At 63.4% G+C, this 112638-nt stretch carries 111 protein-coding genes, 4 tRNA genes and 3 pseudogenes (2 of these 118 running past the window's edge); 59 read left to right on the top strand and 59 right to left on the bottom strand.

All coding sequences use genetic code 11. The features are described 5' to 3' along the window. A protein-coding gene (locus tag LZ518_RS01505) for a hydrogen peroxide-inducible genes activator (RefSeq protein WP_249914288.1) crosses the window boundary here: on the top strand, positions 1-960 show its 3' portion. The gene continues 12 nt to the left of window position 1, outside the view; the window shows 960 of its 972 coding nt (coding positions 13-972); its start codon lies beyond the left edge, outside the window; the stop codon is at positions 958-960. Between the two features lie 70 nt (positions 961-1030). On the opposite strand, the gene katG is transcribed toward LZ518_RS01505, so the two are convergent. Continuing rightward, complete coding sequence (gene katG, locus LZ518_RS01500) at positions 1031-3262, bottom strand: catalase/peroxidase HPI (protein ID WP_249914287.1); 2232 nt, start codon at positions 3260-3262, stop codon at positions 1031-1033. Positions 3263-3420: 158 nt separating this feature from the next. Then, the gene (gene pgsA, locus LZ518_RS01495; protein WP_249914286.1) at positions 3421-3990 is read right to left on the bottom strand and encodes a CDP-diacylglycerol--glycerol-3-phosphate 3-phosphatidyltransferase; all 570 of its coding nucleotides are present in this window, start codon (positions 3988-3990) and stop codon (positions 3421-3423) included. A gap of 81 nt (positions 3991-4071) precedes the next feature. Here pgsA and LZ518_RS01490 point away from each other — a divergent pair, with 81 nt between their 5' ends. Next, complete coding sequence (locus LZ518_RS01490; protein ID WP_249914285.1) at positions 4072-5343, top strand: MFS transporter; 1272 nt, start codon at positions 4072-4074, stop codon at positions 5341-5343. Between the two features lie 131 nt (positions 5344-5474). Here LZ518_RS01490 and LZ518_RS01485 read toward each other — a convergent pair whose 3' ends face one another. The 6 genes and pseudogenes from LZ518_RS01485 to rpsA all read right to left on the bottom strand — a co-directional run. Continuing rightward, a complete protein-coding gene (locus LZ518_RS01485) occupies positions 5475-5645 on the bottom strand; it encodes a hypothetical protein (protein WP_249914284.1) in 171 nt (56 codons plus the stop codon). 103 nt (positions 5646-5748) lie between these two features. Beyond that, a complete protein-coding gene (locus tag LZ518_RS01480) occupies positions 5749-7296 on the bottom strand; it encodes a putative bifunctional diguanylate cyclase/phosphodiesterase (RefSeq protein ID WP_249914283.1) in 1548 nt (515 codons plus the stop codon). Positions 7297-7443: 147 nt separating this feature from the next. Then, the gene (locus tag LZ518_RS01475) at positions 7444-8748 is read right to left on the bottom strand and encodes a sugar-transfer associated ATP-grasp domain-containing protein (RefSeq protein WP_249914282.1); all 1305 of its coding nucleotides are present in this window, start codon (positions 8746-8748) and stop codon (positions 7444-7446) included. 121 nt (positions 8749-8869) lie between these two features. Beyond that, positions 8870-8956, bottom strand: a tRNA-Leu gene (locus tag LZ518_RS01470). A gap of 96 nt (positions 8957-9052) precedes the next feature. Next, positions 9053-9349, bottom strand: a complete 297-nt coding sequence (locus tag LZ518_RS01465) for an integration host factor subunit beta (RefSeq protein ID WP_249914281.1) — start codon at positions 9347-9349, stop codon at positions 9053-9055. 391 nt (positions 9350-9740) lie between these two features. Next, positions 9741-11438: pseudogene (gene rpsA / locus LZ518_RS01460) on the bottom strand (30S ribosomal protein S1); the annotation flags it as partial. 568 nt (positions 11439-12006) lie between these two features. Here rpsA and corA point away from each other — a divergent pair. Continuing rightward, on the top strand, positions 12007-12978 hold the full coding sequence (gene corA, locus LZ518_RS01455; protein WP_249914280.1) for a magnesium/cobalt transporter CorA: 972 nt from the start codon (positions 12007-12009) through the stop codon (positions 12976-12978). Between the two features lie 35 nt (positions 12979-13013). Continuing rightward, on the top strand, positions 13014-14396 hold the full coding sequence (locus LZ518_RS01450) for an RNB domain-containing ribonuclease (protein ID WP_249914279.1): 1383 nt from the start codon (positions 13014-13016) through the stop codon (positions 14394-14396). On the opposite strand, the gene LZ518_RS01445 is transcribed toward LZ518_RS01450, so the two are convergent. Continuing rightward, positions 14382-15011 (bottom strand): (d)CMP kinase, encoded by a 630-nt coding sequence (locus LZ518_RS01445; protein WP_249916464.1) that lies wholly within the window; start codon positions 15009-15011, stop codon positions 14382-14384. The two genes, LZ518_RS01450 and LZ518_RS01445, sit on opposite strands and share 15 nt — an antisense overlap. A 140-nt stretch (positions 15012-15151) precedes the next feature. On the opposite strand from LZ518_RS01445, the gene LZ518_RS01440 reads away from it, so the two are divergent. From LZ518_RS01440 to LZ518_RS01400, 9 genes are all read left to right on the top strand, one after another. Further along, positions 15152-15469 carry a TIGR02300 family protein gene (locus tag LZ518_RS01440; protein WP_249914278.1) on the top strand — a complete coding sequence of 106 codons (318 nt, stop codon included), beginning with the start codon at positions 15152-15154 and terminating at the stop codon, positions 15467-15469. A gap of 108 nt (positions 15470-15577) precedes the next feature. Then, a tRNA-Ala gene (locus tag LZ518_RS01435) sits at positions 15578-15653 on the top strand. A 128-nt stretch (positions 15654-15781) separates the two neighbouring features. Beyond that, on the top strand, positions 15782-17284 hold the full coding sequence (locus LZ518_RS01430; RefSeq protein WP_249914277.1) for a carboxylesterase/lipase family protein: 1503 nt from the start codon (positions 15782-15784) through the stop codon (positions 17282-17284). 10 nt (positions 17285-17294) lie between these two features. After that, a complete protein-coding gene (locus tag LZ518_RS01425; protein ID WP_249914276.1) occupies positions 17295-18068 on the top strand; it encodes an SDR family NAD(P)-dependent oxidoreductase in 774 nt (257 codons plus the stop codon). Between the two features lie 138 nt (positions 18069-18206). Next, positions 18207-20441, top strand: a complete 2235-nt coding sequence (locus LZ518_RS01420) for a TonB-dependent receptor (protein ID WP_249914275.1) — start codon at positions 18207-18209, stop codon at positions 20439-20441. A 4-nt stretch (positions 20442-20445) separates the two neighbouring features. After that, complete coding sequence (locus LZ518_RS01415; RefSeq protein WP_249914274.1) at positions 20446-21846, top strand: FAD-binding oxidoreductase; 1401 nt, start codon at positions 20446-20448, stop codon at positions 21844-21846. Beyond that, positions 21843-23189 (top strand): MFS transporter, encoded by a 1347-nt coding sequence (locus LZ518_RS01410; protein WP_249914273.1) that lies wholly within the window; start codon positions 21843-21845, stop codon positions 23187-23189. The genes LZ518_RS01415 and LZ518_RS01410 overlap by 4 nt, the downstream gene beginning before the upstream one ends. Positions 23190-23239: 50 nt before the next feature. Beyond that, the gene (locus LZ518_RS01405) at positions 23240-24001 is read left to right on the top strand and encodes a helix-turn-helix transcriptional regulator (RefSeq protein WP_249914272.1); all 762 of its coding nucleotides are present in this window, start codon (positions 23240-23242) and stop codon (positions 23999-24001) included. Beyond that, a complete protein-coding gene (locus LZ518_RS01400) occupies positions 24001-24696 on the top strand; it encodes a FadR/GntR family transcriptional regulator (protein ID WP_249914271.1) in 696 nt (231 codons plus the stop codon). Before LZ518_RS01405 ends, LZ518_RS01400 begins: the two co-directional genes overlap by 1 nt. A gap of 104 nt (positions 24697-24800) precedes the next feature. Here LZ518_RS01400 and LZ518_RS01395 read toward each other — a convergent pair whose 3' ends face one another. Next, the gene (locus LZ518_RS01395) at positions 24801-24968 is read right to left on the bottom strand and encodes a Flp family type IVb pilin (RefSeq protein WP_249914270.1); all 168 of its coding nucleotides are present in this window, start codon (positions 24966-24968) and stop codon (positions 24801-24803) included. A gap of 156 nt (positions 24969-25124) precedes the next feature. Next, positions 25125-27116 carry a transglycosylase domain-containing protein gene (locus LZ518_RS01390; RefSeq protein ID WP_249914269.1) on the bottom strand — a complete coding sequence of 664 codons (1992 nt, stop codon included), beginning with the start codon at positions 27114-27116 and terminating at the stop codon, positions 25125-25127. 111 nt (positions 27117-27227) lie between these two features. Here LZ518_RS01390 and LZ518_RS01385 point away from each other — a divergent pair, with 111 nt between their 5' ends. Next, the gene (locus tag LZ518_RS01385) at positions 27228-28733 is read left to right on the top strand and encodes an ABC transporter substrate-binding protein (protein ID WP_249914268.1); all 1506 of its coding nucleotides are present in this window, start codon (positions 27228-27230) and stop codon (positions 28731-28733) included. 9 nt (positions 28734-28742) lie between these two features. Here LZ518_RS01385 and LZ518_RS01380 read toward each other — a convergent pair whose 3' ends face one another. Next, complete coding sequence (locus tag LZ518_RS01380; protein ID WP_249914267.1) at positions 28743-29720, bottom strand: phosphatase PAP2 family protein; 978 nt, start codon at positions 29718-29720, stop codon at positions 28743-28745. Between the two features lie 110 nt (positions 29721-29830). On the opposite strand from LZ518_RS01380, the gene LZ518_RS01375 reads away from it, so the two are divergent. Both LZ518_RS01375 and LZ518_RS01370 read left to right on the top strand, forming a co-directional pair. Then, the gene (locus LZ518_RS01375; protein WP_249914266.1) at positions 29831-30262 is read left to right on the top strand and encodes a DUF4112 domain-containing protein; all 432 of its coding nucleotides are present in this window, start codon (positions 29831-29833) and stop codon (positions 30260-30262) included. A gap of 1 nt (position 30263) precedes the next feature. Continuing rightward, positions 30264-30710: a RidA family protein gene (locus LZ518_RS01370; protein WP_249914265.1), complete on the top strand. Its 447-nt coding sequence runs from the start codon at positions 30264-30266 to the stop codon at positions 30708-30710. On the opposite strand, the gene LZ518_RS01365 is transcribed toward LZ518_RS01370, so the two are convergent. The 11 genes from LZ518_RS01365 to LZ518_RS01315 form a co-directional block, all read right to left on the bottom strand. Further along, a complete protein-coding gene (locus LZ518_RS01365; protein ID WP_249914264.1) occupies positions 30707-32800 on the bottom strand; it encodes a prolyl oligopeptidase family serine peptidase in 2094 nt (697 codons plus the stop codon). The two genes, LZ518_RS01370 and LZ518_RS01365, sit on opposite strands and share 4 nt — an antisense overlap. 84 nt (positions 32801-32884) lie before the next feature. Beyond that, positions 32885-33886 (bottom strand): quinolinate synthase NadA, encoded by a 1002-nt coding sequence (nadA, locus tag LZ518_RS01360; RefSeq protein WP_249914263.1) that lies wholly within the window; start codon positions 33884-33886, stop codon positions 32885-32887. A 19-nt stretch (positions 33887-33905) separates the two neighbouring features. Beyond that, entirely contained in the window at positions 33906-34625 is a 720-nt protein-coding gene (locus LZ518_RS01355) for a DUF4230 domain-containing protein (protein ID WP_249914262.1), read from the bottom strand. Continuing rightward, on the bottom strand, positions 34598-35440 hold the full coding sequence (locus LZ518_RS01350; RefSeq protein ID WP_249914261.1) for an MBL fold metallo-hydrolase: 843 nt from the start codon (positions 35438-35440) through the stop codon (positions 34598-34600). Before LZ518_RS01350 ends, LZ518_RS01355 begins: the two co-directional genes overlap by 28 nt. Positions 35441-35494: 54 nt before the next feature. After that, complete coding sequence (locus LZ518_RS01345; protein ID WP_249914260.1) at positions 35495-36745, bottom strand: glycosyltransferase; 1251 nt, start codon at positions 36743-36745, stop codon at positions 35495-35497. 131 nt (positions 36746-36876) lie between these two features. Next, positions 36877-38475 carry a M56 family metallopeptidase gene (locus LZ518_RS01340; protein ID WP_249914259.1) on the bottom strand — a complete coding sequence of 533 codons (1599 nt, stop codon included), beginning with the start codon at positions 38473-38475 and terminating at the stop codon, positions 36877-36879. Then, on the bottom strand, positions 38472-38843 hold the full coding sequence (locus LZ518_RS01335) for a BlaI/MecI/CopY family transcriptional regulator (protein WP_249914258.1): 372 nt from the start codon (positions 38841-38843) through the stop codon (positions 38472-38474). The genes LZ518_RS01340 and LZ518_RS01335 overlap by 4 nt, the downstream gene beginning before the upstream one ends. Before the next feature lie 346 nt (positions 38844-39189). Continuing rightward, entirely contained in the window at positions 39190-39504 is a 315-nt protein-coding gene (gene grxD, locus LZ518_RS01330) for a Grx4 family monothiol glutaredoxin (protein ID WP_249914257.1), read from the bottom strand. Continuing rightward, positions 39501-39746 carry a BolA family protein gene (locus tag LZ518_RS01325; RefSeq protein ID WP_249914256.1) on the bottom strand — a complete coding sequence of 82 codons (246 nt, stop codon included), beginning with the start codon at positions 39744-39746 and terminating at the stop codon, positions 39501-39503. The genes grxD and LZ518_RS01325 overlap by 4 nt, the downstream gene beginning before the upstream one ends. A gap of 11 nt (positions 39747-39757) precedes the next feature. Then, positions 39758-40087 (bottom strand): DUF1476 domain-containing protein, encoded by a 330-nt coding sequence (locus tag LZ518_RS01320; RefSeq protein WP_249914255.1) that lies wholly within the window; start codon positions 40085-40087, stop codon positions 39758-39760. Between the two features lie 62 nt (positions 40088-40149). Further along, complete coding sequence (locus LZ518_RS01315; protein ID WP_249914254.1) at positions 40150-40788, bottom strand: SDR family oxidoreductase; 639 nt, start codon at positions 40786-40788, stop codon at positions 40150-40152. Between the two features lie 114 nt (positions 40789-40902). Between LZ518_RS01315 and LZ518_RS01310 the strand changes: the two genes are divergently transcribed. Next, a complete protein-coding gene (locus LZ518_RS01310; protein ID WP_249914253.1) occupies positions 40903-41508 on the top strand; it encodes a TetR/AcrR family transcriptional regulator in 606 nt (201 codons plus the stop codon). Positions 41509-41518: 10 nt separating this feature from the next. On the opposite strand, the gene LZ518_RS01305 is transcribed toward LZ518_RS01310, so the two are convergent. From LZ518_RS01305 to LZ518_RS01275, 7 genes are all read right to left on the bottom strand, one after another. Beyond that, positions 41519-42517 carry an NADPH:quinone oxidoreductase family protein gene (locus tag LZ518_RS01305; protein WP_249914252.1) on the bottom strand — a complete coding sequence of 333 codons (999 nt, stop codon included), beginning with the start codon at positions 42515-42517 and terminating at the stop codon, positions 41519-41521. After that, a complete protein-coding gene (locus tag LZ518_RS01300; RefSeq protein WP_249914251.1) occupies positions 42514-42795 on the bottom strand; it encodes a hypothetical protein in 282 nt (93 codons plus the stop codon). The genes LZ518_RS01305 and LZ518_RS01300 overlap by 4 nt, the downstream gene beginning before the upstream one ends. Continuing rightward, positions 42792-43427: a 3-oxoacid CoA-transferase subunit B gene (locus LZ518_RS01295; protein WP_249914250.1), complete on the bottom strand. Its 636-nt coding sequence runs from the start codon at positions 43425-43427 to the stop codon at positions 42792-42794. Before LZ518_RS01295 ends, LZ518_RS01300 begins: the two co-directional genes overlap by 4 nt. Positions 43428-43534: 107 nt before the next feature. Then, positions 43535-44239, bottom strand: coding sequence for a CoA transferase subunit A (locus tag LZ518_RS01290; protein WP_249914249.1), 705 nt, complete (start codon positions 44237-44239; stop codon positions 43535-43537). Positions 44240-44294: 55 nt separating this feature from the next. Further along, on the bottom strand, positions 44295-44804 hold the full coding sequence (locus tag LZ518_RS01285; protein ID WP_249914248.1) for a GlcG/HbpS family heme-binding protein: 510 nt from the start codon (positions 44802-44804) through the stop codon (positions 44295-44297). A 62-nt stretch (positions 44805-44866) separates the two neighbouring features. Then, the gene (locus LZ518_RS01280) at positions 44867-45217 is read right to left on the bottom strand and encodes an ACT domain-containing protein (RefSeq protein ID WP_249914247.1); all 351 of its coding nucleotides are present in this window, start codon (positions 45215-45217) and stop codon (positions 44867-44869) included. Between the two features lie 3 nt (positions 45218-45220). Continuing rightward, on the bottom strand, positions 45221-45523 hold the full coding sequence (locus tag LZ518_RS01275) for an SCP2 sterol-binding domain-containing protein (protein WP_249914246.1): 303 nt from the start codon (positions 45521-45523) through the stop codon (positions 45221-45223). 101 nt (positions 45524-45624) lie between these two features. On the opposite strand from LZ518_RS01275, the gene LZ518_RS01270 reads away from it, so the two are divergent. Next, the gene (locus LZ518_RS01270; protein ID WP_249914245.1) at positions 45625-47052 is read left to right on the top strand and encodes an NAD-dependent succinate-semialdehyde dehydrogenase; all 1428 of its coding nucleotides are present in this window, start codon (positions 45625-45627) and stop codon (positions 47050-47052) included. A 152-nt stretch (positions 47053-47204) separates the two neighbouring features. Here LZ518_RS01270 and LZ518_RS01265 read toward each other — a convergent pair whose 3' ends face one another. From LZ518_RS01265 to LZ518_RS01255, 3 genes are all read right to left on the bottom strand, one after another. Continuing rightward, positions 47205-47477, bottom strand: a complete 273-nt coding sequence (locus LZ518_RS01265; protein WP_249914244.1) for a DUF4242 domain-containing protein — start codon at positions 47475-47477, stop codon at positions 47205-47207. A 49-nt stretch (positions 47478-47526) separates the two neighbouring features. Next, on the bottom strand, positions 47527-48663 hold the full coding sequence (locus tag LZ518_RS01260; RefSeq protein ID WP_249914243.1) for an acyl-CoA dehydrogenase family protein: 1137 nt from the start codon (positions 48661-48663) through the stop codon (positions 47527-47529). A gap of 124 nt (positions 48664-48787) precedes the next feature. Then, positions 48788-50572, bottom strand: coding sequence for a multicopper oxidase family protein (locus tag LZ518_RS01255; protein ID WP_249914242.1), 1785 nt, complete (start codon positions 50570-50572; stop codon positions 48788-48790). A gap of 117 nt (positions 50573-50689) precedes the next feature. Here LZ518_RS01255 and LZ518_RS01250 point away from each other — a divergent pair, with 117 nt between their 5' ends. Further along, positions 50690-52351: a thiamine pyrophosphate-binding protein gene (locus LZ518_RS01250; protein WP_249914241.1), complete on the top strand. Its 1662-nt coding sequence runs from the start codon at positions 50690-50692 to the stop codon at positions 52349-52351. Between the two features lie 2 nt (positions 52352-52353). Here the strand turns inward: LZ518_RS01250 and LZ518_RS01245 are convergent, their stop codons facing one another. Beyond that, the gene (locus tag LZ518_RS01245) at positions 52354-53004 is read right to left on the bottom strand and encodes a protein-L-isoaspartate(D-aspartate) O-methyltransferase (RefSeq protein WP_249914240.1); all 651 of its coding nucleotides are present in this window, start codon (positions 53002-53004) and stop codon (positions 52354-52356) included. 40 nt (positions 53005-53044) lie between these two features. Here LZ518_RS01245 and LZ518_RS01240 point away from each other — a divergent pair, with 40 nt between their 5' ends. Further along, positions 53045-53851 (top strand): class I SAM-dependent methyltransferase, encoded by an 807-nt coding sequence (locus LZ518_RS01240; RefSeq protein WP_249914239.1) that lies wholly within the window; start codon positions 53045-53047, stop codon positions 53849-53851. A gap of 25 nt (positions 53852-53876) precedes the next feature. On the opposite strand, the gene LZ518_RS01235 is transcribed toward LZ518_RS01240, so the two are convergent. Beyond that, positions 53877-54686 (bottom strand): bifunctional sulfur carrier protein/thiazole synthase protein, encoded by an 810-nt coding sequence (locus LZ518_RS01235; RefSeq protein ID WP_431358203.1) that lies wholly within the window; start codon positions 54684-54686, stop codon positions 53877-53879. A gap of 45 nt (positions 54687-54731) precedes the next feature. On the opposite strand from LZ518_RS01235, the gene LZ518_RS01230 reads away from it, so the two are divergent. After that, positions 54732-55163 carry a hypothetical protein gene (locus LZ518_RS01230; RefSeq protein WP_249914238.1) on the top strand — a complete coding sequence of 144 codons (432 nt, stop codon included), beginning with the start codon at positions 54732-54734 and terminating at the stop codon, positions 55161-55163. A 9-nt stretch (positions 55164-55172) separates the two neighbouring features. On the opposite strand, the pseudogene thiS reads toward LZ518_RS01230, so the two are convergent. Next, a pseudogene (gene thiS / locus LZ518_RS01225) lies at positions 55173-55388 on the bottom strand (sulfur carrier protein ThiS); the annotation flags it as partial. 51 nt (positions 55389-55439) lie between these two features. Here thiS and LZ518_RS01220 point away from each other — a divergent pair. Genes LZ518_RS01220 through LZ518_RS01205 form a run of 4 tightly spaced genes read left to right on the top strand, consistent with a single transcriptional unit; the run spans position 55440 to position 58521 of the window. Beyond that, on the top strand, positions 55440-55880 hold the full coding sequence (locus LZ518_RS01220; RefSeq protein WP_249914237.1) for a type II 3-dehydroquinate dehydratase: 441 nt from the start codon (positions 55440-55442) through the stop codon (positions 55878-55880). Positions 55881-55917: 37 nt separating this feature from the next. Then, positions 55918-56397 (top strand): acetyl-CoA carboxylase biotin carboxyl carrier protein, encoded by a 480-nt coding sequence (gene accB / locus LZ518_RS01215; protein WP_249914236.1) that lies wholly within the window; start codon positions 55918-55920, stop codon positions 56395-56397. Between the two features lie 6 nt (positions 56398-56403). Beyond that, positions 56404-57768 carry an acetyl-CoA carboxylase biotin carboxylase subunit gene (gene accC / locus LZ518_RS01210; RefSeq protein ID WP_249914235.1) on the top strand — a complete coding sequence of 455 codons (1365 nt, stop codon included), beginning with the start codon at positions 56404-56406 and terminating at the stop codon, positions 57766-57768. 39 nt (positions 57769-57807) lie between these two features. Beyond that, positions 57808-58521 (top strand): energy transducer TonB, encoded by a 714-nt coding sequence (locus LZ518_RS01205; RefSeq protein ID WP_249914234.1) that lies wholly within the window; start codon positions 57808-57810, stop codon positions 58519-58521. Here the strand turns inward: LZ518_RS01205 and LZ518_RS01200 are convergent. Then, positions 58518-59789, bottom strand: coding sequence for a L,D-transpeptidase family protein (locus LZ518_RS01200; protein ID WP_249914233.1), 1272 nt, complete (start codon positions 59787-59789; stop codon positions 58518-58520). The two genes, LZ518_RS01205 and LZ518_RS01200, sit on opposite strands and share 4 nt — an antisense overlap. 71 nt (positions 59790-59860) lie before the next feature. Beyond that, a complete protein-coding gene (locus LZ518_RS01195; RefSeq protein ID WP_249914232.1) occupies positions 59861-60418 on the bottom strand; it encodes a YMGG-like glycine zipper-containing protein in 558 nt (185 codons plus the stop codon). A 205-nt stretch (positions 60419-60623) separates the two neighbouring features. Here LZ518_RS01195 and arsC point away from each other — a divergent pair, with 205 nt between their 5' ends. Both arsC and aat read left to right on the top strand, forming a co-directional pair. Continuing rightward, complete coding sequence (gene arsC, locus LZ518_RS01190) at positions 60624-60971, top strand: arsenate reductase (glutaredoxin) (protein WP_249914231.1); 348 nt, start codon at positions 60624-60626, stop codon at positions 60969-60971. Between the two features lie 20 nt (positions 60972-60991). Next, positions 60992-61717, top strand: coding sequence for a leucyl/phenylalanyl-tRNA--protein transferase (gene aat, locus LZ518_RS01185; protein WP_249916462.1), 726 nt, complete (start codon positions 60992-60994; stop codon positions 61715-61717). 35 nt (positions 61718-61752) lie between these two features. On the opposite strand, the pseudogene LZ518_RS01180 reads toward aat, so the two are convergent. From LZ518_RS01180 to LZ518_RS01160, 5 genes and pseudogenes are all read right to left on the bottom strand, one after another. After that, a pseudogene (locus tag LZ518_RS01180) lies at positions 61753-61986 on the bottom strand (DUF2155 domain-containing protein); the annotation flags it as partial. 140 nt (positions 61987-62126) lie between these two features. Then, on the bottom strand, positions 62127-62510 hold the full coding sequence (locus LZ518_RS01175) for an NADH:ubiquinone oxidoreductase subunit NDUFA12 (RefSeq protein WP_249914230.1): 384 nt from the start codon (positions 62508-62510) through the stop codon (positions 62127-62129). A 72-nt stretch (positions 62511-62582) separates the two neighbouring features. Beyond that, entirely contained in the window at positions 62583-63026 is a 444-nt protein-coding gene (locus tag LZ518_RS01170) for a DUF192 domain-containing protein (protein ID WP_249914229.1), read from the bottom strand. Positions 63027-63049: 23 nt separating this feature from the next. Next, positions 63050-63640: a cold-shock protein gene (locus LZ518_RS01165; protein ID WP_249914228.1), complete on the bottom strand. Its 591-nt coding sequence runs from the start codon at positions 63638-63640 to the stop codon at positions 63050-63052. A 47-nt stretch (positions 63641-63687) separates the two neighbouring features. Beyond that, positions 63688-64227, bottom strand: coding sequence for a regulatory protein RecX (locus LZ518_RS01160; protein WP_249914227.1), 540 nt, complete (start codon positions 64225-64227; stop codon positions 63688-63690). Positions 64228-64335: 108 nt separating this feature from the next. On the opposite strand from LZ518_RS01160, the gene LZ518_RS01155 reads away from it, so the two are divergent. From LZ518_RS01155 to LZ518_RS01115, 9 genes are all read left to right on the top strand, one after another. Continuing rightward, the gene (locus LZ518_RS01155; protein WP_249914226.1) at positions 64336-66099 is read left to right on the top strand and encodes a fatty acyl-AMP ligase; all 1764 of its coding nucleotides are present in this window, start codon (positions 64336-64338) and stop codon (positions 66097-66099) included. Between the two features lie 175 nt (positions 66100-66274). Then, positions 66275-66350, top strand: a tRNA-Trp gene (locus LZ518_RS01150). 4 nt (positions 66351-66354) lie between these two features. Next, positions 66355-66666 (top strand): preprotein translocase subunit SecE, encoded by a 312-nt coding sequence (secE, locus tag LZ518_RS01145; RefSeq protein ID WP_249914225.1) that lies wholly within the window; start codon positions 66355-66357, stop codon positions 66664-66666. A gap of 20 nt (positions 66667-66686) precedes the next feature. Then, positions 66687-67223 carry a transcription termination/antitermination protein NusG gene (nusG, locus tag LZ518_RS01140; RefSeq protein WP_249914224.1) on the top strand — a complete coding sequence of 179 codons (537 nt, stop codon included), beginning with the start codon at positions 66687-66689 and terminating at the stop codon, positions 67221-67223. A 154-nt stretch (positions 67224-67377) separates the two neighbouring features. Continuing rightward, on the top strand, positions 67378-68007 hold the full coding sequence (locus LZ518_RS13495; RefSeq protein WP_249914223.1) for a TetR/AcrR family transcriptional regulator: 630 nt from the start codon (positions 67378-67380) through the stop codon (positions 68005-68007). Between the two features lie 98 nt (positions 68008-68105). Continuing rightward, positions 68106-69557, top strand: a complete 1452-nt coding sequence (locus LZ518_RS01130) for an efflux transporter outer membrane subunit (RefSeq protein WP_249914222.1) — start codon at positions 68106-68108, stop codon at positions 69555-69557. Continuing rightward, positions 69554-70501 carry an HlyD family secretion protein gene (locus LZ518_RS01125; protein ID WP_249914221.1) on the top strand — a complete coding sequence of 316 codons (948 nt, stop codon included), beginning with the start codon at positions 69554-69556 and terminating at the stop codon, positions 70499-70501. The genes LZ518_RS01130 and LZ518_RS01125 overlap by 4 nt, the downstream gene beginning before the upstream one ends. Then, positions 70498-71424, top strand: coding sequence for an ABC transporter ATP-binding protein (locus LZ518_RS01120; RefSeq protein ID WP_249914220.1), 927 nt, complete (start codon positions 70498-70500; stop codon positions 71422-71424). Before LZ518_RS01125 ends, LZ518_RS01120 begins: the two co-directional genes overlap by 4 nt. Continuing rightward, positions 71421-72554: an ABC transporter permease gene (locus LZ518_RS01115; protein ID WP_249914219.1), complete on the top strand. Its 1134-nt coding sequence runs from the start codon at positions 71421-71423 to the stop codon at positions 72552-72554. Before LZ518_RS01120 ends, LZ518_RS01115 begins: the two co-directional genes overlap by 4 nt. A gap of 111 nt (positions 72555-72665) precedes the next feature. Here the strand turns inward: LZ518_RS01115 and LZ518_RS01110 are convergent, their stop codons facing one another. Next, positions 72666-73286: a Pr6Pr family membrane protein gene (locus LZ518_RS01110; protein WP_249914218.1), complete on the bottom strand. Its 621-nt coding sequence runs from the start codon at positions 73284-73286 to the stop codon at positions 72666-72668. A 352-nt stretch (positions 73287-73638) separates the two neighbouring features. Between LZ518_RS01110 and rplK the strand changes: the two genes are divergently transcribed. The 4 genes from rplK to LZ518_RS01090 all read left to right on the top strand — a co-directional run bounded on the left by rplK (position 73639) and on the right by LZ518_RS01090 (position 76418). Further along, positions 73639-74070 (top strand): 50S ribosomal protein L11, encoded by a 432-nt coding sequence (rplK, locus tag LZ518_RS01105; protein ID WP_249914217.1) that lies wholly within the window; start codon positions 73639-73641, stop codon positions 74068-74070. Positions 74071-74074: 4 nt separating this feature from the next. Next, the gene (gene rplA / locus LZ518_RS01100) at positions 74075-74773 is read left to right on the top strand and encodes a 50S ribosomal protein L1 (RefSeq protein ID WP_249914216.1); all 699 of its coding nucleotides are present in this window, start codon (positions 74075-74077) and stop codon (positions 74771-74773) included. Positions 74774-74887: 114 nt separating this feature from the next. Beyond that, positions 74888-75679, top strand: a complete 792-nt coding sequence (gene ppk2 / locus LZ518_RS01095) for a polyphosphate kinase 2 (RefSeq protein WP_249914215.1) — start codon at positions 74888-74890, stop codon at positions 75677-75679. Between the two features lie 34 nt (positions 75680-75713). Beyond that, positions 75714-76418, top strand: coding sequence for a hypothetical protein (locus LZ518_RS01090; protein ID WP_249914214.1), 705 nt, complete (start codon positions 75714-75716; stop codon positions 76416-76418). Here LZ518_RS01090 and LZ518_RS01085 read toward each other — a convergent pair. Beyond that, positions 76402-77418: a hypothetical protein gene (locus tag LZ518_RS01085; RefSeq protein ID WP_249914213.1), complete on the bottom strand. Its 1017-nt coding sequence runs from the start codon at positions 77416-77418 to the stop codon at positions 76402-76404. The genes LZ518_RS01090 and LZ518_RS01085 overlap by 17 nt on opposite strands. A gap of 3 nt (positions 77419-77421) precedes the next feature. Further along, on the bottom strand, positions 77422-78480 hold the full coding sequence (locus LZ518_RS01080) for a metallophosphoesterase (RefSeq protein ID WP_249914212.1): 1059 nt from the start codon (positions 78478-78480) through the stop codon (positions 77422-77424). A gap of 116 nt (positions 78481-78596) precedes the next feature. On the opposite strand from LZ518_RS01080, the gene LZ518_RS01075 reads away from it, so the two are divergent. From LZ518_RS01075 to rplL, 3 genes are all read left to right on the top strand, one after another. After that, complete coding sequence (locus tag LZ518_RS01075; RefSeq protein ID WP_249914211.1) at positions 78597-78980, top strand: cupredoxin domain-containing protein; 384 nt, start codon at positions 78597-78599, stop codon at positions 78978-78980. A 303-nt stretch (positions 78981-79283) separates the two neighbouring features. Continuing rightward, complete coding sequence (gene rplJ, locus LZ518_RS01070) at positions 79284-79790, top strand: 50S ribosomal protein L10 (protein WP_249914210.1); 507 nt, start codon at positions 79284-79286, stop codon at positions 79788-79790. 58 nt (positions 79791-79848) lie between these two features. Next, entirely contained in the window at positions 79849-80229 is a 381-nt protein-coding gene (rplL, locus tag LZ518_RS01065; RefSeq protein ID WP_249914209.1) for a 50S ribosomal protein L7/L12, read from the top strand. A 135-nt stretch (positions 80230-80364) separates the two neighbouring features. On the opposite strand, the gene LZ518_RS01060 is transcribed toward rplL, so the two are convergent. Next, positions 80365-80700: a DOPA 4,5-dioxygenase family protein gene (locus LZ518_RS01060; RefSeq protein ID WP_249914208.1), complete on the bottom strand. Its 336-nt coding sequence runs from the start codon at positions 80698-80700 to the stop codon at positions 80365-80367. Between the two features lie 160 nt (positions 80701-80860). On the opposite strand from LZ518_RS01060, the gene LZ518_RS01055 reads away from it, so the two are divergent. The 3 genes from LZ518_RS01055 (at position 80861) to rpoC (ending at position 90186) form a co-directional block, all read left to right on the top strand. Continuing rightward, on the top strand, positions 80861-81421 hold the full coding sequence (locus tag LZ518_RS01055; RefSeq protein ID WP_249914207.1) for a L,D-transpeptidase family protein: 561 nt from the start codon (positions 80861-80863) through the stop codon (positions 81419-81421). 280 nt (positions 81422-81701) lie between these two features. After that, positions 81702-85865, top strand: a complete 4164-nt coding sequence (gene rpoB / locus LZ518_RS01050) for a DNA-directed RNA polymerase subunit beta (RefSeq protein ID WP_249914206.1) — start codon at positions 81702-81704, stop codon at positions 85863-85865. A 52-nt stretch (positions 85866-85917) separates the two neighbouring features. Continuing rightward, positions 85918-90186, top strand: a complete 4269-nt coding sequence (gene rpoC / locus LZ518_RS01045) for a DNA-directed RNA polymerase subunit beta' (RefSeq protein ID WP_249914205.1) — start codon at positions 85918-85920, stop codon at positions 90184-90186. A gap of 77 nt (positions 90187-90263) precedes the next feature. On the opposite strand, the gene LZ518_RS01040 is transcribed toward rpoC, so the two are convergent. The 3 genes from LZ518_RS01040 to LZ518_RS01030 form a co-directional block, all read right to left on the bottom strand. Continuing rightward, positions 90264-90404, bottom strand: a complete 141-nt coding sequence (locus tag LZ518_RS01040; RefSeq protein ID WP_249914204.1) for an entericidin EcnA/B family protein — start codon at positions 90402-90404, stop codon at positions 90264-90266. A 41-nt stretch (positions 90405-90445) separates the two neighbouring features. Then, positions 90446-90571 (bottom strand): entericidin EcnA/B family protein, encoded by a 126-nt coding sequence (locus LZ518_RS01035; protein ID WP_249914203.1) that lies wholly within the window; start codon positions 90569-90571, stop codon positions 90446-90448. 75 nt (positions 90572-90646) lie between these two features. Beyond that, positions 90647-91441: a thymidylate synthase gene (locus LZ518_RS01030; protein WP_249914202.1), complete on the bottom strand. Its 795-nt coding sequence runs from the start codon at positions 91439-91441 to the stop codon at positions 90647-90649. A 116-nt stretch (positions 91442-91557) separates the two neighbouring features. Here LZ518_RS01030 and LZ518_RS01025 point away from each other — a divergent pair, with 116 nt between their 5' ends. Then, positions 91558-91962 carry a JAB domain-containing protein gene (locus LZ518_RS01025; RefSeq protein WP_249914201.1) on the top strand — a complete coding sequence of 135 codons (405 nt, stop codon included), beginning with the start codon at positions 91558-91560 and terminating at the stop codon, positions 91960-91962. Here the strand turns inward: LZ518_RS01025 and LZ518_RS01020 are convergent. The 4 genes from LZ518_RS01020 to LZ518_RS01005 form a co-directional block, all read right to left on the bottom strand. Next, complete coding sequence (locus LZ518_RS01020) at positions 91959-92657, bottom strand: class I SAM-dependent methyltransferase (RefSeq protein WP_249914200.1); 699 nt, start codon at positions 92655-92657, stop codon at positions 91959-91961. The two genes, LZ518_RS01025 and LZ518_RS01020, sit on opposite strands and share 4 nt — an antisense overlap. Beyond that, entirely contained in the window at positions 92647-93774 is a 1128-nt protein-coding gene (gene prfB / locus LZ518_RS01015; protein ID WP_249914199.1) for a peptide chain release factor 2, read from the bottom strand. Before prfB ends, LZ518_RS01020 begins: the two co-directional genes overlap by 11 nt. A 106-nt stretch (positions 93775-93880) precedes the next feature. Beyond that, positions 93881-96487 carry a penicillin-binding protein 1A gene (locus LZ518_RS01010; RefSeq protein WP_431358202.1) on the bottom strand — a complete coding sequence of 869 codons (2607 nt, stop codon included), beginning with the start codon at positions 96485-96487 and terminating at the stop codon, positions 93881-93883. 49 nt (positions 96488-96536) lie between these two features. Then, entirely contained in the window at positions 96537-97421 is an 885-nt protein-coding gene (locus tag LZ518_RS01005; RefSeq protein WP_249914198.1) for an N-acetylmuramoyl-L-alanine amidase family protein, read from the bottom strand. Positions 97422-97785: 364 nt separating this feature from the next. Between LZ518_RS01005 and LZ518_RS01000 the strand changes: the two genes are divergently transcribed. The 3 genes from LZ518_RS01000 to LZ518_RS00990 all read left to right on the top strand — a co-directional run bounded on the left by LZ518_RS01000 (position 97786) and on the right by LZ518_RS00990 (position 102383). After that, complete coding sequence (locus LZ518_RS01000) at positions 97786-100239, top strand: ribonuclease E/G (RefSeq protein ID WP_249914197.1); 2454 nt, start codon at positions 97786-97788, stop codon at positions 100237-100239. A gap of 88 nt (positions 100240-100327) precedes the next feature. Further along, the gene (locus LZ518_RS00995; RefSeq protein WP_249914196.1) at positions 100328-101689 is read left to right on the top strand and encodes a M48 family metalloprotease; all 1362 of its coding nucleotides are present in this window, start codon (positions 100328-100330) and stop codon (positions 101687-101689) included. After that, positions 101673-102383: a DsbA family protein gene (locus LZ518_RS00990; protein WP_249914195.1), complete on the top strand. Its 711-nt coding sequence runs from the start codon at positions 101673-101675 to the stop codon at positions 102381-102383. Before LZ518_RS00995 ends, LZ518_RS00990 begins: the two co-directional genes overlap by 17 nt. A gap of 3 nt (positions 102384-102386) precedes the next feature. On the opposite strand, the gene yczE is transcribed toward LZ518_RS00990, so the two are convergent. Next, entirely contained in the window at positions 102387-103013 is a 627-nt protein-coding gene (gene yczE / locus LZ518_RS00985) for a membrane protein YczE (RefSeq protein ID WP_249914194.1), read from the bottom strand. 60 nt (positions 103014-103073) lie between these two features. Between yczE and yczR the strand changes: the two genes are divergently transcribed. Then, a complete protein-coding gene (gene yczR, locus LZ518_RS00980) occupies positions 103074-104519 on the top strand; it encodes a MocR-like transcription factor YczR (RefSeq protein ID WP_249914193.1) in 1446 nt (481 codons plus the stop codon). Here yczR and LZ518_RS00975 read toward each other — a convergent pair. Then, the gene (locus tag LZ518_RS00975; protein WP_249914192.1) at positions 104516-105166 is read right to left on the bottom strand and encodes an RlmE family RNA methyltransferase; all 651 of its coding nucleotides are present in this window, start codon (positions 105164-105166) and stop codon (positions 104516-104518) included. The genes yczR and LZ518_RS00975 overlap by 4 nt on opposite strands. Continuing rightward, complete coding sequence (locus LZ518_RS00970; RefSeq protein ID WP_249916460.1) at positions 105163-106206, bottom strand: Ppx/GppA phosphatase family protein; 1044 nt, start codon at positions 106204-106206, stop codon at positions 105163-105165. The genes LZ518_RS00975 and LZ518_RS00970 overlap by 4 nt, the downstream gene beginning before the upstream one ends. A 169-nt stretch (positions 106207-106375) precedes the next feature. Here LZ518_RS00970 and LZ518_RS00965 point away from each other — a divergent pair. The 3 genes from LZ518_RS00965 to LZ518_RS00955 all read left to right on the top strand — a co-directional run bounded on the left by LZ518_RS00965 (position 106376) and on the right by LZ518_RS00955 (position 108286). Beyond that, positions 106376-106449 (top strand) — tRNA-Gln (locus tag LZ518_RS00965). A 58-nt stretch (positions 106450-106507) separates the two neighbouring features. Next, on the top strand, positions 106508-107245 hold the full coding sequence (locus LZ518_RS00960) for a glutathione S-transferase family protein (RefSeq protein ID WP_249914191.1): 738 nt from the start codon (positions 106508-106510) through the stop codon (positions 107243-107245). A gap of 93 nt (positions 107246-107338) precedes the next feature. Beyond that, the gene (locus LZ518_RS00955; RefSeq protein WP_283938142.1) at positions 107339-108286 is read left to right on the top strand and encodes an acyltransferase family protein; all 948 of its coding nucleotides are present in this window, start codon (positions 107339-107341) and stop codon (positions 108284-108286) included. A 73-nt stretch (positions 108287-108359) separates the two neighbouring features. Here LZ518_RS00955 and LZ518_RS00950 read toward each other — a convergent pair whose 3' ends face one another. Together LZ518_RS00950 and LZ518_RS00945 are read right to left on the bottom strand one after the other, a co-directional pair. Then, positions 108360-108866, bottom strand: coding sequence for a response regulator (locus LZ518_RS00950; protein WP_249914189.1), 507 nt, complete (start codon positions 108864-108866; stop codon positions 108360-108362). Positions 108867-109010: 144 nt separating this feature from the next. Continuing rightward, positions 109011-109661 carry a cell wall hydrolase gene (locus LZ518_RS00945; RefSeq protein WP_249914188.1) on the bottom strand — a complete coding sequence of 217 codons (651 nt, stop codon included), beginning with the start codon at positions 109659-109661 and terminating at the stop codon, positions 109011-109013. A 318-nt stretch (positions 109662-109979) separates the two neighbouring features. Here LZ518_RS00945 and LZ518_RS00940 point away from each other — a divergent pair, with 318 nt between their 5' ends. The 5 genes from LZ518_RS00940 to LZ518_RS00920 all read left to right on the top strand — a co-directional run. Next, entirely contained in the window at positions 109980-110375 is a 396-nt protein-coding gene (locus LZ518_RS00940; RefSeq protein WP_249914187.1) for an EVE domain-containing protein, read from the top strand. Next, on the top strand, positions 110372-110884 hold the full coding sequence (locus LZ518_RS00935; RefSeq protein ID WP_249914186.1) for a hypothetical protein: 513 nt from the start codon (positions 110372-110374) through the stop codon (positions 110882-110884). The genes LZ518_RS00940 and LZ518_RS00935 overlap by 4 nt, the downstream gene beginning before the upstream one ends. Before the next feature lie 131 nt (positions 110885-111015). Continuing rightward, positions 111016-111249, top strand: a complete 234-nt coding sequence (locus LZ518_RS00930) for a hypothetical protein (protein WP_249914185.1) — start codon at positions 111016-111018, stop codon at positions 111247-111249. A 64-nt stretch (positions 111250-111313) separates the two neighbouring features. Next, positions 111314-111826 carry a nuclear transport factor 2 family protein gene (locus LZ518_RS00925; protein ID WP_249914184.1) on the top strand — a complete coding sequence of 171 codons (513 nt, stop codon included), beginning with the start codon at positions 111314-111316 and terminating at the stop codon, positions 111824-111826. A gap of 58 nt (positions 111827-111884) precedes the next feature. After that, positions 111885-112638: the 5' portion of a helix-turn-helix transcriptional regulator gene (locus tag LZ518_RS00920; RefSeq protein ID WP_249914183.1), read on the top strand. It continues 71 nt past the right edge of the window; only the first 754 of its 825 coding nucleotides appear in the window; it begins with the start codon at positions 111885-111887; its stop codon lies off the right edge, out of view.

Here is a 112638-nt window from a genome sequence, read left to right as displayed (position 1 = left end):
CTTCCGACGATCAAGCAGCTGCAATATCTGGTGGCGCTCCGCCAGCATGGGCATTTCGGCAAGGCGGCGGACGCCTGCTTCGTCACCCAATCGACGCTATCGGCTGGCCTTCGGGAGCTCGAGACGCTTCTCGGAGTGACGCTGGTTGAGAGAACGCGCCGCGTCGTCCGGTTCACGCCGCTGGGCCAGAAGGTCACGGACAAGGCAATCCGAGTGATCCGCGAGACCGAAGAGCTTGCCGACATCGCCCGGATCGAGGGCCAACCATTGCATGGCGAGCTCCGCATGGGCGTCATCCCGACGATCGCGCCTTTCCTCCTTCCGGCAATGCTGCCGCGCCTCAGGAGCCAATGGCCCAAGCTCAAGCTATATTTGCGCGAAGAGACCAGCCAGGCCGCGTGCGACGCGCTCCACCGCGGCCACCTCGATTGCGTGCTGCTGGCGATGCCATTCGGGTGCGGCGAAGTCGACAAGGCGATGCTGTTCGACGACCAGCTTTACGTTGCCTATCCGCGCGGCGAGGCCCCGGTCGGTGCATCGGTTCGGGCCGATGCGATCGACGAGGAGCGGATGCTGCTGCTCGAGGATGGGCATTGCCTGAAGGATCATGTCCTCGCCGCCTGCAATCGGCCCGAGCTTCGCGCCGAAGCGACGATGATGGGCACATCGCTGCACACGCTGGTGCAGATGGTCGACAATGGGCTTGGAGTTACGTTCCTCCCGGCGATGGCGATCGATGCGGGGATCCTCGAGGGCACCGACGTCGATACCAGGGCACTGCAATCGGCCCACGGATTCCGGCGGATCGCACTGGTCTGGCGCCGTTCAAGCCCGCGCGAGGAAGAGTTTCAGCTGCTCGCCGAGGCCCTTCGGCTGATTGCCGCCTCGATCGCCCCGCGGCTGGCCTCGATCGACGGCCCGGCGCCGATGGAGCCGATCATTCTACGGGTCGCCGACTAAGCCGGCCCATACTCAGAGTCCGCAGCGCCCCGGGGAGGGGAGGAAGGGGCGCTGCGGACTCCAACGCCGGCTATTTGGCCAACGCCGGCTCTAGTGCGGCCGCTCCCGATGCCGACCCGCTCTGGGTCAGATCGAAGCGACCTGCATTCATGATCTTGGTCCAGACCTTGATGAAATCGCGGACAAACTTCTCTTCGTTGCCATTCTCGGCATAGACCTCGGCTATTGCACGCAACTGACTGTTCGATCCGAAAATCAGGTCGGTGCGGGTCGCGCGCCAAGTGTCATGCTCACCGCCATATTCGTTGCCGATGAACTCCTCGTCGCCGCTGTCGTCGATCACTTCCCAGAAGGTGTCATTGTCGAGCAGGTTGACGAAAAAGTCGTTGGTCAGCTGGCCCTTACGCTTCGTGAAAACGCCATGGTCGGCGTCCTGGTGGTTCGCGCCAAGAACGCGAAGCCCGCCGAGCAGCACAGCCATCTCCGGCCCTGACAGCCCGAGCAAAGACGCGCGGTCGATCAGCAGTTCCTCGGTACGCACGGAATGCTTGGTCTTGAGGTAATTACGGAAGCCGTCGGCCGCCGGTTCCATCACCTCGAAGCTCTCGACGTCGGTCCATTCCTGCGTCGCATCGCCGCGCCCTCCGGTGAAGGGAACAGCAATGGGATAGCCGGCATCCTTCGCCGCCTTTTCGACCGCGGCAGTGCCGGCAAGGACGATCGCATCGGCCATGGACAGCGACCCGCGCAGCTCGTCGATTCTGGCCAGCACCTTGCCCAACTCCTCGGGCTCGTTGACGGCCCAATCCTTTTGCGGGGCAAGACGGATGCGCGCACCGTTCGATCCGCCTCGATGGTCGGTCTTGCGGTAGGTCGAGGCCGAAGCCCAGGCGGTCTTGACCAGCTGGCCAATGCTCAAGCCAGCGCCGAGGATCTTTTCCTTGAACGCTGCGACGTCGCCGGCCGACGGCATGGAACCGGCGGGAACCGGATCCTGCCAAATGAGGTCTTCCGACGGAACTTCCGGACCGAGGTAACGGACCCTTGGCCCCATGTCGCGATGGGTCAGCTTGAACCAGGCGCGGGCGAAAGCGTCCTTGAACGCCTGGTGGTCGTTGCGGAACTTCTCCGAGATGACTCGAAATTCCGGATCGACCTTCAGCGCCATGTCGGCGGTGGTCATCATCGTCGGGACACGCTTCGATGGATCGTGCGCCGCGGGCGCCTTATCCTCTTCGCGCTGGTCGATCGGCTGCCACTGCTGGGCACCCGCCGGCGAGCGCACCAGCTCATATTCATAGTCGAGCAGCAGTCGGAAATAATTCTCCGACCATTCGGTCGGCGTATTGACCCACGCGCCTTCGATTCCGCTAGTGATGGTATGCTCGCCGACGCCGCTTTCGAAGGCACTGGCCCAGCCAAGTCCCTGGAGCGCGATATCGGCGCCTTCGGGGGAATCTCCGACCAGGCTGGCGTCGCCGGCGCCATGCGCCTTGCCAAAGGTATGACCGCCGGCGGTCAGCGCGACGGTTTCCTCATGGTTCATCGCCATGCGCTCGAAGGTGATCTTGATGTCGCGCGCCGATTGCAGCGGGTCGGGGTTGCCGCCCGGACCTTCTGGATTGACGTAGATGAGGCCCATCTGGATCGCCGCGAGCGGATGCTCCAGCTCCAATTCACGGTCGGGCTGGATTCGGGTCTCGGAGGCCTCGACCCACTGTTCCTCGGCGCCCCAATAAACGTCGCGCTCGGGCTCGAAGATGTCCGGCCGTCCGCCGCCAAAGCCGAAGGTCGGCCCGCCCATCGATTCAATCGCCACATTGCCGGCAAGGATAAATAGGTCGGCCCAGCTGATGTTCTTCCCGTACTTCTGCTTGATCGGCCACAACAGACGCCGCGCCTTGTCGAGGTTGCCATTGTCCGGCCAGCTGTTGAGCGGGGCGAAACGCTGATTGCCGCTATTGGCGCCGCCGCGCCCGTCGGCCGTGCGATAAGTGCCGGCGGCGTGCCAAGCCATGCGGATCATGAACGGGCCATAATGGCCATAGTCCGCCGGCCACCACGGCTGGCTGTCGGTCATCAGCGCGGTCAGGTCCCGCTTCAGGCCCTGATAGTCGAGCTTCTTGAACGCCTCGGCATAGTCGAAGTCGTCACCCATCGGGTCGGGCGACACGTTACCGACATGAAGGATGTCGAGCGGCAGCGCATCGGGCCACCAGTCGCGGTTGGTACGGCCAAGCAGCGAGCGCGCTGCACTCTTGCCGATCGGGCAGCCACCCGACTCGCCTGTCTTTGCGTCCATGTTTCCAGCTCCTGTTCGAAAATCGCGGCCACGCTAGGCCTCGCTCAGAACGGGAGGAAACGAGTTAAGTTCGTCAGAGAAAGTTGGAAAATCGATAAGTAGCAGCCGCAGTGCGACATGCCGGGGGCATGTCGTAACCGGCTGCTCCCCATGCGCAGCTAATCCATGTGCTTAATACCGATGCGCAAATAGTCGTAACCGGTCACCAGCGTCAGCCCGGCCGCGGCCCACAGGCTGGCGAGGCCAACCATGTGCATCCAAAGTTCGCCTGGGAAAGCACCGCTGAGGATCAGGGCGCCGAGCGCAACCAGCTGAAAGGTGGTTTTCCACTTGGCCAACTGGCTAACCGGCATCGAAACGTTGAGCGGCGCGAGGAACTCACGAAGGCCTGACACGATGATCTCCCGTAGCAGGATGATCAGCGCCGGAATGACCGCCCAGTCCTGAATGACCGGCGGATCGCCATCGGCCTCGCGCGAGGCCATCAGCATGACCAGCACCGCGGCAACCATGATCTTGTCGGCAATCGGATCGAGGAACTGGCCAAGCCTGGAAATCTTGCCTTGCGCCCGGGCCAGATAGCCGTCGAAATAATCGGTAATGCCGACCACGCAGTAGAGCATGAATGTAATCAAATAATCATAAGGAGCCGGCTTCCACAGCAGGAACACCAGGATTGGCACGGCCAGGATCCGCGACAGCGTCAGCAGGTTGGGCAGCGTCAACATTGGCCACTCGTTATAGCGTTTGGTTGCCCGCGCAAAGCTGGCTATGCCAGCGATCGAACCCCTGAGAGTACCGCCGCCTTGATGCAGAACGTTACCCACTTGCTTCGCGCACGGCGATTCCTCCCGCTGTTCACCACCCAGTTCCTTGGCGCCTTCAACGACAGCCTGTTCAAACAGGGCGTCGTGCTGTTTGTCACCTACCAGCTCTATTCGGATTCGGCCCGCGAAGCGCAGTTCAGCGCGATCGCGCAGGGGCTGTTTATCCTGCCCTTCTTCCTGCTGTCGGCGCTGGCCGGGCAGTTGGCCGACGACCATGACAAGTCGCGCCTTATCCGCATCATCAAGATGGCCGAGATCTTGATCATGATCGTCGGCGGCGCCGGCCTGCTGCTTGAGAATATTCCGCTGATGCTGGCGGCCGTATTCGGGATGGGAGTCCATTCGACCTTCTTCGGCCCGATCAAATACGCCATCCTTCCGCAACACCTTCAGAAGGATGAGGTGCTGGGCGGCACCGGACTGGTCGAAGCGGGCACCTATATCGCCATATTGGGCGGGACGATCCTGGCCGGGATCCTTGCCGATACCGCCTTGTTCGCCGTGATCGCGACTATCGCCATCGCCGTCCTCGGCCTGCTGTCCGGGATGCAAGTGCCGCCCGCCCCTCCCGCAGCGGAGCGTGTAAAACCTGACTGGCACATTGTCCGCGCTTCGATCAGCCTGGTCAGCGAGACGATGCACGTCCGCCGGCTGTTCCTCGCAATTCTGGCAATCAGCTTCTTCTGGACGATCGGCGCGGTGCTGATCATCATCTTTCCGCCGCTGGTGAAGAATGTGCTCGGCGCCGACGAGCAGGTCGCAAGCCTGTTCATCGCCATCTTCTCGATCGGCATCGCCATCGGCTCGGTGGCCATCAACCGGCTGCTTAAAAGCGAGGTCTCGGCCCGCTTCGCCTCGCCGTCGGTGATCCTGATGGCGCTATTCGTACTGCTGCTCTACCTGGTGGCGTCGAACTGGGGCGAGCATGGCCCGGAACTGACGACGCTGGGCAATTTCATCTTCCACCCCAGCGCCGGCTTCATGATTGCCGCGCTGCTCGGCGTCGCCATCTTTGGCGGCATGTTCGTCGTGCCGCTCTACGCTTTCCTGACTACCACCGTCGACAAGTCGCAGACGGCGCGGACGGTGGCGGCAAACAACATCGTCAACAGCGGGGCGATGGTCGGCGGGTCGGTGGTCGCCTTCTCCTTGAGCAGCTTCGGCGTCGGGCCGATCGGTCAGCTGCTGCTGGTCGCGGCGATGTGCATAATCGCCGCATGGCTCGGCTGGAAGCTACATCTGGCCTGTGATTGAGCAGAGAGCCCGAGCGCAATTGCAGCTTTGCGGAGCAAGGCAAAATTGCGTGCAGAGTGCGCGAATGCCGGCCAGCGGCCCGCGATAGCGGAGCCGACTGACGGCGCGGATTCACTCCGCGCCGGCTGCAATTAGGCCAAATATAAGCTGACAAACAGAAAACCGCAGGCGAAAGTCAGCGCGAACAGCTTGATGTCGTCAACCAGCGAGGAACGCGGTGCGGCCGGCATGGTGACGGCCATGCCCTTGCGCCCGAACGGGCGGGCATGAGTCTCGCGGGAAAGGCTTTCTTCGATCCGCATCCGAAATACTTAATGCCATTTTTACCATGGCATCAATGCCCGGATAGGGCGCATTGATCCGTCCGTCCCAAGCCGGGACGGCGGTCGGATTGCGATGGCTGGGTTAGCCTGCCTGGCGAGCGGCAGGCTGTTCGTCTGCCGGAGTTGCCTGACGTGAACGCAGCAGCGCAGCGGCCTGATCGCCGCTCATTGGCTTGCCGAAATACCAGCCCTGCCCGACCGCGCAGCCGAAACCGGCGACGGCGGCATGCGTGGCGGCGTCTTCGATGCCCTCGACAGTGACCGGCACGCGTATCGCCTCGGCCAGGGTGGTGACGGCACGGACGATGGCCGCGCTTTCCGGATCGGTCGACAGGGTCGACACGAAGCTGCGGTCGATCTTGATTACGTCGAACGGCAGTGAGCGCAGATGGGCGAGCGACGAGAAGCCGGTGCCGAAATCGTCGAGCGCCAGGCGAATGCCCTGGTTCTTGAGGCTGGTGACGATGGCGCGGGCGAGCTCCAGATCGGCGAACAGCGAGCTTTCGGTAATTTCGACCACCAGTCGTTCGGCCGGGAAACCGGCCTCGGCCAGCAGCCGGACGATACGCTGCGCCAGCCAGCTGTCGGTAAGCTGGGTGGGGGAAATGTTGACCGACAGCTTGATCGACGGGTCCCAGCTCGCAGCCTGGGTAAGCGCGGCGAGGATGACCTGCTCCGACAGGCGCCCGATCAGGCCATGCTCTTCCGCGACGGGGATGAAGCGGTCCGGCTCGACCAGGCCGCTCAACGCATGATTCCAGCGGGCGAGCACCTCGAAGCCGATGATTTCGCCAGTAAGAAGATCGACCTGCGGCTCGAAATAAGGAATGAACTGACCGTGGTCGAGACCGTAGCGGATGCCCTGCTCGATCTCGCTATGGACGATCAGGGCGCGCTCCATGCTTTCGTCGAACCATACGGGCCGCGCCGAGCAGCTCGACTTTGCCCGGTCGAGCGCGATGTCGGCGCGCCGGAGCAGGTCTGGGATCTGGCCTTCGGCGGGATTGGATGCGGCGATGCCGACGTAGGCGCCGACCTGGACCAGCCGGCCTTCGGCTTCCATCGGCCGTGTGACGGCGCGGAGCAGCCGCCCACCATGCTGTTCCGCCTCCAAAACCTTCTCGGCCGGAGCTGCCAGCGCGATCGCGAACTCATCGCCGGCGAGGCGGGCGACAAGGTGGCTGTCGGCCGACAATTGCTCGAGTGACGCCGCGATCATCCGCAGCGCCTTGTCACCGACATCGTAGCCGTGGCGGTCGTTGATCGCCTTGAAACGATTGAGTTGCAGCGAAAAAATGATCAGCTGCTGGCCCTGCTCGACCGCCTGCTGGCGAAGCTCCTCGCCGCGGTCGGCAAAGCCCTTGCGGTTGAGCAGGCCGGTCATGCCGTCGGTCGAGGCGATCAGCGCGGCACGGGCTTCGCCTTCCTTGCGCGCCTCGGCTTCATGAATCAGGTCGACATAGCGGCGCCAGCCGAACAGGATCAGCGCGACATTGAGGGTCAGCGCAGTCACCGCGACCTTGAGGTCGGCCTCAAGTCCCTTGCGGGCAAAGCTTAGCTGTTGGAAAATCTCGCTGCCGTTCCAGATCAGAAGGACGACGGCGGCAATGAGGACAGCAAGGACCAGCACGTCCCGCCTGGCGTTGGCGAGCGATTTACTCCAGTCCCGCGACGCGGACCGCCGTGACGAATTACTGCCCACGACATAATGATTTAATGTGGATTACTTAATTTTTTCTCCACATTGGCGACAGTATCGGCGGATTAAGGCCAAAACTTAAAGCGGCGGTGAGATTCCGCGCTTGACCAGGTGGAAGGCGATCAACTCGCCAAGCCGGCCGGCGCCGAGTCCGCGGCGCATCGGACGCTGCAACAGGTCGACATCGGGGCCGCTATTTCCCTCGACCAGCATCGGCCCATCCGCCGTGATGGCGATGTCCCAGCCGATCACCGTGCGGTCGGAAAAGGCCTTATGTGCGCTGACCGCCAACAGGCAGGCTTCACGCCACAGGGGTAGCGTCCGTCCCTCGATCGCAGCACCGGTGTCTGGATGGGTCGAAAGCCAGCCAAGGCGGACATCGTCGCCGAGATTGCTGGCCGGGCCCAGCTTGCCGTCGGTGAGGCCGACTTCGGCGGCGATGCCGCCGGCATGGATATTGTCGACGACTGTATTTCGGCCGATCGCCATCCGAAAGACGGCCGCGACCACCTCCGCCCCACCCTTTTCATCGAGGCAGGTCATGATCCGCGCGGTGCTGAGGGCGCCGTTGCTAAGGTCGGCAATGGCCGGATGATTGACCATCCGGGGTTGAACGAGGCGAGGGATCGACTCCGATTCTTCGAGCAGCCGCGCCACAAGCTCGGCCGAACTGGCGGTTTTCCCGCCGGTCGACGTGAAGACTCCGCCGCCGGCATGGTCCCAACGCTCGGCGCCCTTCCCGCCGCGGGCATTGAGCGGCTTGATGAACAAGTCCCGGGGGGGCAGTTGATGCTTTTCCGCGCCAAGCCAATCGAGCTGCCGGTCGCGGGCGATAAGTATCAACGGCACTGAGTCGATCCCGTTCGCCAGGCAATGGGCGGCAAATTTGGCCTTGTCGTTGAGCGGGGAGGTGCCCGGCCAATTGATCAGCCGGAAAATTGCCAGCTTGGTCTCAAACCGGTTCAGAAAATCGCGGGCGTGTCTCCGCGGCCGCTCCTCGTAGAGCGAAAAGATATAATACCAGCGCGGCAGGATTCCGTGGCGCAAATAAAGCCGGACCTGGTCTGCCACCTGCGCCGGTATCGAGCGCCCGTAACGATCGGCGACGATCCGGCCATTTAGCCGCGCGTAAATCCATAGATGACTGACGAAAACGAAGGGCCAGGTCACCAGCGCGCGCAGCGCGCGCCGCCGGTCGATTGCCGAGACCGTGCGGAAATAGTTGCGGGCATAGGCGGCGCGCATCAGCTCCAGCGCGTCGGTTGGCTTGGACGCGAAAGCTCGGCGCAGGATCACCGGAACTCCGGCCACGCGATAGGTGGACTTTTGCGCCGCCTTGAGGGTGACGATCTGATCGTTGGCTTCGGACATCGAATTCGTCATTTCGCAGGAAGGCCCGAACTCATCGCAACGCGCGCCTGTCCCCCGGATCGGCAGCCTGATTGCCCCGCTCGGCTACGGAGCTTTGTCCTCGCCGATCCCCCGGATCGGCTGCGGGTAAAGCTGGTGCGGACGGCGGGACTCGAACCCGCACACCCCGAAGGGCAAGGGATTTTAAGTCCCGTGCGTCTACCAATTTCGCCACGTCCGCAGAACCTTGATCGTTTCAGGCTGGGCCAGCCCGGAACGTGAATCAAGGTCTCTACCAAGGATTGCATCTCCTGCCGCTGGACCGGCGGGAGTTCAACTATTCGGCGACTTCGCCGCTTAAGTTCAGCCGTTCGCGCATTTCCTTGCCCGGCTTGAAATATGGCACACGCTTGGCGTCGACCTCGACCGCTTCGCCGGTGCGCGGATTGCGGCCGGTGCGGGCATCGCGCTGGCGGGTCGAGAAGGCGCCAAAGCCGCGCAACTCGACGCGGCCGCCCTTGGCCAGCTGGTCGGTAATGGAATCGAACAGCGCAGCGACGACATTTTCGACCTCGCGCTGCGAGAGGTCGGGAAAATCGCTGCACAGCTTCTGCACCAGCTCGGAACGGATCATCGAGGCCCCGCTTTGAAATCAATGGTTTGTGTCGCCGCCCCCCGGCGCTCGCGCATTGCCTATCAGCACGATGCGGAAAGGAAAAGGGCGCAGATGCATCGCTGCACCCGCGCCCTTCCTGTTCGTTCCGCGGTGGGACAAAAAGTCCACTACGGCAATGGCTTGCTTACTCGCCGTCAGCCTCGCTGGCGTCAGCGGTTTCGGCCTCGGCCGGAACGGCTTCGGCTTCAGCTGGAGCAGCCTCGGCCTTTTCGGCCTTGGCGGCCTTGGCCTTCTTCGGCTTGGCATCCGCTTCGACAGCTTCCGCTTCCGGAGCGGCGTCAACTGCTTCGGCCTTGGCCTTCTTCGGCTTGGCTTCGGCCTTTTCGGCCTTGGGCTCGGTCTTCGCAGCCTTTTCCTTCAGAGCAGCGCCGAGGATGTCGCCGAGCGAAGCGCCGCTGTCGGACGAGCCGTACTGGGCAACCGCCTGCTTCTCTTCGGCGATCTGCAGCGCCTTGATAGAGAAGTTGGGCTTCTTCGACCGGTCGAAGCCGATCACCAGGGCGTCGAACTTCTGGCCGATCTGGAACCGCTCCGGACGCTGCTCGTCGCGGTCGCGGCCAAGGTCGGTGCGCTTGATGAAGCCCGTGGCACCATCATCGCCGACCTGGACTTCAAGGCCGCCGTCGCGGACCTCGAGCACCGAGACGGTGACCGTCTCGCCCTTGTTGACGCCGCCGCTCGAGGCACCGCCGCCGACCGCGACGCCGCCGCGCTCAAGCTGCTTCATGCCGAGCGAGATGCGCTCCTTTTCGACATCGACGTCGAGCACCACCGCCTGGACGGTCTCGCCCTTGCGGTGAAGCGCCAGGGCTTCCTCGCCCGAAACGCCCCAGGCGATGTCCGACATGTGGACCATGCCGTCGACGTCGCCGTCGAGGCCGATGAACAGGCCGAACTCGGTCGCATTCTTGACTTCGCCTTCGACGGTCGAGCCGACCGGATGCTTGTCGGCGAAGTCGGTCCAGGGGTTCGACTGGGCCTGCTTGAGGCCGAGCGAAATCCGGCGCTTCTCTTCGTCGACTTCCAGCACCTTCACTTCGACTTCCTGGCTGGTCGAGACGATCTTGCCCGGGTGGACGTTCTTCTTGGTCCAGCTCATTTCGCTGACGTGGACTAGGCCTTCGATGCCCGGCTCCAGCTCGACGAAGGCGCCATATTCGGTGATGTTGGTGACTCGGCCGGTGAACACGCCATCGACCGGATATTTGGCGGCGGCGCCTTCCCACGGATCCGATTCAAGCTGCTTCATGCCGAGCGAAATACGCTGGGTGTCGCGGTTGATGCGGATGATCTGCACCTTGACGGTATCGCCGATGGCGATGATCTCGCTCGGGTGCTGGACACGCTTGTAGCTGATGTCGGTGACGTGCAGCAGGCCGTCGATACCGCCCAGGTCGACGAAGGCGCCATAGTCGGTGATGTTCTTGACGACGCCGTCGATCACCTGGCCCTCGGCCAGGGTCTGGATCAGGCCCGAACGCTGCTCGGCGCGTGTTTCCTCGAGGATCGCGCGGCGCGACACGACGATGTTTCCGCGGCGGCGGTCCATCTTCAGGATCTGGAACGGCTGCGGCAGGTCCATCAGCGGCTGAACGTCGCGGACCGGGCGGATGTCGACCTGGCTGCCGGGCAGGAAGGCCACGGCGCCGCCCAGGTCGACGGTGAAGCCGCCCTTGACCCGGCCGAAGATCACGCCGTCGACGCGCTCGCCCTTTTCGAATTCCTTCTCCAGCTTGTCCCAGGCGGCTTCGCGGCGAGCGCGGTCGCGGCTCAGCATCGCTTCGCCCTGAGCGTTCTCGACGCGGTCGACGAACACTTCGACTTCGTCGCCGACGGCGATCTCGGCCTTCTGGCCCGGCGCGGCGAATTCGCGGAGCGCAACGCGGCCCTCGCTCTTCAGCCCAACGTCGATGACCGCGAGATCATTCTCGATGGCGGTGACGATGCCCTTGACGACCTTGCCTTCGAAGGTCTCGTTTTCGCCGCCAAGTGATTCATTGAGGAGTGCCGCGAAATCGTCGCGGCTCGGAAATGCCGTAGTGGCCATGCAATAATAACTTTCGAACTTCGGACTTTCATGCCGCCGCCGGCCACTTTGGCCGGGCTACCATATGGCGGACCTGGAAACCCTTTGATCCATCCCGCCAACCCCATGCTGGCGCGATATCCTTGGGCGATGAACCTTGCCGGATGCCGCCGTCCGAAATGCAAGCATGAGGCCCCGGCTTATCGCCTTGCCTGCAAGCTCGCTGACTTTAGCGGGCATCCAGAAGGGGAAACTCACCTCCCGCTGGATGGGGCGCCCCTTAGCGGAAGGGGTGTAAGAGGGCAAGGGAGTGAGGCAGCGAGAGCAAGCGAGCGAATGTGAAGCATTCGGGAGCTAGCGCGAAGACATGCCGAGCCCCGGCCGGCATGCGAGCGAGCGGCATAAGTCGCGAAGCGAGGCGTGACCGACGTCACGGGATTTACTCCCGTGACGGGCCTCGCCGGCGCGGAGTGAATCCGCGCCGTCAGTCGGCTCCGCTGCGCGGGCCGCTGGCCGGCTTGCGCCTTCTCTACGCGCAGCTTGCGCATGCCATGGCATGCGCTACCCTGCGCTCGGAGGCTCAAGGCCAATGCCAGTCGTCGCCGCATATCTCTATCGGGACGGGCACCGGGTTCGGCCGGTGACGATCGACGAGAACGTCGACTGCGCGGCGACGAAAGACGAGTTCGTGTGGATCGGCCTGGCCGACCCGACCGAAGAGGAAATGCACAAGCTGGCCGACTGCTACGACCTCCACCCGCTGGCGGTCGAGGATGCGCTCAAGGGCGGCCAGCTGCCGAAAATCGACATCTATGACGACCAGCTGTTCGTCGTTGCGCGCACGGCGCAGCTCACCGACGGCGATCATATCGATTATGGCGAGACCGCAATCTTCATCGGCCGCAGCCATATCATCAGCGTCCGCCACGGATCCAAGCGGGCCCACACCGCGCTTCGCGAGCAGCTTGAGAAATCGCCGCGTCTGCTGGCTCACGGCGTCGATTACCTGCTGCACGCCATCCTCGACTACATCATCGACGGCTATCTGCCGCTGATCGAGGACCTTGAAGAGGAAGTGCTGGAGATGGAGGCCAAGGCCATCGACAGTTTCCTCAACCGGTCGGAGATCAATCGCATCTTTACCGTCCGGCGGGAGCTGATCCGCTTCCAGCGCGTATTGGGTCCGATGGGCGAGGTTGCGCAGAAACTGGCGCGCGGCGAACTGCCGTGCATCGACACCGAGGCGCGGCACTATTTCCGCGACGTCCAGGACCACATCCGGCGGGTTCAGATCCGGGTAGATGGCCTGCGCGACGTGCTAACATCCGTGTTCGAGCTGTCGACGCTGCTGGAGCAGCAGCGGCAGGGCACCATCACGCGGCAGCTGGCGGCCTGGGCGGCGATATTGGCGGTGCCGACCGCGATCGCCGGCATTTACGGCATGAACTTCTCCAACATGCCGGAGACGCAGGTTTGGTACGGCTATTATGTCATCCTGGCGCTGATCGCGGTGTCGTGCGGGTTGCTCTATCGGCAGTTCCGAAAAGTCGGCTGGCTATGATGAGCCACCGCGCGCAGACGGCAATGGCTGCATAATTGCGCACCGTCGTCGACCCGCAATGCGTACTGAAAGACGGGCTGGAGGCGATCTGGACCCAGTTCCAGCTGTCGACGGGCTTTCCGCCAGCAGTGACGGCCGAGGCCGAAGTGGTGGCGAGGCGAACGCCCGACCAGCATATCGACCGCACTTCCCTGCCCTTCGTGACGTTAGACCCGGCGGCATCGCGCGACCTTGACCAGGCCTTCGCGATCGAGGCGGCGGGAAGCGACTTGCTGCTGCATTATGCGATCGCCGACGTCGGCTGGTTCGTGCCTGACGGCGGCGCGATGGACGGTGAAGCCTGGGTGCGCGGCACGTCGCAATATCTGCCCGACGGCAAGGTTTCGCTCTATCCGACCGCACTCAGCGAGGATGCGGCCAGCCTGCTGCCCGACGGAGAGCGGCCGGCGGTAGTGTTCACGGTGCGGCTCGACACCGCCGGGGTAGCGCGGCTCGAGGGCGTCGAGCGGGCCCTGATCCGCAGCCGAGCCAAGCTCGCCTATGAGACGGCGACCGAGGACCAGCTACCGGCCGGCTTCGGCGAGTTTGCGCGCAGGGTCGAGGCGGCCGAGGTGGCGCGCGGCGGGGCGCGGGTCGAACCCCCGGAACAGGAAGTGGTCACCGAGGACGGCTGCTATCGCCTGCGTTTCCGGCCGCAGAGCTGGGCCGAACAGAGGAATGCGGCGCTTTCGCTGGCGGCCAACCTGGCGGTGGCGGATGCGATGCTGAAGGCCAGGACCGGGCTGTTCAGGACAATGGACGAGCCGATGGAGTGGGCAGTTAGAAGGCTGCACCATACCGCCAAGGCGCTCGGCATCGACTGGCCCAAGAAAGAGCCGCTGCAGCAACTTGAGCATCGGCTGAGCCCCGAGGACCATAACCAGGCGGCGCTGATGATCGCCATCCGCAGGGCAAGTCCGGGCGCGGCCTATGAACCGTACCGCGAGGGGGTGATGCCATGGCACTCGGCGGTCGCGGCGACCTATGCCCATGCCACCGCGCCGCTCAGGCGGCTTGCCGACCGCTTCGTGGTCGAGACGGCATTGGCGATCGCCGACGGCCGGCCGGTGCCCGAACGTGCGACGGCGGCGTTCGAGCTACTGCCGAAGGTGATGGCCCGGGCCGACGGGCTGGCTGGCCAGATAAACCGGGCGGTGGTCGACCTGGCCGAAGCCGTGGCGCTTCAGGGCCGCGAGGGCGAAACATTCGAGGCGGTGGTGACCGACACCGATCAGCGCGGCGCGCGGATCCAGATTTGCTCGCCGCCGGTCATCGCCCGGCTAAAGGACAAGTCGCTGGTAGCGGGAAATGAGCTCAAGGTGCGGCTGGACGCGGCCGATCCGGCCACGCGAACCGTGCATTTCTCAGGCGTGGGCTAGCCGCGCCTCGACCAACCGGATCGCCGCGGCGATCGCCTCGTCAATATCCATGTCGCTGGTGTCGAGCAGATCGGCATCGCTCGCCTGCTTGAGTGGCGCGGCCTGACGATGGCTGTCGCGCTCGTCGCGGGCGCGAATGTCGATCAGCACATCCTCGTAATGACCCGGCATGCCGCGCTCGAGCAGCTCGCGCACCCGGCGTTGGGCGCGGACCTCGGGAGAGGCGGTGACGAACAGCTTGGCCGAGGCGTGGGGCGCGATCACCGTCCCGATGTCGCGGCCGTCGAGAACCGCGCCGTCGCTGCTCGCGGCGAAACCGCGCTGCCGTTCGAGCAGGGCGGAACGAACGCCGGGATAGGCCGAGATGCGGCTGGCGATGGCGCTCACCGCCTCGCTGCGCAGCTCGGGATCGCCCGGATCGACCTGGGCTACCCCTTCGCAGGCACGGACTGCTTCGAACTCGTTGCCCGGATCGCCGCCGAACCTGAACATGGACAGGGCCACCGCACGATAGAGCATGCCGGTATCCATGTGCGGCAAGCCGAAATGCCTGGCGAGCGCGCGGGCGATGGTGCCCTTGCCGCTGGCCGCGGGGCCGTCGACGGCGATGACGATGGGGCTGGCGGAAGAGCTCATGGAAGCGGCGCTTTGACAGGGGCATTGCGCTATGGCAAGGCGCCCGCCGATCGACGGCCGCCCCTTTGCGGCGACCGCCACCTACACACGCCAACGAACATGAATGGAGTGATGACCCAATGGTCAATCCCGAATGGGGCACCAAGCGCACTTGCCCCAAATGCTCGACCCGCTTCTACGACCTGGGCAAAGAAGACCCGGTCACCTGCATCAACTGCGGCAATGCCTGGCTGCCCGAGCCGGTGCTGAAGTCGAAGCAGCCGCTGCCGTTCGAGGTCGCCCAGCCCGACAAGGCAAAGGAAGCCGACGAGGATCTGGCCGCTGAAGAGCTGGTGCCAGACGAGGATGAAGAGCCCAGCGCCGACGACGAAGTCGACCTGCAGACCGGCGAGGACGACCTGGGCGTCGCGACGGGCGACGAAGACGAGGAAAGCTGATCGAATAAGCGCCCTGGGGGTGTGAATTTCCCGTTGGCAGACGGGAATCGATCCCCTAAAGGGCGCGTCCACCAGACCCGTCGAGCATGCCTTGGCGGGAAAACGGACGGGGCCGTAGCTCAGCTGGGAGAGCGCTGCAATGGCATTGCAGAGGTCAGGGGTTCGATCCCCCTCGGCTCCACCATTTCCAAGACGATAGGCACGGGCGCTGCCCGAAGCAGCGCCGCATTGGCGCGCCCACTGCAAAACAATTGATCCGCTCGGCACAGCCGAATGGCTCGGTTCGGCCGGCCGGGCCGTTATAAGCCGCGCATGAGCGCGCCAGCCAACCTCGATCCCGCCCCGCATCATGTCCGCCGCACCGCGGCAGGCTGGGTACAGGGCTTTTGCCGCGACGGCATCTGCCGGTTACTCGGCATACCCTATGCAGCACCGCCGTCAGGCGAAAATCGCTTCCGCGAGCCTCAGCCGGTTGAACCGTGGGAAGGTGTGCGCGATGCGACCCGGCCTGGGCCCAGTTCCTACCAGAAACTCAGGGCCTTTCCGGAGATCGACATTGTCCCTCTGATCGGCGACGGGCTTGAGCGCGGCGAGGATTTCCTGGCTCTCAATATTTGGGCGCCCCAGGATGCCTCTGATCGGCCGGTCATGGTCTGGATCCATGGCGGCGGCTTCGTGGTCGGAAGCAAGGATGCTCCAATCAGCGATGGCACATCTTTCGCCCGATCGGGCGTGGTGTGCGTGGCGATCAACTATCGACTGGGGATCGACGGCTTTCTGCCGATTCCGGGCATTCCAACCAACCTCGGCCTGCGCGACATGTTGGCGGCGCTGAAATGGGTGCAGGACAACATCGCCCAATTTGGCGGCGATCCAGCCAATGTGACGGTCTTCGGCGAGTCCGCCGGAGCCATGGCGATCGCGAACCTGGTCGCTTCCCCGCTGGCCGAAGGGCTGTTCCGGCGAGCGATCGTCGGGAGCGGCCATGGCCGGATGGTCCGCAATATCCAAATTGCCCAGCGACTGGTCCGCAAGCTGGCCAGGATTCTCAAGATAGAGCCGACCGCCGACGGCTTTCGAACCATCAGCCCTGAGCGCGGATGGGCGGCGATGGAGAAGGTGTCAAAGCCGTTTCCAGGGATCGATCTGCGCGACGAGGAAGGACATGAGCCGGTATTCGGGATCAGCCGCTTCGTCCCGGTCTATGGCGATGACGTACTTCCGGAAAAGCCGGTCGACTTGCTGAACAAGGGCGTCGGCAAGGACATCGACTTGCTGATCGGCACCAACAGCGAGGAAATGAACCTCTATTTCGTCCCGACCAAGGTCCGGACCAGGATTCCCAGCTTCCTTGCCAAATGGCTGGTCGGCAAATCGCATCCCGATGCCCGGACGGCGCTCAAGAGCTATGGCCTCGGTGAGAAGAAGGCCGGGCATGCGATGACCGATGCGATGACCGACATGGTGTTCCGCTGGCCGGCGCGCAGTTTCGCCGAAGCGCATCGGGGCCGCACCCATTTCTACGAGTTTGACTGGCGCTCGCCGGCTTGCGGAGGCGAGTTGGGGGCCTGCCACGGGATGGAACTGCCGTTCGTGTTCAAGACGCTCGACGTCGCGAAGGGGCCGCACGGCATCGCCGGCGAGGATCCGCCGGAAGCTTTGGCCGACCGAATTCACCAACTGTGGGTCGATTTCGCCACTGACGGATCGCTGCCCTGGCCGGAATTCGATGCCCGGAATCGCAACGTGCACCTGCTGGGCTCGGACGAGACGATCCATGAGCCGGTGATGCCGGCCGCCGCGCTGATTCCTTAGGAAAGCCGCCATGTATCTCGAGAAATTCCGGCTCGACGGCCGCATCGCGCTCGTTACCGGCGGTGCCCAGGGGATCGGCCTGGCGATTGCCGAAGCGCTGGCCGAGGCAGGCGCCGAGACGATTATTGCGGATCGCGACCCGGTCGCCCTCGACCACGCGGTCGGTGACCTCGCCGGCAAGGGATATGTCGTCGAAGCCGAGCTGCTGGACGTGACTCATTCCGGCGAGGTGACGCGCCTCGCCGATGATGTGGTGCGGCGGCATGGCAGGATCGACGTGCTCGTCAACAACGCCGGCATCGCTCGCAGCGAAACCGCCGCCGAGGATGTCGCCGACGAACATTGGCTCAATGTCCTCGATGTCAATTTGAACGGCACCTTCTGGTGCGCCCGCGCTTTCGGCAAGCATATGCTCGCCGCCGGCAGCGGCGCGATCGTCAATATCGGCTCGATGAGCGGCTTCATCGTCAACCGGCCGCAGCCGCAAAGCTATTACAACGCCTCCAAGGCCGCGGTTCATCAGTTGACCAGGTCGCTGGCCGCGGAATGGGCTAGCCGCGGGGTGCGGGTCAACGCCGTCGCCCCGACCTATATCGCGACCCCGCTCAATGCTTTCGCCGACAAGGAAGGCGAAATGTACCGTCGCTGGATCGACGGGACTCCGATGGGCCGCCTCGGTGAGCCGGCGGAAGTGGCCACCGTCGCCCTGTTCCTGGCGTCCGAGGCAGCGAGCCTGATGACCGGCAGCATCGTGCTCGTCGATGGTGGCTACAGCTGCTGGTGAGATCGCTGATCGGCAAACCCAAATTGCCGATCTGCACACCCTTATACCTTTCAGATAGGTCCCATTTGACCTATCAGACAGCTTCGCAAATTAGATAGGCGCCAAGCCTGCGAAGCTCAGGATAATAAGGGGATGCACATGCACCGCACCGTTCATATGTTGCTTTCGGCCAGCGTCATCGCGCTCGGCAGCACCACTGCCTTCGCGCAGGAAACGCCGGCCCCTGCCGAGCAGCAGCGGGCTGAGGCGGCGGACACCACTGCAACCACCGACGCGCCCGAGGGCGACCAGGCGATCGTCGTTACTGCCCGTAAGCGCTCGGAAGTGCTTCAGGACGTTCCGGTCGCGGTCACCGCGGTCACCGGCGACACGATCGAAAAGCGCGGCCTGACCCAGATCAAGGACGTCGCCCAGCTAACGCCAAGCCTCAACGTCAACAGCGACGGCGTCGGCCGCGTGTTCCTTGCCGTTCGCGGCGTCGGCACCACCCTGGTTGGCACGGTCCAGCCGGGCGTCGGCATCTTCGTCGACGGCGTCTATCAGCCGAACACGTCCTACCTGAATAATCCGCTGGTCGATGTCGACCGCGTCGAAGTTTTGCGCGGACCGCAAGGCACGCTGTACGGCAAAAACACGCTGGGCGGTGCTCTCAATGTCATTACCCGCCAGCCGAGTAACCGCTTCGTCGCCCGGGTCGGCGGCAGCTATGCCGGGCCCGACAACGCCTGGGACGCCTATGGTTCGGTTAGCGGGCCGATTATCGAGGACAAGCTGCAGGTGAAGGTCGCGGCGGCGCACCGCCAGCAGGACGGCTTCATCCGCAATACGCTGCTCGACACCGACGCCAATTCGCTCAACATGGATACGCTGACCGCGACCGTGCGCGCCGCGCCGACCGAAGGTGTCGTGCTGACGGTCAACGGCTATTATGAATGGGTCAAGGGCGGACAAATCCCTTACTCCCATATCGACGGCCCGACCGACTATCAGCGGACGGTCGAACTCAACGCCAAGAACACCCAGTTCTTTCACTACAAGGGTGTGAACGCAAAGCTCGAGGTGGAAGCTGGAACCGACACCAACATCACGTTGATCGGAGCCTATGACGAGCGCGACGGCCATACGCCGGACCTCGACATCGACTTCAACTCGGTCGACATCGGCCGCCAGGAATCGCGCGACAAGTTGAAGACGGCTTCGGCCGAGCTCCGCTTCGATAGCGAATGGTCGAGCCAATTCTCAACGTTGATCGGGTTTTACTACAGTCACGAAACGCTGGACGGCGAAGGCCTCGGCGTGGTCCGCGTCGTTCACCCGATCTTTGGCCCGATCACCCAGGTAAATGGAACGGAAGATTCGCGTGAGGGCGACAGCTACGCAGCCTTCGCCAACGCCTTCTGGAAGCCGATGGAAGACCTGGAAGTCGCGCTCGGCCTTCGCCTGGATCATGAAACGCGGACCGCCGGCGGAGCGCTTGGATCGACGATCCTGCTCGGCCTGCATGACCTCGATGAAGTGTCGCCGGTTCCCTTGACGGAGATCGACGAAGTCTCGATCGAATCGACCAAACTGCTGCCCAAGCTGACGGTCACCAAGCATTGGAACGACGAGGTGATGACCTATGCCTCGATCTCGAAGGGCTTCCGCGGCGGCGGATTCAACGGACCGACGGCGCCCTTCCGCACCTATAAGGGCGACAGCGTCTGGACCTATGAAATCGGCAGCAAATATCTGTCGGCGGATCGCAAATTGTCGGTGGCCGGCGCGATCTTCTACAATGATTACAAGGACTATATCGGCCTTAACCAGTTCGTTCTGGGGACGAACGGCAGCGCGGTGACCGTCGATCTCAACACCGGCGACGTTACCAGCTACGGCGCCGAGGTCGAATTTGCCTATCACCCGACCAAGGCATGGACCCTGACCGGAGGCGGCAGCTACGTCCACGCCCGCATCACCGATTCCGACATCTACACCGAAACGACCGGCAAGGTGCTGGCGTCGAAGCGTTTGCCGTTCCAGCCGGATTGGACGTTCAACATCAACAGCGATTATGTCGTGCCGCTCGGCACCGGCGAGTTGACCTTGACTGCAGGCGCGGTCGCCAAGGGCAGCCGGATCGGCGCCTCGATCAGCGAAACGCGTGCGCCAGTGCTGAAAAGCTATGTGCTGCTCAATGGCGCGATCACCTATGCGTTCGACAACATTGAGGTCGGCGCGTTCGTGAACAACGCCCTCAACAAGAAATATTACGACTCCTTCATCGAGAAGACGACGCTGGAGAATGTATTCGGCCCTGGCCCGCTGGCGTCCGACCTGGGGATCATGGGTGACAAGCGCCGTTACGGTGTCCGCGCCCGGATGCGGTTCTAATGTCATGGGCATTGCAACTCAGGGCGCCGGGAGCGGGCTGCCGGGGGGACTGGCAACCGCGTTAGGCGAGCGGTTCGGGGACCGTTTCCAGCAGGGTCAGGCGATCCGGCTGGAGCATGGCAAAAGTGAAACTCACTTCGCCCCCATGCCGCCCGACGCGGTGGTTTTCGCTCAGTCCACCGATGAGGTGGTCGAGGCGGTCAACCTGTGCCGTGAAGCCGGCGTCCCGATCATCGCCTTCGGCGCGGGCACCTCGGTCGAAGGCAATACGCTGGCGGTTCAGGGCGGAGTTTCGCTCGACCTCAGCCGCATGACCCGGATCGTCGCGGTCAATGCCGAGGATTTCGACTGCGTGGTCGAAGCCGGCGTGCGCCGCGAACAATTGAATGAACATCTTCGCGACCAGGGACTGTTCTTCCCCATTGATCCTGGCGCGAACGCGACCATCGGCGGCATGGCGTCGACCCGTGCGTCCGGAACCAATGCGGTCCGGTACGGGACGATGCGCGAGGCGGTATTGGGACTTACCGTCGTCACTGCCGATGGTCGCGTTGTTCGGACCAGCCGCCGTGCCCGCAAATCGTCGGCCGGCTATGACCTCACCCGCCTGTTCGTTGGTTCGGAAGGCACGCTCGGCATCATCACCGAGGCGACGCTGCGGCTGCACGCGATACCCGAGGCCATTTCGGCCGCAACCTGCAGCTTCGACACCATCGCCGGCGCCGTCGACACGGTAGTGCAGTCGATCCAGCTCGGCATTCCGCTGGCCCGGGTCGAGATCCTCGACGACGCCCAGATCCGCGCGGTCAACAAATGGTCGAAGATGGACCTGCCGGAGCTGACCACCCTGTTCTTCGAATTCCATGGCTCCGAGCGCTACGTCGCCGAGCAGGTCGAAACGGTGAAGGAACTGGCCTCGGCCAATGGTGGCGGCGAGTTCCGCTGGGCGAACCGCACCGAGGAGCGGTCGGCTCTGTGGAAGGCGCGCCATGAGGCTTATTATGCCGCGGTCAACATGCGGCCTGGCGCGATCGGCTGGGCGACTGACGTGTGCGTGCCGATCAGCCGGCTGGCCGAATGCATTGGCGAGACCAAGGCCGAGCTCGAGGCATCGAGCGTGCCCGCGACCATTCTCGGCCATGTCGGAGACGGCAATTTCCACGTGGTCTTTTCGATCGATCCCGACAGCAAGGCCGAGCTGGAGGAAGTCCAGGCGATCAATGCCCGGCTGGTCCGCCGCGCGCTGGCGATGGACGGCACCTGCACCGGGGAACATGGCATCGGTCTCGGCAAGCAGGAGTGGCTCGAGGAAGAATTGGGCGACGCGGTCGACCTGATGCGTTCGATCAAGCGAGCGCTCGACCCGACCAACATGCTCAACCCCGGCAAGGTGTTCCAGCTATGACTTTCGCCCCTGCCTCGATCGATCCGGAAGTGACGTCCGCACCGGCGCCTTCAATCGGCCGGTCCATTGTTGCGTTGCTGATCATCGCGCTGGCGATCGCGATCGGATTCACCGCCATGCAGAGCTTCGGCATCATGGCCGAAAGCGCCAAACGGGAAATGGGCCTGTCGGATACGGCACTGGCGCTGATCCAGGGCGGCGGTGCCGCGGTACCGCTGGTGCTTTTTTCCATCCCGATCGGAGTCTGGGTCGATCGCGGCAATCGCGTGCGCCTGCTCATGATCATGGGAGCAATCTGGACCGCGGGATGTTTTGTAACGGCCGCCGCGCCGGGCGCGACTGTGCTGTTCATCGGCCGGATGTTGACCGGGATTGGCACCACCGGCGCGCTGACCGCGGCGCTTTCCCTGTCGGCCGACCTTTGCCTCCCCGATCAGCGCGGCCGAGGAATGCTGATCAGCACGTTGGGCAAGAATTTCGGAGTTGCGGCCGGCTTCGCTTTGGCAGGCTGGCTGCTGGGCTTCTTCGGCAGGGCAGAAGCTCCGCACTGGTTCGGCGAGGTTAGCGCCTGGCGCAGCGCGCAGTGGGCGCTTGGCATCGGCAGCGCCGTGCTGTTGCTTCCGTTGCTGGCCCTGCGCGAGCCATCCCGCCATGAGGTCGAAGCGGGCCCGCATGCACCGTTCAAGACTGTGGCTCTCGAACTGTGGGAACGGCGCGCATTCCTGATCCCGCTTTTCGTCGGCCAGACAAGTGTGGTGATGGCAGATGCGGCCGCTGGAATCTGGGCATCGCCGGTGCTTGAGCGCGGTTACCACCAGGCCCCGGCCGACTTCGGCAGCTGGCTTGGCGCCATCGTCCTGGTCACCGGGGTCATCGGTGCGGTGATCGGCGGTCTAGCCGCCGACTGGGGTCAGAAATCCGGGCGGCAGGGCGGCCTGCTGATCGGGGCAGTCATCGCGGCGCTCATCGGTGTCCCGGCGGCGCTGTTCCCGATCATGCCCGGCGTCACCAGCTTTGCAGCCCTCATCTTCATGCTGATTCTCGCGGGTACGGTCACCGGGCTGGTCACTTCCGTGGCACTCACCGTGCTGCTCCCCAATGAACTGCGCGGCCTTTCGATTGGTGCGTTCATCGCCATAGCCGGGCTGATCGGTTTCGGAATCGCCCCGACCCTGGTCACCGCAGTGAGCGGCCTGCTCGGCGGCGAGCAGCACCTCGCCACCGCGCTTGCCATCGTCGGTGTTGCGGTTGGCATAGTCTCCGTGGCTGGGTTCTGGCTGGCGATGAAACGAGCGCCCTTAGCGCCGACCTGTCAGACAGGTCTAGACAAAGCTATCAGATAGCTATTATAGGCGATTCATCGAAAACAGGCTGTTCAAGGGGCGAAGAGCAAATGGAAGCCATCGATGTATCGCCGGAGATGCTGACACTGGTCGGCATGGGGGTAATGGCCGGTCATCGATGGCCAACATCGCCGGTGGCGTTCGAATTCGACTTCGGCTGCCCGGCCACCTTCCGGTTTCATGAAAAGCCGGCCATCGACGTGCTTGAAGAAGGCGATGACGAAGTCCGCCTGATCTTCATCGTTGCCCGTGATGCCTGCGAGCGCCTGCTGGGCGGAGCGCTCGACCTGGCCGATGGCGCGTCCTACTTCCTGCCTTCGGAAATGCGTGCGATTGCGCTCGCGATTCGCGACTGCGCCAAGCCGGAAGCGGCGGGAACGCCCTACAAGCTGGCCAAGAGCATCGAACTGCTTTGCGAATTGCTCAGCGCGGCGGCAGCAGGCCGTCTCGCCGCCGCTAGCGGTCCCGCGACCATGTCGCAGGGGGATCTGCAGCGGATCGCCGCGGCCCGCCAACTGATCGACGATCAATGGCAGGAGAAGCTGACCCTGGGGCAGATTGCCCGCAGCTGCGGCATCAACCGCAGCAAATTGTCGCGCGGGTTTCGCGAAACCTATCATTGCACGGTGAGCGAGGCGCTGTCGGAGCGGCGCCTGGCAGAAGCGAGCCGGCAGCTGATTTCGACCGACTTGCCGGTCAGCCTGATCGGCTATCGCAACGGCTACCTCAACAACGCCAGTTTCACCCGCGCGTTCGGGCGCCGATTTGGCCGAAGCCCGAGCGATTTCCGTGCCTGTGCGGTGGCCGCCTGATGAACGCGCAAGCACCCGCCGCAAAGTCGCTGGTCCAGACCGCGATCGACGCCGTCACCGGCTACATGCGCGATTCCAACCTCCGCGTCGGCGACACCGTCCCCGGCGAAGGCTATTTCGCTGAACGGCTGGGAGTTAGCCGCGCCGTGATGCGCGAAGCTTTCCAGGCGCTGGCCGCACTGAAACTGATCGACGTCGCCAACGGCCGCAAGCCGCGGGTCGGAGCGCTCGACGGGTCGGTGATCGCGCAGTCGCTCGATCACGCCATTTCAACCGCCCAGATCAAGGTAATCGACGTGTGGGACGTCCGCCGGACGATCGAGGTCAGGACGGCGATGCTGGCCGCGGCCAATGCTTCGGCTGCCCAGGCTGCCGGCATTGTCGAACTGGCCGAGAAGCTGGAGGCCGAAGACCAGGCCAACGAGCAAACCACCGAAACCGATATCGCCTTCCACCTGGCAATCGCCGAGGCCAGCGGAAACGAGCTGTTCCATCAGATCGTGATCAGCTTCGTGCCACTGATGAAGATTGCTATCCCGCAGGCGTGGCGCACCCGCCAGACGACCGAAGAGCGGCGCGACAGCGTCGAGCGCCATCGATTGCTGGCCAAGGCTATCGCGCTCAGGGATGTCGACAGCGCCCGGAAATGGATGTCCGCCCATTTTGACGAGAGCGTCGGCGCAATGCTGAGTTAGAACGGCGGCACTTCCCCACCGGATTTTCTTCGTACTGCGCACAAAAGAAAAGCGGCGGCGCCTTTCGACGCCGCCGCCTGTCTTTTAGGCTAATCTTAAGTCGATTAGCTGGTCGCGAGCTCAGACGACACGTTGTTGAACGTGCTGCCCAGCTGGTTACCAATGTTGCCCATAGCGGCAATCGCGGCAACGGCGATGAGAGCGGCAATCAGGCCGTATTCAATCGCGGTCGCACCCTTTTTCGACTTAATAAGCTTCAGAAACTTGGCCATCTCTGGTCTCCTTCAAGGCTCCACACGGGAATCCACATTTCCCCACCTCCGCAAGATAAGCCGCGTCGGTTGCATGAAGGATTACGACTGCAACGGTTGAGAAACCTTTAAAGGCGCCGGTTTCCAAACGTTAACCGTAACTTTTTTTAACAGAGGTCAATTTTCCTCGATCAGACGCTCGACCGCTTCAATGATCTGGCGGATCGCGTCTCCGCCTTCGCTCCAGTCATCGGGCAGCGGGCTCTTACGGTCTCTCTGGCGCTCCGGCACCCTGTAGCCGGCCGGCAGCGGCGGTCCGCGGCGACCGTCGATCGAAATCGCCGGAGCCATGAAGCGCCGCCAAATTTCCGCCGGCGCCGTTCCACCGGTGATCTTGCCGAGTGTCCGGTCGTCATCGTGCCCGACCCACACGCCGACCACCAGATTGCCGGCAAATCCGATAAACAGCGCGTCGCGATTGTTCTGAGTCGTACCGGTCTTGCCGAATGTCGGAGTCGACAGGGCCGCCCGCCGTCCGGTGCCTTCATTGGCCGCCGCCCACAGCAAAGCCAGCATCGGCGTACGGTCGCGCCGGTCGTCGAGCTGGCCGCCACGCGCAAAAAAGGACGATAGCCCCTCCTCCTCGTCCTCGCTCTTTGGCTGAAGCCCGGTTGGCTCGACCGGATAGCGGCCCCCGGCGATGGCCGCGTAAGCGGACGTGAGTTCGATCAGGCTGACGCCCGACGTGCCAAGCGACAGGCTGGGGCGATCGATCAAGGGCGAGTCGATGCCAAGGTCGCGGGCGGCACGAATGACATTCTGCCGCCCGATTTGCTCGGCCAGCCGGACGGTCGCCGCATTGCTCGAGCGGGCAAAGGCCTCGCGGAGCGTGATCTGCCCGCGGTAGACACCGTCATTGTTGCCCGGTGACCAGCCGTCGACAGTGATCGGCCTGTCGTCGATCATGCTGTTCGGCGTGTAGCCGGCACGCAATGCGGCGAGATAGACGAACAGCTTGAAGGCGCTGCCCGGCTGCCGGCGAGCCTGGGTGGCGCGGTTGAACGGGCTCTTGCCGTAGTCGCGCCCACCGACCATCGCGACTACCCGGCCATCGGGGCGCATGGCCACCAGCGCCGCCTGGGCATCGCCGATGCGGGCGCCGGACACCGCCTGCACGGCCAGCCGCTGCAGATCGGCGTCGAGCGTGGTCGGCACCCTTACCTCTCCATAATCGGCATCGAACGCCTGGGCGGCCTGCGGCGCGACCCAGTCCGCGAAATAGGTGCCGGTCGGAACCGCCTGGTTGCTGCCGACCGGCCTTGCCGACTTGGTCGCCTTGGCCCGGGCCTGGCTAATGTAGCCATTGTCCGCCATTTCCTGGAGAACCAGCCTGCTGCGCTTCTGAGCCGCCGCCAGGTTGCGGGTAGGTGCAAGTCGCGATGGAGCCTGCACCAATCCCGCCAGCATTGCCGACTGAGCCAGCGTCAGCCGCTCCGGCTCCCGATCGAAATAATGGCGGGAGGCGGCACGCAGTCCGTAGACGCCGTCGCCGAAATAGACTGACGACAGATAGCGCGACAGGATTTCATCCTTGGTCAGCCATCCTTCCAGCCAGAATGCGATGATCACTTCCTGCGCCTTGCGCTTCAGCGATCGGTCGGCGGACAGGAAGCTGGTCTTGGCCAGTTGCTGGGTCAGCGTGCTGCCGCCCTGGCGAACTCCGCCCGCCCGCGCATTGGCCACCATCGCCCGGCCGATGGCGCGCGGATCGATCCCCCAATGACTGCGAAACCGGCGATCCTCAATGGCGATGAACGCGGCCGACGTAAGCGGATCAAGCTTGGCGACTTCAACCGGCTCGTCCTTCACCGCGCCGCGCCTGGCGATCGGCCGACCCTCCTGCGACAACAGCAGCATCGCCGGATCCTTGAGCGGTTCGAGCGCGCGGCTGAGGGGTGCGGTGACGATCAGCCACAGCAACGTGATCAGCAGAAGCGCGCCGAACGCCGTGAATCCCCACCGCAGCCAGCGCCGCTTTGACGGCTTTGGCTCGCCAGCGGGAAAGTGCGGCGGCCGGGTGGCGTCCCGGCCGAACGGGTCGGGCAAAACCTCCACATCGGCCCCGCCGCGCTGCCAGATGCCATGCCCGAAGGCGTCGTTTTCGGCCATCTCTCCCCTTCCGGCCCGTCAACGCCGGTCGTACTGCCTTAGACAGGTAATACAGCCCAATGCCAATATCCAGTGGTTGATGAACTCCACATGTGAGCTAAACCCGTTCCGATGGCTGGCCTGACGCCCAAACGAGCACTGCTTGCCGCGCTGGCCGCAGCAGGGCTGCTGCTATCGAATTGCGGCAAGCAAAGCGAGGGCGTTGCGCGAGTCGCGGCGATCGGTCCGATGCCGAAGCTGGTCGAGACCGTGGTCGCGCCGCTCTCACCTGGCGATGCGCTGGTCCGGCAGACCATGGCCCAGGGGCTGGTGCGGTTCGACGAGCGCGGCCAGGTCGTCCCCGGACTGGCCGAACGATGGAACGTCAGCGACGACGGCCTGAGCTACATCTTCAGGCTGCAGACCGGCGAATGGCCCGATGGCCGCAAGATCCGCGCCGACGACGTCGCCCGCATCCTGAGCCGGCAGCTTCGCCCGTCAAGCACCAATCCGCTCAAGGATACGCTGGGCGCAGTCGGCGAGATCGTGGCGATGACCGACCGGGTGATCGAGATCCGGTTGCTGGCTCCGCGACCGAACCTGCTGCAACTGCTTGCCCAACCCGAGTTCGGGCTGGTGCGCGCCAGCGTCGGTACCGGTCCCTTCCTTATTCCCGCACCGGAAGATGCGGCCGCCTTCCCCGCCGACGAGGAAGCCAAGGGCGCCTTGCTGTTGGCGCATCGCATCCGCATCCCGGATGCCGAGGATCCGGTCGAACGGGTCCGCATCAGCGGCGGCAACGCCAAGGCGCTCGCCGCGGCTTTCGCCGACGGCAAGCTCGACCTGGTCGTCGGCGGTACGGTCGACGATTTGCCGACCGCCCTGGCCCAGAAAATGCCACGAGGAGCGCTGCGCTTCGACCCCGTCGCCGGCCTGTTCGGGCTGATGCCGACCAAACGCAACGACGCGCTTCAGGAGGTCGAGGTTCGCCGACTGCTCAGCAGGGCGCTCGATCGCGCCGGGCTGGTTGGCGGGCTTCGAGTAGGCGGTTTGGTTCCGCGTGCCACCCTGCTTCAGGCCGGGCTGGAAGGAATTGGAAGTCCGGCCCAGCCCAGCTGGCTTGATCAGCCGGCCACGGAACGCCGCACGGCATTGGTCAGCGAAGCCAGGCGGCTGTTCGGCAGTACCGAACGGCCAACACTGCGGATCGCCCTGCCCAATGGCCCGGGCGGGAAATATCTGCTGGCCCGCCTCGCCTATGATTGGGCGCCAATCGGAATCAAGGTCGAACGCGCTCCAAGTGAGGCTTCGGCAGACCTGGTATGGATAGACGAGGTGGCGCCTTCGGCCTCTCCCGCCTGGTTCCTGCGCCGGTTCCGCTGCGGCATTGCCCCGATCTGCGTCGAGGAGAGTGAGGCGCTGTTGGCGCAGGCCCGCTCCACGCTCTTCGCTGAGCAGCGGGCCGCCCTCTTCCTCGAGGCCGCCGAGCAAATGGACCGCGAGCAATTATTCATTCCGATTGCCGCGCCCATCCGTTGGTCGCTGGTTTCCGGGCGGGCGCCCGGATTTGCCGAGAACCAGTTCGCCCGCCACACATTGGTCGGTCTTGCCAACGAGCGTTTCAGTGATGGCCGATAGGCGGCCGAATTAGGCCAGGGCCCCGGCCGCTGCCGGTTCCGCGGCCAACCCGGACTTGGGTGCCTGTTGCGCCCTTCTCGACAGCCACAGGCAGGTTATTGTGGCCAGGGCAGCGCCGACAAGCCCGTCAGTTGCGTAATGCCAGCCCGATGCGACCGACGTGATGTAAATGATCAACGCGTAGAGCACCGCGGGTACGACCAATGGCCGCCAGATGGCTCGAGCGGCAAAGGCGGTCCACACGGCCATGGTGACGTGCATCGACGGCATTGCGCTGATCCCGGTGCCGAGGTTGGCACCGCCGGATTCGAAGTTTCGCCACAGATAGTCGGCGAGGAAGTTGACGCTGGGGTCGGTGGTGACGATCAGCTCGTCGAACCGGGCTCCAAGTCCCAACCGCTCGTAAAAAATCGGCCCGGCCGAAGGCAGGACATATTGGCCCATCGTGCCGATAATGATCAGGATAGCCAGGAAAGAGGTCAGCAATACGCTATGATCGCGCTTGCTGAACGCCAATAGGCCCATCGTGCCAAACGTCACCGGGAACCAGCTGACATAGATTTTGGAGAATAGCGGGCCGAGGCCATCGAACCTGAACAGGTGCCAGGGATCCTGGCCGAACAGCCGGTAATCGAGGTCGGCCAGCATCGGGTCGGCCCAGTAACCGCCGACATGCGGTATCATCGTCTTGGCCCAGCCGTGAAGCGCCATCGCCAGCCCCAGCAGCAAGGCATAGGTGAAAGCCTTCCACAGCGTACCCGCCTCTCCCTTGATGCCAAGCACGAAGGAAGTGACGGGGCGGTCGGCCCGGGTTTCGAACATCGCCGTCCGCACCAGCAGGAACAGGAAGCCGGCCGACCAGATCATCAGCGCCGCGCCCATCGGCCGCGAATATTCGAACGGAATCGGCCGCGCGCTGATCGCCGCCAGCGACAGCACGAACGCCGCCTGCGCGGCCACCAGCCAGTAACGCAACGTTGGAAACATCGACAGCTCCCTGGAACCCAACGGAGGTATCAGGCGCTGATTACGATGGGGTAAACCATCGCCGGCCCCGGCCATTTCCAGCGCGTGCGGCGATGCCTATGTAGGATAGCATGACGGAAATCATCGATCCGCCAACTCCGAAAATGCGCCGCGAGCTGTCGTTCGGGACCGATCCGCGATCCGTCAGGCAACGGATCGAGGGCATGGAGAAGCTGCTCGAGCGGATGTTCGTCATCCCGGGCATCAACAAGCCTGTCGGCCTCGACGTTATTCTCGACATCATTCCGGGCGTCGGCACCATCTCGGCCGCCGCGTTGGGCAGCTATATCGCCTGGGAAGCGCGCAACCTCGGCATGTCGAAGTGGCAGATCGCACGGATGGCAGGAAACATCGGGTTCGACATGCTGCTCGGCGCCATCCCCTGGATCGGCGCAATCCCCGACTTTTTCTTCCGGTCGAACACGCGCAACGTCAGGATGATCAAGCGCCACCTCGACAAGCATCACCCCGACACCCGCACCATCGACGTCGAGGCTCGCTGACTTGGCCCAGCCGCCGGCGCCTATTGGATTATATGAGTCCTATGTCCGACATGGCGAACTGGTCGCAGTATCGGGGATCAGCCCGGCGCGCGCTGGCGAGACGATCGCCGGCAAGGTCGGGCGGGAGCTGAGCTTCGAACAAGGGTGCGAGGCAGCCAGGCGCGCCGCGGAGAATTTGCTGGCCGTGCTGCGCCAGGCCGCCGGTCAGGATGACGGTGCGATCCAGCGGATCCTGCTGGTGAGGGGCCAGGTCAACGCCACCGAAGATTTCACCATGGTGCACAAGGTGATCGATGCGGCGTCGGAACTGCTGGTCGAGCGGCTGGGGGAGCGCGGGCGGCATGCCCGGACCGCGATCGGCTGTTCGACCCTTCCCAATAATAATGCGGTCACACTGGAAGCGCTGGCAATTATTGCCGCTTATCCATCGGTTTCGGCGGCCGGCTAGCGCTTCGTCCCGATTTCCTTGGTGAGGAAGGCCCACAGCAGCGCGGCCCGGGTCGCATCCTCCGCACGGTCGGCGCCAACCGAATGGCCGCCCTCGACATACTCATGGTAATAGACCTGGTTGCCGAAGGCCTTGAGCTTCGCCGTCGCCTTGCGCGCATGTCCCGGATGAACGCGGTCGTCCTTGGTCGACAGGTAGAAAAATGTCGGCGGGTAACGGACGCCTGGCCTGATCGCCTGATATGGCGAATATTTGGACATGAACGCCCAATCCTCCGGTTTGTCGGGATCGCCATATTCGTCGATCCAGGATGCGCCGGCGAGAAGTTGAGAATAGCGCTTCATGTCGATCAGCGGTGAACCGGAGATCACCGCGGAATAAAGCGCCGGATGCTGCGTCATCGCCGCTCCGACCAGCACACCGCCGTTGGACCTTCCAGAGATGGCTACCCCGTCCTTGCGAGCAACGCCGGTGCGGATCAGGTCGCGAGCCACCGCCTCCAGGTCGTCGAAGCTGTTCTGGCGCTTTTCGCGCAGCGCGTCGCGCCACCATCTGGGACCATATTCGCCGCCGCCGCGGATGTTAGCGAGCACGAACGCGCCGCCATTCTCGGCCCAGAACAGGCCGAGCGGGCCGGACCGATAGGGCTGGCCGGTCAAATAGGTCGGCGTCTGGGCATTGCGAAAGCCGCCATAGGCATGGATCAGCGTGCCGGTCGGCTTGGTCACGCCCTTCTTCCGGACCAGGAAATAGGGGACACGGGTGCCGTCCTTCGACGCTGCGAAGCGCTGCACGACGGTGAGGTTGGAGGCGTCGAACTGGGCCGGAAGCGCCTGGACGGTGCCAAGCTTGCCGGCCGCGTCGACCGACATCAGGGTCGTCGGGGTCAACATCCCTTCGACGGTGGCGAAGGCAATGTCCTGCTTGTCGGCGGTCCCGACGATGTGAACAGTGCTATTCCCGGGCAGCGGCATTGGCTTGCTCGCCCAGCTGCCGTCGGCTTGGCGGCGAAGCGCGAACAGTTTGCCGGAAACATCGTCGAGCGCCTTGATCCACAAGATATTGTCGGTGGCGGAGACTTCCTCGATCGCCTGGGTCTTGCTTGGCGCCATCACCAGCTTCGGCGCGGGGCTCTGGCCGGCCAGCATCTGCTGTATGTCGAACGCGACGACCGATCCGGGCTGAAATTGGCCGAGCGGCTCGACCAGCGTCGCAATCGCCTGGCCCGAAACCACCGTGTTGAATTCGGCGGTTTGCGGGATCGGAAGCTCGACCCAGCGGCCGTCGGGCGCACGCATTGATACGCGCGATTCATAGAAGCCGACATTGCGGCTGATCGCGACGCGGCGGACGTTACCGTCCATCACCGCGAACGGGCCGATCCCGATCGCTGTCTCGTCGACCTCGGCGACCTTGGTCGCTGCGCTCCACGGCGTGCCGCGCTTCCATTCCTTGACGATCCGCGCGTAGCCGGACTTGGTTGCCGTCCCTTCGCCTTCGGCCATCGCCACGAGCAGCGTGTCGCGGTCGGCCCAGGCCACCGCATTCTTGCTCTCCGGAACGACGAACCCGCCCTCGACAAAGGTGCCCGAGACGAGATCGAATTCGCGAACCACGTCGGCGTCGCTGCCGCCGGGGCTGAGAGAGATGAGGCAGCGCTGATATTCGGGCGGCAGGCAATCGGCGCCGTGCCATACCCAGCTCTTGCCCTCGGCCTTGCCGAGAGCGTCGACGTCGATCACCGTCCGCCATGTCGGCTTGCCGGAAAGATAGGCATTGAGCGGCGATACGCGCCACAGCCCCCGCTTGTGATCGGCGTCGACCCAATGGTTGGCGACCAGGTCGCCCATCACCTGGTCGGGTGCCGCGATCTGGTTGGGATCGTTGAGAATGGCCAGGGCGCGCTGGCGATGGTCTTCGAATCCCGAAATCCTGGTGAGATCCGCCTCGGTCTCGGCGTTCCAGACTTTTACCTGCTCAAGCGGCTTTAGGCCCTGGATGTCCTCAAGCCAGAGATAAGGGTCGTCGCTTTGGGCGACGGCAGCGGTGGCGAGCACCGCGGTCGCGGCGGCGATGAAAAGCTTGCGCAAGTGAGAACCTCTCCGGAAATTTGCGCAAAACGGTGGCGGCGGGGCGCAAGTGCGTCAACGCGGGTTTCGACGAGTGGCGGAAAATCAGTCGCCGCTGATCTTCGGCCTCCCGACATCGCCCTGGCCGACGGTGCGGCCGGCCATTTCCAGCATCCGCTCCAACGGCACCCGGGCCTTGGCCATGGTCTCGTCATCGAGCTCGATCCGGGGCCGGAGGTCGCGCAGCGCGACGTACAGCTTCTCCAGCGTGTTGAGTGCCATGTAGGGGCACATGTTGCAGTTGCAGTTTCCGTCGCCCCCCGGCACGCCGATGAAGGTCTTGTCGGGCGCCGCCTTTTCCATCTGGTGGATGATGTGCGGTTCGGTCGCGACCAGGATCGTCTTGCTCGGCGAATGGATGGCGAAGTCGAGGATCGACTTGGTCGAACCGACATGGTCGCTATGGTCGATGATGTGCGGCGGGCATTCGGGATGCGCGGCGACCGGAGCGCCGGGATTCTCGGCCTTGAGCTTCAGAAGCTCGGTCTCGCTGAACGCCTGGTGCACGATGCAGATGCCGGGCCACAACAGCATGTCGCGACCGGTCCTGCGGGCAAGATAGCCGCCGAGATGCCTGTCGGGTCCGAAGATGATCTTCTGATCCTTGGGGATCTGCTTCAGGATCACGTCGGCAGACGATGAGGTGACGATGATGTCGCTCAAGGCCTTCACCGCCGCCGAGCAGTTGATGTAGGTCAGCGCGATATGGTCCGGATGGGCCTCGCGGAAAGCCTTGAACTGGTCGGGCGGGCAGCTGTCCTCGAGGCTGCAGCCGGCATCCATGTCCGGCAGGACCACGATCTTTTCCGGGCTCAATATCTTCGCCGTCTCGGCCATGAACCGTACGCCGCAAAAGGCGATCACTTCGGCGTCGGTCGCCGCCGCCTTCCGCGACAGGTCGAGGCTGTCGCCGACGAAGTCGGCGAGGTCCTGGATCTGCGGCTTCTGGTAATAATGGGCGAGGATGACCGCGTTGCGCTCCTCCTTGAGGCGCTTGATCTCGGCGAGGAGATCGAGGCCCTTCAGCGACTCTGTCTGGGCGGTCATGATCCTGGTTCCTTAGGCGTCAGCGCTGTTTCTGCGCGGCTTCATCAAGCACTTCGTTATAGCTGCGGCTGTGGTCAAGGGGCACCGTCACCGGCGAGCCCTCCGTGGGATAGCGCGCGACCACTTTTGCGTCGCCGAAACCGGCGGCCTGGAGCGGCAGCGAGAAGCTGCGCTCGACCGCCTGGCGCCCAGCCTCGCGCGCCAGCCTCATCGGCACTGCCGTGCCGGCCTGCTTGCGCAAATCGGCGACCGCGCGGGCGCGGTTGTTGCGATCGAGCGCGGAGTCGGCGTCGGTCACCGCCGACAGCACGCCGCTCTCCCCATATTCCCGCGCGGCGGCGAGATCGACTTCCGGGCCGGCTATCTCGATTTCCGGCAGGGTCACGGCCAGCGTTCGGGTCGCCGCATCCCATTTGACGTCCTCGGGTTCCAACTTCGCCAGGTCGAGCTCATAGCGGACGTCGCCGGGCAGGATCAGGGTGCGCTCGGCGCTGACCAGCCCGCCCAGCCGCTCCTGCCGGCTGCTGACCACCGAGACATAGCGGGCGACGAACGGCACAAGCCGGTTTTGCGCGCGCATCGATTGCAGCGCCGACGAAGCGACGGTTTCAGGATTGCTGCCGAACAGGCTCTTGCCGATGTCCAGCGCTCCGCCGACCACCAGGCCGAGCAGCAGCGCGACGATCACCGCGCCGATCGCCAAAGGCTTGTTCAATCCGGTTGGGCTATTCTCGTCCATGTCTCACCCTCGCCGGCTTCAACGAGTCCGCGCTGCTGAAGGTCCAGCAGATGCGCGTAGACCGATCCACCCGCTGCAGGGACCAGCCGTTGGTCGAGCCCGGGATAGGCGTGGGCGACAATGTCGGGAATGTCGCGTGGCCTTTGCCCGACCAGCTTCAATATCTGCCGTTCGCGCTGCATGCGGTGGCCGATCATGCCGCGCACCAGCTGCGCCGGCTTGGTCACCGCCGGGCCGTGCGCCGGATAGTAGAGTCGGTCGCCGCGCTGCCGAAGCAGATCCATGCTGCGCATGTATGCGGCCATGTCGCCGTCAGGCGGCACGACCACTGTGGTCGACCAGCCCATCACATGATCGCCGGTGAACAGTGCGTCATTAAACGCGAAGCAGAGATGGTTGGAGGTGTGCCCAGGCGTAGCGACGGCGGTGAGCTTCTTGCCGCCATCGAACTCGATCGTTTCGCCATCCGCGAGCACCCGGTCCGGAACATATTGCTTGTCGAAGCTGGCGTCGGCGCGCGGCCCGATGCTCTCCAGCACCAGCGGTGCGCAGCCGATGATCGGCGCGCCGGTCGCCTGCTGCAATGCGCGGCTGGCCGGCGAATGGTCGCGATGGGTGTGGGTGCAGGAAATCGCCGCGACATTTCGTCCGTCGACCGCCTCGACGATCGCCGCGACATGCTCGTCGAGCTCGGGGCCGGGATCGATCACCACCAGCTCATCGTCCCCGACCAGATAAGTCTGCGTACCGAAATAGGTGAAGGGCGACGGATTATGCGCCAGCAGCCGGGCAACGCCGGGCTCGAGCGGTTCCAACTTTGCGTAAGGCGCATCCACCTCAGCGCCTGTGCCATGATCCGGGCGTGCCCGCTAGGCCGCCTCGGCCAGCACCGCCTCCTGCGGAAGCGGCGCGATCCCGGCCCGATCGGCGGCGCGGGCCAGAGCCGAGTGATAGACCCGGCCGAACAATCGCTCCATGCTTTCGTCCCAGCTGAACTGCAGGGCGTGCTCTCGGGCGCGCTCGGCCATTGCCGGCCGATCGCCGGACAGGACCGACATAATGTTGGCGGCCATCACCTCGGCATCGTCGACCCTTCCCACCAGTCCAAGGCCGTGCGGAACCCGATCGACCATCGCCCCTGCGGCAACGCCCACAACCGGCAGGCCGGACGCTTGGGCCTCGATCACCGAAATGCCGAAGGTTTCGTCGGCCATGCCCGAAACATAGATGTCGGCGCTGGCCAGCCAGGCGGCGAGGTCGTCTCGGTCGCGGCAATAGCCGGGCGCATAAATCCGCTCGTCCCCCAGCCCGACAAATTGCTCCCTCAGCGGGCCATCACCGAGCAGCATCAGCTTCGCCCCGAGCGAAGCCGGCAATCGCCGGAATGCCTCGACGACGATATGCGCACGCTTCTCGAAATCCAGTCGTCCGACATAGATGAGCAAGGGCTGCTCATCGCCGATGTTCAGGGAATGCCGGATCCGGGAACTACGTTTGGCGGGCGAGAATTGGCCGAGTTCGACGCCGAGCGGGACCACGTCGACTTCCGGGACGCCAAGCGAGCGCAATTTCGCCGCGCCGCCATTCTCGCTCATCGCGTAAACCGCATCGAACCGGCCGTAGAGCCGCCCGCAATAATCATAGCTAACTCGACTGGCCCAGGCGCCGATCGCCGTGCCTAGCCATTTTGAGAAAGGTCGATCGACATAGACCGTCGGAAAATCGGTGCAATAAGCGGCCACCAGCGCCGTTTCTGGATATCGGCGGCCATGGGCAATCGCCGCCCAGGGCAGGTTGTAGGCATCCTGGCACTCGATCAGGTCGGGCAGCCGATCGGCCAGTACCGATCGGACGGCGCGGTTGCGCAGGAGGAAGCGGTAGTGCGGGCTGCCCGGCACCTTGGGCGACGCGACATAAGCGGTAATGGCCCGCCCGCCTTCCTCAACTTCCACGGCATCGCGCGGCCCGGGCACAATCAGCAAATGCCGGTGCGGCGTATTGTCGAGAATGTGGCGGCGCTTGTGGCGCAAATAGGTGCGCACGCCCCCGCCGACGTCGGACCAGCTTTGGGTGAGGTCGGCAATCAGCAGATTTTGGTCGGTACGGTCCTGGGGGGTCATCGGCTCTCCAACACTCAGGAGGCCATTAAGTGCCGATGATGAGCCCTACATGAATTAGAAGCGCCGCTCACTGCCTCCCAGCGAGCGACGCCTCCATCGATCGCAAGGCCAGCCTTGCGCCGCTTCGAGCTCTATTCGTCGTCGCCCTCGTCGATGCTGTCTTCGATCCGATCTACTTCTTGCTCGGCCTTGGCGATGGAGGCCTGGGCGGAAGCGACGCTTGTCGCGATCGCGCGCTGATCGACTGACGCCAGCGCCTGGCGGCGGATCTGGTCGATATCGATCGCTTCGACCGATTTCAGCGATTCCCGGATGGTCGCCTTGATCTGTTCGGGATCCTGCCCCGACCGACGGATATGCCTGGCGTTGCGGTCGACTTCCCGAACCGCCTGTTCGATCTCCCGGCGCGCTTCGGCGAGGTCGCGGCGCAGGTCTTCCTGGTCGAACTTGGCTTCTTCGAGCGCCTCGCGAACGTCCCGCTGGATCTGCTCTTGGTCGACCTCGACACGGGCACGGGCCAATTCGCGCTTGGCCTGGGCGATCGCCTCACGGCACCTGGCCTTCTCGGCGGCGGTGAGTTCGTTCCAGCGCTTGGACTTGCCGTCGATGGAAATCGTCCCGTCGCGCTCGAACGAGAGATCCTTGTGCCGATAGCTACCGTCGCCAGAATCCGCGACGGTGGGTGCCGGCGCGACCGTCGCTAGGGGCGCGACCGGAGCAACCGGAGCAACCGGCGCCGGGACAGCGGCGGGCGCGACCTGCGCAACCTGCGCTACCGGAGCGGGTTCCGCCGGCACGACCTTGTCGACATATTCGATCGCCCGCGTAGCGGTCAGCGGCAGGGCAACCGCCACGGCGGCGATTACCGTCAGCCGCCCGGCAAATCGCCGGCCCGCGGTTGGATTGGTAAGCATGGACTTCAGCCTCCTGTGAAGGGTGTTGCGTCGATCGAGAGCGCTGGCGAATAGCAGCGCCCTCCCCGAAGCGGCCTTGGCGATCGTCCGACCATAGTCGGCGCGATCGTCGGCCTTGGCCTTGTCCAGCACCCGGGCATCGCACGCCGCTTCCTGATCGAAGCGAAAAGCGGCGTGGGCGACCCAGGCGAGTGGATTGAACCACTGGAGGCAGAGCAGGACAAAGGCGATAAGGTTGGCGACAAGGTCGCCGGAGCGGTGGTGGGCGAGTTCATGCTCCAGCGCGAGGCCGCGCTCCCGCTCGTCATAAAGCCGCTCGAAATCGGCGGGGACAGCGATCACCCGGTCGAGCACGCCAAACGCCAGCGGGCCTTTGACATCGGGCGATCGGACAATGCGGATCGATCCAATCCGGCCCAATTCCGAAGCGTCACGCAAGATGGCCGCCCGCTCGCGGTGGAATGCCGCCATTCGGGCGATGAACAGGCCGAGCCCGATACCCAGCCACAGCACCAGCAGAACCGTCTGCATCCCGCCGACCTGTTCCAGGAGAGACGGTTCGGGCGGGGCGACCGAGGCCAGCAATTTGGGTTCGGACATCATGATCGGGACGAATGGCTGGATCGGTGTCGCCTCCGGGACCGTGCGCTCGACGGTCTGCGTCAGCGTCGGCATCAGCAGGCGCGCCGCCGGGATCAGCCACAAGCCATAAGCTACCCGGGCGCCGAACTGGCGCCGGACCGGCTCCCTGATGAGCAGGACGAGGAAGATCAGCGCGGTAGTGGCGATCAGCGTGCCAAGCAGCCAGTCGATCACGACTTGAGCTCCTTCAATAGCGCCTCGATGGCGGCGATGTCCTCATCGTCCAGCGCATCCTCTTCGGCGAGGCGCGCGACCAGCGGAGATATGCGACCACCGAACAACCGTTCGACGAACCGCACCGATTCATGGCCGACATAGGCTTCGCGCTTGATCGTCGGCGAATATAGGAAGCGGCGGCCGTCCTCGCGATGCTTGACCGCGCCCTTGGCCGCCAATCGGGACAACATGGTCTTGACGGTGGCCAGGGTCCAACCGCGTTCGGCGCCGATCCGGTCGGCGGCCTCGGCGGCGGTCAACGGATGGCCTGCGCTCCAGAGCGCCTCCATCACTTCCAGCTCGGCTTCACTGATCCTGAGATCCATCCGACTCTGCCCCTTTCGACTACATGCGTAAGCGATCCGATTACAGTTGTAAACAGAGCAATTCGACGAATGGACGAACAGCGGTCCTGGCGTCGGAATTCTTTACGCCTCGCTGCATTCGCGACGATCGGAGAACGTATTTTTTCTTAGAAATCCGCCATTCGCGTGATTTGGCACGGCGGTTGCAAAAGGTAAGGCGTCCACTTGGTTCCACGCCAACACAAAGGGGACGGCAACAGCGGTTTTCTGGTCCCGCGTTCGCCGTCCCCTTTTAGTTTCAACGAGACTCGGGGGCGGCTCCCCTTTCTTCACCCCTGTGGAGGGGGGAGCCGAGTTTTTAGGGTCCTTATGCTTCGGCGCTGACCAGCTGCTGAAGCTCACCGCTCTCGAACATTTCCATCATGATGTCGGATCCGCCGACGAATTCACCCTTCACATAAAGCTGGGGGATAGTCGGCCAGTCGGAATATTCCTTGATTCCGGCGCGGATTTCCTGGTCCTGGAGCACGTCGACCGTTTCGAACGGCACGCCCAGATGGTCGAGGATCGCCACCGCCCGGCTTGAAAATCCGCACTGGGGGAACAGCACGCTGCCCTTCATGAACAGGACGACGTCATTGGCCTTCACCAGCGCGTCGATCCGACCCTTCGCTTCGTTCATTGTTCTTCTCCGTCGGGCAGCGCGGTCTCGAGCTGCAGCGCATGGAGCTCTCCGCCCATGCGGGAGCCGAGTGCCCGGTACACAAGTTGGTGTTGTTTGACGCGGTTCAAGCCCGCGAAGCAGGCCGACACTACCCGCGCGGCATAATGGTCGCCGTCGCCCGCCAGGTCGCGGATTTCGATTTCCGCGTCGGGGAGCGCAGCTCGGATCAGCGTCTCGATGTCATTGGCCGCCATTGGCATGGCATCAGCCCCTACAAATTGGTCTGTTCGATGACCTGCCGACGGGCCTCGACCAGCTTGTGACCGAGCGCATCGCGGATCCGGCCTTCGTCTGCATCGACCCCCGCGGAGGTCAGGTCGCCAAGCACCTTGCGGATGACATCCTCGTCGCCGGCTTCCTCGAAGTCGGCGCGAACGACATCCTTGGCGTATGACTCTGTTTCGACTTCCGACAGGCCCATCAGCCGGGCGGCCCATTCGCCGAGCAAACGGTTGCGACTTGCGACGATGCGGAACTGCATCTCTTCGTCCCGCGCAAATTTGGCTTCAAAGGCACGCTCACGGTCGTCGAACTGGGTCATGGATGTTCCTGTCTGGCTCGGCCCCGCAGATAGTGTTTGCGTCGGCGCTCGTCCAGCATGGTTCAGCCCGCCTTGCGCTGGCCCCATCTGCCTGGCCCCAGCAAGTCGGCGACCTTCAGCTCCAGGGACCTGTCATGCCGCTGCGCGGGCAGTCGATAGGCGGCCGCACGGGGCCCGGCGTCGGGATCGGGGACAACTTGCGACAGCCCGCTGACAGGGTCACCGATCAGTACGCTGACGCCAGTGCCCTTGGTTTCCGCGGCGAGGGCCGCTGACAGGCGCTGGAAAGCCTGCCCCGAACTCGCATAAGGGAAGATCGCCACATTGGGCTCTTCTTCCGGCGGGATGTTGAGCAGCAGCTTGAAATGCGGGCCGCGCCGCAGCGCCGGAAGCAGTGCCCGCGAGACGCGGTACATGCCGAGCGTGCGCTCATATCCGCCGCCCGCGGCATTGATCAGCAGGTCAAGCGACTGGAAGGATTCAATAATGTCGGCCGCGAAAACCGCGACACTGGCTTCTGACGCGGCGTCGCAATAGCGGCCGACGGCGCCCAGCTCTTCGGTTGCCTGCCGCAGCGAGGAAGCGTCGTCGTCACACAGGATCAGCCTGGCGCCGCGGGCGCTGAGCGCTTCGGCGCAGGCCCGGCCAATACCGGTCCCCGCACCGGTAATGAGGACGCGTGGAGGGAGGTCGAGTCGCATCAAGGTCTCCGCCGCCCGCGTCCCCCGACGAGGCGGCTTGGCATTATCTATTTTGAGGGTTGATTTAAAGCAACAAAGTGTTGCATTTAGCTATGGGGTGTCGGGGAGTCAACATTGAATCAAGCTTCAACTTTGGACGATGCGGTACGCCAGCGCCGGCCCGGCGGCCGCACCGCGGACGTCACCCGGCGGATCAACGAGGCGTTGATCGAACTGCTCGCAGAGGGCGGGCTTGAGGCCTGCACTTTCCAGAATGTGGCAGCGCGCGCCGGCGTCGAGCGTTCGACCCTTTACCGGCGCAATCCCGATCGCTGGCCGACGATAGTAGATGCCCTGATCGACCTGGCGGACCGCCAAACGCCGGCCGTCGACACCGGGTCGTTTCGAGCCGATCTCACGGAGACCCTGCTCAACCTGGTCACGGTGCTTAACAGCCCGGTCGGCCCATCGCTGATGGAAGTGGCGGGAGCACTTCAATCCGGCGTTGCGCCGGGGCAGTCCCAACGTTTTTGGACGAACCGGCAAAAGCAGCTGGCGCCGATGTTCGAGGCGGCGATCGAGCGCGGCGAGCTGCCGGCCGACGTCAATCTCGATGAGGTTTTCGCCATGGCCGCCGGCCCGATGTACTTCCGTCGATACGTCTCGTCCCAGCCACTGAACGATGAGTGGGTGAACAAGGTCGTCGACCAGATATGCGATCGCTATTGCCTGAAGCCCTAGTCGCCAAAGGCTAATCTGGCGTCACCACCAGCTTGCCGATTACCTGGCGAGCGGCCATCGCCGCGATCGCCTCGCCGCCGCGTGCCAGCGGATAGGTCGCGCTGACGTGGGGCCTGATCTTGCCCTCGTCCCATAGCTGGAACAGCTCGGCGACATGGGCCGCATTGGCCTTCGGATCGCGCGCGGCGAAGGCGCCCCAGAAGACGCCGCATACATCGCAGCTCTTGAGCAGGGTGAGGTTGAGCGGAAGCTTCGGGATGCCGGCCGGAAAGCCGACAACCAGGTAGCGGCCCTCCCAGGCGATGCTGCGCAGCGCCGGCTCGGCATAATCGCCGCCGACAGGATCGTAGATGACATTGGCTCCGTCAGGACCGACCGCGTCTTTGAACAGCTGGGCCAGCGCCTTCTGCCCGTCCTTGTCGAACGGTCCGCGGGGGTAGACGATCGCGTCGTCCGCGCCGGCTTGGCGCGCCGCGGCGGCCTTTTCCTCCGACGAAACGGCCGCGATCACTCGGGCTCCCCTCGCCTTCCCCAGTTCGACCGCGGCGAGCCCGACGCCCCCAGCCGCCCCGAGCACCAGCAACGTCTGACCGGCCTGCAGCTTGCCGCGATCATAGAGCGCGTGGATCGACGTGGCGTAGGTCAGCAACAGCGCGGCGCCGTCCTTGAAGCTGCGCTCCGGCGGCAACGGAATGGCGCTCTTGGCCGCGATGACGATCTTTTCGGCCATGCCGCCCCAGCCCGGAACCGCGATCAGCCGGTCGCCGGCGCTCCAGCCCTCGACTCCCTCGCCGACCATCTCGACCTCGCCAGCAATTTCGCCGCCCGGCGCGAACGGGCGCGGCGGCTTGAACTGATATTTGTCCTCGATGATCAGCACGTCTGGGTAATTTACCGCCGCGGCGCGTACCCTCACCAGCAGCTCGCCCGGTCCCGGCACCGGGTCAGGCAGCTCGGTCAGCCGAAGCGTGTCCGGCCCGCCCGGCTCATGGGACAGAAGGGCCTTCATTCGATCCCCCGCACCCGGGCGTCCTCGACGACGTCAACCGCGGTCATGCCATTATAGGCTTGCCTTGTAGCGGCGGCGGTATCGCGGTGGCCAAAGCCGACGCCGCCCGGATTGTGCAGCGCCGCGTCGAAGGTCAGCCGGTCCTTGATCGGCAGGTCGCGGCGCGCCTTCTCGGTCGTCTTTTCGAACGCTTGCTGGCTGGACCCATCGATAACGGTCGGCTCCCGAGAGCAGGCGCCAAGCAAGGCGACCAAAGCGAGGACCGCGACCCTTTTCACTCGACGTAGTTCGCGGCGGTCCTGGAGCGGACCTCTTCGGCCGTGACGCCCGGGGCCAGCTCGATCAGCTTGAACGGCGACTGATGGTCGGGCCGATGGAAGACGCACAGGTCGGTGATGATCATGTCGACCACATTCTTGCCGGTCAGCGGCAGCGTGCATTCGGGGATGAACTTGGGATCGCCGGCCTTCGAATTATGCTCCATCACGACGATGATCTTCTTGACTCCGGCGACGAGGTCCATCGCACCGCCCATGCCCTTGATCATCTTTCCGGGGATCATCCAGTTGGCGATGTCGCCGCCTTCGCTGACTTCCATTGCGCCCAGCACGGTGAGGTCAATGTGCCCGCCCCGGATCATCGCGAAGCTGTCCGACGAGCTGAAGTAGCTGGAGCTCGGCAGCTCGCTGATGGTCTGCTTGCCCGCGTTGATCAAGTCGGGATCGACCTCGTCCGGATAGGGGAACGGGCCAATGCCGAGCATTCCGTTCTCGCTCTGCAGCGTGACCGTCATCCCCGCCGGGATATTGTTGGCGACCAGCGTCGGGATGCCGATGCCGAGGTTGACGTAATAGCCGTCCTTCAGCTCCTTGGCGGCCCTCGCCGCCATCTGGTTGCGGTCCCAAGCCATCTACTTGCTACTCCCAAACCCGTTCGCCCCGAGCGAAGTCGAGGGGCCGTTGCGCAGACGTGTCTCGACTTCGCTCGACACGAACGGAAAACGTTTGAAAATCGCGATCATGCTGCCCGCTCCCGCGTGGTCATGAATTCGATCTTCTTGTCATAGGGCGCACCGAGTATCAGCCGCTTAACGTAGATCGACGGCAAATGGATGCAGTCAGGATCGAGGCTTCCGACCGGCACGATCTCCTCGACTTCGGCGACGCAAATCTTGCCCGAGGTCGCAGCCGGCTGGTTGAAGTTGCGGGCAGTCTTGCGGAACATCAGGTTGCCGCTCTCGTCGGCCTTCCAGCCCTTGATGATGCTTAGGTCGGCCCGGATGCCGCGCTCGAGGATATAATCCTCGCCGTCGAAATTCTTGACCTCCTTGCCCTCGGCCACCTGCGTGCCGACGCCGGTCTTCGTGTAAAATCCGGGGATGCCGGCGCCGCCGGCGCGCATGCGCTCGGCCAGCGTTCCCTGCGGGCAGAATTCCACCTCCAGCTCGCCGGCCAGATACTGCCGCTCGAACTCCTTATTCTCGCCGACGTAGGAGCTGATCATCTTCCTGACCTGGCGCGTGCGCAGCAGCTTGCCGAGCCCCTCATTGTCGATCCCGGCATTGTTGGAAGCGATGGTGAGGTTCTTGACCCCGCTGGCCTGGACAGCATCGATCAGCCGCTCGGGAATTCCGCACAGGCCGAACCCGCCCGCCGCGATGGTCATGCCGTCGAACAGCAGCCCGTCGAGCGCGTCCGCGGCATTGGGATAGATTTTCTGCAAGACCGATCTCCTTGGCTGCGGCTCTGCCGTCCGCATTCCCAAGGGTCAAGCCGGGTTAGTTTGCGCGGCTGCTGCGAAGCTTTGCAGCGACGATCCCCGCTTCGGCGCAGGCAGCGTCGTCGGCGGGATCCTCGCCCGACACGCCGACCGCGCCGATCCGGGCCTTGCCGTCGGCGCTGAACAGGGGAACGCCACCGGGCACGATGACGACATGGGGCGCGTCGCCAAACCCGGGCGTACTCCGCGCACCTTCGATCATTTGCGCGGTCGAGAACCCCCACGCCGCAGCGGCTTCGGCCTTGGCCCGGGCGAAATCGAAGATGCCGGTTCCATTGCCGTCCATCCGAAGCGCCGCGACGATATGGCCGCCGCTATCGACCACGACGATGGCGTGGCTTTGCTTCTTCGCGGTAGCGTGCGCCGCACAGCCGGCGACGATCGCCTGGGCGGATGCTGCATTGAGGGTTGGCGCGGACTGGGCTGTCGCGGCCGAAGTGAGTAGAATCAGGAGAAGTGCTGGTCGCATCATTCCCTCCACGTCATGCCAGCGAAGGCTGGCATCCATGACCGTTATGTGGGCCCCAGCCTCCGCTGGGGCGACGGGACAATCAAACCTGTTTCGACAAACTAACCGCGCAGAATCGCAAGCGCTTCCTCGCGCCTGTCCCACTGCACGAAAATATGATCGTGACGCAGCGCCGCGACGATATTGGCGCTGATTCCGGCTTCCGCCAGCAGCGATGACAATGCGGCGGTTAGCCCAACCGCGTCCAGGCTTGAGTGAACTCCAAGACTGATCCGTGCCCATTCGCCCGACGGATCGGGACGGATCAGGGTTAGCCCCTCGGCCTCGCGAACGATGGCGAAGTCGCCGTCGCCAAGCGTGGGCTTCGACGCTTCGGAAATGCTGTATCGATCGGCGTGCAGCTCGGGATCGAGCGCTGCGAGGAGCCGCGAAAGGTCGCGTTCCCCGTCCAATGCCTAGCCGCGCAGCTTCGAGAAGATGCCCTGCAGTTGCATGGCGTTGCCCATGTCGCCTTCGACCTTGAGCTTGCCGGTCATAAAGGCGGTCATGCCGTCGAGCGTGCCGTTGGCGAGCGACTGGAAATCGTCCCAGCTGACCTTGATGGTCGTGTCGGCCGCATTGTCGGCATCGCTGACCAGGCTGTTGGCGCCGTCGATCAGGATCACGCCGTCATCGCCGCCGAAGTCGATCTTGACCGTCTTGCCCGGAAGCCAGGCCCCCGCATCCTGCATCTTGGCCAGCAGATCCGCCTTGGTCATCGAAACTCTCCCGTCATGAATATGAGTTGCGACTAGCGACTGGCCAGCTTCCGTTCAAGGCAGTCTTGGCGGCAAGCCGACAGACGCCTATCTGACGCCACATGAGCTACGAAACCGACCTCCAGCTATTCATCGACGGCGTGTGGAAAAGCGGCGAAGGCCGCGACGCGCACACGGTCGTCAATCCCGCCAACGGCAGCGGCATCGCCGAAGTGCCCTACGCCTCCAGGGCCGACCTTGATGAGGCGCTTGCCGCCGCCGACCGGGCATTCCCCGAATGGCGGTCCACCGATGTCGAAAAGCGGGGCGCGATCCTGCACAAAGCCGCCGCGCTGCTGCGCGAACGCGCTGACCATATCGCCGCCACACTGACCCAGGAACAGGGCAAGATTTTGAACGAGGCGCGGCTCGAGGTGCTGGGCTCGGCGCAGCTGTTTGATTGGTACGCCGAGGAGATCAAGCGCGACTATGGCCGCACGCTGGTTCGCCCGGCGGGACAATTGTCGCGGGTGATCCGTCAGCCGGTCGGTCCGGTCGCCACCTTCAGCCCGTGGAATTTCCCGATCTATTTGCTGGCCAAGAAGGTCGCGGCCGCGCTTGCCGCAGGCTGCACCGTAGTTTCACGCCCGCCGCATGACACGCCAGGTGTCGCTACCGAATTATTCCGCGCGCTGGCCGACGCTGGCATCCCCAAGGGTGTCGCGCAGTTGGTTCACGGCGATGCCGATCTGATCAGCACGACCCTCATCGGCAGCAAGGAAATCCGCAAGGTCAGCTTCACCGGTTCGACCAACGTCGGCAAGCATTTGATGCGCCTCGCCGCCGACAGCATGACGCGGATCACGATGGAGCTGGGCGGTCATGCGCCGGTCCTGATCTTCGACGATTGCGACCTTGAAAAGACGCTCGACATGGTCGTCCCGCAGAAATTCCGGAACGCCGGCCAGGTGTGCGTCTCGCCGACCCGCTTCTACGTCCAGGAATCGATTTACGATGCGTTCCTCAAGGGCTTCGCCGAGCGCACCGCCAAGGTGAAGATCGGCAACGGACTGGATGAAGATACCCGCATGGGCCCGCTTGCAAATGCACGGCGGCCCGACGCTGTAGGCGCGCTGATCGAGGACGCCGCGGCCAAGGGCGCGCGCGTGCTCGCCGGAGGACAGAAGGGCGAAGGCGGATTCTTCTTCCAGCCGACCTTGCTCGCCGACGTTCCCAACACCGCCGACATCATGAACGATGAGCCGTTCGGCCCGGTGGCGGTGACCAAGTCCTTCTCGACCTTCGACGAGGTGATGGAGCAGGCCAACCGCCTGCCGTTCGGCCTCGCCGCCTTTGCCTTCACCGAGAACGGCCGCCGCGCGAACCTGATCGGCGACCTGATCGAAAGCGGCATGGTCGGCATCAACACCTTCGCAATCTCGGTCGCCGACGCCCCGTTCGGCGGCGTCAAGGATTCAGGTTTCGGCTCCGAAGGCGGCAAGGAAGGGCTGGAAAGCTATCAGGTGGTGAAGGCGATCCATCAGGCTTGAGCTACCGAGCGCAGCGAAGCGATTGCCTGGCAATCGCGAGCAGCGTGAAGTGCTAGCGAAAGTCGGACGGCCTGCGCCTGCAAGGCGACAGGACCGACGGCGCGGAAGCGAAGGTGACCGCAGGGCAATTTACTTCGCGCCGGAATACCCACTCAATGATAGAAATAGGGATCGAGCACCCTGACTTCCGTGATCTCGTCGACCGGCACGGAGTTGCGGGTCGCAACTTCGCGGATCGCCTCCGGGTTCGGCCCGTCGTAGACGCAAAATGTCTTTTTCTTGTCGGGCGTCACATAGCTGTGGACCCATGTGACGCCGCTGCCGGCATTGATTTCGACGACATTGAGCAAGGCTGCCGCGCCCTCTCCGTCAGTGGGGACATGCAATCCGTCGGGGAAGGTACGTTCGACCATATAGCGTGGCATGAGGATGTTCCCTTAAATCGATTTGGAAATGTGATCGCGGCCCACCTTCTCAGCCGTCGATGTCCCAGCCCAGTGCGACGCGAGCGGTGAAGTCGAGCTGCGGCTTCTCCTGCATCGGATGGAAGCGTGCTGCCTGAACGTCACGGAAGGCCCGCTCCAGCCCGGTCTTGCGATAGAAAGCAGCGCCGCCCGCAACTTCCATCGCCTTGCCGACCGTGTCGATGCACGCCTGTCCAACCAGCGTTCGGCACTGCATCGCCTCGCTGGTGGTTTCGGCTCCCGGGGTCCCGGTCTCGGCGATCTCGATCATTCGGCGCTGCGCCAGCCGCGCCACGAGCAGCCGGTTTTCCATTTCGCCGACATTCTGCGCCAGCAGCGGATCGACCGGCCGCTTCTTGGCCATTTCAAGTGCCCGCTTTCGGGCGCCCTCGGCCACTCCGACATAAGCGGAGTAGATCAGGCCGAATGCGATCATGCTGATGATGTGGAACAGCATGTGCCACTGGCCCTGCGGCCGTTTGCCGGCAATCGCCGCGTCGGGAATGAACAGCCCGTCGAACACGACATCGTCGGAGCCGGTGCCGCGCATGCCCATCACCTGCCAGGTCGGGGCGATGCTTACGCCCTCACCTTTCAGCGGCGCGCCAAAATGGAGCACGGTCGGTCCTTCGTCGGGATCGTCATAGACCGCACTGGTGTTGAGGATGTTGCCGACGGTCGAGCCGCTGGCGAAGGCCTTGCGCGCGGTCAGCTTGAAGCCGCCCTCGACCTTTTCCATCGTGCCGGCGCTTTGCAGCCAGTCCGACCCGCCGCTGGAGACCAGCTTCAGCTTTTCGGCGACCACGCGCTTCAGCAGGCCATCGGTCGGCGCGCCCTGGTTCTTCCAGCGCCACGCCGCGACCGCGACGATATGGCTGTGCATCGAGGCCGCAAGCGCGGTCGAGCCGCAGGCAGCGCCGATGACCTTCAGCGCTTCGGCGACCTCGCTGATGGATGCGCCGCCGCCGCCCAGCTCTTCGGGCACCAGCGCGATGAAGAAGCCGGCTTCCTCCAGCGCGGCGAAGCCTTCGCTGACAAAGCTGTCGTCCGCGTCGTGCCTGGCCGCATGCTCGGCAATTACGGCCGCGATTTCCTCGGCCTTTTGGGTCCAGTCGGTCGTCATGACTCTCTCGACAAGCGCCAACATCGGCATATCTCCATCCTGCAATTCGTTCGGGATGGGAAGCGCCTACAGTTTGCCGGCGGCGAGTAACTAGTTCAGCTTCTGAATTAGACTGCTACAGATTTTGTAGTTCGCGCCGTGGCCGGGGCTAATGCGCCGAATGCGTCGCTGCCGGCTCCCCCTCCGCGGCGATGCGGAGGTTCTGCATCATGCCATGATCGCCATGGAACATGATGTGGCAATGGATCAGGAAATCGCCGGTGAAGCGCTCGTAGCGGGTGCGGAAGGTGACGCGGACGTTCTCCTTTACGAAGACCGTGTCCTTCCACTCGCCCTTCAGGCCGGCGTAGTCGGGATCAAATGCCGGGCTCTTGGCGTCGGTTATGTCGACACCGCTGGCATTGGTAATCGAAACGATCTGGAACGGATTGACGTGAATATGCAGCGGGTGGTTCTCGTTCAGCGACGTCGTGCGCCATTCCTCGGCTTTCCCCAACGGCAGAACCGCGTCGATGCGATGATGGTCATAGTTGAGGCCATTGACTCGAAAAGCCGTCTCTTCAGGACCGCCGACGATATCGAGCAGTGCTTCGCGGTATCCGTTGACCTCCTTTTCCTCGATCGGCTTGTGCCAAACGAACGACGACAGCTTCAGGCCGTCGTTGAGGTCGCTAACGACGCGAGTGCGCACGGCCGCTTCCTCATCCGCCAGCGATTTTTCCGCTGAGCTGATCAGCATCGACCGGAGCAGCAGGTCCGGGTCGTCTTTCCCCCGGCTAGTGCCACTTGCGCCCACCAAGGCAACCATTCTTGATGGGTTCTTCTTCTCGGCGTTGTTGCGGCTGGTATCGTTGACCATGCAATAGAGGCCGGCTTCCGGCAGCCGCACAAGCATGTCCACCCGCTCGCCGGCGAACAGGACCGCCTCGTCCACCTTGCGAATTTGGGATCGCGTCAGGCCGTCGAGCGCGATCTGCCACATCGGCAGCGGCGCTCCGCCGCAATATCGCTCCCGCCAGGCGATTTGCTCCTCCGCCTTGACCGATCGAAGCGGCGGCGCGGCAGGATCAAGGCGATAGATCCGCATCCGCATCGATTCCCCGGTGCCGCCGTTGATCAGCCGCCAGCGCTCGAACTCGCCAGCCTTGGCGTCGCTCAACTGCGGCTCCACCTTGCCATTGATGCCGGTGTAGCGGCCCGTGAATCGCCAGCCCCAGTCATTGTCGAAGCTTTCGATGCGGCCGATCTTGCCCGGCGAGCAGGTGAACGGGCGAATGGGAACACCCTCTTTGTCGCGCTCGCCCTCGATGACGCCCTTGTCGTTCATGCAGCCATATTCGATTTGCTGGAGGATCATGACTCGCTCCGGAAAAGGCCGGCCGCGCTGGTCCTTCAGCAGTATGTCGATGTCGCCTGGCCTAGTCGCCGTCGGGAGGCGGTTACCGACGACAATCAGGGCGCCTGCCATGCCGCTGCCGACCTGGGCAAAGCCCGCGCCATGTGCATGCGGATGGTACCAGAATGTCCCGGCCGGATGGTCGGCGGGGATGTCATATTCGTATCGAAATGTCTCACCCGGGGGGATGGAGACCATGACATTGTCGCTGTGCCCTGCGGGGGAGACCCACAGCCCATGGGTGTGCAGGTTGGTGGTGCTGAAACAGGTGTGATCGGCGCGCTGCTTGTCGGTGCAGGGCTCGAGCTTGTTGTCGAGTTCGATCGACAGTTGCTGGCCGGGTGCGACCCTGATGGTCGGGGCAACGAAATCGCCCGGCTTGGCGCCCGATCCGACAAAGGACCGCAATTCGACCTTGTCGTCGCTCAGCGTCCAGGGATTGTAGAGCGTGCCCTGTGCCCGGCGAATTTCGAAATGATATGCCAATGGCGTCGCGGCAGGTGCCGCGGCCAGCATTGCCGCAACCAATATTCCCATATGCGCCCCCCGCTTCTCGGGAATTACGCGCCGTCCCCCGCCGCCCGTCTGAGCGTAAAATCAAGGCAGCGCAAGCGGGCACTCCACAAGCGGCACTTTGCGGGCTAGAGGCCGCCCATGTCTGAAATCTCGCTCCGCACCGGCGGCCGGATCCTTGTCGAGCAACTCAAGATCCAGGGTTGCGATCGCATCTTCACCGTACCCGGCGAAAGTTTCCTCGCGGTCCTGGACGCGTTTCATGACGCGCCGGAAATCGATGTGGTGGTTTGCCGTCAGGAAGGCGGCGTCAGCTACATGGCCGATGCCGACGGGAAGATGACCGGCAAGCCCGGCGTCGCCTTTGTCACTCGCGGCCCCGGCGCGACAAATGCCAGCGCCGGGGTTCATGTCGCTTTCCAGGATTCGACGCCAATGATCTTGTTCGTCGGCGATCTCGACCGTGCCGACCGCGATCGCGAAGGATTCCAGGAAATCGATATGGCCGCTTTCTTCGGCCCGATCTGCAAATGGGCGGCGCGGATCGACGACGCCCGCCGCATTCCAGAATATGTCGCCCGCGCTTTTCGCGTCGCCACCGCCGGTCGCCCTGGTCCAGTCGTGCTGGCGATCCCCGAGGATATGCTGCGCGACGAGGTCGAAGCGATCGATCGGCCGAAGATCGCGCCGATCGCCCAGCCGCCCTGCGCCGGGGCGATGGAAGCCATGTTCGGGCTATTGAAGGACGCGACCAATCCAGTAGCGATCATCGGCGGTGCCGGATGGGATCGCGACGCGGCCCATCATTTCGCGACTTTCGCCTATCGCTACGGAATCCCGACCGCCGCCGCCTTCCGCCGCCAGGACGCGATCGACAACGACTGCGCGGTCTATGCCGGCCAGCTTGGCTACGGACCCAACCCCAAGCTGCAACAACGCATCCGCGAAGCCGATTTGCTGCTTGTGGTCGGCGCCCGGCTCGGCGAGTCGACCACCGACGGCTACAAGCTGGTAACGCCCGACCATCCCGACCAGCTGCTGATCCATGTCCATCCCGATCCCAATGAGCTTGGCCGGGTATTCAAGGCGGACCTGCCGATCTGCGCCGACATGGGCGAGTTCGCCGAAATGGCGGCCGACTGGGCCGACCCAGAGCTGGTCCGGTTCAAGGATGGCGAAGAAGCGCACAAGGAATGGCTCGAATGGTCCGAGCCCTCCCCACGTGAAGAAGTGGCGCTCGACCTCGGTCCTTGCGTCAAGGCGATGCGTGATGCGCTCCCCGACAATACGATCATCTGCAACGGCGCCGGCAATTTCTCGGGCTGGTGGCACCGCTACTGGCATTATGGCGTAATGCCGACCCAGCTGGCGCCAACCAGCGGGACGATGGGCTATGGCCTGCCTGCCTCGGTTGCGGCCGCGCTGCGCTTCAAGGACCGGCCGGTCGTGTGCGTCGCCGGGGATGGCGATTTCCTGATGAATGGACAGGAACTGGCGACGGCGGCCCAATATGGCGCCGACCTGCTGGTCATCCTGGTCGACAATGGCGCCTATGGCACCATTCGTATGCACCAGGAGCGCGACTATCCCAAGCGGATCAGCGCGACCAAGCTCGCCAATCCGGACTTCGTCAAACTGGCCGAGGCCTATGGCGGCTGGGGCGAACGGATCGATACGACGGAAGGCTTTGCGCCCGCACTCGCCCGATCGATGGAGCGCGGGGGCATCCGGCTATTGCACTGCGTGACCGACGTCGAAGTGATCACCAATCAGACGACGATCTCGGCAATTCACGCGCGCTGAATCTAACCCGGAAACCCTTCGGCACCGATCAGCGGCACGAAACGGACCGGGCACAATTCTTCGCGCTTGAGAGATCCGTTGGGTTGCTTGGTGACCTTGACCAGATACTGGAGGGACTGCGGCTCGCCGATTGGCATGACAATTCGGCCGCCGGGCTTCAGCTGGTCGATCCAGCTTTGCGGAACATGGCTTCCGCTGGCCGCGGCGACGATCACGTCGAACGGCGCTTCTTCCGGCCAACCAAGCGTGCCATCGCCTTCGACGACGCGGACATTGGCGTAGCCGAGCCGCTCCATCCGTTGACGGGCGATCCCCACCAATTGATCGTGTCGTTCAATGGCGATCACTTCGCCAGCAATCCGGCCGATCACCGCGGCGGCGTAGCCTGATCCAGCGCCGACCTCGAGCACCTTGTCTCCTGCTTTTATCTCGGCCGCGTCTATCGTCAGCGCGACGATATATGGCTGGCTGATCGTTTGACCGCTTTCGATCGGCAGCGGCGAATCCTGATAGGCGTAGGCGGCGTACTCCGCGCCGACGAATTGCTCCCTGGGGACGGCGCGGAAGGCCGCGAGGAGCTTTGGATCGTCGAGCCCTCGCGCAGCAATCTGGCGCTGGACCATCTCCTCGCGAAGCTTTGCAAAATTTGCCATAAGCCACGGTTCCAATTCCTATCGGAGCGGAGGCGTTCCAATGACGGCCACTGACACCGTCTTCGCCGGGTCGATCCCGGCGATCTACGATCTTTACATGGTGCCGCTGGTATTTGCGCCCTATGCGCGCCTGGTTGGCGAGCGGGCCAGCGAATTGGCACCGCGCCGAATCCTTGAAACGGCCGCGGGCACCGGTGTGGTCACCGAACAGCTTCACCGCGCCGTTCCCACCGCCGAAATTGTCGCGACCGATCTCAACGGACCGATGCTTGAGCAGGCCGCCCTGCGAGTCAGCGGCCCAAACGTCCGCTTTAGCGTCGCAGATGCCCAGGCACTGCCCTTCGACGACGCCAGCTTCGATCTGGTTGTCTGCCAGTTTGGGGTCATGTTCTTTCCGGACAAGGTAGGGGCCAATTCCGAAGCATATCGCGTGCTCCGCGACGGCGGCCGTTACCTGCTCGTCATCTGGGACAAGATCGAGCGTAACCTGGCGACGCGGACGGCCGGGCGAGCGGTCGCCGACCTGTTCCCGGGCGAGGAACTGCGCTTCTACGAGCGGGTGCCGTTCCGCTACCATGACGTCGGCCAGATTGAGCAGGACCTGCTCGACGCCGGCTTTACCGACATCGAACTGGAAACGGTCGAGTTGAACAGCCACGCGGACTCCGCCCGCGACGCCGCGATCGCGCTGGTCCAGGGCACTCCGGTGCGTTCCGATATCGAGCAGATCGATCCGGGCCGCCTCGGCGAAGCCACCGACGCCGCCGAAGCGGCGCTGCGTCAATATGAAGGACCGGACGGGTTCGACGCGCCAATGTCGGCGCGGATAGTCACCGCGATCAAATAAGCCCGGCGAGCGGAGGAATCGTCGTCTAGATCAGCCCCGCAAGCGGGCTGCTAGGGTCGGCATAGCGCCGCTTGGCCATGCGGCCCGAGAGGTAAGCCAACCGGCCGCTTTCGACCGCGAGCTTCATCGCCCGTGCCATCATGATCGGGTCCTTGGCCTCGGCGATGGCGGTATTCATCAGCACTCCGTCGCAACCCAGCTCCATCGCCACCGCCGCATCGCTGGCGGTGCCAACCCCGGCATCGACCAGCACCGGCACCTTGGCGCCTTCGACGATCAACCTGATGGTGACGAGATTCTGGATGCCGAGCCCTGAACCGATCGGCGCGCCCAAGGGCATGATCGCCACCGCACCCGCCTCTTCCAGCTGCCTGGCCGCGATCGGGTCATCAACACAATAGACCATCGGCTGGAAACCCTCCTTGGCCAACACCTCCGTGGCACGAAGCGTTTCCCGCATGTCGGGGTAAAGCGTCTTGGCTTCACCCAGCACTTCCAGCTTGACCAGGTCCCAGCCGCCCGCCTCGCGCGCCAGCCTGAGCGTGCGGATCGCCTCCTCGGCGGTGAAACAGCCGGCCGTGTTGGGAAGGTAAGTGATCTTCTTGGGATCGATGAAATCCATCAGCATCGGCTGCTTGGGATCGCTGATGTTGACCCGCCGCACCGCGACCGTGACAATTTCCGCGCCCGATGCCTCGACCGCCGCGGCGTTCTGCTCGAAATCCTTATACTTGCCGGTGCCGACGATCAGCCGCGACGTGAAGCTGCGGCCGGCAACGGTCCAACTGTCGGTAGAATCAGCAATATCTTTCGAAACTTGGTATTCTACATTCACGATTCTACACCTGCCGCAGGACTCGAGAGGAGCGATATAGTCCCGATGCGAGCCAGCGTAAGCCTTGTCCTGCTTTTGCTGACCCCTTTGGCGTCCGCGGCCCATGCTTCGCCGGCCGATTCCGACATCGTCGTCCGCGCCGACGTCGCCCGATCGGAGATTGAGCGCATCCTCAACGCCGACAATCTCGACACCGAACAGCTCAGTCCGCAGGACGTCGCCGACCTGCTCGCCTCAATCCCGCGCGGCCGCGCCCCTGACGATTTCTGGCAGGCCTATCAAATTCACGTCGACGCATGGGTCCATCTTGCCGAGCTGACCGATGGCGAAATGGATGAAGGTGACGATGTCCCGCCCGAAGCGCTGGACAATGCCGAGGGGGCGATCAACCTGACCTTCGACTTGGTCGAGAGCATCGCGCGCAGCTATGGCGCGAAAATCCCGATACCAATCGGCGAAGTCCGGCGAATGGCCTGAGCGGGCTCAGCCGCCGCCGACAAAATGGACGATCTCGTAGGCGTCACCGTCCTCGACCATCACCTCGCCGAACGTCGACCGCGGGACGATTTCCAGGTTGCGTTCGACCGCGACCCTGAGCGGATCGAGACCAACTTCGGCGATGAGTTGTGCCAGATTGGTCCCGGCCGGCACCCGGCGGTGCTCGCCATTGATCATAACGCCTGCGGTGCCGTCGAGGGACATTGTCACGCTTTCGCTTCACGGATGAACCTGGCGCCCATATAGGGGCTGGCCATGGCGACGCCACCGCTGATCTTCGTCCTCAACGGGCCGAACCTCAATCTCCTCGGAAGCCGCGAACCGGAAATCTACGGATCGGACACGCTCGACGAGATTGCCGAAAGGTTGAGCGAGCAGGCCGGGGCGCTTGGCGTGAGTGTCGAAATCCGACAATCGAATCATGAGGGCCATTTGATCGACTGGCTGCACGAAGCCCAGGCGGTTGGCGCCAGGGCGGTGATCATCAACCCGGGCGGCTACAGCCACACCTCGGTGGCCCTTCACGACGCGGTAAAGGCGATTTCGACTCCTGTGATCGAAGTTCATTTGAGCGACCCGGAAACGCGCGAATCCTTCCGCCATACCGATCTCGTCGCGCTTGCCGCGAACCAGGTCATCAAGGGCAAAGGCGTGACTGGATACGCACTGGCACTGGACGCGGCGGCCCGGCTCTGACAGGGAGCGCCGCTACGGATTTCAAAGGGTTTGTGAAATGGTCGATCCCAAGGAACAGCAGGCGATGCGCGTCGATACCGCGCTGGTAAAAGAGCTCGCCGAGTTGCTGTCCGCCAACGAACTGACCGAAATAGAGGTCGAGGACGGGGGCCGCCGGATCAAGGTCGTTCGCCAGGCCATTCGCGAAGTGCTTGCCTCCGGCCCATCCTATAATTCCATGCCTGCCGCAGCCACCCAGGCGCCGGCTGCCGCACCGGTAGCGGAGGCGGCACCTGCCGCTCCGGTCGATGCCGTAAAATCGCCGATGGTCGGAACCGCCTATCTGTCGCCGGAACCGGGCGCAAAGCCGTTCATCGCGGTCGGATCGCCAGTCAAGCAGGGCGACACGCTGCTGATCATTGAAGCGATGAAGGTGATGAACCCGATTACCGCTCCAAAGGGCGGCAAGATCTCGCAGATCCTGATTAGCGACTCCCAGCCGGTCGAGTTCGACCAGCCGCTCGTCGTCATCGAGTAAGACCGGATGACGATCCAGAAGCTCTTGATCGCCAACCGCGGCGAGATTGCGTTGCGCATTCACCGTGCCTGCCACGAGTTGGGCATAAAGACGGTCGCGGTCCATTCGACCGCCGACGCAGACGCGATGCACGTCCGCCTTGCCGATGAAGCAGTCTGTATCGGCCCGCCGCCGGCCAAGGACAGCTATCTCAATGTCGCCAACATCATCTCGGCGGCGGAGATTACCCACGCCGATGCGGTCCATCCCGGCTACGGCTTCCTGAGCGAGAACGCCCAGTTTGCCGAAATCGTCGAGAGCCACAATCTGATCTGGGTCGGCCCGAAGCCGGAGCATATCAGAATCATGGGCGACAAGATCGAGGCGAAGAACACCGCCGCGAAGCTCGGCCTGCCGCTGGTCCCCGGTTCACCCGGCCCGCTGCACAGTGTCGACGAAGCCAAGCTAATCGCCCGCGAGATCGGCTATCCGGTGCTGGTCAAGGCCGCGTCCGGCGGCGGTGGCCGCGGCATGAAGGTCGTCCCATCGGAAGACCAGCTTGAAAGCCTGATGGGCCAGGCGTCGTCAGAAGCCAATGCGGCGTTCGGCGACCCGACCGTCTACATGGAAAAATACCTCGGCGACCCGCGTCACATCGAGTTCCAGGTGTTCGGCGATGGCAACGGCAAGGCGATCCATCTCGGCGAGCGCGATTGCTCGATCCAGCGCCGCCACCAGAAAGTCATCGAGGAGGCGCCCTCTCCTGTAATCTCCGCTGACCAGCGCGCGGAAATGGGGGCTCTGGTCGCCCAGGCCATGGCCGAGATGGGTTATCGCGGCGCCGGTACGATCGAGTTCCTCTACGAGGACGGCAAATTCTACTTCATCGAGATGAACACCCGGCTGCAGGTCGAGCATCCGGTGACCGAGCTGATCAGCGACATCGACCTGGTCGCCGAGCAGATCCGGGTCGCCCAGGGCGACGGGCTGTCGGTGACGCAAAGCCAGGTCCAGCTTCACGGCCATGCGATCGAGTGCCGGATCAACGCCGAGGACCCGCAGACTTTTGCCCCATCGCCGGGCCTGGTGAAAAACTACGTCGCGCCAGGCGGCATGCACGTCCGCGTCGATAGCGGGCTCTACGCCGGCTATAAGGTGCCGCCCTATTACGACAGCATGATCGGCAAGTTGATCGTCTATGGCATCGATCGCGAAAGCTGCATCCGCCGATTGAAGCGCGCTCTTGAGGAGTTCGTGGTTGAAGGGATGAAGACCACGGTTCCGCTGCACCAGCGGATCATCGCCACCGACGCTTTCAAGACCGGCGATTACACCATCAAATGGCTCGAGCGCTGGCTCGACGAGAGCCCGGTGCCGACGCCCGCCGAATAGGCGCATCCATGGGCGGGTTAGCGCGTTTCAGCCGCTGCAATGCCCTATCGCGCTACTCCATCGGGAGCCGATCGCACGAAAGCCGTCGTCGCGGTTGTCGCGATCTACGCGCTGATTATCGGGGCCGTGCTGCTGATCCCGGCCGGATCGCCGTTGCGGCTTGGCGAAGACCAGCCGACCGCCCTGATCGACATCAACGAAATCCCGGAGCCCCAGCCGCCGCCAGACGAGCAGCCTGGAAAGGCCAAGGAAGAGGAAGGCGCATCCGGCAGGAAAGCCGAGCCGACCGAAGTCGTCGTCCCCAAGCCGAAGCAGGTCGTTCCGGCGAAATCCCCGGTCGCGGCAGCGCCAGTCGCCGGAACCGGCGCGGAATCGACCGCCGGCGCTGCGAACGCCGGCATAGGACCCGGAGCCGGAGGGTCTGGAGTGGGCAGCGGGGGCGGCGGTACGGGAGGTGGCGGATCGCCGGCACAATGGATCTCTGGCGGCCTCCAGAACAGCGACTATCCGCGCACCGCATTGCACGACAGGCTGCAGGGACGGGTCAGCGTGCGCTTTACCGTCTTGACCAGCGGCCGCATCGCCAATTGCCGCATCACGGCATCGAGCGGCAGCCCGCTGCTTGATGCGACCACATGCCGGTTGCTGACAAAGCGGCTGCGCTTCCGTCCAGCAACCACCAATTCCGGTGTTCCTATCCAGAGCGAGCTCGGCAGCGACTATACCTGGGGAATCAATTTCCGCCGTTATTAGTTGGCAGCGACGAGGCTGCTGCCCGCGCCACTTTCGGTCAGGCGCTTCGCATCCCAGCCATAAACGTCTTCGAGATAAGTAATCGAAGTCCCGTCGGGCACGGCGGTCAAGTAAGCGACATAGATCGGGACGGGCTTGTCGAGCGGCACCTTGATGTCAGGCTCCTCGGATGCGGCCTTGAGCGACCTTCCGAACAGCCACCGCCCCAGCCGCGCTGCATCTTCCAGCCTGATGCAGCCGCCACTGAACAGCCGCACCTCATGCGTCAGCAATTGCGGCTGCGACGTGTCGTGCAGGTAAACCCCATAGGGGTTGGGGAAGGTATATTTGATTTTGCCCAGCACATTGCGGGGGCCGGGCAGCTGGCGGACGCGGACTCGCACCTTGCCGTCATTGACGGCCTGCCAGTCAACAGTCGCGGGATCGATGACGGCCGGATTTTCTCCCCAATCTGACAGCACCTGGTAACCACGCGACTTGAGGTAGCCGAGGCCGTATTTCTGGACGTAGATGCCGACATCGTCGCCGACCAGGTCGGGCGGGACGTTCCAGTATGGATTGAGCGATGCATAGGTCAGCGCCCCGGCCATCATCGGCGTCTTGCGGTCATCGCGGCCCTGACCGACGACGACCTTCATCGAGTCCGCCGGGCGCCCATCCTCGTACATGTAGAGGCGCTGCGCCGCGATGTTGACCAGCACATAACGACCGCTGGAAGGGAGGATCCGCACGCGATTGAGATTGACCCGAAGCACCGCTTCGGCTCGGGCATCGCCGCTGTTCCTGGCGGCCGCGACGGCGCGGCGCAGATCGGCATAGCTGGGATGCATGAAAGGCATGGCGTCGACCCACCGCTCCAGCGAGGGAGCAGCCGCGGCTTGCGCCAGCAGCGCGGAGGCCGAAGGCGCAGCAGGAACGGCACCGCGATCGACGATCGCCCATTCCTTAGAAGGCGTCGAACGAAGCGCGGTCACATAATCGACCAGCGCCCGGTCAAACAAAGCATTGGCCCGATCGACGGCTTTCAATTTCCCTTCGGACGCCGAACGCAGCGCCTTCAGCATTGGCTTTAGCTTGAATCGGGCGGGATCGAGCCCATCGAGGTCGGATGTCTGAAGCAGGGCAAGAAAATGGCTCGCTGCCCGCTGGTCCGATGTGACCCACTGCGGGCCAGACGCAGGGTCGATTTTTTCCGCTGCCAGTGCCGCGCGAGAAGCCAAGGCTGGCTGTACCGGCGCAAGCGCCAGCAGGCTTGCCACGGCCAGCATGGCGAAGCCCGCCGGACGCAGGGGGCGTCCGGCGGGCTTTTCGGACCCACTAATCTTGGTCCTTGACCCCATTAGCCACGTTCACCTGAGGCTGGCGGGGGAGGTGCCGTGTTCGGCGCATAGCCGGACGGGGTGCCCTGGTAATATTGACCGTTATAGACATAGCCATCGGCCTGTCCGTCACGATCATTGTCGGCCCAGACTGCACCGACCAGGCCGCCGATCGCTGCGCCGACGACAGCGCCAGTGATCGGGCTGAGGCCCGGAATTACCGCACCGGCAACGGCGCCGCCAACCGCGCCGACGGCAGCGCCGGTGGCGACCCGGCGAAGCGTCGGATCGTATCCCGACGGCGTCCCGGCATAATAGGTGCCGTTGTGGACATAACCGTCGGCATAGCCGTCATTGTTGTTATCGGCCCAAACCGCACCGGCCAGACCGCCGATCGCCGCGCCAACCGCGGCCCCTTCGATCACGTTCACGCCAGGCACCACGGCGCCAACCGCCGCACCGCCCGTTGCTCCGATCGCCGCGCCCTGGGCAATGTTGCCCGCTTGTTCGCTATTCGCGGCGCATGCGCCGAGCGACAGGGTACCGGCGAGCAGAACTGCAATCATCGACTTACGCATCTTCTGACTCCCTTTTATGTTCTATGAATGGACCGTGCCCCAGGACCCAACGCCCCCGGCAGCGGTGCACAAGTCACGTTCGCCAAACGAGAGTCGACGGAGGAGGTTCCGGCAAGACAACGCCCATGGGCATCAGTTCGCCGTAATCGCTGTTATGCGCCGTCTCTCTGTGGCACGCTTAAATGGTGCAATGAACGGAATCGAAATGAAGGCCACCATTTATCACAACCCAATGTGCGGTACGTCCCGCAAGACGCTGGAAATTCTGGAAAATGAAGGCGCCGACATCGACGTTGTCGAATATCTGAAAGCGCCGCCAAGCAGGGACGAGCTGCAACGGCTCTATCTACGCGCCGGAATCACCCCACGCCAGGGGCTGCGCGACAAGGAGCCGCTGGCCGTCGAGCTGGGCCTGACCGACCCATCGGTTAGCGACGGCGTGATTTTGAACGCGATGATGGAACATCCGATCCTGATTCAGCGTCCGCTGGTTGAAACCGAAAAGGGCGTGCGACTGTGCCGCCCACAGGACGAGGTGCGCCAGATTCTGTGAGCGAGGGCCTGGATCCGCGGATGCTCTTGCGCGGCTATGCTGCCGGCATATTTCCCATGGCCGACAGCCGCGGCGCGGGCGACATCTTCTGGGTTGAGCCGCGTAGCCGGGCAATCATCCCCCTCGATGAGTTTCACCTTTCGCGATCGCTGGCCAAACGCGTCCGGTCGGGGAAATTCCAGGTCACCCGAGACACGGCTTTTCATGAAGTGCTGCTGGCCTGTGCCGATCGCGAGGAAACCTGGATCAACCGGGTCATCGAGCGGGCTACCCTTGGCCTTCACGCCGTCGGCCACGCCCACTCGATCGAGTGTTGGCAGGACGGCCAGCTGGTTGGAGGCCTATACGGCGTCAAGCTTGGCCGCGCCTTCTTTGGGGAATCGATGTTCAGCCGCGTGACGGACGCATCAAAGGTCGCTCTGGCCTGGCTGGTGGCGCGGCTGAAAGTCGGCAATTTTACCTTGCTCGATTGCCAGTTCATCACGCCCCATCTGGAAAGGCTTGGGGCGCGGGCGGTAAGCCGTGAACATTATGTCGAATTGCTAACCGCGGCGCTGTCGTCGACCGCAGGCGCCGGCGTACTGACGGCTGGCGCTGATTCATTGCCGATCGGCGTTTCGTCAGCCGAGTCGCTCCCGCCGCCCGAGTTTGAAGCGCTCGACGCCCTTCTGGAATCTGATGGAGCCGCTGGCGCCGCCGGCCCTGAGGGCCAGTTCATTGCGCAGCTCTTGGGCCACACGTCGTAAACGGGATCCTCGACCACATTGAGCGACGGGCTTTCCTTGTAGAGCCACCCCGAGAATTTTCTGACCCACTGGCCGTCCGGCCGGCGAACATCGACCTGGACAAAGGCCCCGGTCAGCTTCTCCAGCTCCCATGGCGCGGAAGTGTCGCACGCCTTGAGACGGACAGTGACGTCCTTGACCCGCATCGCCTGGCCGGGCTTCAAGGTCAGGTCGCGGACAATGCCGTTACGCTTGTTGAGCAGACCCAGCACCGCGACCCGTTCCGCCATCGGCGTGACTCCCGGTTGGTCCCCTGACGAGCGGGGAACCTCGACCGTCAGAACTTCATTGCCGGGCTCTTCGGATTTGTTGCAGCCAGCGAGCAGCGCCAGCGGCACCAGCATGAAAGAGGCGCGCAATCGCTTCACTCTTATTCGGGCTTCCACGCCTCATAATCGCCGGTGCTGGCGGGGCGAATGCGATTTGCGGCCAGCGATCCGCCGGGGCGGTAAGCGGCCATTGTTCCAGTGAGGTTCGGCTGCGGCGCCTGTTCGAACTTCCGGCGTGGCGGCAGGCCCTTTTCGGGAAGGTCATCGATCGTCCCGCGCAGCCAGGCGTTCCAGCCCGGAGGGGTGCGGCTGGCGTCGTTGGAGCCGGCGTAAATCACCCAACGGCGCTTCGGATCCTTGCGATGACGGAAATAGATGTTGCCGGCCTCGTCGCGGCCGACTTCCTCGCCGTTGCGGCGGGAATTGATCATGGTGCCCCACGAGGCGCCGTTCCACCAGGTAAATGCGTTTGCGAGGATTCCCATGGCCCGCGCCTTTGCCGCTTTACGCGGGGCTAGGCAAGCGTGATGGGGCACTCGCGAGCATCGCGCATGCGCTCATCGCTTCCACTCGACCTTGTCGCCCGGTCGGACGCCAAGCTCCGCCGCACGCCCCCCGGCGACCTCCAGCACCGCGGTAACTTCGCCATCCGAATAAATCGGCTGGAGCGACAGCGGCACGGCGTTCGCCTCGATGTTGGCAATCCTGCCGTCGGGACGGATGAAAATCAGGTCGAGCGGGATCAAAGTATTCTTCATCCAAAAGCTCGCTTGCCGCACAGTATCGAACGGGAAGATCATGCCGCGGTCGGGATCAAGCCTGTTGCGGTACATCAGGCCCATTGCCTGCTGCTCGCCGGTGCTGGCGACCTCAACGGTGAAGCGATGCTTGGCGCCGCCCGAGGTAATGGTCAGCGGCACTTGCTCAAGGCCCGCCGGCGACTGGCCAAGTTCGACGGCGCTGGAGGCGGACGGCTGGCAAGCGGCGAGCGATGCCACCATCCCGAACGCGATTGCGCGAGCGATCAGACCTCTCGAAGCTCGACTGCTGTCAGGCCCTTGCGTCCCTCGGCAATCCGGGCTTCCAGCTGCTGGCCGGGCTGCAGGTCGACGATCTGCGACTGCCGCACAGTCTCCATGTGGACGAAAATATCCTCGCCCGTCTCCGACTCCCCGGCGCGATTGAGGAAGCCGTAGCCCTTTACCCGATTGAACCATTTGACCTCCACCGGCTCATACTCGCCCGCGGCATCGGCCAAGGCCTTGCGGTCCGCGCGCTCGCCGGAAGCTTGGACCGGACGGGCCGGCATCGGCAAGGCCGTACTAAGGTCAATCGATAAAATCTTGCGAGCCTGGAAGCCCCGGTCCTGGTGCTCGGCAAGGCATTCGACGGTTGCGCCTTCCGGCAACGACCGCCGCCCATGCTCCTTGAGCACGCTGAAATGGATCAGGATGTCGCCGTCACAATCATCCGAAATCAGGAAGCCAAAGCCCCTCGTCGCGTCGAACCACTTGACCCGACCCGTACACTGGAGACCTTCAGGAAGAGAATCGTCGCCCGCAGCCATCAGTTCCGGGCCTACCTCCTGAGTCGTTTCGGCGCTCAAACGCTGCACGCCAGTTCCTTACCATGGACCGTTGTGTCGCGAAACCGACATAAGCATTAGCTGTCAACGACCATATCGGGGACTTCACCGGGACCAAGATCGACCACCGCCCGAGCCACCGCGAAGCCGTGACCGGCACGGATCATGGCCGCCAGGGCCCGTTCGCGGAGCTTCGGATCGGGCCTGGCTTCGGCATAGGGTCCGATACGCTTTCGCCGGGCAAAGCGGAGCGCGGCCTCATATGCCTCCGCAGTTGCCAGATCATTGGCATCGCCAGAATCCTCTTCGGCGATCCCGGCATGCGACAGCGCCTGGCGAACGCGGCGACTGCCATATCCATGGGCGGTCAGCGAGCGCGCCTTGGCCAGCGCATAGGCGCGATCGTCGATGTATCCGAGCCGGACCAGTTTCTCCGTTAGCTCGTCGATTGGCGGTTCGCCGGCTCCGGCCCAGCCGCGCTCGCGCAGTTTGCGCGTCAGGAAAGCATTGAGCTTGGCGCGGCTGGTGGCAAAGCGACCGACATAGGAAATGGCCAATTCGTCCAGCTTTTCGGCGGTCAGCGGCGGGCGCGGCTTGCGGGATGGGCTGGCGGCCATGGCCATGTTTGTGCCACACTCCCCCACCATCAGGCAAAAAGACCTGCTCCTGGCGGGTTTGCTGGCCTGAGGGCTGCCAATTGGGACCAACGAACAGGAATTTGCCGCGTGCTCGACCGCAAGGATAGGATCGACGCTACCCTGACGCTCGACGGATATACGCCGACGCTTGACCGGCTTGAGCGGCGAATTGCCGATTTTCCGACGCTGGGCGACGCGCTCGACTATGCTGCTCGCGGCCATCGCGGAATGAATTTTCACGACGCGCGCGGGACCCTGGTTCGTGCCTATCCCTATGCCGAATTGCGCGAGGACGCGCTTCGTCACGCCCATCGTTTCATGGCGCTGGGCCTGGAAAAAGGCGATCGACTGGCGCTGATCGCGGAAACCGGCCCCGAGTTCGCCGCATGTTTCTTCGGCGCAATTTACGCCGGGCTGTGGCCCGTGCCGCTGCCCCTTCCGACCAGCTTCGGCGGGCGCGACGCCTATGTCGAACAGCTGGTGGTGATGCTGACCAGCAGCGATCCGAAGCTTTTCCTGTATCCGGCCGAACTGGCCGATTTCGCAACCGCCGCCGCGGATAGGCGCGGTATCGCGGCCCGGGATTGGGACAGCCTCGCCGAGGTAGAGCCCGTTGCCGCCGAGTTGCCCTCAGCTGACCAGCATGAAATCGCCTATCTTCAGTACAGCTCCGGATCGACCCGCTTCCCGCATGGCGTAGCGGTGACCCATCGCGCGCTGCTCGACAATCTTCGTGCGCACGGCATCAGCACCAATATCGAACAGACCGACCGCGTCGTCAGTTGGCTGCCCTGGTACCATGACATGGGCCTGGTCGGCTGCATGCTGTCCCCGCTCGCGCTGCAGGTATCGACGGACTATCTGAAGACTGAGGATTTCGCTCGGCGCCCGCTGGCCTGGCTCGACCTCATCACCCGCAATCCCGGCACCAGCCTCTCCTATTCGCCGACATTCGGATACGACATTTGTTCGCGCCGCATGTCGTCGCAGACCCGCGCCGCCGACCGTTTCGATCTGTCGCGGTGGCGGCTGGCCGGCAACGGTGCCGACATGATCCGTCCGGACGTGATGCAGGCGTTCGTCGACAGCTTCGCCGACGCAGGCTTCAAGGCCTCGGCTTTCTGCCCCAGCTACGGCCTTGCCGAAGCAACGCTGGCGGTATCGATCATGCCGCCGGGCGAGGGAATCCGGCTCGAGCTGGTCGAGGAAAGCGAGCTGTCGGGGGTCGGCACTCCGGCACAGGAGCGGCCGCGTCGTTACCGCGCGATCGTTAACTGCGGCAAGCCGGTCGAGGGCATGGAAATTGAGATCCGCGACGCGGATGGCAGGCCGATGAACGATCGTTCGATCGGCAAGGTCTGGGTCCGCGGATCGAGCGTCATGGTGGGCTATTTCCGCGATCCGGAGTCGACTGAAGCCTGCATGAAGGGCGGTTGGCTCGACACCGGCGACATGGGCTACATGTCGGGCGGCTATATTTTCATCGTCGGCCGCGCCAAGGACATGATCATCATTAATGGCAAGAACCATTGGCCGCAGGACATTGAGTGGGCGGTGGAGCAGCTGCCCGGCTTCAAGGCCGGCGACATCGCCGCCTTCGCTATTACCGGCCCGAGCGGCGAGGAAACGCCGGCCGTGCTGGTCCACTGCCGGGTCAGCGACGCGCAAGAGCGCAGCCGGTTGCGCGACGATATCCGCGAGCGGGTCCGCGCGATTACCGGCATTTCGCCAGTGGTCGAGCTGATCCCGCCGCGCACCCTGCCCCGCACCAGTTCGGGCAAGCTGTCGCGGACCAAGGCGCGCAACCTCTATCTTACGGGTGAGATCGTTCCGTTCGACGTCGCGGCCTAGGTATCAATTCCTCGTCATTCCCGCGAAAGCGGGAACCCAGTTTTTCTTTTGCTAGGTCCCCGCATTCGGGCGCCCATCGAAGTACTACTTCGATGGGACCCTCGCGGGGATGACGATAATGGTTGCGGCAGCACTTGCGCGCATCCCCTCAGCACATTAGGTCGCGCCACGGCCTAGGGGTATAGCTCAGTTGGTAGAGCATCGGTCTCCAAAACCGAGGGTCGTGGGTTCGAGTCCCTCTGCCCCTGCCAGGTCGTGAACGTCGCAGCCTTGAAGGGCGACAGCAACCGCGCTACATCGCCCGCGTTCGAGGTCCTGCGACGATGGTCGCGGACCTCGTTTTTCTATCCGTTTGAAGGCATCGAGACAGTGGCAAAGGTCAATCCAGGCGAATTCATCCGGCAGGTGCGTGCCGAAGGCAGCAAGGTCGTCTGGCCGTCGATGAAGGAAACCCGCACCACCGCCATCATGGTGCTGATCATGACCGCCATGCTCGCCATCTTCTTCTTCGGTGTCGATTCGGCGTTCAGCGCGATCGTCAAATTCCTCCTCGGCCTGCTCGGCTAACGATTTTCGAAGGTTACCCAATGTCCCGCTGGTACATCATCCACGCTTATTCCGGCTTCGAGAACAAGGTTCGCGACGCGATCATGTCCGAAGCCAAGCGTCTCGGCCTCGAAAGCCTGGTCGAGGCTGTCGAGGTTCCGACCGAAACGGTTACCGAGATCAAGCGCGGCAAGAAGGTCCAGGCCGAACGCAAGTTCATGCCGGGCTACGTGCTCGCCAAGCTGGCGATGAACGACGATGTTTATCACCTGGTCAAGAATACGCCGAAAGTGACCGGCTTCCTGGGGCCGAACGGCAAGCCGCAAGCAATTCCGGACGCCCAGGCCCACCGGATGCTCGACACCAAGGAAGAGGCCGCGGCAGCGCCCAAGACCAAGATCAAGGTCGACTATGAGATCGGCGATTCGGTCAAGGTGCTCGACGGCCCGTTCGCAAGCTTCAACGGCGTCGTCGAGGAGCTCGATTTCGACCGCGCCCGGGTCAAGGTTTCGGTGTCGATCTTCGGCCGCGCAACGCCGGTCGAGCTCGAGTTCGAGCAGGTCGAAAGAGTGAAGTGACGACCCGATAAGGTCGTCATCCCGGACTTGGTCCGGGATCCGCTTTCAAAAAAGGGCTGGCGCCATACGCCGGCCCTTTTTCGTTGCGCCAAACAGATAACGCTTGCGTTTCGATCATCATTTAACTTACTGACCGGTCAGTTAGGAGCGATTCGTGAAGCAACCCAAATTCCAGCGCCGGGCAGAGGATCGGCCGCGCGAGATTTGCGCGGCGGCCCTTGAGGTGTTCGCGGAAAAGGGGTTTGCTTCCGCGAAGCTGGATGAGATCGCCAAGCGGGCCGGCGTGTCGAAGGGCACGCTCTATCTCTATTTCGCCGACAAGGAGCAGCTGTTTCGCGCGGTGATACGCGATGCGGTCGTGCCCAATGTCGAACGGCTGCGCGCCGCGCTGATCCAGGCGGGCCTACCGTTCGGCGATCTCGTGCGCCTGTTCTTTTCCAACTTTGTCGAGGTGACGGCCCGAGTTCCGATCGGCGCCGTCGCCAAGATGGTGATCAGCGAATCCGGCAACTTCCCGGAGCTCGCCAAGGTGTGGCATGACGAAGTGGTGTCCAAGGCCATTGGCACGATGACCGCCCTGATTGAAATGGCTCAGGCCAAGGGCGAGGTCCGCGCCGGCGATGCGCGCCTGCACACATTCTCGCTCCTCGGGCCGATGTTGATGGGCATCCTCTACCGCCAGACGCTGGAGCCCATCGGCGGCGAGCCGCTCGACCTTGGCGAACTCGCCAAGCAGCATGTCGAGACGGTGTTGGACGGCTTGCTGATTGGACAGCCAGCATGAGGTTGCATCCAATCTCCATTCGTATCGAGCGAAGCGAAGCGAAGTCGAGATACGTCCCTCGACTTCGCTCGGGACGAACGGCCTTGATATGCGCTCTCATGCTCACAGGATGCACGACGGTCGGGCCCGATTATCAGCGACCCGACGTAGCTGTGCCCGGCGGCTATCTCGAACCATCCGCCAGCGGACAGTCTGAGCTCGACCGTTGGTGGAACGGCTTCGGCGATGCGCGGCTGTCCAGCCTGGTGGAGCAGTCGCTTCGCCAAAATCTCGACATAGAGCTGGCGGTAGCGCGGATCCGCGAGGCCCGTGCCCAAGAACGGGTGGCCGGCGCAGGATCGTCGCCACAGGTCGCGGCGGAAGCATCGGTCATCCGCCAGCGGATCAGCGAACATGCAATCCCCGCTCCTCCGGGATCGGGCGGCGCCGGCGGTGCCGGCTTTGCGCTACCGGGCGAGGAGTTCACCACGTGGCGGGCCGGCTTTGACGCCAGCTGGGAACTCGACCTGTTCGGCCGCAACCGCCGCGAACGCGAGGCGGCCGCGGCGCGAACCGGCGCCGCAATCTGGAATCGGACCGATGTCGAAGTCGCGGTGGCCGCCGAGGTTTCCGGCGCCTATCTGCGCCTGCGCACGCTTCAGGCCCTGATCGCCAACGCCGAGGCCGAACTGGCCCGCCAGGACCGTTTGGAGCGGTTGGTCGAGGCGCAGGCCAAGGGCGGCCTGGTTACCGGGCAGATTCTCGAACAGCAGCGCTCGGAACGTTCTGCCGCCGCGGCTGCCATTCCTGCGCTGCAGGCCGATGCAAAGGCTGAAATTCACGCGCTCGGCGTGCTGACCGGGCAGGCACCCGAAGCACTTGCCAATGAGCTGTCGGGACCGGGGAACCTGCCATGTCACCGCACGCCGGACTGCCCCCAGCAGTCCGGAACGGTGACATCCCCGGCCGTGCCTCCCGGCCTGCCGTCGGACCTGCTCCGGCGGCGGCCGGACATCCGCGCCGCCGAGCGCGAACTGGCCGCGGCAACTGCCGATATCGGCGTTGCGACCGCAGACCTCTACCCGCGAATTTCACTGACAGCCGCTCCGGCACTGGTCAGCACCGCGCTCGGCTCGCTGCTTGAATGGGGCAGCCGCGGCTTCTCCGCCGGAGCAGCACTCGACTGGCCGATTTTCGATGGCGGCCGACGGCGCGCCAATATCGAGGTACAGAATGCTCGGCAGGAACAGGCGCTGATTGCCTATCGCAAGTCCGTTCTGGCCGCCCTGCAAGACGTCGAGGACGCGCTCGGCAACGTCGACGGCGACCGGCGCAAACTGGCGGAACTGGAGCAGGCGCATGCCACCGCGGCGCGGGCCGAGGAGATCGCCGGGACCCGCCATCGCGGCGGCCTGGTCACGCTTGCCGATGTCCTTCAGGCGCAGGAGCGCCGTCTGTCCCTGAAAGAGCAGCTGCTTGAAACCAGGGGGGCACTGGCGCGCGATACGGTCGCTCTGGTGAAGGCGCTCGGCGGAGGCTGGAGCGAGGAATCGATGGAGATCAAGCAATGACCCGGGGGGTGAGAATCCTGATCCTGCTCGTGGCGATCGTCGCCGTGGCATATCTGGCCTGGCGCTGGTTCGGCCCAGGCCCACGCGAGCGATATCTTTCGGGCTATGTCGAGGGCGAAAGCCTGTTCCTCGCCGCGCCGGTCGCCGGCACGGTCGGCTCGATCATGGCCGAGGAAGGCCAGCGCATAGCCGGCGGCGCACGGCTGTTCGCGATCGACCCTGCAACCCTGTCCGCGCAGGGCGAGCAGGCCCAGGCCCAGGTCACCGAGGCGCGCACGCAAATCGCTTCTGCCCAGGCCAATGCCCAGCAGGCCGAGGCCGAGGTGGCGGCAGCGGCAGCCGATGCCGACAAGGCGCGCCGCGACCTCAATCGACTTCTCGGCGTGCGGCGCGACGACGCTGCGGCCGTTGCCGGAACCGAAATCGATACCGCTGAGGCAGCGCTCCGCGAAGCCTCGGCCAGGCTTCGGGCGGCGCAGCAGACCGCCGAGGCGCGACGGGCCCAGGTTGCCGCCGCCCGGGCGCAGGAAAACCAGGCAAAGGGCGGATCGCGCGAAGTCGACATCAGGGTCGGCCAGCTTTCGCCGCCGTCGCCGTCTCCGGCGCGGGTCGAAGAGATATTCTTCCGGCCGGGCGAATGGGTCGCGGCCAACCAGCCGGTGGTCAGCATCCTGCCGGACGACCGGATCAAGGTGCGCTTCTTCGTCCCCGAACAGGATGTGGCGCGCTATCGTCCGGGCCAGTCGGTTCGCTTCTCCTGCGATAGCTGCGCACCCGGCCTGACCGCGAAAATCAGCTATGTCAGCCCGCGGTCCGAATTCACTCCGCCAATCATCTTCAGTCGCGACAGCCGCGACCGGCTGGTGTTCATGGTCGAAGCCTTGCCCGCGAAGCCGGCCGGCCTGATGCCCGGCCTGCCGGTCGACGTCGAGCCGTTGCCGTGACTCTTGCCATCGACGTCCAAGGTCTGAGCAAGCGCTTCGGTTCGCTCCAGGCGGTCGACAATGTGTCGCTGCAGATCGAGCAGGGGCATATCACCGGCTTCCTCGGTCCCAATGGCTCAGGCAAGACGACCAGCCTCAGGATGCTGTGCGGGCTGCTGACGCCGGATGGCGGCCATGGCCGTGTTCTCGATTATGACTTCCCCAGCCAGGCCGAATTGATCAAGCGCCAGACAGGCTACATGACCCAGCGCTTCTCGCTGTACGAAGACCTGACGATCGAGGAAAATCTGGCGTTCATCGCCAGGGTCTACAGCCTCGACAACGTCTTCGCCCGTGTCGACGAGACGCTCGACAAGCTTGGACTGACCCATCGCCGCAAGCAGCTGGCGGGAAATCTGTCGGGCGGCTGGAAACAACGGTTGGCGTTGGCCGCCGCGGTCATGCACGAACCCAAGTTGCTGCTGCTCGACGAGCCCACCGCCGGCGTCGACCCGCAGGCCCGGCGCGACTTTTGGGACGAGATCCACCGCCTGGCCGACGACGGCATGACCGTGATGGTGTCGACCCATTACATGGACGAGGCCGAGCGCTGTCACGAGATCGCCTATATCTTCAACGGCAAGCTGATCGCCCGCGGCACGGGCGAGGCCGTGATCGCCCAGAGCGGGCTTGTGACGTTCGAAGCGGAGGGACCGCGAGCCGACCGCCTGTCCCGCGAGCTGGCATCCCTGCCCGGCGTCGACATGGCCGCGCCGTTCGGCGAGGCACTGCACGTCAGCGGAACCGATCGAGCAGCCCTTGAGGCGGCGATCGCGCCCTATCGCAAGGACCCCATCCGCTGGGCCGAAGTTCAGCCGACGCTGGAGGATGTGTTCATCCACCTGATGCGCACCCACGCCCCGCCCGAGGTCAAGGCAGCATGATGGGCCTGTCGCTTTCGCGCATGCTGGCCGTGCTGGCCAAGGAGTTCACCCAGCTGGTCCGCGACCGGCTGACCTACGCCATGATGATCGGCATCCCGGTCTTCCAGCTGCTGCTGTTCGGCTATGCCATCAATACCGATCCCAAGCATTTGCCGACGGCCGTGCTGGTCCAGGACCAGGGGCAATTCTCCCGCTCGATCGTCGGCGCGCTCCAGCGCAGCGAATATTTCAGCATCGACCATGTCGCCCGCAGCCCGGCGGAGATGGATAAGCTGATCGAGCGCGGCGCGGTCCAGTTCGCCATCACCATCCCGGGCGATTTCACGCGGCGCGTCGTGCGCCGGGACAAGCCGCAGATATTGGTCGAGGCGGACGCCTCGGATCCGTCCGCGACCGGGCCCGCCGTAGCCGCTCTCGCCTCGCTCCCGAACGAAGGGCTGAGCCATGACCTCAAAGGCCCGCTGGCGAGTATCGGCGCCGGTCCGCAGCCGTTCGAGGTCATCATCCAGCGCCGCTACAATCCGGAAAACATCACCAGCTACAACATCGTCCCCGGCCTGGTCGCGACTATCCTCACCATGACCCTGGTCATGATGACGGCTCTGGCGATGACCCGCGAGACCGAGCGCGGCACGATGGAGACGCTGCTGTCCACACCGCTTCGCCCGATCGAGGTCATGGTCGGCAAGCTCACCCCATTTGTCCTGGTCGGAATCATCCAGGCGACCCTGATCATCACGATGGCACGGCTGCTGTTCGGCGTGCCGATGGCGGGCGGCTGGGCAGCGCTCATCCTCGGCCTGTTCCTGTTCATTATCGGCAGCCTCAGCCTTGGCTTCCTGATTTCGACTCTCGCCAGGAACCAGCTCCAGGCGATGCAGATGAGTTTCTTCTATTTCCTGCCGTCGATCCTGCTGTCTGGGTTCCTGTTCCCGTTCCGCGGCATGCCGCAATGGGCGCAGTGGCTTGGCTCGGCCCTGCCCGTCACCCACATGCTGCGGGTCGTGCGCGGAGCGATGCTGAAGGGCGTCGGCATCGCCGAGGCGGCGCCGAGCCTTGGCGCGCTGCTGCTGTTCGTGGTGATCGTCGCCGGAATCGCCGTGATGAAGTACCGGACAACGCTGGATTGAGCACGAGCCGCCGAGCGTAACGAGAGCGGAGCAAAGCGAGCGTCGCTACGCGAGAGACGGCGAGTGCCGGCCGACGGGTCGGCGGAGCCGAACCCGATCGACGTCACGGATTCACTCCGTGACGGCTTGCCCTTTCTTACCTGCCAACCTCATATCAAGCGCCACCCCGCACCCGGCAATGATGGCGAACACGCCGATCATGCCGACGATGCTCATTGCCAGCTCGATCCCGCTCTGCAGCGCCGGGTTGAGGAAATAATAGGGATACCAGCCGTCCACCGCCCCGCGCGCCATCGCATAGGCGAGGTAGAGAGCGGGAGGGACCAGCGCCCATTTAAGGTCGCTCCATTTAAGCTCGCCGTGCGGCATCAGCGCCCACAGGATCGCGTAGAGGATCGGCGTCCAGTCGTGCAGCGCGGCATCGACCAGCTTCTGCAGGCCGGTCGGGTTCCACATCGACCTCAAGAGGATCGAATAGACGAAGCCCACGGTGACGATCGCCGTCAGCCCCATCAGCCGTGCCCGCGCAGCCGTCAGCCTGTTCCGCCGCCCAAGCGCGATGGCACTGGCGATGCAGGCGATGCCGATGTTCGACAGGACGGTGAAAAAGCCGACATAGCGCCAGGTCGCGAGGCCCAGTCCGACCCGATCGGCGAAGATGACATATTGCAGCACCAGCCCGGCCCAGCCGACCAGCGCCGCGATTCCCGCTACGATCCGCGATGCGCTCATGCCCTCACCCCTCCCCCAACTCGTCAGCCCGGAGTTAATCAGGAATCCACTGTCTCGTCATCCCGGGCTAGATGATCGGCATGCGGGACTGTCTGGGGGACAGTGCCGGTCCGGTCATGGATCCGCCTTTTCTTTCCACCGTCGTAAGGTAGCAGGCAGACCCCGGATCAGGTCCGGGGTGACGGGATGGTCTTCACAAACTGTGATCGTTCCGCTAAAGGCGCCGCCTTCCAAAGCATCAGCATTGGATTGCGGGAGGCCGAGTTCTTCGGGACGAAGCCGTCTGGACCGCTAAACTTGAACGGACGCAAGCGGGGCCTGCCCTGCCCAACTCCACTACAGAGTGAGAAAAATGGCTAAGAAAATCACGGGCTATATCAAGCTCCAGGTGCCGGCTGGCACCGCCAATCCCTCCCCGCCGATCGGTCCCGCCCTGGGCCAGCGCGGCGTCAACATCATGGAATTCTGCAAGGCGTTCAACGCCGCGACGCAGGACCTTGAAAAGAGCGCGCCGATCCCGACGGTGATCACCGTCTACGCGGATCGTAGCTTCTCCTTCACCACCAAGACACCGCCGGCGAGCTTCCTGCTGAAGAAGGCGGCCAAGTTGAAGTCGGGTTCGAAGGAGCCGGGCAAGGTCAGCGCGGGAACGATCAAGCGCTCGCAGCTGGCGGAAATCGCCACCGCGAAGATGAAGGACCTCAATGCCAACGACCTTGAGGCCGCGACCAAGATCATCGAAGGCTCCGCTCGCGCGATGGGCCTCCAGGTAGTGGAGGGCTAAGGCGATGGCAAAGCTCACGAAGAAGCAGAAGGCGTTCGACGGCAAGGTCGATCCCAACAATCATTATGGCGTCGCCGAGGCGATCGGCCTGGTGAAGAGCCTGGCCACGTCCAAGTTCGACGAAACCGTCGAAGTGGCGATCAACCTGGGCGTCGACCCGCGCCATGCCGACCAGATGGTCCGCGGTGTGGTCAACCTGCCCAAGGGCACCGGCAAGGACGTCCGCGTCGCCGTGTTCGCCAAGGGCGACAAGGCCGAGGAAGCCAAGAAGGCGGGTGCCGAGATCGTCGGCGCCGAGGACCTGATGGAAGCCATGCAGGGCGGCGACACCAATTATGACCGGGTCATCGCGACCCCGGACATGATGGGCATCGTCGGCCGCCTCGGTAAGGTGCTGGGCCCCAAGGGCCTGATGCCGAACCCGAAGCTGGGCACCGTCACTCCGAACGTCGGCCAGGCGGTCAAGGACGCCAAGTCCGGCCAGGTCGAGTTCCGCGTCGAAAAGGCCGGGATCATCCATGCCGGCATCGGCAAGGCGAGCTTCCCCGAAGCCGACCTCAAGGCCAATTTCGATGCGTTCGTCGACGCCATCGTCAAGGCTAAGCCGTCGGGTGCCAAGGGCAAGTACGTCAAGAAGATCGCCATCAGCTCCTCGATGGGGCCGGGCGTTCGCCTCGACACGACGGAAGTCGCCGGCGCCTAAGCGCTGCGCCTTTGCGAGAGATTGAGGGCCGGCCCCGGACTTGATCCGGGGTTCGGCCCTTTTCTTATGCGCTGCGACCGCTAAGGTCCCCGCACTTGCTGCAGGGGGGATGTAATGGGTCACCTTAGCCAGAAGGAATATGAGGATGCGCTGGAGCCGTTGCTCCACGAGCTAAGCGACGCGGCGCGATGGATCCAGGAAACCAAGCAGCGTTTGGTGGTAGTATTCGAGGGGCGCGACACCGCCGGCAAGGGCGGCTCGATCGACATGATCGCCCGCACGCTCAACCCGCGCCAATGCCATGTCATCGCCTTGCCCTCGCCGTCGGAGCGCGAGCGCGACCAATGGTATTTCCAGCGCTACGTCGAGCATCTGCCGGCGAAGGGCGAAATCAGCCTGTTCGACCGCAGCTGGTACAATCGTGCCGGCGTCGAAGCCGTAATGGGTTTCTGCACCTCGCAGCAGGTCACCGCGTTCCTGAAGTCCGTCCCCGACTTCGAGCAGCAGCTCGTCGATGACGGCATCTACCTCTACAAATATTGGCTGTGCTGCGACCAGGAGCAGCAGGAGGAGCGGTTCGCCGACCGGCTCAACAATCCGCTTCGGCGGTGGAAGCTTTCGCCGATCGATATCAAGGCCCGCGCCCTTTACGACGCTTACACCGAGGCTCGGGAGCGGATGCTGGCCGCGACGGATGCACCGCACGCACCGTGGACCCTGGTCGATTTCAACGACCAGCGCCTTGGCCGCCTGACCCTGCTCCGCGACCTTCTCGACCGGCTGCCGGACACCAAATTGCCATCCGAGAACATCCCATGGCCGAAGCTGGGACATGATCCGATCAAGGAGCGGTACGGGGTGATGAAACCGATCCCGGCCTACCGCTGGCATGACAAGAACGATTAACCTAAGCTAGTCGGGGGAATTGGGGGCTTCGATCATGCGCGCGACCAGATTACTAATTCAGCTGACCATCTACTACGTCATCATATTCGGGGGCGCCTGGCTGGTCATTCACAACAATCCGGAAATGCAAAACTATTTGCCGATCGGCGGCGCCGAAGCGCTGATCAATGCCGGCGGCGGCAAGTCGAGCGCCTTTGAAACTGTCGCCCGGGCGCAAGAGGTCAGGACTCTCGGCCAAAGCCTGGGCTGGATGTTCGTCGCCATCATCGGTGCCCTCATCACCTCGTTCCCGGTGACCTGGGTCTATATGGGGACGCGCACAGCCGACGAATATGATCAGTCGATCATCAGCACGATCCTGATCCTGCCGTCTGTCGTGACCTCGATTGTCGTGGTCGTCCAGCACAGCCTCGCCCTGGCCTTTGCGCTTGGCGGGATCGCCGGTGCGGTCCGCTTCAAGAACAGCCTCAAAAGCTCGGGCGACGCCCTCTACATCCTGCTGTCGGTCGGCATCGGCCTTTCTTCGGGGATCGGGGCGGTCGAGCTGGCGCTCGTGATGAGCCTTGCCTTCAACTATTGCTTCATGGCCCTGTGGATCAGCGAATATGGCGAGCGCGAGGGGATGAAGCGCTACCTCAGCGACTTCAACCCGGCCAAGGGACCGGGCAGCGCGGCAACGCCCGACGCCGAAATGCCGCCACCGCCTCCGCCTCCGCCTCCGCCTACAGGCACTGCTTAAGGATCTTCGAGCGGAGCGAATCGTCGGTTGCGATCTCGGCGTAGAACTCGTTCAGATAGGCAACCGCGTTGCGCGCAGTCCGCTCTGTCATCCCCGGAATCTGTCCGAACAAGGCATTGATTGCCGGGCGACGGGCACGAAACTCGGCTGCCACCGCGATCACGTCATTGTTGAGCCAGCAATAGCCCTGGTAGGAGCGCTCTCGAACGCTTTCGACCTTGAAGCCTTCAGGCACGGCCGCATACGGCGCGTCGACCAGGCCCGAATAATCGAAGTCGTACGGCACTGGAATTAGGCCGGGCGTCTTGGCGGCGAGCAGGCGGCTGTTGTGGCAGCAGCCCTCCCCGGCCGGCCCAGCCCGCATCGACCAGTCGAGATTGCCGATCATATATTGGAACAGCGCAACGGTTGCCGCCTGGCGCGCCTGGAGCTGGTTGGCGGCAACGCGATCGCCGACATTGGCCCGGGTCAGGCCGAGCCGATGTGCGGCATCGTCGTAATCCTCAAGGAACATTCCCCATCGGCTGGTCGTGCGCTTTGCCTGGGGATCGACATAGTCGACCGCCAGAAGCCGAGCCTTCAGGCTTGTCGGTGTGATCAGGTTGAAGATGCGATACGCCGAATATTCGAGCAGCAGATGCTGCTGGAAGTCTTCCGATGACCGGCAGTGAGTCACCAGCTTCAACCGGCTTTGGTGGGCAAACAGGGACGTCGCCGCCGGCTTTTGCGGGAATTCGACCCGCAATGGCGGGAAGGTGCAAATCTCACGCTTGCGCCGGGTAATGCCGCGCGGAGCGAGTTTGATCGGATAGGTTTCCGCCGTTCCGCCCAGGGTCAACGACGCGTCGCGGGGCTCAACAGATCGTTCCGCGGTTCGAGCAATGTCCCCAAGCGGCCCGGTTATGGTCAGCTTGAGCGGCTCGTCACTCGCGAATAGCGGCGTCGTCTGTGCCGCGGCCGGCGTTGCCAGGATTGTGAATGCCCCGATCAACCATTTCATAACCTACCCCCATGGTTTGCCCGCCGGCCTGGTCACTTCATGCGATGTCGCTTGATCCCCAACAATCTCGAGATAAGTCAGCTTGCCATTATAGGCGCGGCTGATGGCGCTGTCCGTGCGCCACAATGTCCCGCCAGGGTTCGAAATGATCCCCTGCAACGAAGGCGTATGCCCGACCACGATCCGTTTGACCCCGAAATGGGTCAACACCAGGTCGATCTCCTGATCGATCGTAAGCGGCGCAGCGGCGCCCGCTGGGACAGGGGCAACGGTGGCCTCGTCGCCCGGCTCGCGGGTTACCAGTCCGCGATACCATAATGGCCCCGCCCCATCGTTGATGATCGAGGCCGGCGTTTCGTCGCGCCGCTTCAGTGCCGTCGCCACCGCAAGGTTGATGTCACCCAGCGACATGGTCGCATATTTGGCGCTGATCCCGCCGTGCACGAACAGAGAATCGCCGACCTTGGCAACCGCGGGATTGCCGATCACCCATTTGCCGACCTCGCCCTCCGGTCCCCAGGCCGATTGATGCTCGAGCATTCCAAGCGGCGTTTCCTTGATCCAGGCCGCACGGATTGCTTCAGCCGTCATTTTCGGATCCCTGGATCGATAGGCGGCCTCGATTGCCGTTTTATTGGCTTCGTAGATCCTGCTTCGTCGAGCCTCGGAATCGCGGTCGGTGAACGCCAGATATTCCCCGGGATGCACATAGCGCAGGTCCCGCGTCATGTTCATCGCTTCGTGATTGCCGACCAGCGCGATTACCTGACCACCCTTGCTGCGCGCTTCGCGCTGCAGCCTCATCAATTGATGAATGATCTTGAGGCTGTCGGGGCCGCGATCGACGACATCGCCCATCTGTACCAGCACCGTGGACCCGCCCGCCCATTTTCCCTTGGCGTCGACGACGCCAGCCCCGCGAGCGATGGCCTCCCAAGCGTCATAGTCGCCATGAAGATCGCCAACTGCGACAATTCGGGCCGGAGCCGGCTTGGCGGTAGCGACGCCGGAAACCAGCGCCGAAGCGAATATCAAGAATGGCCAGACCCAAAGCCTCAACATCGATGCTCCCCGGCGGACTGGGGTGGAAGGGGCACTTTGGCGGCCGCTTTGTCAAGCAACCCGCCGTTCAGATAGAGGCTTTTACGGCAGGGGCAATCACCGTGGGAGCACTTACGATGCGCATCGCCCTTTTGTTTGCAGTCCCGCTTATTGTGCTTGTCGGGTCGCCCGCGCTGGCCCAGCCGGCGACGATCTCGGTCCAAATGTCGAATTTCAAATTCGCTCCAAGCAAGATCGTTTTGGATCACGGCCAGTCTTACGTTCTGCATGTGGCCAATGCCGCGAGCGGTGGGCACGACTTCACGGCATCGGATTTCTTTGCAGCCGCGAGTGTCGTGGCTGCCGATCGACGCTATATTTCGGACGGCGTAGTCGAAGTTGCCCCGGGCCAGGCGGTCGACATTCACCTCACTGCCCCGGCAGCAGGGCACTACAGCCTGAAATGCTCGCACAGCTTCCACAAAATGTTTGGAATGTCGGGCGAGATCGTCGTGCGTTAGTCCCCGTACCTTGACTTTCACCGACTTGCCTGTAGAGGCCGCGCGGTCGCGTTCCTTCGGGTCGTGACGCTCGTCCGAGACAGTCGCTGCCCCAGATCCAGTCTGTGGCTTAATCCGCGGCCTAGACGGGGATAAGGAATTCAAGAACGGGCCGCCATTGCGTTCCCGTCGTGCGTCGGATTTCAAACGACGCCTCGCGATCCATCCCCCGGACATCTCGGAGACGTGGGTTTCCCCAATGGAAGCCTGCGCCTCCAACCCTTTGCCGGATGGTCCGGCAGGGGGAATGACTAGGAGTATGGCATGGATCGTTCGCAAAAAGCCGATCTGGTTGCCGAGCTGAAGAACGTCTTCACCGAGACCAGCGTGGTGGTAATCACCCGCAATCTCGGGCTGTCGGTCGCACAATCGACCGAACTGCGCCTGAAGATGCGCGATGCCGGTGCCCAGTTCAAAGTTGCGAAGAACCGGCTTGCCAAAATCGCGCTCGAGGGCACCAAGTACGGATCGATCGGCGACATGCTGACCGGCCCGACCGCCTTGGCCACCTCGGTCGATCCCGTCGCGGCGGCAAAGGTCGCGGTGGAGTTCGCCAAGTCCAACGATCGGCTTGAGATCGTTGGCGGCGCGATGGGCGATACGCTGCTCGACGTGAACGGGATCAAGGCACTCGCCGCGCTTCCGTCGCTTGATCAGCTGCGCGGCACTATCGTGGGCCTCATCCAGGCGCCCGCGACCAAGATCGCCCGCATCGCCAAGGAGCCGGGTGGCCAGCTGGCGCGCGTTCTCGCCGCCAAGGCCGCAGCTTAAGTTTTTCGTTTCAAACCACGCACGACATTTGGGGCCGCTGCCCCACTAGGAGACTAAAATGGCTGACCTGAACAAAATCGTCGACGACCTGTCGGCTCTGACCGTCCTCGAAGCTGCTGAGCTTTCGAAGCTGCTCGAAGAAAAGTGGGGCGTTTCGGCCGCCGCCGCCGTCGCCGTTGCCGGCCCGGCCGCTGGCGCCGCCGCCGCTGGCCCGGCTGCTGAAGAGCAGACCGAGTTCGACGTGATCCTCACCGGCGACGGTGGCAAGAAGATCAACGTCATCAAGGAAGTCCGCGCCATCACCGGCCTGGGCCTGGGCGAAGCCAAGGCGCTCGTCGAAGGCGCGCCGAAGGCCGTCAAGGAAGGCGTCAACAAGGACGAAGCCGAAAAGATCAAGAAGCAGATCGAGGAAGCCGGCGGCACCGTCGAGCTCAAGTAACCAAGCGGCCCGCAAGGGCCGCGCAGGTTATCCCGGCGAAGGCCGGGATCCAGACTGCTACAGTTTCACGGGTGTCTTGAAGCGCCCGTGGATGGGAAGGGCGGCTCCGCAAGGGGTCGCCCTTTTTCGATTCCGTCAGTCGAAGATCGCCAGGTTGAGCGGCTCGCTAGGACCGAACCAAAGGACATTGTGGCTGTGGTCACGCAAATCGTCGCCAGTTGAGGCATGCGCGAAAATCGTCATGCCGGCACGGTTGACCGCCAGCCAGGTCGCAACCTCTCCAAATCGGTCGGTCGGTACCGTCATCTGAACGCTGCCGCGCGGATGCGGACCCACCGGGGCGAGGTGGAAATGGCCAACGGCCACTGCGAACCGGTCCCGCACCGCGGCCGCCAGCGCCTTTGCCTGGCTGACCTCCGAGGCATCGTAGTAAATATGTGCGTGGAAGTCGCGGATTGTCGGCTCGGGCATGAATCCTCCTGCCCGCTAGCTGGGCGCTTGCCCCGGGAAATCAAGTATGGATGCAGGAAAAAATCGCTGTTTCCCAACGGTTTCCCGGATTGCACGTCGCCCGAATTTGGAACTTGTAGGGGGCGCAGTGCATTGTGCAAATCAAACAAGGATTTGAAAAATGTTCGCGTTCAAAAACACCCGGGGGCGGGGCCTCTCGGCAGCGGTGGCCTGCGCCCTGTTGCTGTCGGCCGCGCCTGCGGTTGCCGCAATTGAAACTCCTGAAGCAAAGGCCGAAGCGGCCGATGCGGCCATGGTGGCCCGGTCCGACATGGATGAAGTGTTCGGGCCGAAGATGCTGAAGCCCGGCCAATATGTCTGGCGCAAGGGCAGCTTCGACGGCGACCCGCGCGTGATCGTCAGCCTAAGCGACCAGCAGGCTTACCTATATCGCGGCGGCGACCTCGTCGCGGTCGCGGCCATCTCCACCGGCAAGGACGACAAGCCGACCCCGAAGGGCATTTTCACCATTCTCGACAAGAAGGTGATGCATCGCAGCAAGAAGTACGACGATGCGCCGATGCCCTTCATGCAGCGGTTCGACGAATATGGGACCGCGCTCCATGCCGGGCACAATCCGGGCTATGCCGCCAGTCACGGCTGCATCCGGCTGCCGGTCGAATTCGCCAAGCGCCTCTTTGGAGTAACCGAAGTCGGTGCGACGGTGATGATCGGCGCCTGATCCGAACCAAATTACTCCGTGCCGGCGAGGATGGACTCATCTTCGCCGGCAATAATTTCCGGCCCCTTGCAACAGGCCTGAAAAAGTCTATATCCACCCTATCCAACATTTAACGGCTCCGCCGCACGGTATCGTGCGCCCGGGGCTTTTCCTGTCCTCACCGGGACACGGACCGATCCAGCGCAACGGTCCGAACGTATGGTGAGGAATTTCCAGGAGCCGCGCCTGACTTGATCAAGGGCTGCGTGCCTCGACGCGCGCCCGGAGCGCAGGGAATAAGATGGCGACCAAGCAAAAAGACGTGCCGACCATGGCCCGCAACACCAATTCACGCCGCATCCGCAAAATCTTTGGTAACATTCACGAAATCAGCGAGATGCCGAACCTCATCGAGGTTCAGCGTGAATCCTACGAGCAATTCCTTCGTTCCGATCCGTCGGTCGGCTATGTCTCCGGCCTCGAAAAGACCCTGCGCTCGGTCTTCCCAATCCAGGATTTCGCTGGAACGGCTCACCTCGACTTCGATCGCTATGAGCTCGAAGCGCCCAAGTACGACACCGACGAGTGCCGCCAGCGCGGGCTGACCTATGCCGCGCCGATGCGCGTGACCCTGCGGCTCACCTCCTTCGAAATCGATCCCGACACTGAGGCCAAGTCGGTCATCGATATCAAGGAGCAGGACGTTTACATGGGCGACATGCCGCTCATGACCCAGAACGGCACCTTCATCATCAACGGCACCGAGCGCGTCATCGTCAGCCAGATGCACCGATCGCCGGGCGTGCTGTTCGACCATGACCGCGGCAAGACCCATGCCAGCGGCAAATATCTCTTCGCCGCCCGCGTCATCCCCTACCGCGGCAGCTGGCTGGACTTCGAATTCGACGCCAAGGACATCGTCAACGTCCGGATCGACCGCAAGCGCAAGCTGCCGGTTACCGCGCTGCTGCACGCGCTCGGCCTGTCGAGCGAGGAAATCCTCAACACCTTCTACAACCGCCTGACCTATGTCCGCGGCAAGAACGGCTGGCAGATCCCGTACAACGCCGAAGCGTGGCGCGGCCAGAAGCCCAACCATGACGTGGTCGACGCCGACAGCGGCGAGATCATCTTCAAGGCGCATGAAAAGATCACGCCGCGCAAGGCCAATGCCGCGGCCAAGGATGGTCTCAAGAACCTGATCATCCCGACCGAGGAAATCTTCGGTCGCTTCTCGGCCTACGACCTCATCAACGAGAAGTCCGGCGAGATCTACGTCGAGGCCGGTGATGAAATTTCGGCCGAAAACCTGGAGAAGCTCGACAAGGCCGGCGTTGACCGGCTCGAGCTGCTCGACATCGACTATGTCAACACCGGTCCGTGGATCCGCAACACGCTGAAGGCCGACAAGTCGGAAGACGGCGACAGCGCGCTGGCCGACATTTATCGCGTCATGCGCCCCGGCGAGCCGCCGACCCGCGAGACCGCGGACGCGCTGTTCTATGGCCTGTTCTTCGATCCGGAGCGCTATGACCTGTCGGCCGTTGGCCGCGTCAAGCTCAACATGCGCCTCGGCCTCGATGCCGAGGACACGGTCACCACCCTTCGCCGCGAGGACATTCTGGCGGTGGTCCAGGAGCTGGTGAACCTGAAGGACGGCAAGGGCGAGATCGACGACATCGACAACCTCGCCAACCGCCGCGTCCGGTCCGTCGGCGAACTGCTGGAAAACCAGTACCGCGTTGGACTGCTGCGCATGGAGCGCGCGGTGAAGGAGCGGATGAGCTCGGTCGATGTGTCGACCGTGATGCCCAACGACCTCATCAACGCCAAGCCGGCCGTAGCCGCGGTGCGCGAATTCTTCGGCTCGTCACAGCTGTCGCAGTTCATGGACCAGACCAACCCGCTTTCGGAAGTCACCCACAAGCGCCGCGTGTCGGCGCTTGGACCGGGCGGCCTCACCCGCGAGCGCGCCGGTTTCGAGGTCCGCGACGTCCATCCGACCCACTATGGCCGCATCTGCCCGATCGAGACGCCGGAAGGCCCGAACATCGGCCTGATCAACTCGCTCGCCAGCTTCAGCCGGGTCAACAAGTACGGCTTCATCGAAACCCCTTACCGAAAGGTCGTCGACCGCAAGGTGACTAACGAGGTCGTCTATCTTTCGGCGATGGAAGAGGCCAAGCACACCATTGCCCAGGCCAACGCCGAGCTGGACGCCAAGGGCGGGTTCGTTGAAGAAATCGTCTCAAGCCGCCGCAATGGCGACTTCCTGATGGCCCAGCGCGATTCCATTACCCTGATGGACGTCAGCCCGAAGCAGCTGGTGTCGGTCGCGGCCTCGCTCATTCCCTTCCTGGAGAATGACGACGCCAACCGCGCCCTGATGGGTTCGAACATGCAACGTCAGGCAGTTCCGCTGCTCCAGGCCGATGCGCCGCTGGTCGGCACCGGCATGGAAGAAACGGTTGCGCGCGATTCCGGCGCAGCCATCGCCGCTCGCCGCACCGGCATCGTCGACCAGGTCGACGCGACCCGCATCGTCGTTCGCGTCACCAGCGACCTGCGCGCCGGTGAATCGGGCGTCGACATCTACACGCTGATGAAGTTCCAGCGATCGAACCAGAACACCTGCATCAACCAGCGCCCGCTGGTGAAGGTCGGTGATACGGTCGAGGCCGGCGAGATTATCGCCGACGGCCCCTCGACCCAGTTCGGCGAGCTGGCGCTTGGCCGCAATGTGCTCGTCGCGTTCATGCCGTGGAATGGCTACAACTATGAGGACTCGATCCTCATCAGCGAACGCATTGTGAAGGACGACGTCTTCACCTCGATCCACATCGAGGAATTCGAAGTCATGGCCCGCGACACCAAGCTTGGGCCGGAAGACATCACCCGCGACATTCCCAACGTCGGCGAGGAAGCGCTGCGCAACCTCGACGAGGCGGGCATTGTCTACATCGGTGCCGAGGTCGAGCCGGGCGACATCCTGTGCGGCAAGATCACGCCGAAGGGCGAAAGCCCGATGACGCCGGAAGAAAAGCTGCTTCGCGCCATCTTCGGTGAAAAGGCCTCGGACGTCCGCGACACCTCGCTGCGCCTGCCGCCTGGAGTCGCCGGCACCGTGGTCGAAGTGCGTGTGTTCAACCGTCACGGCATCGACATCGACGATCGTACCCGCGCCATTCAGAGCGAGGAAAAGGATCGCCTGCGCAAGGATGCCGATGACGAAAAGGGCATTCTCAACCGCGCTACCTTCGCGCGGCTTTCGGAAATGCTTCTCAAGCAGGTCGCGACCGCGGCTCCGAAGAGCATCAAGAAGGGCGCGACTCTCGACCAGTCGATGCTCGACGCGACCGACAAGCACGACTGGTGGAAGATTGCCGTCAAGGACGACAAGCGCCAGGCCGACCTCGAAGCGCTGAAGGCGCAGTATGACGAGAGCATCGCGGTCATCAACCGCAAGTTCGAGGATCGCGTCGAGAAGCTCGAGCGCGGTGATGAGCTGCCCCCCGGCGTGCTCAAGATGGTCAAGGTGTTCGTTGCGGTGAAGCGCAAGCTTCAGCCGGGCGACAAGATGGCCGGCCGTCACGGTAACAAGGGCGTCATCAGCCGGATCCTGCCGCAGGAAGACATGCCCTTCCTGGAGGACGGAACCCCGGTCGACATCGTCCTCAATCCGCTCGGCGTGCCGTCGCGCATGAACGTCGGCCAGATCTTCGAAACTCATCTTGGCTGGGCCGCGCGCGGCCTCGGCAAGCAGATCCAGGAAATGCTGGAAGGCATCCACGCCCGCGGCGCGGAGTTCAGCGGCAAGGACGCCAAGGAGGTCCGGAACAAGCTGAAGGACATCTACGGCGACAACTACACCAAGGACATCGACGCTCGGAACGACGAGGAATTGTTCGAGCTGGCCTCGAACCTGGTCGGCGGCGTGCCGATGGGCACCCCGGTATTCGACGGCGCTCGCGAACCCGACGTGTCCGCGATGCTCGAGAAGGCGGGGCTCGACAAGTCGGGCCAGGTAACCTTGTTCGACGGCCGCACCGGCGATGCCTTCGACCGCAAGGTGACTGTGGGCTACATCTACATGCTGAAGCTCCACCACCTGGTCGATGACAAGATCCACGCTCGCTCGATCGGCCCGTACAGCCTCGTCACCCAGCAGCCGCTGGGCGGCAAGGCCCAGTTCGGCGGACAGCGCTTCGGCGAAATGGAGGTGTGGGCGCTACAGGCTTACGGCGCTGCCTACACCCTTCAGGAAATGCTGACGGTGAAGTCGGATGACGTGATCGGCCGGACCAAGGTCTACGAAGCGATCGTCAAGGGTGACGATACGTTCGAGGCCGGCATCCCCGAAAGCTTCAACGTGCTGGTCAAGGAAATGCGCTCGCTGGGTCTCAACGTCGAACTGGATTCGATCGAAGATCCCGATGCCGAGCCGGCCGCCATCGCCGCCGAGTAACTGAAATTCCCTCGCCCCTCCCCAAGCGGGAGGGGAATGGAGAAAGATGAATATGAACGAGCTGACCAACTTCGCGAACCCGGTGGCAAAGCCGGAAACCTTCGACCAGATCAAGATCGGCATCGCGTCTCCCGACAAGATCCGTTCCTGGTCGTTTGGCGAGATCAAGAAGCCCGAGACGATCAACTACCGCACGTTCAAGCCCGAGCGTGACGGCCTGTTCTGTGCGCGCATCTTCGGTCCGATCAAGGATTACGAATGCCTGTGCGGCAAGTACAAGCGGATGAAGTACAAGGGCATCGTCTGCGAAAAGTGCGGCGTCGAGGTGACCGTTTCGAAGGTTCGCCGCGAGCGCATGGGCCACATTGAGCTGGCCGCGCCAGTTGCCCACATCTGGTTCCTCAAGTCGCTGCCGAGCCGCATCGGCCTGCTGCTCGACATGCAGCTGAAGCAGCTTGAGCGGATCCTCTATTTCGAGAGCTATGTGGTGATCGAGCCCGGCCTGACCGCGCTCGAGAAATATCAGCTGCTGTCGGAAGACGAGCTGCTGTCCGCCCAGGACGAATATGGCGAGGACGCGTTCTCGGCCGGAATCGGCGCCGAGGCGGTCAAGACCATGCTGATGGACCTCGACCTTGAAGGCGAGCGCGAAGAGCTTCTGAAGGAGCTCAGCGAGACCAAGTCGGAACTGAAGCCGAAGAAGATCATCAAGCGTTTGAAGGTCGTCGAGAGCTTCATCGATTCCGGCAACCGCCCGGAATGGATGATCCTCGAAGTCATCCCGGTCATTCCGCCCGAGCTTCGCCCGCTGGTGCCGCTCGACGGCGGCCGCTTCGCGACGTCGGACCTGAATGACCTCTATCGCCGCGTAATCAACCGTAACAACCGTTTGAAGCGGTTGATGGAATTGCGCGCTCCGGACATCATCGTCCGCAACGAGAAGCGAATGCTTCAGGAAGCGGTCGATGCGCTGTTCGACAACGGCCGCCGCGGCCGCACCATCACCGGTGCCAACAAGCGTCCGCTGAAGTCGCTGTCTGACATGCTCAAGGGCAAGCAGGGCCGTTTCCGCCAGAACCTGCTCGGCAAGCGCGTCGACTATTCGGGCCGTTCGGTGATCGTCACCGGTCCGGAACTCAAGCTTCACCAGTGCGGCCTGCCGAAGAAGATGGCGCTCGAGCTGTTCAAGCCGTTCATCTACTCGCGCCTCGATGCCAAGGGTCTGTCGATGACCCTCAAGCAGGCCAAGAAGTGGGTCGAGAAAGAGCGCAAGGAAGTTTGGGACATCCTTGACGAGGTGATCCGCGAGCATCCGGTGCTTTTGAACCGCGCGCCGACGCTCCACCGCCTCGGCATCCAGGCGTTCGAGCCCGTGCTGATCGAGGGCAAGGCGATTCAGCTCCATCCGCTGGTCTGCTCGGCGTTCAACGCCGACTTCGACGGCGACCAGATGGCCGTGCACGTCCCGCTGAGCCTCGAGGCCCAGCTGGAAGCGCGCGTCCTGATGATGTCGACCAACAACATCCTGTCGCCTGCCAATGGCAAGCCGATCATCGTTCCGTCACAGGACATGGTTCTCGGCCTCTACTATCTGTCGATGCAGAAGGAAGCCGAGCCCGGCGAAGGCATGCTGCTGGCCGACATGACCGAAGTGCACCAGGCGCTCTCTGCCGGTGCGGTCACGCTTCACTCCAAGATCGTCAGCCGCGTCCCGCAGACGGACGAGGACGGCAATCAATATATGAAGCGCTTCGAGACGACCCCGGGCCGGATGCTGCTCGGCGAAACTCTGCCGAAGAGCCACAAGGTGCCGTTCGAGACCGTCAACCGCCTCCTCACCAAGAAGGAGATCGGCGACGTTATCGACACCGTCTATCGCCACACCGGCCAGAAAGAGACGGTGCTGTTCGCCGACGCCATCATGGGCCTCGGTTTCCGCCACGCTTTCCGCGCCGGCATTTCGTTCGGCAAGGACGACATGGTCATTCCGGGTTCGAAGGTAGGCTTGGTCGACGAGACCCGCTCGCTCGTGAAGGACTATGAGCAGCAGTATCAGGACGGCCTGATCACCCAGCAGGAAAAGTACAACAAGGTGATCGACGCCTGGTCGCGTTGCGGCGACCGCGTTGCGAGCGAGATGATGAAGGAAATCTCGTCCGTGAAGATTGGCGACGATGGTCGCGAGCTGCCGATCAACTCGATCTACATGATGGCCCATTCGGGCGCTCGTGGCTCGCAGGCCCAGATCAAGCAGTTGGCCGGCATGCGCGGCCTGATGGCCAAGCCGTCGGGCGAGATCATCGAAACGCCGATCATCTCGAACTTCAAGGAAGGCCTGACCGTCCTTGAGTATTTCAACTCGACCCACGGCGCCCGCAAGGGCCTGGCCGATACGGCGCTCAAGACGGCGAACTCGGGCTACCTGACCCGCCGCCTGGTCGACGTGTCGCAGGACGCGGTCATCATCGAGGAAGATTGCGGTACCGACCGTGCGCTGGAGATGCGTGCCATCGTCCAGGGCGGTGCCGTCATTGCTTCGCTGGCCGACCGGGTGCTGGGCCGTACCACGGCCGAGGACATCATCGATCCCAAGACCAACGAAACCCTCATTCCCGAGGGCGCGTTGCTCGACGAGGCGATGGTCGCTCAGCTTGAGGAAATCGGCCTGCAGGGCATCAAGATCCGCTCGCCGCTGGTCTGCGCCTCGAAGCAGGGCGTATGCGCCAAGTGCTACGGCCGCGACCTTGCTCGCGGTACTCCGGTCAACATCGGCGAAGCGGTGGGCGTTATCGCCGCCCAGTCGATCGGCGAGCCGGGCACCCAGCTGACGATGCGGACTTTCCACATCGGCGGTGCGGCCCAGCTCAACGAAGTGTCGAACCTCGAGGCGCCGGTCGACGGCACCATCGAGCTCAGGGACATGCCGACGATTACCGATCCGCGCGGGCGACACCTGTCGCTGTCACGTTCGGGCGAAATCGCGATCCTCGACATGGACGGCCGCGAACTTAGCACGCACCGTATTCCTTACGGCGCGCACCTGATGGTCGAGAATGGCCACATTATCAGCCGCGGCGATCGCATCGCCGAATGGGATCCTTCGTTCAGCCCGGTGATCACCGAGCGCGCGGGTTCGGTGAAGTTCCAGGACCTCATCGAGAACCGCACGCTGGTCGAGCAGACCGACGAGTCGACCGGCATTTCGCAGCGCGCGGTCATCGACGACCTCGCCAAGTCGAAGAAGGAGGACCTGCGTCCGCGCCTGACCATGATGAGCGGCAAGGGCGCGGAAGAGGCGGGCGTATATCGCCTCGCCCCTGGCGCGGTGATCGCGGTCGAGGACGGCCAGACGGTCGAGGCCGGCGAAGTGCTGGCCCGCATGCCGCGCGAAGCCGCCCGGACCCGCGACATTACCGGCGGTCTGCCGCGCGTCGCGGAGCTGTTCGAAGCGCGGAAGCCCAAGGAGAATGCGATCATTGCCAAGATCTCGGGCAAGGTCAGCTTCAAGAAGGACTATAAGGCCAAGCGCAAGATCGCGATCATCCCCGACGACGGGTCGGATCCGGTCGAGTATCTGGTGCCGAAGTCCAAGGTCATCGACGTGCAGGAAGGCGATTACGTCAAGCGCGGCGACAATCTGGTCGGCGGCTCGCCCGATCCGCACGACATCCTTGAGGTGCTCGGCGTCGTGGCGCTGGCCGAATATCTCGTCAGCGAGATCCAGGAGGTCTATCGACTTCAGGGCGTGAAGATCAACGACAAGCACATCGAGGTGATCGTTCGCCAGATGCTGCAGAAGGTCGAGATCACCGATGGCGGCGACACCACTCTCCTGGCCGGCGAACAGGTCGACCGCGAGGAAATGGACGAGATCAACGCCCGGCTCGAGAAGAAGCAGAAGCTGGCCGAAGGCAAGCCGGTGCTGCTTGGCATCACCAAGGCGAGCTTGCAGACCCGCAGCTTCATCTCGGCCGCGTCCTTCCAGGAGACAACCAGGGTGCTGACCGAGGCTTCTGTTCAGGGCAAGGTCGATACGCTGATCGGGCTCAAGGAGAATGTCATCGTCGGCCGGCTGATCCCGGCGGGTACGGGCGCCGGCATGAACCGGATGCGGATCGCAGCTTCCAGCCGCGATGCCGCGCTCCGCGCCCAGCAGCGCAAGCTGCAGGAGGCGCTGATTGCTCCGGAGTCGGCCGCGGAAGAGCATGCCGCCGAACTCGCCCAGGGACCGGAAGCCGCGACCAATTCGGACCCGCTGGCCTCCGTTACGCCTTCGGGCAGCGGCAGCGACGCCGACGCAGGCGAATATCTGAACGACTGATCGGTCGGACAGAGCTAATAAAAAAGCCCCGCCGGAGACGATCCGGCGGGGCTTCTTTTTTGTCCGGCCTTAGCTGCTTAGCAGTTGCCGCCGTGGATGGCATTTTCGGTGCAATTGGCGGCCGACTTGACGTCGTCACCAGCGCCCCGGACCGTGTTGCAAGCGGCGACCGCAAGCGCCCCACCGATTACTAACAACGTCATCACCCTGCGAACCATGGTCGAAGCTCCTTTTGATGGCGTAACGACCATGGCCGAAATCAGGTGGCGTTGTCGACAGCATTCGCCGCCGACTTCACATCATCACCGGCGCCGCGCACCGTGTTGCATGCCGCAACGGCGAGGCTGCCGCCGATCAGGATCAAGGTCACTACTTTGCGAAACATGGGAAATCCTCCTGTCTAGCTGCTGAACGAACGCCGGAAGTGAGGATTTGGTGCCATCACGCTGGCGAAATGGTCTCAGACTGCGACGGGAGCGGCGATATGCGGGTGCGGCTCGTACGCTTCGAAAGCGAAATCCTCCGCCTCATAACTGAAGATGTCCTGGCCGCGATCTTTCATCACCAGTTGCGGCAGCGGACGCGGCTCGCGGCTGAGCTGAGTATGCGCCTGGTCGAGATGGTTCGAATAGAGATGCACATCGCCGCCGGTCCACACGAACACGCCCGGTTCCAGGCCGCATTCCCGAGCGAGCATATGGGTCAGGAGCGCATAGCTGGCGATGTTGAAGGGCACGCCGAGGAAGAAGTCGGCGCTGCGCTGATAAAGCTGCAAATTCAGCCGGCCAGCCGCGACCTGCGTCTGGAACAGGCAATGGCAGGGCGCCAATGCCATTCGTTCGATCTCGCCCGGGTTCCAGGTGGTGACGATTTGCCGCCGCGATCCGGGGTCGCTCCGGATCAAGTCGATCAGGTTGCGAATCTGGTCGATGTGGCGCCCGTCGGCCGTCTCCCAATCGCGCCATTGCTTGCCGTAAACCGGTCCAAGGTCGCCATGGTCGTCGGCCCACTCGTTCCAGATGCTGACATTACGTTCCTGCAGCCAGCGGACATTCGTGTCCCCGCGCAGGAACCACAGCAATTCGACAATGATTGATCGCAAATGGAGCTTTTTCGTCGTCAGCAACGGAAACCCGTCAGCCAGGTCGAACCGCAGCTGGCCGCCGAACAAGGATCGGGTTCCGGTTCCGGTGCGATCCATCTGCTCGACTCCCTCGTCGAGAATCTTCTGCATCAGGTCGAGATATTGGCGCATGGACCTACCCTAACCTTCCCATCCGGCCCGTCCAGCATCAGTTTTACGAGCAAATTCGGTCCATTTTTGAGGAGGTTGGCTTAGGCACAAAGGCCGCCGCCACATAGAATTTCGGCATGTTGCGTCAGCGTGCCGAATCACCTGCGCTCCTCAATGGTCATGAGGCGGCGCGCCGCTTCCTCGGTTCATATTTCGATGTCCAGGATATGGAATGCGAGCAACTGTTGGTCGCCCATGTCGACAGCCAGGCGCGCTGCATCCATGTCGAACGCTATCAGGGAATGCCTACTGCCGTCGGTCTCCCGGTACGCGACATATTGGCGGATGCGCTGAGGCTCGGCAGCTCCGGCGTGATCCTTGCCCACAACCACCCGAGCGGCGATCCGCGGCCGAGCGAGTCAGACTATCGGGCTACGCGCAAGCTGGCCCGGGCCGCCGAGGTCATCGATCTTGCCGTTCTGGACCATCTGATCTTCGGTGCCCGGGACTATAGCAGCATGCGCCAGATGGGCCTGCTCTAATCCTTCGTCATGCAGGGCTTGATCGCTTGCGGGGCGGGTCGCGGCGCAGCGATCTTGAAAGCCATGAAATAGGCGTCGCTGCCGGCTAGCCGCTGCGACTGCACCAGCTTCAGTCCCACCGCGCTTAATTCGCAAGCCAATTCCTTCGGCCTCATGCCGTGCCGTTTCACCGGCCGGTCGGCATCGACCACAATCACCAACCCATTGGGCTTGAGGCCGTCTCGCAGGTGCCAAGCAAACTCATAGGGCTCGGTCACTTCATGATAGACATGAACCAGGAAGATCCGGTCGAACGAGCCCTTCGGCAGCAGCGGGTTGGAAGCCTGTCCCAGCTTTACCGCGACATTGTCGAGCTTTTCTCGCTCGACCCGCTGGGCCAGGCGATCGCGGGTCTCGGACACGATGTCCTCGGCCAATACCCTGCCCCGTGGCCCGACCAGCGGAGCCAGCCTGACCGTGTAATAGCCCTCGCCGGCTCCAACGTCGGCAACCGACATGCCGCGCGCCACACCTGCGAGGCGCATGACTTCCTCCGCCTCGCCCATGCGGTCGCGCGCATCCTCGGTCGAAAAGCTGTCGCCGACGATCGGCGCGACATCGCGCCCGGCCTCGGGGAAAACGCGCGCCGGTTGCGGCTCGGCGCGGCAAGCGGCGAGGCTTAGGAAAAACAGGAGCGTCGAGGCTTTACTCGACATCCTCGACATCCACCTTCTCGCCGGTGACCCGCTGCGAAAGGGCGGCGGCCATGAACCGGTCGAGATCGCCGTCGAGCACGTCCGACGGTGCGGTTGAGGTCACCCCGGTGCGCAGGTCCTTCACCAGCTGGTAGGGCTGAAGCACGTAGCTGCGGATTTGGTGGCCCCAGCCGATATCCGTCTTGGCGGCATTGACCGCATTGGCCTCCGCCTCCCGCTTCTGCAGTTCATTTTCATAGAGGCGCGCACGCAGCTGCTTATAGGCTTCGGCGCGATTCTTGTGCTGGCTACGTTGGTTTTGACAGGACACCACAATACCCGTCGGGATGTGGGTGATCCGGACGGCACTGTCGGTCGTATTGATATGCTGCCCTCCCGCGCCCGAGGCACGATAGGTGTCGATGCGAAGATCGGCCTCGTTGACCTCGATATCGATGTCGTCGTCGACCTCCGGATATACCCAGACCGAGGCGAAGCTGGTGTGGCGCCGCGCCGAGCTGTCATAAGGGCTGATCCGTACCAGCCGGTGCACACCGCTCTCGGTTTTGAGGTTGCCGTAGGCGTTCTCGCCCCTGATCATGATCGTGGCTGACTTGATGCCGGCCTGTTCGCCCGCGTGATGATCGATCAGCTCGACCTTCATCCCGTGACGCTCGCCCCAGCGGCTGTACATCCGCTGCAGCATCCCGGCCCAGTCCTGACTCTCCGTCCCCCCGGCGCCTGCGTTGACCTCGACATAAGCATTGTTGGCATCGGCTTCGCCGGCCAGCAGCGCGGCGACCTTATCCTTCTCGGCCCGGTCGGCAAGCTCGCCAAGCGACCGGACGCCATCGTCGATCAGCTCCTCGTCGCCCTCCGCCTCGGCCATCTCGATTAGCTCGACGGTATCCTTAAGCTCGGTTTCGATTTTCTGCGTGGCACCGATCGCTTCTTCGAGCCGGCGCCGCTCGCGCATCACTTCCTGCGCTGCCTTGGGATCGTCCCACAGCGCCGGATCTTCGACCTTGTCGTTAAGCTCTCCGAGACGGCGGTTGGCCTTGTCCCAGTCGAGGAATCGGCGAAGCAGCGCGGTGGCGGCATTGATCTGGTCGATATGGGCTTGCGCTTCGGCGCGCATGGCAGGTTCTTCCGTTCCGTAATTTCGTCACCCCCGCGAAAGCGGGGACCCAGCAAAAAAGCAAAGAAAATTTGGGTTCCCGCTTACGCGGAAATGACGAGGAGAGTTAGTAGATGCCGCCCTGCCTTTGCAAGAATTCGCCGCTGTCCGCGGGTGCCTTCGGCCGGTTCTGGGCCGTCCGGCGCTGCGGCCGGTCAACGGCGTGTTGAGCGATAGCACCCTCGTCTGTCTGTGCCTTGGCCAGCTCAATGCTGCGGCGGAATGAACGGCGCGGCTCGGTCTCCGGCTGGAATGCCTCCCAGATTATCGATGATTTAGGGTCGACCGTGGTCGGGAAACTGCCGAACACCCGCTTGCCGGTGATACGGTCGATCCGGACCATCCGGATTCCAGGCGGAGCCACGAACGGCACTTTCGGCATGCCCTGGAACGCGACCTGAGCGAATTGCTTGAATACGGGCGCGGCGATGCGCCCACCCTGGGCACCATGGCCCATGGGTCGAGGCTGGTCGTAGCCCAGGTAAACGCCCGCAACGACTTCCGGAGTGCCGCCGATGAACCAGACATTGGTTGGGCCGGACGTCGTGCCGGTCTTGCCAAACATGGGCCGGTCGAGATCGCGAAGCACGGTCGCCGTGCCGCGCTCAATGACGCCCTCCATAATGTGGACCATCTGGTAAGCGGCCTGGGCATCCAGCAATTGCCGCTGGCGCGACGGCGGCCGAGGCATCGCCTTGCCGTCCCAGTCGGCCGAATTGCAGGAGCCGCCATTATCGTCTTCCATGACCTGGCAGCGATTGTCGCTGCGGTAGACCACCTTGCCATTGCGGTCCTGGACATAGTCGATCAGCGTCGGGGTGACCGACCGGCCGTTGTTGGCCAGCATCGCATAGGCATTGGTGAGCTTGAGCACCGTCGTGTCGCCGGCGCCCAGCGCGATCGACAGGTAACGGTCGTAAGTTCCAACTCCCAGCTTGGAGGCGTTGGCCACCACCTTATCCATGCCGGTCTGGGAGGCGGCACGGATGGTCATCAGGTTGCGCGATTGTTCCACGCCCCATCGCATCGTCTTCGGCCCGCTATATTTGCCGTCGAAATTGCGGAAGCATTTGTTGCCGAGGCCGGCGCCTTGCCAGACGCAGAAGGGGGCATCGACGATGATCGATGCCGGAGTCATGCCATTTTCAAGCGCGGTGACATAGACGATCGGCTTGAACGCCGATCCCGGCTGGCGATTGGCCTGTGTCGCCCGATTATAGGATGATCCAACGACGTCGAACCCGCCCTGCATCGCCATCACCCGACCGGTGTGTACCTCTTCCGCGACGAACCCGCCGCCGATTTCGGGGATCGATCGCAACGCATAGCTGCCCGGCCCATCCTGCTTGACGATGATGATCATCCCTGGACGGAGACTGTTGAACGCCGCTCCGCCAACCCCGCGAACCGGTTGCGATGCTGCTGAAGCAGGAAGAGTGCCGGTCGATCCGTCGGGAAAGCCGATACGCGCGCTTCCGCCGGCCTTGTCGAGCACGACAGCCTTTTTCCAGTCGGGAAAGCCGGTGCCGAGCGCCGCGATACGCAGTTGGTTTTGCCAGTCGCCGCCAACATCGACGCTAAGGCCGGTTTCGCGCCAGCCCCTGCCCCCGTCGAACCGGGCCAGGCCTTCGCGCAACGCTTCCGCCGCGGCGTCCTGCATCTTGGGGACCATCGAAGTCCGCACCCATAGACCGCCCGCGTAAACGCTGTTGGGGCCGTCATCGGCCTTTTCGCCAAACCGCTTGATCAGGTCGCGGCGGACCTCTTCCATGAAATAGCCACCTTGATCGCGAAACTTGGCGCTGCTGCCATAGCGAATGGTGCCAAGCGGAGTTGCTGCGGCCGCTGCTCGCTGTTCGTTGGTGATGTAGCCATTGGCTGCCATTTCATTGAGCACATAGTTGCGGCGAGCGAGCGCCTTGGCGGTCGCCCGGACCGGGTCATAGTTGCTCGGCGCCTTTGGCAGCACGGCCAGATAAGCCGCCTCGGGCAGTGTCAGGTCACTGACGTCCTTGTCGAAATAGGCCCGGCTCGCCGCCTGTACGCCATATGCATTGCGGCCAAGGAAGATGGAATTGAGGTAGAGTTCGAGGATTTGCTGTTTCGACAGGGTATCCTCCAGCCGAAACGCCAGTATTGCCTCGCGGATTTTGCGGCTCACCGCGTAGGCATCGTCCTGAAGTAGATATTTTGCGACCTGCTGGGTAATGGTCGATCCGCCTTTGGCGCGGCCGCCGGTAACCGACTTGGTCGTATAATCGAACACCGCTCCGATCAGGCCGGGATAGTCGATCCCGCCATGGGTGAAGAAGGTCTTGTCTTCGGCCGAGATGAAGGCGTTGACCACCAGCGGCGGATACTCATCGAACGCCAGTTCGACGCGCCGCTCCCGCGCAAAGGTTTGCACCGGATTTCCGTCGTAGCCGCGAACATTGGTCGGCAATGGGGGCTGGTAGGCTAGCAGCTTTTCGGACGTCGGAAGGTTGATCGCGAATATGATGAAGATCACCGCGCCGAACATTAGGCCGGCAAAAGCGGCCCAACTCAGTCGCCGCACCCAAATCTTCTCGAACCACGGGTCGATCCGTTGATGGACTCGATGGTTGAAGACGACGAGGTTGGGGAGCCGGAAATTGGCCAAATTGTCTGGGAGCTTTAGGGTCGGAAGGTCCATTGTCCGGGCCTGTCTAGCGACTTCGTATGAGCGGCGAAAGCCGCCGCGTTCAGCGGCTCGACCGTGCTGCCAGATCGGCTTCGACAGCCTGTGCCAGCGACAGGACCAGCGGCGCGCGCCCTTCCCTGGTCATCAGCCTGGCTTCGTCATCGGCATTGCTGATGTAGCCAGCTTCAACCAGCACCGCCGGCGTCTCGGCTCGCCGCAACACATGGAACGCGGCAAACTGGTGCGGGCGCGGACGAAGTTCGACGCTGCCTGCCGCGCGCCGCAACATCCGCTCCGCAAGCCCGGCCGAATCCTCCATTTGCTCGCGCAGCGCGACATCGGCCAGCAATGCGCGGACGCTGTTGTCGGCCTCGCTTGATAGCGCCCCGTCCCCGCCATTCTCGGTAGCTGCGAGGCGCGCCGCCTCGGCGCTCGAAGCGACGTCCGATAGCGAATATACGGTCGCGCCGCGCGCAAGCGGATTTGGCGCGCTGTCCATGTGTAACGAGAGGAACAGGCCGGCATGAAGGTGCCGGGCGATCGCCGCACGCTCCTCAAGCGTCAGATATTTGTCGTCCTCACGGGTAAGGGCGACCCGAACCCGCCCGCGTTGCTCAAGCAGATCGGCCAGTTCACGCGCCATGGCCAGGGTCAAATCCTTTTCGCGGCTCGTGCCCGACACACCACCGGCGCCCGGATCGCGGCCGCCATGACCAGGATCGATCAGCACGATCGGCCGTCCCGGTACCCGGGCTTCGCGCACCCGGACGTCCTTGACCGGTTCGGGAAGCACCAGCGTCAACCCGCCGGTCCGGGCCTCCCCGATCAGCGCAATTGCGTCGGCGACCACTCCGGTCCGGCCGCGCGCGACGGCAAGCGCCAGCAATGCGGTTGCGCCCAATAGTGCAGCGAATGCCGCCAATCCGATCAGGCGCTTACGATCCATGTGTACGAGGTTAGGATGCGGCGCCCCTTCCGCCAAGCTCGACATCGGACGAATTTTTGACCCGGTTTCGGTTGCGGGGCGGCGGCACGGATGCTAACCGGCGTTGTTCTTTCAAGCTTTGAAAGGGCGCTCGCCGCGGCCATTCGGCTCCGCGGCATTCAAGGTTGACGCTGCATGATGCCACAAGACGCCATTGCCATGCTCCAAAGTGAGCTTGGCCGCGCGTCGTTCGCGACAAGGATCGCGGACAGCCATGCAGCAGAGGCAATTTTCGCACATCGCGCCATCGCTGAGGAAGCGCTGGCCCTGACCATCGCGCGCCGCCTGTCCACAAGGGCTGGCCTGCGCGCCCGGAGAATTTTCAATGTCCATGCGCATGCTAATCGACGCGCGCCACCCGGAGGAGACCCGGGTCGCCGTCGCCAAGGGAAACCGGATCGAGGAATTTGATTTCGAATCCTCGGAGCACAAGCAGCTCAAAGGTAATATCTATCTCGCCAAGGTAACTCGTGTCGAACCGTCGCTGCAGGCGGCGTTCGTCGATTACGGCGGCAACCGCCACGGATTCCTTGCTTTTAGCGAAATCCATCCTGACTATTATCAGATTCCAAAGGCCGACCGCGATGCGCTGCTGGCCGAAGAGGCTGAGCACGCCGCCGAGGAAGAGCGGCTTCGCGCCGCCGAGCTCGACGATGACGACTACGACGATGCGGAGATAGTCGAAGAGGCGGACGCCGGCGAGGATTCGGGCGATCCCGAAGCCGGCGGCGACGAAGCGGCCGAGGTCGGCACCGGATCGGCCCGCTCGCCGGTCGACGAGAGCGCCGCCGAGGAGCTTCGGCGCAAGCGCCAGGCGCTCCGCCGCCGCTACAAGATCCAGGATGTCATCCAGCGCCGCCAGGTGCTGCTGGTCCAGGTCGTCAAGGAAGAGCGCGGCAACAAGGGCGCCGCTCTCACCACATATTTGTCGCTGGCCGGCCGTTATTGCGTGCTGATGCCCAACACGTCGCACGGCGGCGGCATCAGCCGGAAGATCAGCAACGGGGCCGACCGCAAGCGGCTGAAGTCGATCATTTCCGACCTCAAGCTGCCGTCGACGATGGGCCTGATCGTCCGCACCGCCGGGCTGTCGCGCACCAAAGTCGAGATCAAGCGCGACTTCGACTATCTCGCCCGGCTTTGGGACGAGGTTCGCGAGCGCACCCTTTCATCCTCGGCACCGGCGCTGATTTACCGCGACAGCGATCTCATCAAGCGCGCCATACGAGATCTTTATCACCGCGAAATCGACGAAGTCGTGGTCGAAGGCGACGACGGCTATAAGGCTGCACGCGGCTTCATGAAATTGCTGATGCCGAGCCATGTCCGCCGGGTGAAGCAATATGTCGACCCGACGCCGGTGTTCCAGCGTTACGGCGTCGAAGACCAGCTGACTGCCATGTACCAGCCGGTCGTCCAGCTGAAGTCCGGCGGCTACCTGGTCATCAACCCGACTGAGGCGCTGGTCAGCATCGATATCAACTCGGGCCGGTCAACGCGTGAGCACAATATCGAGCAGACCGCTTTTGCCACAAACCTTGAAGCGGCCGCCGAAATCGCTCGCCAGCTGCGCCTGCGCGACATGGCCGGGTTGGTGGTGATCGACTTCATCGACATGGAGCAGAATAGCCACGTCCGTAAGGTCGAAAAGGCGATGAAGGAGGCGCTCAAGAACGACCGCGCCCGGATCCAGGTTGGACGCATATCGAGCTTCGGGCTGATGGAAATGAGCCGCCAGCGGCTGCGGACCGGCGTACTCGAAGCTTCGACTAAGGCTTGCTCGCATTGCGAAGGCACCGGCCTGATGCGCACCGCATCATCGTCCGGCCTTAGCGCGCTCCGTATTATCGAGGATGAGGCCGCGCGCGGCCGCGGCGACCGCATCACGCTGCGCGCCGGCAGCGAGGCCGCGATTTACGTGCTCAACCGAAAGCGCGCCGAATTGGCTGAGATCGAGGACCGCTATGGCGTGACCGTCGAAATCGCCATTGAGGAGAGCTTCGAAGGCGCCCGCATGACGGTCGAAAGTTCGGGCCCGCGCCCGGTGCCGAAAGAACGCCCGGCCCTGGCGCCGATCGTCGAGGAAGAAGACGATTATCTGCCCGAGGTCGACGAGGAAGAGGCGGAAGAGGAAGAGGCGCGTCCCGCCCGTGGCGAGGAAGATGACGAACGCGGCGCACGCCGTCGCCGTCGCCGCCGTCGCGGAGGGCGCGGCCGCAGGCGTGATGGCGAATCCGAACAGGCCGAGGCTTTGCCGGAATCCGCCGACGATGCTCCCGAGGCCGAAGCGCTCGGAGCTGAGGAAGTGGCGGAAGATGCGGAAACCAGATCCAAGTCGCGTCGTGGACGGCGTGGCGGACGCGGACGCAAGGGCCGGGACGAGTCAGTCGAAGCAGTGCCCACTGAAGCCGACATTTCGCCCGAAGAGCCGCCGATGGCCGATCTTCCGGTGTCGGAAGAGCCTGCGCCCGAAAGCGCTGACGCTGCCGTCGACGACAAGCCCAAGACTCGCCGCCGGCCACGCGCCCGCAAGAAGGACGAGGCAACGAGCGAAGCAGCTGTCGCGGAGCCTGCTGCGGTTGAGCATCCAGCGCCGGTCGAACCAGAAGAGAAGCCCAAGCGCCGGACCCGTGCCAAGAAGACGGCAGACGATGCTCCGGTAGAGCCCAAGCCGGCTGCCAAGCGCGCGAAATCGTCCGAGCCGCCTGAAGCGAGCAACGAGGATATCCCCGGCGACGGCAAGCCACGCAGTGGCTGGTGGCAGCGGACCTTCGGCTAGGCACGACTGACCGATGAAACCGGCCCTGTCAGAGACATCTGGGGCCGGCTTTCATTCGCCGTTCATGCGGCTGGTGGGACAGGGCCGCATGACCCGCCTGATCCGGCTCCTGATGGTCGGCATGTTGCTGTTCTTTGCCGCCGCGCGCCCCGCGATGGCCCAGGATATACTGCGCGACAGCGAGACCGAGCTGCTGTTCAGCCAAATCAGCAAGCCTCTCATCGAGGCGGCTGGGCTGGATCCGAAGAGCGTCAGGGTCGTCCTGCTCAGGGATAGCGAGATCAACGCCTTCGTCGCGCAGGGCCAGGTAGTCTATATCCACAGCGGCCTGCTGACCGCCGCCGACAACGTCGGACAGCTGCAGGGCGTAATCGCGCACGAGCTTGGCCACGTCGCCGGCGGGCACTCCATCCGCGTCTATGAAGGCGTCGGCAAAGCCTCGGCAATTTCGATCCTGAGTTTAGTGCTCGGCGCGGCCGCGATCGCAGCTGGAGCGGGCGACGCGGCGATGGGGATCATGGCACTCGGGCAGCAGGTTGCGACAAACAGCTTCCTGTCATTTTCGCGCGCCCAGGAGTCGAGCGCCGACCTCGCCGGCGCGTCCTATCTGTCCAAAGCGGGAGTCAGTGGCCGGGGCAGCCTCGAGTTCTTCAAGAAGCTGCAGAACCAGGAGTATCGCCTGGCGATCTATGCCAAGGACAGTTACGATCGCACCCATCCGCTGTCGCAGGAGCGCATCGACGCCCTGACGCAGATTTATCAAAAGGACCCGGCCTGGAATCGAAAGCCCGATCCGGCGCTTGAAGCGAGGTTCGAGCGGGTCAAGGCCAAGCTGGTCGGCTACGTCACGCCGCAGCAAGCGGTGAACGTCTACCCGGAAAGCGACCAAAGCGTCCCGGCCCATTATGCACGGGCCTACGCCTATCACCTCGGCGCCTATCCAGATAAAGCCAATGCCGAGGCAGACGCGCTGCTTGCCACCGCTCCGGACGACCCGTTCTTCCTTGAGCTAAAGGGGCAGATCCTGCTCGAAGGCGGCCATCCCAAGGAAGCCATCGCCCCGCTTCGCAGGGCAGTGGCTGGCGCGCCTGACATGCCGATGATTGCGGTCATGCTCGGTCACGCCCTGATTGCCTCCGAGGACGACAAGAATTTCCAGGAAGCCAAGCAGGTGCTCAAAACGGCGGTCAACCGTGACAACGACAATCCCTTTGCCTGGTACCAGCTGGGAATTGTTTACGATCGTGAGGGCGACGAGCCGCGAGCTGCCCTCGCGACGGCCGAGCGCAACAATCTGCAAGGCAACAACAAGCTGGCGCTAACCAGCGCGCGGATGGCAATGGCCGGGCTTCGTGCGGGGACGCCGGACTATCTTCGGGCCCAGGATATCGCCATGGTGTCCGAAAATGAGCTGAAAAAGGACAAGAAATATCGTGAGCCAAAGCAGTAAGGCCAACTGGTTGCCGGCACTTGCAGGCGGTGCAATCGGATCAGCGCTGACGGCGGCTGCCCTGGTCCTGGCCGGACCGTCCCTGTTTGGCGAACGGTTGGTTCGCGATGCGCTGGTCGCGAATCCGGACATCATCATGGATGCCGGGCAGGCGCTGCGCGACAGGCAATTTGCCGAAACCCTGACTCCGCTCCGGGCGTCGCTTGAGAGCCCCTTTTTCTCCAGCTGGAAGGGCGCCGAAAAGCCGGACGTCACGCTCACCTATTTCTTCGATTATGCCTGCGGATATTGCCGGCAGAGCAATCCCGACATCGAGCGATTGCTGAAGGAAGAAAAAGGTCTTCGCGTGGTTTATCGTGAACTTCCGATCCTTGGGCCGGAAAGCGTCGCCGCGGCGCGCATTTCACTGGCAGCGTCGAAGGCGGGGAAGTTCGTCCAATATCATGATGCACTTTATGCCGCCGGCCGCCCCGGACCGGACACGATCGCCATTGCGGCCAAGGCCGCCGGCATCCCGGCGCAGCCGAGCCAGGATCCGGCTCAGGAAGCCGAACTGCGGGCCAACATGTCTTTGGCGAGCCAGCTTGGTGCAACCGGAACGCCGCTGTTCGTGGTCGGCGACCGGGTAATCAATGCCGCGGTGGGCTATGAAGCGCTCAAGGGCGCGATCGAAGCCGCACGCAAGAAGGGATAGCGCTCAGCGCGTCTCGAGGCACGGCTCTCCACAAGGAGAAAGCGGCTCAGGCGATCGTTCGGCGATGGTGAACCACGGCAACGTCCGGTGCACGATGGGGCCGATCGCGACTGCGTAAAGCACGGTGCCGACGCCGACCGTTCCGCCGAGCAGCCAGCCTGCAGCAAGCACCGTTACCTCGATGCCGGTGCGGATGACGCCTACCGATCCGCCGGTGCGCTTGACCAATCCAGTCATCAAGCCGTCCCGCGGACCTGGCCCGAGGCCGGCGCCGATGTAAGCGCCGGTCGCAATCCCGTTCAGGATCACCCCGCCGGCCATCATCGCCACGGCCAGCGGCAGTGAATGGACCGGCGGCATGATCCAAAGGCTGATGTCGGCGAATGTGCCAATCAGAAAGACATTGGCGATTGTGCCGATCCCCGGGCGCTGGCGGATGGGAATCCACAGCAGCAGCACCAGTGCGCCAATTAGATTGACCATCATTCCCAGGCTGATGCCTGTCCGGTTCGACAAACCCTGGTGAAATACGTCCCAGGGATCGAGGCCAAGGTTGGCGCGGACCATTACTCCCAGGGAAATTCCGTAAAGAGCCAGGCCGAGAAAGAGCTGGATGATTCGTCTGTTCATGCAAAAGGAATCTCAAAAAGTGGCATTGCAGTACATAGCCACTTTTGGCAAAGTGGACTGATGGCCAGCAGAAAGATCGGTGCCTCCTCCTTGTCGCGACTGATGGGCGGCTGGCACGCCGACGCGATGCGAGGACCTGCTTATCGGCAGATCCGCCAGGCCTTGCGGCTGTTAATCCTCGATGGACGGCTGCCCATTGGAGTCCGCCTCCCTGGCGAACGGAATCTTGCCGATGCACTGGATGTGAGCCGCACGACTGTAGCTGCCGCCTATGCCGAATTGCGCGACCTCGGCTTTGTCTTCAGCCGTCACGGGTCCGGCAGCATCACCCGTTTGCCGCGGGAACAGGGCAACGGCCCGGACCAGCTGCAGGCGACGGCCGAGATCGATTTTTCGATCGCCGCTCTACCGGCGCCAAGCCATGTCCACGCCGCCTATGCCGAGGCGTTGGCGGAACTGCCCCGACACCTGCCGGGGATTGGCTATGAGCCGGCCGGTATCGCCGACCTCAGATCAGCTATCGCCGAACGCTACGCGCGATCCGGGGTGCCGACCGATCCCGATCAGATCCTGGTGACTCAAGGTGCCCAACAGGGATTGGTGCTGCTGCTTTCGTTGCTTGCGCGGCCGGGCGATCCGGTGGTGATCGATCACCCGACCTATTCGAAAGCGATCGAGGCGATCCGGGCGGCGTCCTGCCAGCCGATTCCGGTCAACCTTCCGCAATCCGGGTGGGACGCAGAACAATATCGTTCGGCCATGGCCCAGACCGGATCGCGCCTGTCCTACCTGTTGCCGGACTTCCACAACCCGACCGGGCGGCTGATGGGCGCCGAATGCCGCCAAAAGATCGCGGCGGTCGCCGCCAGCCAGCGAGGCCACCTTATCGTCGACGAGACGATGATCGACCTTTGGCTCGATGTACCGCGCCCCACTTCCATGGCGGCCTTCGACCGCGGCGACCATGTGATCACGCTCGGTTCGATGGGAAAGAGCTTCTGGGGCGGTCTCAGGATGGGCTGGGTCCGCGCAAGCCACGACATCATTGCCGCCCTGGCCGCGTCGCGTGCCGCCAATGACATGGGCAGCCCGATCCTCGAGCAGCTTGCCGCCACTGCCTTGCTTCGACGCCCGGACGATATTCTCGACGAGCGTCGCCAGCTGATCCGTGAACAACGCGACCATTTGCTCAAGCTGGTTGGCGAACAACTGCCCGACTGGCGGTTCGAGCGGCCGCCCGGCGGCTTATGTGCGTGGGCGGAACTGCCGCGACCATTGAGCTCGGCTCTCGCGGTCGCCGCTCACGATCTTGGTATTCGCATCGCGCCTGGCGGCAAATATGGCATCGACGGCGCATTCGAAAGATTTGTCCGCCTGCCCTACGCTCTCCCTAAGCCGGTGCTTTCGGATGTTGTCGAACGCCTTGCCCAGGCCTGGCGCGAAGTCGCCGCCGGTGGCCACTCGTCATCGGCGCCTGCCGAACCGAGGCTGACGGAAGCGATCTAGGCGCTCGGGCGGCCCTTGAAGCCTTGGGCAATCACATACCATTCGCTTGAATCCTTACGGCTAGCCGGCGGCTTGGCGTGCTTCACCGTCGTGAAATGGCGCTTCAGTTCGGCGACGAGATGGTTGTCGGCGCCTCCGGCCAGCACCTTGGCGACGTAGGCACCGCCCGGCCGCAGCACCTCGCAGGCGAACTCCATCCCGGCCTCGACCAGACCCATGGTGCGCAAATGGTCGGTTTGCGGGTGCCCGACCGTATTTGCCGCCATATCGGACATTACCAGGTCGACCTGGTCGGTTCCAATTGCCTCGCGCAGTCGCTCGGGCGCAGCTTCCTCCATGAAATCCATCTGCAGGATGGCAACCCCGTCGATCGGATCGGTCGGCAGCAGGTCGATCCCTGCGATGCGCGCGGCGGGAGAGCGTCGACGAACCACCTGGCTCCAGCCGCCGGGCGCAATGCCGAGATCGACGACCGCCTTGACGCCCTTCAGTAGGCCGAATTTCTCGTCCAGTTCGAGCAGCTTATACGCGGCGCGACTACGATATCCCTCGGCCTTGGCCCGTTTCACATAAGGGTCGTTGAGCTGTCGTTCGAGCCAACGGGTCGAGCTGACTTTCCGGCCCTTGGCGGTCTTCAGCCGCTTCACAGCTGGTAGCCGTCGCGGGCCATCAGCGAGCGTAATATACCTTCGCGGATGCCGCGGTCGGCGATGCCCAACACTTCCGCCGGCCAGATATCGAGAATTGCCTCCAGTATGGCGCACCCCGCGACGACCATGTCGGCCCGTTCCGTGCCAATGCACGGCAGGCCGCTGCGTTGCTTGAAGTCCATCTCGGCGATCATCGACGAAATCTTGCGCATATCTTCCACCGGGACATGCAATCCGTCGATCAGGCGCCGGTCATAGGAGGGTAGCGCGAGGTGGACGCTGGCCAGCGTGGTCACCGTGCCGCTGGTCCCCAGCAAGCGGACATTCTCCAGCTTGTCGGGCAGCATCTCGATGAAGTGGGCAAAGCTGCGATGGACGCGTTCGCGCATCCGCGAATAGGCCTGGACCCGGTCCTTGCCCTCGATCGCTTCCCGCCCCTCGCTCTCGGTCAGCGATACCACTCCCCACGGCGCCGACCACCAGGCCCGGATTCGCGGGTGAGGCTCGCCAGGCTCGACCAGCACCAGCTCGGTCGATCCTCCACCGATGTCGAAGATCAGCGCCGGCCCGTCACCCGGCTCCAGCAGCTTGTGGCAACCAAGCACCGCCAGTCGGGCCTCTTCTTGCGGCGCGATGATCTCCAGCGCGATTCCAGTCTCGCGCTTGACCCGTGCGGCGAAGTCGCGGCCGTTGACTGCGCGCCGCAACGCTTCCGTCGCGACTGAGCGCGCCAGCGTCACATGGCGTCGGCGAAGCTTGTCCGCGCATACCGCCAATGCCTCGACCGCCCGGTCCATCGATCCCTGCGTCAGCTTACCGCTAGTCGACAGTCCCTCGCCGAGGCGGACAATGCGGGAGAATGCATCCAGCACAGTGAAACCGCCTTCGCTCGGGCGGGCGATCAACAGTCGGCAATTATTGGTTCCAAGGTCGAGAGCGCCATAAATGTCGCGCTGTGGGCTCCTCCGGAAGGGCGGTTTTCCGCCGGCCGCGCCCTCGATGCGGGGGCTCGGCCCAGTGGCGACCTGCTGCGCCATCGTCACATGCCCATTCTATCCTTGGCCGCGCGGGAATACCGCGCGACTGACCTGGGTTCAGTTTAACCTGAATGAAGCTTGGCGCGCAACCGGCTGCCTTTTCGGGCAATTTGGGCTAGTGTGCGTTGACAGTTGGGACGGTGCTTTCTATCTCGCCGCCCGCAACGATTGCCCGATCGTCTAATGGTAAGACTACGGACTCTGACTCCGTCAATCGAGGTTCGAATCCTCGTCGGGCATCCATTCCGAAGCTCAGCGAATTTGCTTCGCGGCGGCCCCGCCGGTTGATATCCAGGCGCGCATGAAGATCATTGGCAGCTTCGTCAGCCCCTATGTCCGCAAGGTACTTGTGTGCATGGAGCTCAAAGGCCTCGACTATGAGGTCGATCCGATCACGCCCTTTTTCGGCAATGACGAATTCCGCCGCTTGAGCCCGCTTTGCAGGATCCCGGTGCTGATCGACGGGGACCTGGTGCTGACTGACTCCACGGTCATCGCCGAATATCTCGACGAGGCCTATCCCGACCCGCGGCTGATGCCGATGGATCCCAGGGAGCGTGCCCGCGCCCGCTGGCTCGAAGAATTCGCTGACACCAGGCTTGGCGATGTCTTCATCTGGGGGCTGTTCTACCCGAAAATGGTCCATCCCCGCGTCTGGGGCGAGCCGGGTGACCAGGCCCGCATCGACAAGTCGCTCAACACCGACATCCCTGCCGCGCTCGATTATCTCGAGAACGAGCTGCCCCAGAAAGGCTATGTGTTCGGCGAGATGGGACTGGCCGACATTTCTATCGCCAGCTTTTTCCGCAATGCCTCCTACGCCGGATTTGTGCCCGATCACTCGCGCTGGCCGCGAACGGCGCAACTGGTCGAGCGGGTCCTCGCCCACCCGGCGTTCGAGAAGATCCACAAGCTGGAAATGATCCAGCTTTCCGCATCTATCGAGGGGCGCCGCCAGGCGTTGCTCGATGCCGGCGCCAAACTCACCGCGGAGACCTATGGCCAGCGCGAAGCCCGCAAGGGTGTCATGCGGCTTTGATCGCCCGCCGTTAATAAACTTTCAGAGTTGCGCTGATACCCAAGTGCCGCCGAAGGGGGGTGTCCGCTGCGCTATTCACCGGGTCTCGACGGATTGCGGGCAGTGGCGATCCTGGTCGTCATGCTGTTCCATTCAAATCCCGACGTCTTGGTCGGAGGATATGTCGGCGTCGACCTGTTCTTCGTCCTGTCGGGCTATCTGATCACGTCCATCCTGGTTGAGGAATATCGTAGCACCGGCGCGATCGACGTACCGCGTTTCTATCTTCGCCGCTTCCTGCGATTGGCCCCAGCCCTGCTGTTCATGCTCGCCGGCTATTTGCTTGTCGCCCCGATCGTGTGGCCGGGAGAACCGCATTTCCGGGATGCCCTGTACACCGCCTTTTACGTCACGGATTTCACGCTCCCAGCCGGCATGGGGCCGGACCACCTCGTTCACAGCTGGTCGCTCTCGGTTGAAGAACAATTCTATTTGCTTTGGCCGCTGGCGCTGGTTCCCCTGATGCGTTCGGGAAAAGCAGTCCCCTTCATCCTGCTCGCCCTGCTTGTGATGATTGCCTGGCGTGGACAGTTCACTGATTGGAAAGATCATTATTATCGCATCGACACGCACAGCTCAGGGCTGTTGGTTGGTGCCTTGCTCCATTTCATCGGCTGGAAGACGAACCGGTGGGTCGGCCTCGCTGGTCTGGCGATCCTGCTGTTCGTCAGCCTTTATGCTCAGCGCGAATGGAATTCTCCCGCCATTCTCGCCACGGAAATCGCCGCCGTGATGCTGATTGCATCGGTTCGGGAGTCCAGGTGGCTGGAAGCGCCCCTCCTCGTCCACATCGGCAAGCTCTCCTATGGGCTCTACCTGTGGCATTATCCGATTGCCCATTATTTGCGCTCCCGGTTCGATTTTTTCGAAACGGTCACGATGACCCTGCTGCTGTCCTATCTGATGGCCCTCTTGTCTTACCACAGCGTCGAAGCGTGGAGCCGCAGGATGAAAGACCGGATCAGCGCCCCAAGGCAGCGAGAGCCGGTTCTAACCAGCTAGTGGCCGGGCGGGACCATCCCCCGACGGTCTCTCCCGGCCACCGTTGCCCCGCGTTCGGGGGGCAAGTCGAATTTCAATGCTGGGTACCGGCAATCCAGTGCTCAAGGCGGGTCTTCAGGGATCGGCGCGACGGGATGTAACCGGGCTGGGTTTCGGCCCCATCCTCCTCCACCTTGTCATACAGCGTGAGGTTGACCGGCATTTTCGGCCGCAATGCTTCGCGCCCGCGCATCAGGTCCTCGGCGGCGGCCAGGCTCCTGTGAATGTCTTCGGCGGTAAACGGCTTCATCAGGCAACCGAGTGCAAGGTCGGGCATTGGAAAATCCGGTGCCTTGCCGGTGATGAAGAAACAGGGAATGTCGAAATCGCTCATCCTCACCGCGACCGAAAAGCCGGTCGTGCCATGGGCCAGTCGAAGGTCGACCAGCGCCAGGTCGGGAGAATGTTTGGCGGCGGCGGCGACTGCACCGTCCAAATCGTCCGTGGTTGCAACCACCCGATAGCGGGGGTTGTCCTCCACCAGATATTTCAAAGTTGTCGCCAGCTGGGCGTCATCTTCGACGATCAGGATATTCAGCACGGCCAGAGGCCCTCCCCGCCTTGGATAAATCCTTATCCTTGAATGGGATGGTGCGTGAATCTAGCGGGTTCGCGAATCCCTTGTTGACCGGGTTAACGCCAGAAGGACTCAGCGCTGCGACGGGCCGAAAGGATTTAGGCCATATTAAGCGCGATAGAAGATATGTGCGCCGATCTTCTCGACCCGGGTCAGGTTTCGGCCCCACGAAGGCGCAACATAATCGGCGTGATACCAAAGGCACTCCGACGGCACGCTCTGGACCGCGTTGGCGACTGCCAGGCGAGTCACGCCCAGGGCCTTATGCCACGCCGTCGATGACTGATCGACCGACGGAAACTGGCCCCGGCGAACGAATGAGAATTGCCACGGCTGCTTGACCACGCCGCACCAGCTGGTCGGATATTTGCCCGAAGCGGCGCGGTTCATGATGACCTTGGCAACGGCCATTTGGCCTTCCAGGCTCTCGCCGCGCGCTTCGTGATAGACTGCGACGGCAATGCAATTGGCTTCGTCGGTCAGCGGCGCGCCGGCGGCGAACCGATCGACGAGCGCGTAGAGCGGCCAGCCGGCGCGCTGCAATACCGCTGCCTGCTGGGCCAGAGCGGCATCGGAGCCCAGCGCAAGCGTCGATGCAGCCGTCTCCGGCGAAGTCACCGCACTGGCGGTCTTCACCACCGCCTGGACAAGCGGCAGATTGCCGACCTGCTGCGCAAGGGCCTGGCCTGAGCCGCCAAACGTCAACAACATGGCAGCAGCAAAGGCCGGCAACCTGCCGGCACGCACAAACTTCTTCAATTTTCACTCTAATCCTGGCGGCCGGCCTCCATCGATCGCGATACGAGCGCATTACGCTACTGGCGATCGCGGAGGGCACGTCCGTCTTGCCCTGGGATCCTGCTTCTCGTGGAAGCACTGTGGATCCGCCCGCTCGTTAATTTGTTGCAGTGCACATAATGGAACCAACCAGCGGCTCAACCGTGTCGGCGGTGAATCGAGCCCATCATGGGGTGAATGACCGGAACTCTGAACAAATTGACAGATTTCGGGGATTTATCTCGGCTTCCCCGCCGCAATTTCCCTCGCTAACGCATTTCCCGAGGAGATTTGCGACCCATGGCCTATTGGCTGATGAAATCGGAGCCAGGCAGCTACAGCTGGGATAATCTGGTCCGTGACGGCGGAACCATGTGGGATGGCGTGCGCAACAACGCCGCCCGCCTCCATCTCCGCGCCATGAAGCCCGGGGATCAGGCCTTTTTCTATCACAGCATGGACGAGCGGGCGATTGTCGGGATCATGAATATCACCGGCATCGGTCAACCCGACGGCGACGACGGTAGCTGGGTCAAGGTTCCGGTCGAGCCGGTTCGGCCACTGAATCACGTCACGCTGGCCCAGATCAAGGCCGAGCCGAAACTTGCCAAGATTGAGCTGATCCGCCAGTCCCGACTGTCAGTCGCCCCAATCCGCGACGAGGAATGGAAGCTGATCCTGGAGATGGCGAAGTGAAGCTGCTTGTTGGCGGACTTGCTCTGCTCCTCACCGCGGCTGCCCCGGTTCCTAGCCAGAATTGGAAACTGACGCCAACGGGCTGGGGTCCCGCGAAGATCGGCATGACCCGGGCGCAAGTGTCGAAGGCGCTCAAGACCAGGCTCGAGGGTGAACCGATCGACGATGAAGGAACATGCCTTGAGCTTGTTGGCGCCGACGACGCCTTGCCGGGCCTTCTCTTCCTGTTCGAAGAAAACAAGCTCAGCCGGATCAGTGCGATAGAGCCCAGCGCGGTCGCAACGCCGCGCGGGGTGCATGTGGGTTCAACGGCCGACGAGGTCCGCAAAGCCTATGGCGCCGGCATCAAGTCCGAACCTCATCATTATGAAGACCCGCCCGCCGAATATCTTACTTATTGGCTGGATCCCGGTCGCAGGGGTGTGCGGTTCGAAACCGACAATCATGGCAGGGTGGATTCGATCCATGCCGGCACGTCGAGCATCCAATATGTCGAGGGCTGCGCCTAGCCGAAAATCGGCCCGCTCACTTTTGATAGCTTGGCTTGGCGCAATTCGGATATATTGAAACATAAGGCGCGCCAACGATGCGGTGCGCCTGGGGGGACGGATTGAGCATCTTGAGACCAAGGCGAAGTGCCGTGATCGGCGTTGCCGTCGCGACGCTGACTATGCTGGCGCTTGAGGTCGTCGTGAGCCACCTGGTAGTTCAGTGGTGCCCACGAGGCCAAAATTGCCAGGAAACCGGCCAAATCCTGTTCGCTCTCGGCCTGCTCGTCAGCGCCGCGGTCTCGGTCGCGGCAGGCTTCATTGCCCGGGACATAGCCGACCGCATGTCCGCCCAATCCCCACAAATTCACCGCCTGAGGCCTTAGCTTTTCGACAGCGGCGTCGATTCGATCCTGCCACACGACTCCTGGATCAATTCAGGAGATGTCGATGGTGAGCTTTTACATCATGGTCGCAGGCGTTGCGGCACTGGCGGCCCCCTCAGCCGACCGTCTTGCGGTCGCGCGTCTGGACAGGACGTATCAGGAGGCGGTGAAGCGCAACGATGCGGCAACAATGGACCGCATCCTCCATCCAAGTTTCCAGCTGGTTCTCGGCAACGGTAGGAAAATTAGCCGCAAGCAGCTGATCGAGGAAGCTCGCAGTCGGCGGATCACTTACGAATTGCAGGACGAGGAGCCGAAGTCTCAGGCCGTGAGGGTGATCGGCGACACGGCGATCGTCACGGCGAAACTGCGCCTCAAGGGCACCAAGGAAGGATTGAGGTTCGATCGTACCCTTTGGTTCAGCGACACCTATGTTCGGACCGAACGCGGTTGGAAATATCTGTTTGGTCAGGCGTCGCTACCCTTGCCGCCTCATGTCGCGGATGACTCCAATCGACTGGACCTTTCGCAGGAATTGCTGGCGGCCGGCTTCAGGCCGGTCGAATATCGGCCCTAATCGACAGGATTGAGGTTTTTATGACCCTCCCGGGGAGATCCACATTATGCTCCGGTCCATGAACGGGCAGGTTCAGAACCAGGCGCAGAACAGGCGCCGCCGATTGGTCAGTTCCGACGTCCTTTTGGCCGAGGAAATTGTCGCCCTGCCGGAACTGCCTCCGCGTGGCGATACGATCCGGCGCCAGCTTGCGATCACCTATGCCGGTGCGTTTGAGTTTCAGGTCGGCCGGTCGATTACCTGGGTCGATCCTTCAAGGATATTGTTCGCCGAGGCCAATCAGTCATTTATCGATCGGCATGTCGTGCCGGGATCGGGCCATAGAAGCATCATCCTGAGCCCGGGGCCCGGCACAATCGAAGAACTTTGGGGCAACGGCGATGCGCCGTTTGCTGGGCGCGTGCGCGCTTGCACGCTTCGGACGCAGATGCTGACCCAGCAATTGCGCCGGACGCTCGATCCCCTTGCCGCCCAAGAGCTCGGCATTGCGATTCTCGAGGAAAGCGTGGCCGAATCGCGAAGTGTCACAGTGGTTGACCCGGCCTGCGTCCGGCGAGCCAAGACTATCCTGCATGGCAATTCAGACGGGCGATTGACCTTGATGCAGATAGCGGCCGACGTTGGAGTGTCGCCGATCTACCTCACCCAATGTTTCAAGCGATCCGAGGGAATTCCCCTTTATCGTTATCAGACGATGTTGCGCCTTGGTCGCGCCTTGGATCAGCTTCCAGAGCGCGATGACATAACCGACCTCGCATTTGAGCTCGGCTTTTCGAGTCACAGCCATTTCACTGCGGCATTTCGATCGCAAT

Source organism: Sphingomonas brevis (genome assembly GCF_023516505.1).
Taxonomy (GTDB): Bacteria; Pseudomonadota; Alphaproteobacteria; order Sphingomonadales; family Sphingomonadaceae; genus Sphingomicrobium; species Sphingomicrobium breve.
Note: the sequence above shows the minus strand (reverse complement) of the source record. Positions and strands in the feature narration are given on the sequence as shown.

Coding starts and splice junctions, on each gene's coding strand:
- katG (WP_249914287.1), bottom strand. CDS start 3,262: ATGGACGCAAAGACAGGCGAGTCGGGTGGCTGCCCGATCGGCAAGAGT.
- pgsA (WP_249914286.1), bottom strand. CDS start 3,990: ATGTTGACGCTGCCCAACCTGCTGACGCTGTCGCGGATCCTGGCCGTG.
- LZ518_RS01490 (WP_249914285.1), top strand. CDS start 4,072: ATGCAGAACGTTACCCACTTGCTTCGCGCACGGCGATTCCTCCCGCTG.
- LZ518_RS01485 (WP_249914284.1), bottom strand. CDS start 5,645: ATGCGGATCGAAGAAAGCCTTTCCCGCGAGACTCATGCCCGCCCGTTC.
- LZ518_RS01475 (WP_249914282.1), bottom strand. CDS start 8,748: ATGACGAATTCGATGTCCGAAGCCAACGATCAGATCGTCACCCTCAAG.
- LZ518_RS01465 (WP_249914281.1), bottom strand. CDS start 9,349: ATGATCCGTTCCGAGCTGGTGCAGAAGCTGTGCAGCGATTTTCCCGAC.
- corA (WP_249914280.1), top strand. CDS start 12,007: ATGCCAGTCGTCGCCGCATATCTCTATCGGGACGGGCACCGGGTTCGG.
- LZ518_RS01440 (WP_249914278.1), top strand. CDS start 15,152: ATGGTCAATCCCGAATGGGGCACCAAGCGCACTTGCCCCAAATGCTCG.
- LZ518_RS01430 (WP_249914277.1), top strand. CDS start 15,782: ATGAGCGCGCCAGCCAACCTCGATCCCGCCCCGCATCATGTCCGCCGC.
- LZ518_RS01425 (WP_249914276.1), top strand. CDS start 17,295: ATGTATCTCGAGAAATTCCGGCTCGACGGCCGCATCGCGCTCGTTACC.
- LZ518_RS01420 (WP_249914275.1), top strand. CDS start 18,207: ATGCACCGCACCGTTCATATGTTGCTTTCGGCCAGCGTCATCGCGCTC.
- LZ518_RS01415 (WP_249914274.1), top strand. CDS start 20,446: ATGGGCATTGCAACTCAGGGCGCCGGGAGCGGGCTGCCGGGGGGACTG.
- LZ518_RS01410 (WP_249914273.1), top strand. CDS start 21,843: ATGACTTTCGCCCCTGCCTCGATCGATCCGGAAGTGACGTCCGCACCG.
- LZ518_RS01405 (WP_249914272.1), top strand. CDS start 23,240: ATGGAAGCCATCGATGTATCGCCGGAGATGCTGACACTGGTCGGCATG.
- LZ518_RS01400 (WP_249914271.1), top strand. CDS start 24,001: ATGAACGCGCAAGCACCCGCCGCAAAGTCGCTGGTCCAGACCGCGATC.
- LZ518_RS01395 (WP_249914270.1), bottom strand. CDS start 24,968: ATGGCCAAGTTTCTGAAGCTTATTAAGTCGAAAAAGGGTGCGACCGCG.
- LZ518_RS01390 (WP_249914269.1), bottom strand. CDS start 27,116: ATGGCCGAAAACGACGCCTTCGGGCATGGCATCTGGCAGCGCGGCGGG.
- LZ518_RS01385 (WP_249914268.1), top strand. CDS start 27,228: ATGGCTGGCCTGACGCCCAAACGAGCACTGCTTGCCGCGCTGGCCGCA.
- LZ518_RS01380 (WP_249914267.1), bottom strand. CDS start 29,720: ATGTTTCCAACGTTGCGTTACTGGCTGGTGGCCGCGCAGGCGGCGTTC.
- LZ518_RS01375 (WP_249914266.1), top strand. CDS start 29,831: ATGACGGAAATCATCGATCCGCCAACTCCGAAAATGCGCCGCGAGCTG.
- nadA (WP_249914263.1), bottom strand. CDS start 33,886: ATGACCGCCCAGACAGAGTCGCTGAAGGGCCTCGATCTCCTCGCCGAG.
- LZ518_RS01355 (WP_249914262.1), bottom strand. CDS start 34,625: ATGGACGAGAATAGCCCAACCGGATTGAACAAGCCTTTGGCGATCGGC.
- LZ518_RS01345 (WP_249914260.1), bottom strand. CDS start 36,745: ATGACCCCCCAGGACCGTACCGACCAAAATCTGCTGATTGCCGACCTC.
- LZ518_RS01335 (WP_249914258.1), bottom strand. CDS start 38,843: ATGGATCTCAGGATCAGTGAAGCCGAGCTGGAAGTGATGGAGGCGCTC.
- grxD (WP_249914257.1), bottom strand. CDS start 39,504: ATGAACGAAGCGAAGGGTCGGATCGACGCGCTGGTGAAGGCCAATGAC.
- LZ518_RS01325 (WP_249914256.1), bottom strand. CDS start 39,746: ATGCCAATGGCGGCCAATGACATCGAGACGCTGATCCGAGCTGCGCTC.
- LZ518_RS01320 (WP_249914255.1), bottom strand. CDS start 40,087: ATGACCCAGTTCGACGACCGTGAGCGTGCCTTTGAAGCCAAATTTGCG.
- LZ518_RS01315 (WP_249914254.1), bottom strand. CDS start 40,788: ATGCGACTCGACCTCCCTCCACGCGTCCTCATTACCGGTGCGGGGACC.
- LZ518_RS01305 (WP_249914252.1), bottom strand. CDS start 42,517: ATGAAGGCCCTTCTGTCCCATGAGCCGGGCGGGCCGGACACGCTTCGG.
- LZ518_RS01295 (WP_249914250.1), bottom strand. CDS start 43,427: ATGGCTTGGGACCGCAACCAGATGGCGGCGAGGGCCGCCAAGGAGCTG.
- LZ518_RS01285 (WP_249914248.1), bottom strand. CDS start 44,804: ATGGATGCCAGCCTTCGCTGGCATGACGTGGAGGGAATGATGCGACCA.
- LZ518_RS01275 (WP_249914246.1), bottom strand. CDS start 45,523: ATGACCAAGGCGGATCTGCTGGCCAAGATGCAGGATGCGGGGGCCTGG.
- LZ518_RS01270 (WP_249914245.1), top strand. CDS start 45,625: ATGAGCTACGAAACCGACCTCCAGCTATTCATCGACGGCGTGTGGAAA.
- LZ518_RS01265 (WP_249914244.1), bottom strand. CDS start 47,477: ATGCCACGCTATATGGTCGAACGTACCTTCCCCGACGGATTGCATGTC.
- LZ518_RS01260 (WP_249914243.1), bottom strand. CDS start 48,663: ATGTTGGCGCTTGTCGAGAGAGTCATGACGACCGACTGGACCCAAAAG.
- LZ518_RS01255 (WP_249914242.1), bottom strand. CDS start 50,572: ATGGGAATATTGGTTGCGGCAATGCTGGCCGCGGCACCTGCCGCGACG.
- LZ518_RS01250 (WP_249914241.1), top strand. CDS start 50,690: ATGTCTGAAATCTCGCTCCGCACCGGCGGCCGGATCCTTGTCGAGCAA.
- LZ518_RS01245 (WP_249914240.1), bottom strand. CDS start 53,004: ATGGCAAATTTTGCAAAGCTTCGCGAGGAGATGGTCCAGCGCCAGATT.
- LZ518_RS01240 (WP_249914239.1), top strand. CDS start 53,045: ATGACGGCCACTGACACCGTCTTCGCCGGGTCGATCCCGGCGATCTAC.
- LZ518_RS01230 (WP_249914238.1), top strand. CDS start 54,732: ATGCGAGCCAGCGTAAGCCTTGTCCTGCTTTTGCTGACCCCTTTGGCG.
- LZ518_RS01220 (WP_249914237.1), top strand. CDS start 55,440: ATGGCGACGCCACCGCTGATCTTCGTCCTCAACGGGCCGAACCTCAAT.
- accB (WP_249914236.1), top strand. CDS start 55,918: ATGGTCGATCCCAAGGAACAGCAGGCGATGCGCGTCGATACCGCGCTG.
- accC (WP_249914235.1), top strand. CDS start 56,404: ATGACGATCCAGAAGCTCTTGATCGCCAACCGCGGCGAGATTGCGTTG.
- LZ518_RS01205 (WP_249914234.1), top strand. CDS start 57,808: ATGCCCTATCGCGCTACTCCATCGGGAGCCGATCGCACGAAAGCCGTC.
- LZ518_RS01200 (WP_249914233.1), bottom strand. CDS start 59,789: ATGCTGGCCGTGGCAAGCCTGCTGGCGCTTGCGCCGGTACAGCCAGCC.
- LZ518_RS01195 (WP_249914232.1), bottom strand. CDS start 60,418: ATGCGTAAGTCGATGATTGCAGTTCTGCTCGCCGGTACCCTGTCGCTC.
- arsC (WP_249914231.1), top strand. CDS start 60,624: ATGAAGGCCACCATTTATCACAACCCAATGTGCGGTACGTCCCGCAAG.
- aat (WP_249916462.1), top strand. CDS start 60,992: ATGCTCTTGCGCGGCTATGCTGCCGGCATATTTCCCATGGCCGACAGC.
- LZ518_RS01175 (WP_249914230.1), bottom strand. CDS start 62,510: ATGGGAATCCTCGCAAACGCATTTACCTGGTGGAACGGCGCCTCGTGG.
- LZ518_RS01170 (WP_249914229.1), bottom strand. CDS start 63,026: ATGGTGGCATCGCTCGCCGCTTGCCAGCCGTCCGCCTCCAGCGCCGTC.
- LZ518_RS01160 (WP_249914227.1), bottom strand. CDS start 64,227: ATGGCCGCCAGCCCATCCCGCAAGCCGCGCCCGCCGCTGACCGCCGAA.
- nusG (WP_249914224.1), top strand. CDS start 66,687: ATGTCCCGCTGGTACATCATCCACGCTTATTCCGGCTTCGAGAACAAG.
- LZ518_RS01130 (WP_249914222.1), top strand. CDS start 68,106: ATGCTCACAGGATGCACGACGGTCGGGCCCGATTATCAGCGACCCGAC.
- LZ518_RS01125 (WP_249914221.1), top strand. CDS start 69,554: ATGACCCGGGGGGTGAGAATCCTGATCCTGCTCGTGGCGATCGTCGCC.
- LZ518_RS01115 (WP_249914219.1), top strand. CDS start 71,421: ATGATGGGCCTGTCGCTTTCGCGCATGCTGGCCGTGCTGGCCAAGGAG.
- LZ518_RS01110 (WP_249914218.1), bottom strand. CDS start 73,286: ATGAGCGCATCGCGGATCGTAGCGGGAATCGCGGCGCTGGTCGGCTGG.
- rplK (WP_249914217.1), top strand. CDS start 73,639: ATGGCTAAGAAAATCACGGGCTATATCAAGCTCCAGGTGCCGGCTGGC.
- rplA (WP_249914216.1), top strand. CDS start 74,075: ATGGCAAAGCTCACGAAGAAGCAGAAGGCGTTCGACGGCAAGGTCGAT.
- ppk2 (WP_249914215.1), top strand. CDS start 74,888: ATGGGTCACCTTAGCCAGAAGGAATATGAGGATGCGCTGGAGCCGTTG.
- LZ518_RS01090 (WP_249914214.1), top strand. CDS start 75,714: ATGCGCGCGACCAGATTACTAATTCAGCTGACCATCTACTACGTCATC.
- LZ518_RS01085 (WP_249914213.1), bottom strand. CDS start 77,418: ATGAAATGGTTGATCGGGGCATTCACAATCCTGGCAACGCCGGCCGCG.
- LZ518_RS01080 (WP_249914212.1), bottom strand. CDS start 78,480: ATGTTGAGGCTTTGGGTCTGGCCATTCTTGATATTCGCTTCGGCGCTG.
- LZ518_RS01075 (WP_249914211.1), top strand. CDS start 78,597: ATGCGCATCGCCCTTTTGTTTGCAGTCCCGCTTATTGTGCTTGTCGGG.
- rplJ (WP_249914210.1), top strand. CDS start 79,284: ATGGATCGTTCGCAAAAAGCCGATCTGGTTGCCGAGCTGAAGAACGTC.
- rplL (WP_249914209.1), top strand. CDS start 79,849: ATGGCTGACCTGAACAAAATCGTCGACGACCTGTCGGCTCTGACCGTC.
- LZ518_RS01060 (WP_249914208.1), bottom strand. CDS start 80,700: ATGCCCGAGCCGACAATCCGCGACTTCCACGCACATATTTACTACGAT.
- LZ518_RS01055 (WP_249914207.1), top strand. CDS start 80,861: ATGTTCGCGTTCAAAAACACCCGGGGGCGGGGCCTCTCGGCAGCGGTG.
- rpoB (WP_249914206.1), top strand. CDS start 81,702: ATGGCGACCAAGCAAAAAGACGTGCCGACCATGGCCCGCAACACCAAT.
- rpoC (WP_249914205.1), top strand. CDS start 85,918: ATGAACGAGCTGACCAACTTCGCGAACCCGGTGGCAAAGCCGGAAACC.
- LZ518_RS01040 (WP_249914204.1), bottom strand. CDS start 90,404: ATGGTTCGCAGGGTGATGACGTTGTTAGTAATCGGTGGGGCGCTTGCG.
- LZ518_RS01035 (WP_249914203.1), bottom strand. CDS start 90,571: ATGTTTCGCAAAGTAGTGACCTTGATCCTGATCGGCGGCAGCCTCGCC.
- LZ518_RS01030 (WP_249914202.1), bottom strand. CDS start 91,441: ATGCGCCAATATCTCGACCTGATGCAGAAGATTCTCGACGAGGGAGTC.
- LZ518_RS01025 (WP_249914201.1), top strand. CDS start 91,558: ATGTTGCGTCAGCGTGCCGAATCACCTGCGCTCCTCAATGGTCATGAG.
- LZ518_RS01020 (WP_249914200.1), bottom strand. CDS start 92,657: ATGTCGAGTAAAGCCTCGACGCTCCTGTTTTTCCTAAGCCTCGCCGCT.
- prfB (WP_249914199.1), bottom strand. CDS start 93,774: ATGCGCGCCGAAGCGCAAGCCCATATCGACCAGATCAATGCCGCCACC.
- LZ518_RS01010 (WP_431358202.1), bottom strand. CDS start 96,487: ATGGACCTTCCGACCCTAAAGCTCCCAGACAATTTGGCCAATTTCCGG.
- LZ518_RS01005 (WP_249914198.1), bottom strand. CDS start 97,421: ATGGATCGTAAGCGCCTGATCGGATTGGCGGCATTCGCTGCACTATTG.
- LZ518_RS01000 (WP_249914197.1), top strand. CDS start 97,786: ATGTCCATGCGCATGCTAATCGACGCGCGCCACCCGGAGGAGACCCGG.
- LZ518_RS00995 (WP_249914196.1), top strand. CDS start 100,328: ATGACCCGCCTGATCCGGCTCCTGATGGTCGGCATGTTGCTGTTCTTT.
- yczE (WP_249914194.1), bottom strand. CDS start 103,013: ATGAACAGACGAATCATCCAGCTCTTTCTCGGCCTGGCTCTTTACGGA.
- yczR (WP_249914193.1), top strand. CDS start 103,074: ATGGCCAGCAGAAAGATCGGTGCCTCCTCCTTGTCGCGACTGATGGGC.
- LZ518_RS00970 (WP_249916460.1), bottom strand. CDS start 106,206: ATGGCGCAGCAGGTCGCCACTGGGCCGAGCCCCCGCATCGAGGGCGCG.
- LZ518_RS00960 (WP_249914191.1), top strand. CDS start 106,508: ATGAAGATCATTGGCAGCTTCGTCAGCCCCTATGTCCGCAAGGTACTT.
- LZ518_RS00940 (WP_249914187.1), top strand. CDS start 109,980: ATGGCCTATTGGCTGATGAAATCGGAGCCAGGCAGCTACAGCTGGGAT.
- LZ518_RS00925 (WP_249914184.1), top strand. CDS start 111,314: ATGGTGAGCTTTTACATCATGGTCGCAGGCGTTGCGGCACTGGCGGCC.